Annotated in this window: 120 protein-coding genes and 1 riboswitch (1 of these 121 running past the window's edge); of the genes, 65 read left to right on the top strand and 55 right to left on the bottom strand. The window is 39.4% G+C overall.

The genetic code is table 11. From position 1 onward, the window contains the following. A protein-coding gene (locus EHQ64_RS04625; RefSeq protein ID WP_135648343.1) for a hypothetical protein crosses the window boundary here: on the top strand, window positions 1-444 show its 3' portion. Its footprint begins 162 nt before the window's first position; the window shows 444 of its 606 coding nt (coding positions 163-606); its start codon lies off the left edge, out of view; the stop codon is at window positions 442-444. Between the two features lie 45 nt (window positions 445-489). Here the strand turns inward: EHQ64_RS04625 and EHQ64_RS04630 are convergent, their stop codons facing one another. Beyond that, window positions 490-1,152: a class I SAM-dependent methyltransferase gene (locus EHQ64_RS04630; RefSeq protein ID WP_135648344.1), complete on the bottom strand. Its 663-nt coding sequence runs from the start codon at window positions 1,150-1,152 to the stop codon at window positions 490-492. A gap of 177 nt (window positions 1,153-1,329) precedes the next feature. On the opposite strand from EHQ64_RS04630, the gene EHQ64_RS04635 reads away from it, so the two are divergent. Both EHQ64_RS04635 and EHQ64_RS04640 read left to right on the top strand, forming a co-directional pair. Further along, window positions 1,330-3,021, top strand: a complete 1,692-nt coding sequence (locus EHQ64_RS04635) for a tetratricopeptide repeat protein (RefSeq protein ID WP_135648345.1) — start codon at window positions 1,330-1,332, stop codon at window positions 3,019-3,021. Beyond that, the gene (locus tag EHQ64_RS04640) at window positions 3,018-4,166 is read left to right on the top strand and encodes a tetratricopeptide repeat protein (protein WP_135648346.1); all 1,149 of its coding nucleotides are present in this window, start codon (window positions 3,018-3,020) and stop codon (window positions 4,164-4,166) included. Before EHQ64_RS04635 ends, EHQ64_RS04640 begins: the two co-directional genes overlap by 4 nt. Window positions 4,167-4,172: 6 nt before the next feature. Here EHQ64_RS04640 and EHQ64_RS04645 read toward each other — a convergent pair whose 3' ends face one another. After that, window positions 4,173-5,135, bottom strand: coding sequence for an alkaline phosphatase family protein (locus EHQ64_RS04645; RefSeq protein ID WP_135648347.1), 963 nt, complete (start codon window positions 5,133-5,135; stop codon window positions 4,173-4,175). A 77-nt stretch (window positions 5,136-5,212) separates the two neighbouring features. On the opposite strand from EHQ64_RS04645, the gene EHQ64_RS04650 reads away from it, so the two are divergent. From EHQ64_RS04650 to EHQ64_RS04670, 5 genes are read left to right on the top strand one after another with little or no spacing between them, the layout of a single operon-like run. Next, window positions 5,213-6,217, top strand: a complete 1,005-nt coding sequence (locus EHQ64_RS04650) for a hypothetical protein (protein ID WP_246048593.1) — start codon at window positions 5,213-5,215, stop codon at window positions 6,215-6,217. Beyond that, the gene (locus tag EHQ64_RS04655) at window positions 6,214-8,445 is read left to right on the top strand and encodes a hypothetical protein (RefSeq protein WP_135648348.1); all 2,232 of its coding nucleotides are present in this window, start codon (window positions 6,214-6,216) and stop codon (window positions 8,443-8,445) included. Before EHQ64_RS04650 ends, EHQ64_RS04655 begins: the two co-directional genes overlap by 4 nt. A 14-nt stretch (window positions 8,446-8,459) precedes the next feature. Next, a complete protein-coding gene (locus EHQ64_RS04660) occupies window positions 8,460-9,053 on the top strand; it encodes a tetratricopeptide repeat protein (protein ID WP_135648349.1) in 594 nt (197 codons plus the stop codon). Then, complete coding sequence (locus EHQ64_RS04665) at window positions 9,053-9,256, top strand: CopG family transcriptional regulator (RefSeq protein ID WP_167882354.1); 204 nt, start codon at window positions 9,053-9,055, stop codon at window positions 9,254-9,256. The genes EHQ64_RS04660 and EHQ64_RS04665 overlap by 1 nt, the downstream gene beginning before the upstream one ends. Further along, complete coding sequence (locus EHQ64_RS04670; protein ID WP_135648350.1) at window positions 9,253-9,669, top strand: hypothetical protein; 417 nt, start codon at window positions 9,253-9,255, stop codon at window positions 9,667-9,669. Before EHQ64_RS04665 ends, EHQ64_RS04670 begins: the two co-directional genes overlap by 4 nt. Here EHQ64_RS04670 and EHQ64_RS04675 read toward each other — a convergent pair. From EHQ64_RS04675 to serC, 4 genes are all read right to left on the bottom strand, one after another. Next, window positions 9,631-11,508 carry a hypothetical protein gene (locus tag EHQ64_RS04675; protein WP_135648351.1) on the bottom strand — a complete coding sequence of 626 codons (1,878 nt, stop codon included), beginning with the start codon at window positions 11,506-11,508 and terminating at the stop codon, window positions 9,631-9,633. The genes EHQ64_RS04670 and EHQ64_RS04675 overlap by 39 nt on opposite strands. A gap of 22 nt (window positions 11,509-11,530) precedes the next feature. Next, a complete protein-coding gene (rpiB, locus tag EHQ64_RS04680; RefSeq protein WP_135648352.1) occupies window positions 11,531-11,965 on the bottom strand; it encodes a ribose 5-phosphate isomerase B in 435 nt (144 codons plus the stop codon). Window positions 11,966-12,044: 79 nt separating this feature from the next. Next, complete coding sequence (locus EHQ64_RS04685; RefSeq protein ID WP_135648353.1) at window positions 12,045-12,620, bottom strand: hypothetical protein; 576 nt, start codon at window positions 12,618-12,620, stop codon at window positions 12,045-12,047. Window positions 12,621-12,639: 19 nt separating this feature from the next. After that, window positions 12,640-13,731 carry a 3-phosphoserine/phosphohydroxythreonine transaminase gene (gene serC, locus EHQ64_RS04690; protein ID WP_135648354.1) on the bottom strand — a complete coding sequence of 364 codons (1,092 nt, stop codon included), beginning with the start codon at window positions 13,729-13,731 and terminating at the stop codon, window positions 12,640-12,642. A gap of 157 nt (window positions 13,732-13,888) precedes the next feature. On the opposite strand from serC, the gene EHQ64_RS04695 reads away from it, so the two are divergent. Continuing rightward, window positions 13,889-15,556: a P83/100 family protein gene (locus EHQ64_RS04695; RefSeq protein WP_135648355.1), complete on the top strand. Its 1,668-nt coding sequence runs from the start codon at window positions 13,889-13,891 to the stop codon at window positions 15,554-15,556. Between the two features lie 55 nt (window positions 15,557-15,611). Here EHQ64_RS04695 and EHQ64_RS04700 read toward each other — a convergent pair whose 3' ends face one another. From EHQ64_RS04700 to flgB, 5 genes are all read right to left on the bottom strand, one after another. Continuing rightward, complete coding sequence (locus EHQ64_RS04700) at window positions 15,612-16,049, bottom strand: DUF4345 family protein (RefSeq protein ID WP_135648356.1); 438 nt, start codon at window positions 16,047-16,049, stop codon at window positions 15,612-15,614. 65 nt (window positions 16,050-16,114) lie between these two features. After that, a complete protein-coding gene (locus tag EHQ64_RS04705) occupies window positions 16,115-17,185 on the bottom strand; it encodes a helix-turn-helix domain-containing protein (RefSeq protein ID WP_135648357.1) in 1,071 nt (356 codons plus the stop codon). A 55-nt stretch (window positions 17,186-17,240) separates the two neighbouring features. Further along, entirely contained in the window at window positions 17,241-17,621 is a 381-nt protein-coding gene (fliE, locus tag EHQ64_RS04710) for a flagellar hook-basal body complex protein FliE (protein WP_135648358.1), read from the bottom strand. Window positions 17,622-17,635: 14 nt separating this feature from the next. Next, on the bottom strand, window positions 17,636-18,097 hold the full coding sequence (gene flgC, locus EHQ64_RS04715; protein ID WP_020769017.1) for a flagellar basal body rod protein FlgC: 462 nt from the start codon (window positions 18,095-18,097) through the stop codon (window positions 17,636-17,638). A gap of 37 nt (window positions 18,098-18,134) precedes the next feature. After that, entirely contained in the window at window positions 18,135-18,566 is a 432-nt protein-coding gene (gene flgB / locus EHQ64_RS04720; protein WP_135648359.1) for a flagellar basal body rod protein FlgB, read from the bottom strand. 110 nt (window positions 18,567-18,676) lie between these two features. Here flgB and EHQ64_RS04725 point away from each other — a divergent pair, with 110 nt between their 5' ends. The 5 genes from EHQ64_RS04725 to EHQ64_RS04745 all read left to right on the top strand — a co-directional run bounded on the left by EHQ64_RS04725 (window position 18,677) and on the right by EHQ64_RS04745 (window position 21,673). After that, a complete protein-coding gene (locus EHQ64_RS04725) occupies window positions 18,677-18,967 on the top strand; it encodes an STAS domain-containing protein (protein ID WP_135648360.1) in 291 nt (96 codons plus the stop codon). A gap of 74 nt (window positions 18,968-19,041) precedes the next feature. Next, the gene (locus EHQ64_RS04730) at window positions 19,042-19,446 is read left to right on the top strand and encodes an LIC10301 family lipoprotein (RefSeq protein WP_246048594.1); all 405 of its coding nucleotides are present in this window, start codon (window positions 19,042-19,044) and stop codon (window positions 19,444-19,446) included. Then, window positions 19,443-20,540: a tetratricopeptide repeat protein gene (locus EHQ64_RS04735; protein ID WP_167882355.1), complete on the top strand. Its 1,098-nt coding sequence runs from the start codon at window positions 19,443-19,445 to the stop codon at window positions 20,538-20,540. The genes EHQ64_RS04730 and EHQ64_RS04735 overlap by 4 nt, the downstream gene beginning before the upstream one ends. Before the next feature lie 93 nt (window positions 20,541-20,633). Then, the gene (locus EHQ64_RS04740) at window positions 20,634-21,083 is read left to right on the top strand and encodes a helix-turn-helix domain-containing protein (protein WP_135648361.1); all 450 of its coding nucleotides are present in this window, start codon (window positions 20,634-20,636) and stop codon (window positions 21,081-21,083) included. Continuing rightward, window positions 21,074-21,673 carry a mobile mystery protein B gene (locus EHQ64_RS04745; RefSeq protein ID WP_135648362.1) on the top strand — a complete coding sequence of 200 codons (600 nt, stop codon included), beginning with the start codon at window positions 21,074-21,076 and terminating at the stop codon, window positions 21,671-21,673. The genes EHQ64_RS04740 and EHQ64_RS04745 overlap by 10 nt, the downstream gene beginning before the upstream one ends. Before the next feature lie 139 nt (window positions 21,674-21,812). On the opposite strand, the gene EHQ64_RS04750 is transcribed toward EHQ64_RS04745, so the two are convergent. The 7 genes from EHQ64_RS04750 to EHQ64_RS04775 all read right to left on the bottom strand — a co-directional run bounded on the left by EHQ64_RS04750 (window position 21,813) and on the right by EHQ64_RS04775 (window position 26,816). Beyond that, a complete protein-coding gene (locus tag EHQ64_RS04750; RefSeq protein WP_135648363.1) occupies window positions 21,813-22,238 on the bottom strand; it encodes a YbaN family protein in 426 nt (141 codons plus the stop codon). A 117-nt stretch (window positions 22,239-22,355) separates the two neighbouring features. After that, complete coding sequence (locus EHQ64_RS04755) at window positions 22,356-23,765, bottom strand: NAD(P)(+) transhydrogenase (Re/Si-specific) subunit beta (RefSeq protein WP_135648364.1); 1,410 nt, start codon at window positions 23,763-23,765, stop codon at window positions 22,356-22,358. 7 nt (window positions 23,766-23,772) lie between these two features. After that, window positions 23,773-24,054, bottom strand: coding sequence for an NAD(P) transhydrogenase subunit alpha part 2 (locus tag EHQ64_RS04760; protein WP_135648365.1), 282 nt, complete (start codon window positions 24,052-24,054; stop codon window positions 23,773-23,775). Between the two features lie 65 nt (window positions 24,055-24,119). After that, a complete protein-coding gene (gene queC, locus EHQ64_RS04765) occupies window positions 24,120-24,827 on the bottom strand; it encodes a 7-cyano-7-deazaguanine synthase QueC (protein ID WP_135648366.1) in 708 nt (235 codons plus the stop codon). A gap of 6 nt (window positions 24,828-24,833) precedes the next feature. Beyond that, on the bottom strand, window positions 24,834-25,214 hold the full coding sequence (gene queD, locus EHQ64_RS04770; protein ID WP_135648367.1) for a 6-carboxytetrahydropterin synthase QueD: 381 nt from the start codon (window positions 25,212-25,214) through the stop codon (window positions 24,834-24,836). A 130-nt stretch (window positions 25,215-25,344) separates the two neighbouring features. Further along, complete coding sequence (locus EHQ64_RS20160) at window positions 25,345-25,494, bottom strand: hypothetical protein (RefSeq protein WP_167882356.1); 150 nt, start codon at window positions 25,492-25,494, stop codon at window positions 25,345-25,347. Window positions 25,495-25,877: 383 nt separating this feature from the next. Beyond that, complete coding sequence (locus tag EHQ64_RS04775) at window positions 25,878-26,816, bottom strand: cation diffusion facilitator family transporter (RefSeq protein WP_135648803.1); 939 nt, start codon at window positions 26,814-26,816, stop codon at window positions 25,878-25,880. 94 nt (window positions 26,817-26,910) lie between these two features. On the opposite strand from EHQ64_RS04775, the gene EHQ64_RS04780 reads away from it, so the two are divergent. From EHQ64_RS04780 to EHQ64_RS04790, 3 genes are all read left to right on the top strand, one after another. After that, window positions 26,911-27,522: a uracil-DNA glycosylase gene (locus EHQ64_RS04780; protein ID WP_135648368.1), complete on the top strand. Its 612-nt coding sequence runs from the start codon at window positions 26,911-26,913 to the stop codon at window positions 27,520-27,522. 161 nt (window positions 27,523-27,683) lie between these two features. After that, on the top strand, window positions 27,684-28,640 hold the full coding sequence (locus tag EHQ64_RS04785; protein ID WP_135648369.1) for a YjgN family protein: 957 nt from the start codon (window positions 27,684-27,686) through the stop codon (window positions 28,638-28,640). Between the two features lie 20 nt (window positions 28,641-28,660). Beyond that, complete coding sequence (locus EHQ64_RS04790; protein ID WP_135648370.1) at window positions 28,661-29,827, top strand: M48 family metallopeptidase; 1,167 nt, start codon at window positions 28,661-28,663, stop codon at window positions 29,825-29,827. 25 nt (window positions 29,828-29,852) lie between these two features. Here the strand turns inward: EHQ64_RS04790 and EHQ64_RS04795 are convergent, their stop codons facing one another. The 3 genes from EHQ64_RS04795 to EHQ64_RS04805 form a co-directional block, all read right to left on the bottom strand. Beyond that, window positions 29,853-30,779, bottom strand: a complete 927-nt coding sequence (locus EHQ64_RS04795) for an alpha/beta hydrolase (RefSeq protein ID WP_135648371.1) — start codon at window positions 30,777-30,779, stop codon at window positions 29,853-29,855. A 14-nt stretch (window positions 30,780-30,793) separates the two neighbouring features. Further along, a complete protein-coding gene (locus EHQ64_RS04800) occupies window positions 30,794-31,858 on the bottom strand; it encodes an alpha/beta fold hydrolase (protein WP_135648372.1) in 1,065 nt (354 codons plus the stop codon). An 84-nt stretch (window positions 31,859-31,942) separates the two neighbouring features. Then, on the bottom strand, window positions 31,943-32,647 hold the full coding sequence (locus tag EHQ64_RS04805; RefSeq protein ID WP_210410814.1) for a fatty acid desaturase CarF family protein: 705 nt from the start codon (window positions 32,645-32,647) through the stop codon (window positions 31,943-31,945). A 238-nt stretch (window positions 32,648-32,885) separates the two neighbouring features. On the opposite strand from EHQ64_RS04805, the gene EHQ64_RS04810 reads away from it, so the two are divergent. Next, complete coding sequence (locus EHQ64_RS04810; RefSeq protein WP_135648374.1) at window positions 32,886-35,264, top strand: ATP-binding protein; 2,379 nt, start codon at window positions 32,886-32,888, stop codon at window positions 35,262-35,264. Here the strand turns inward: EHQ64_RS04810 and EHQ64_RS04815 are convergent. From EHQ64_RS04815 to msrA, 3 genes are all read right to left on the bottom strand, one after another. Beyond that, a complete protein-coding gene (locus EHQ64_RS04815) occupies window positions 35,253-35,801 on the bottom strand; it encodes a TetR/AcrR family transcriptional regulator (RefSeq protein WP_167882357.1) in 549 nt (182 codons plus the stop codon). The genes EHQ64_RS04810 and EHQ64_RS04815 overlap by 12 nt on opposite strands. Window positions 35,802-35,803: 2 nt before the next feature. Then, window positions 35,804-36,187 carry a hypothetical protein gene (locus EHQ64_RS04820; RefSeq protein ID WP_135648376.1) on the bottom strand — a complete coding sequence of 128 codons (384 nt, stop codon included), beginning with the start codon at window positions 36,185-36,187 and terminating at the stop codon, window positions 35,804-35,806. Between the two features lie 120 nt (window positions 36,188-36,307). After that, entirely contained in the window at window positions 36,308-36,841 is a 534-nt protein-coding gene (gene msrA / locus EHQ64_RS04825; RefSeq protein ID WP_135648377.1) for a peptide-methionine (S)-S-oxide reductase MsrA, read from the bottom strand. Window positions 36,842-36,959: 118 nt separating this feature from the next. Between msrA and EHQ64_RS04830 the strand changes: the two genes are divergently transcribed. After that, entirely contained in the window at window positions 36,960-37,400 is a 441-nt protein-coding gene (locus EHQ64_RS04830) for a DUF1564 family protein (RefSeq protein WP_135648378.1), read from the top strand. Window positions 37,401-37,407: 7 nt separating this feature from the next. Here EHQ64_RS04830 and EHQ64_RS04835 read toward each other — a convergent pair whose 3' ends face one another. Both EHQ64_RS04835 and EHQ64_RS04840 read right to left on the bottom strand, forming a co-directional pair. Continuing rightward, a complete protein-coding gene (locus tag EHQ64_RS04835) occupies window positions 37,408-37,830 on the bottom strand; it encodes a cyclic nucleotide-binding domain-containing protein (protein WP_135648379.1) in 423 nt (140 codons plus the stop codon). Between the two features lie 3 nt (window positions 37,831-37,833). Next, a complete protein-coding gene (locus EHQ64_RS04840) occupies window positions 37,834-38,367 on the bottom strand; it encodes a Crp/Fnr family transcriptional regulator (RefSeq protein WP_135648380.1) in 534 nt (177 codons plus the stop codon). Window positions 38,368-38,517: 150 nt separating this feature from the next. Between EHQ64_RS04840 and EHQ64_RS04845 the strand changes: the two genes are divergently transcribed. Continuing rightward, on the top strand, window positions 38,518-38,928 hold the full coding sequence (locus EHQ64_RS04845; RefSeq protein ID WP_135648381.1) for an acyl-CoA thioesterase: 411 nt from the start codon (window positions 38,518-38,520) through the stop codon (window positions 38,926-38,928). A gap of 9 nt (window positions 38,929-38,937) precedes the next feature. Here the strand turns inward: EHQ64_RS04845 and EHQ64_RS04850 are convergent, their stop codons facing one another. The 4 genes from EHQ64_RS04850 to EHQ64_RS04865 all read right to left on the bottom strand — a co-directional run bounded on the left by EHQ64_RS04850 (window position 38,938) and on the right by EHQ64_RS04865 (window position 42,883). Beyond that, window positions 38,938-39,462 carry a hypothetical protein gene (locus EHQ64_RS04850; RefSeq protein ID WP_135648382.1) on the bottom strand — a complete coding sequence of 175 codons (525 nt, stop codon included), beginning with the start codon at window positions 39,460-39,462 and terminating at the stop codon, window positions 38,938-38,940. A gap of 132 nt (window positions 39,463-39,594) precedes the next feature. Continuing rightward, a complete protein-coding gene (locus tag EHQ64_RS04855) occupies window positions 39,595-40,299 on the bottom strand; it encodes an adenine nucleotide alpha hydrolase family protein (RefSeq protein WP_135648383.1) in 705 nt (234 codons plus the stop codon). 185 nt (window positions 40,300-40,484) lie between these two features. Further along, window positions 40,485-40,612: riboswitch (cyclic di-AMP (ydaO/yuaA leader) on the bottom strand. Window positions 40,613-40,807: 195 nt separating this feature from the next. Then, on the bottom strand, window positions 40,808-41,125 hold the full coding sequence (ppnP, locus tag EHQ64_RS04860) for a pyrimidine/purine nucleoside phosphorylase (RefSeq protein WP_135648384.1): 318 nt from the start codon (window positions 41,123-41,125) through the stop codon (window positions 40,808-40,810). Window positions 41,126-41,188: 63 nt separating this feature from the next. Beyond that, on the bottom strand, window positions 41,189-42,883 hold the full coding sequence (locus EHQ64_RS04865; protein WP_135648385.1) for a methyl-accepting chemotaxis protein: 1,695 nt from the start codon (window positions 42,881-42,883) through the stop codon (window positions 41,189-41,191). Between the two features lie 124 nt (window positions 42,884-43,007). On the opposite strand from EHQ64_RS04865, the gene EHQ64_RS04870 reads away from it, so the two are divergent. The 8 genes from EHQ64_RS04870 (at window position 43,008) to EHQ64_RS04905 (ending at window position 50,115) form a co-directional block, all read left to right on the top strand. After that, complete coding sequence (locus EHQ64_RS04870; protein WP_135648386.1) at window positions 43,008-43,301, top strand: BrnT family toxin; 294 nt, start codon at window positions 43,008-43,010, stop codon at window positions 43,299-43,301. 1 nt (window position 43,302) lies between these two features. Continuing rightward, entirely contained in the window at window positions 43,303-43,503 is a 201-nt protein-coding gene (locus EHQ64_RS04875) for a toxin-antitoxin system, antitoxin component (RefSeq protein ID WP_135648387.1), read from the top strand. A gap of 302 nt (window positions 43,504-43,805) precedes the next feature. Beyond that, window positions 43,806-44,834: a heat-inducible transcriptional repressor HrcA gene (gene hrcA, locus EHQ64_RS04880; protein ID WP_135648388.1), complete on the top strand. Its 1,029-nt coding sequence runs from the start codon at window positions 43,806-43,808 to the stop codon at window positions 44,832-44,834. Window positions 44,835-44,864: 30 nt separating this feature from the next. After that, complete coding sequence (gene grpE, locus EHQ64_RS04885) at window positions 44,865-45,419, top strand: nucleotide exchange factor GrpE (protein ID WP_135648389.1); 555 nt, start codon at window positions 44,865-44,867, stop codon at window positions 45,417-45,419. Between the two features lie 91 nt (window positions 45,420-45,510). Further along, window positions 45,511-47,442: a molecular chaperone DnaK gene (dnaK, locus tag EHQ64_RS04890; protein WP_135648390.1), complete on the top strand. Its 1,932-nt coding sequence runs from the start codon at window positions 45,511-45,513 to the stop codon at window positions 47,440-47,442. Between the two features lie 7 nt (window positions 47,443-47,449). Continuing rightward, window positions 47,450-48,571: a molecular chaperone DnaJ gene (gene dnaJ, locus EHQ64_RS04895; RefSeq protein ID WP_135648391.1), complete on the top strand. Its 1,122-nt coding sequence runs from the start codon at window positions 47,450-47,452 to the stop codon at window positions 48,569-48,571. Between the two features lie 20 nt (window positions 48,572-48,591). Further along, on the top strand, window positions 48,592-49,551 hold the full coding sequence (locus EHQ64_RS04900; protein WP_135648392.1) for a Gfo/Idh/MocA family protein: 960 nt from the start codon (window positions 48,592-48,594) through the stop codon (window positions 49,549-49,551). 9 nt (window positions 49,552-49,560) lie between these two features. After that, window positions 49,561-50,115 (top strand): YqgE/AlgH family protein, encoded by a 555-nt coding sequence (locus EHQ64_RS04905; RefSeq protein WP_135648393.1) that lies wholly within the window; start codon window positions 49,561-49,563, stop codon window positions 50,113-50,115. A 6-nt stretch (window positions 50,116-50,121) separates the two neighbouring features. Here the strand turns inward: EHQ64_RS04905 and EHQ64_RS04910 are convergent, their stop codons facing one another. From EHQ64_RS04910 to EHQ64_RS04920, 3 genes are all read right to left on the bottom strand, one after another. Then, on the bottom strand, window positions 50,122-50,679 hold the full coding sequence (locus tag EHQ64_RS04910; protein ID WP_135648394.1) for a hypothetical protein: 558 nt from the start codon (window positions 50,677-50,679) through the stop codon (window positions 50,122-50,124). 7 nt (window positions 50,680-50,686) lie between these two features. After that, window positions 50,687-50,896, bottom strand: coding sequence for a hypothetical protein (locus tag EHQ64_RS04915; RefSeq protein ID WP_135648395.1), 210 nt, complete (start codon window positions 50,894-50,896; stop codon window positions 50,687-50,689). Between the two features lie 163 nt (window positions 50,897-51,059). Further along, window positions 51,060-52,169, bottom strand: a complete 1,110-nt coding sequence (locus tag EHQ64_RS04920; protein ID WP_167882358.1) for a slipin family protein — start codon at window positions 52,167-52,169, stop codon at window positions 51,060-51,062. A gap of 505 nt (window positions 52,170-52,674) precedes the next feature. Here EHQ64_RS04920 and EHQ64_RS04925 point away from each other — a divergent pair. Beyond that, window positions 52,675-53,193, top strand: a complete 519-nt coding sequence (locus EHQ64_RS04925; protein WP_135648396.1) for a DUF2721 domain-containing protein — start codon at window positions 52,675-52,677, stop codon at window positions 53,191-53,193. A 10-nt stretch (window positions 53,194-53,203) separates the two neighbouring features. Further along, entirely contained in the window at window positions 53,204-53,488 is a 285-nt protein-coding gene (locus EHQ64_RS04930; protein WP_135648397.1) for a hypothetical protein, read from the top strand. Window positions 53,489-53,546: 58 nt separating this feature from the next. Here the strand turns inward: EHQ64_RS04930 and EHQ64_RS04935 are convergent, their stop codons facing one another. Beyond that, the gene (locus EHQ64_RS04935) at window positions 53,547-56,087 is read right to left on the bottom strand and encodes an ABC transporter permease (protein WP_135648398.1); all 2,541 of its coding nucleotides are present in this window, start codon (window positions 56,085-56,087) and stop codon (window positions 53,547-53,549) included. Beyond that, window positions 56,084-56,803 carry an ABC transporter ATP-binding protein gene (locus EHQ64_RS04940; protein WP_135648399.1) on the bottom strand — a complete coding sequence of 240 codons (720 nt, stop codon included), beginning with the start codon at window positions 56,801-56,803 and terminating at the stop codon, window positions 56,084-56,086. Before EHQ64_RS04940 ends, EHQ64_RS04935 begins: the two co-directional genes overlap by 4 nt. Before the next feature lie 282 nt (window positions 56,804-57,085). Between EHQ64_RS04940 and EHQ64_RS04945 the strand changes: the two genes are divergently transcribed. The 5 genes from EHQ64_RS04945 to EHQ64_RS04965 all read left to right on the top strand — a co-directional run bounded on the left by EHQ64_RS04945 (window position 57,086) and on the right by EHQ64_RS04965 (window position 61,584). Next, window positions 57,086-57,295 (top strand): PIN domain-containing protein, encoded by a 210-nt coding sequence (locus EHQ64_RS04945; RefSeq protein ID WP_135648400.1) that lies wholly within the window; start codon window positions 57,086-57,088, stop codon window positions 57,293-57,295. Window positions 57,296-57,577: 282 nt separating this feature from the next. Further along, complete coding sequence (leuS, locus tag EHQ64_RS04950) at window positions 57,578-60,166, top strand: leucine--tRNA ligase (RefSeq protein ID WP_135648401.1); 2,589 nt, start codon at window positions 57,578-57,580, stop codon at window positions 60,164-60,166. Beyond that, window positions 60,166-60,561 (top strand): helix-turn-helix transcriptional regulator, encoded by a 396-nt coding sequence (locus EHQ64_RS04955; RefSeq protein ID WP_135648402.1) that lies wholly within the window; start codon window positions 60,166-60,168, stop codon window positions 60,559-60,561. The genes leuS and EHQ64_RS04955 overlap by 1 nt, the downstream gene beginning before the upstream one ends. 61 nt (window positions 60,562-60,622) lie before the next feature. Continuing rightward, window positions 60,623-61,171, top strand: a complete 549-nt coding sequence (locus EHQ64_RS04960) for an SRPBCC family protein (RefSeq protein ID WP_135648403.1) — start codon at window positions 60,623-60,625, stop codon at window positions 61,169-61,171. 26 nt (window positions 61,172-61,197) lie between these two features. Beyond that, window positions 61,198-61,584 (top strand): VOC family protein, encoded by a 387-nt coding sequence (locus EHQ64_RS04965; RefSeq protein ID WP_135648404.1) that lies wholly within the window; start codon window positions 61,198-61,200, stop codon window positions 61,582-61,584. A 7-nt stretch (window positions 61,585-61,591) separates the two neighbouring features. Here EHQ64_RS04965 and EHQ64_RS04970 read toward each other — a convergent pair whose 3' ends face one another. The 5 genes from EHQ64_RS04970 to EHQ64_RS04990 form a co-directional block, all read right to left on the bottom strand. Then, entirely contained in the window at window positions 61,592-62,674 is a 1,083-nt protein-coding gene (locus tag EHQ64_RS04970) for an LIC10486 family protein (RefSeq protein ID WP_135648405.1), read from the bottom strand. Window positions 62,675-62,712: 38 nt separating this feature from the next. Continuing rightward, window positions 62,713-63,447 carry a hypothetical protein gene (locus EHQ64_RS04975; protein ID WP_135648406.1) on the bottom strand — a complete coding sequence of 245 codons (735 nt, stop codon included), beginning with the start codon at window positions 63,445-63,447 and terminating at the stop codon, window positions 62,713-62,715. 99 nt (window positions 63,448-63,546) lie between these two features. Continuing rightward, on the bottom strand, window positions 63,547-64,899 hold the full coding sequence (thrC, locus tag EHQ64_RS04980; RefSeq protein WP_135648407.1) for a threonine synthase: 1,353 nt from the start codon (window positions 64,897-64,899) through the stop codon (window positions 63,547-63,549). A 3-nt stretch (window positions 64,900-64,902) separates the two neighbouring features. Next, window positions 64,903-65,895 (bottom strand): SPFH domain-containing protein, encoded by a 993-nt coding sequence (locus EHQ64_RS04985; RefSeq protein WP_135648408.1) that lies wholly within the window; start codon window positions 65,893-65,895, stop codon window positions 64,903-64,905. 58 nt (window positions 65,896-65,953) lie between these two features. Beyond that, window positions 65,954-66,493, bottom strand: coding sequence for an LIMLP_15305 family protein (locus EHQ64_RS04990; RefSeq protein ID WP_135648409.1), 540 nt, complete (start codon window positions 66,491-66,493; stop codon window positions 65,954-65,956). Window positions 66,494-66,687: 194 nt separating this feature from the next. Here EHQ64_RS04990 and EHQ64_RS04995 point away from each other — a divergent pair, with 194 nt between their 5' ends. The 7 genes from EHQ64_RS04995 to EHQ64_RS05025 all read left to right on the top strand — a co-directional run bounded on the left by EHQ64_RS04995 (window position 66,688) and on the right by EHQ64_RS05025 (window position 74,701). Beyond that, complete coding sequence (locus EHQ64_RS04995; RefSeq protein WP_135648410.1) at window positions 66,688-67,878, top strand: acyltransferase family protein; 1,191 nt, start codon at window positions 66,688-66,690, stop codon at window positions 67,876-67,878. A gap of 91 nt (window positions 67,879-67,969) precedes the next feature. Next, window positions 67,970-68,524, top strand: a complete 555-nt coding sequence (lepB, locus tag EHQ64_RS05000) for a signal peptidase I (RefSeq protein ID WP_425460391.1) — start codon at window positions 67,970-67,972, stop codon at window positions 68,522-68,524. Window positions 68,525-68,626: 102 nt separating this feature from the next. Then, window positions 68,627-70,441 (top strand): penicillin-binding protein, encoded by a 1,815-nt coding sequence (locus tag EHQ64_RS05005; RefSeq protein WP_135648412.1) that lies wholly within the window; start codon window positions 68,627-68,629, stop codon window positions 70,439-70,441. Continuing rightward, a complete protein-coding gene (locus EHQ64_RS05010; protein WP_135648413.1) occupies window positions 70,438-72,303 on the top strand; it encodes a motility associated factor glycosyltransferase family protein in 1,866 nt (621 codons plus the stop codon). Before EHQ64_RS05005 ends, EHQ64_RS05010 begins: the two co-directional genes overlap by 4 nt. A 157-nt stretch (window positions 72,304-72,460) precedes the next feature. Next, window positions 72,461-73,666, top strand: a complete 1,206-nt coding sequence (locus tag EHQ64_RS05015) for a serine hydrolase domain-containing protein (RefSeq protein ID WP_135648414.1) — start codon at window positions 72,461-72,463, stop codon at window positions 73,664-73,666. A gap of 248 nt (window positions 73,667-73,914) precedes the next feature. Beyond that, entirely contained in the window at window positions 73,915-74,292 is a 378-nt protein-coding gene (locus EHQ64_RS05020) for a phasin-related domain-containing protein (RefSeq protein WP_135648415.1), read from the top strand. Between the two features lie 112 nt (window positions 74,293-74,404). After that, entirely contained in the window at window positions 74,405-74,701 is a 297-nt protein-coding gene (locus tag EHQ64_RS05025) for a hypothetical protein (RefSeq protein ID WP_135648416.1), read from the top strand. 5 nt (window positions 74,702-74,706) lie between these two features. On the opposite strand, the gene EHQ64_RS05030 is transcribed toward EHQ64_RS05025, so the two are convergent. Further along, a complete protein-coding gene (locus tag EHQ64_RS05030; RefSeq protein WP_135648417.1) occupies window positions 74,707-75,129 on the bottom strand; it encodes an MmcQ/YjbR family DNA-binding protein in 423 nt (140 codons plus the stop codon). A gap of 67 nt (window positions 75,130-75,196) precedes the next feature. Then, on the bottom strand, window positions 75,197-76,408 hold the full coding sequence (locus EHQ64_RS05035; RefSeq protein WP_135648418.1) for an aminotransferase-like domain-containing protein: 1,212 nt from the start codon (window positions 76,406-76,408) through the stop codon (window positions 75,197-75,199). A gap of 59 nt (window positions 76,409-76,467) precedes the next feature. Here EHQ64_RS05035 and EHQ64_RS05040 point away from each other — a divergent pair, with 59 nt between their 5' ends. From EHQ64_RS05040 to EHQ64_RS05065, 6 genes are all read left to right on the top strand, one after another. After that, window positions 76,468-77,892 (top strand): aminotransferase-like domain-containing protein, encoded by a 1,425-nt coding sequence (locus EHQ64_RS05040; protein ID WP_135648419.1) that lies wholly within the window; start codon window positions 76,468-76,470, stop codon window positions 77,890-77,892. A 50-nt stretch (window positions 77,893-77,942) separates the two neighbouring features. Further along, a complete protein-coding gene (locus tag EHQ64_RS05045; RefSeq protein ID WP_135648420.1) occupies window positions 77,943-78,962 on the top strand; it encodes a DUF2804 domain-containing protein in 1,020 nt (339 codons plus the stop codon). 6 nt (window positions 78,963-78,968) lie between these two features. After that, window positions 78,969-79,733 carry a PPK2 family polyphosphate kinase gene (locus tag EHQ64_RS05050; RefSeq protein WP_135648421.1) on the top strand — a complete coding sequence of 255 codons (765 nt, stop codon included), beginning with the start codon at window positions 78,969-78,971 and terminating at the stop codon, window positions 79,731-79,733. Window positions 79,734-79,848: 115 nt separating this feature from the next. After that, entirely contained in the window at window positions 79,849-80,220 is a 372-nt protein-coding gene (locus tag EHQ64_RS05055) for a phasin-related domain-containing protein (protein WP_086447879.1), read from the top strand. Window positions 80,221-80,404: 184 nt separating this feature from the next. After that, a complete protein-coding gene (locus EHQ64_RS05060; RefSeq protein ID WP_246048596.1) occupies window positions 80,405-81,226 on the top strand; it encodes a hypothetical protein in 822 nt (273 codons plus the stop codon). Next, window positions 81,226-81,993, top strand: coding sequence for a glycerophosphodiester phosphodiesterase (locus tag EHQ64_RS05065; RefSeq protein ID WP_135648422.1), 768 nt, complete (start codon window positions 81,226-81,228; stop codon window positions 81,991-81,993). Before EHQ64_RS05060 ends, EHQ64_RS05065 begins: the two co-directional genes overlap by 1 nt. Here EHQ64_RS05065 and EHQ64_RS05070 read toward each other — a convergent pair. After that, window positions 81,986-82,606 carry a hypothetical protein gene (locus EHQ64_RS05070; protein ID WP_246048597.1) on the bottom strand — a complete coding sequence of 207 codons (621 nt, stop codon included), beginning with the start codon at window positions 82,604-82,606 and terminating at the stop codon, window positions 81,986-81,988. The genes EHQ64_RS05065 and EHQ64_RS05070 overlap by 8 nt on opposite strands. A gap of 481 nt (window positions 82,607-83,087) precedes the next feature. Between EHQ64_RS05070 and EHQ64_RS05075 the strand changes: the two genes are divergently transcribed. The 5 genes from EHQ64_RS05075 (at window position 83,088) to EHQ64_RS05095 (ending at window position 87,136) form a co-directional block, all read left to right on the top strand. Continuing rightward, on the top strand, window positions 83,088-83,372 hold the full coding sequence (locus EHQ64_RS05075; RefSeq protein WP_010513869.1) for an LIC10235 family protein: 285 nt from the start codon (window positions 83,088-83,090) through the stop codon (window positions 83,370-83,372). Between the two features lie 176 nt (window positions 83,373-83,548). Continuing rightward, window positions 83,549-84,013, top strand: a complete 465-nt coding sequence (locus EHQ64_RS05080) for a tetratricopeptide repeat protein (RefSeq protein ID WP_246048598.1) — start codon at window positions 83,549-83,551, stop codon at window positions 84,011-84,013. Window positions 84,014-84,111: 98 nt separating this feature from the next. Beyond that, a complete protein-coding gene (locus EHQ64_RS05085; protein WP_008595689.1) occupies window positions 84,112-85,329 on the top strand; it encodes a Crp/Fnr family transcriptional regulator in 1,218 nt (405 codons plus the stop codon). Next, window positions 85,322-85,957, top strand: a complete 636-nt coding sequence (locus tag EHQ64_RS05090; protein WP_135648423.1) for a DNA-3-methyladenine glycosylase family protein — start codon at window positions 85,322-85,324, stop codon at window positions 85,955-85,957. Before EHQ64_RS05085 ends, EHQ64_RS05090 begins: the two co-directional genes overlap by 8 nt. Window positions 85,958-86,236: 279 nt before the next feature. Then, on the top strand, window positions 86,237-87,136 hold the full coding sequence (locus EHQ64_RS05095) for an LIC_13355 family lipoprotein (RefSeq protein WP_135648424.1): 900 nt from the start codon (window positions 86,237-86,239) through the stop codon (window positions 87,134-87,136). Between the two features lie 71 nt (window positions 87,137-87,207). Here the strand turns inward: EHQ64_RS05095 and gmd are convergent, their stop codons facing one another. Together gmd and EHQ64_RS05105 are read right to left on the bottom strand one after the other, a co-directional pair. After that, window positions 87,208-88,230 (bottom strand): GDP-mannose 4,6-dehydratase, encoded by a 1,023-nt coding sequence (gene gmd / locus EHQ64_RS05100; RefSeq protein ID WP_135648425.1) that lies wholly within the window; start codon window positions 88,228-88,230, stop codon window positions 87,208-87,210. Window positions 88,231-88,317: 87 nt separating this feature from the next. Beyond that, window positions 88,318-89,745 (bottom strand): MATE family efflux transporter, encoded by a 1,428-nt coding sequence (locus tag EHQ64_RS05105; protein WP_425460399.1) that lies wholly within the window; start codon window positions 89,743-89,745, stop codon window positions 88,318-88,320. Between the two features lie 45 nt (window positions 89,746-89,790). Between EHQ64_RS05105 and EHQ64_RS05110 the strand changes: the two genes are divergently transcribed. From EHQ64_RS05110 to EHQ64_RS05130, 5 genes are all read left to right on the top strand, one after another. After that, on the top strand, window positions 89,791-91,113 hold the full coding sequence (locus EHQ64_RS05110; protein ID WP_135648807.1) for an amidohydrolase family protein: 1,323 nt from the start codon (window positions 89,791-89,793) through the stop codon (window positions 91,111-91,113). Between the two features lie 3 nt (window positions 91,114-91,116). Continuing rightward, window positions 91,117-91,884, top strand: a complete 768-nt coding sequence (locus EHQ64_RS05115; RefSeq protein WP_135648427.1) for a hypothetical protein — start codon at window positions 91,117-91,119, stop codon at window positions 91,882-91,884. Next, entirely contained in the window at window positions 91,884-93,692 is a 1,809-nt protein-coding gene (locus tag EHQ64_RS05120) for a TrkH family potassium uptake protein (RefSeq protein ID WP_135648428.1), read from the top strand. The genes EHQ64_RS05115 and EHQ64_RS05120 overlap by 1 nt, the downstream gene beginning before the upstream one ends. A gap of 12 nt (window positions 93,693-93,704) precedes the next feature. Continuing rightward, the gene (locus EHQ64_RS05125; RefSeq protein WP_135648429.1) at window positions 93,705-94,394 is read left to right on the top strand and encodes a potassium channel family protein; all 690 of its coding nucleotides are present in this window, start codon (window positions 93,705-93,707) and stop codon (window positions 94,392-94,394) included. 98 nt (window positions 94,395-94,492) lie between these two features. Further along, window positions 94,493-95,182, top strand: coding sequence for a hypothetical protein (locus EHQ64_RS05130; protein WP_135648430.1), 690 nt, complete (start codon window positions 94,493-94,495; stop codon window positions 95,180-95,182). A gap of 6 nt (window positions 95,183-95,188) precedes the next feature. On the opposite strand, the gene EHQ64_RS05135 is transcribed toward EHQ64_RS05130, so the two are convergent. Together EHQ64_RS05135 and EHQ64_RS05140 are read right to left on the bottom strand one after the other, a co-directional pair. Next, window positions 95,189-96,208 carry an aldo/keto reductase gene (locus tag EHQ64_RS05135; RefSeq protein WP_135648431.1) on the bottom strand — a complete coding sequence of 340 codons (1,020 nt, stop codon included), beginning with the start codon at window positions 96,206-96,208 and terminating at the stop codon, window positions 95,189-95,191. Between the two features lie 10 nt (window positions 96,209-96,218). Continuing rightward, window positions 96,219-98,141, bottom strand: coding sequence for a gamma-glutamyltransferase family protein (locus tag EHQ64_RS05140; RefSeq protein ID WP_135648432.1), 1,923 nt, complete (start codon window positions 98,139-98,141; stop codon window positions 96,219-96,221). 179 nt (window positions 98,142-98,320) lie between these two features. Between EHQ64_RS05140 and EHQ64_RS05145 the strand changes: the two genes are divergently transcribed. Continuing rightward, window positions 98,321-99,598: an MFS transporter gene (locus EHQ64_RS05145; RefSeq protein WP_135648433.1), complete on the top strand. Its 1,278-nt coding sequence runs from the start codon at window positions 98,321-98,323 to the stop codon at window positions 99,596-99,598. Window positions 99,599-99,608: 10 nt separating this feature from the next. On the opposite strand, the gene EHQ64_RS05150 is transcribed toward EHQ64_RS05145, so the two are convergent. From EHQ64_RS05150 to EHQ64_RS05165, 4 genes are all read right to left on the bottom strand, one after another. Then, a complete protein-coding gene (locus EHQ64_RS05150) occupies window positions 99,609-100,733 on the bottom strand; it encodes a hypothetical protein (protein ID WP_135648434.1) in 1,125 nt (374 codons plus the stop codon). A 97-nt stretch (window positions 100,734-100,830) separates the two neighbouring features. Then, a complete protein-coding gene (locus tag EHQ64_RS05155; protein ID WP_008595830.1) occupies window positions 100,831-101,118 on the bottom strand; it encodes an acylphosphatase in 288 nt (95 codons plus the stop codon). Between the two features lie 34 nt (window positions 101,119-101,152). Beyond that, window positions 101,153-101,584: a globin domain-containing protein gene (locus EHQ64_RS05160; RefSeq protein ID WP_135648435.1), complete on the bottom strand. Its 432-nt coding sequence runs from the start codon at window positions 101,582-101,584 to the stop codon at window positions 101,153-101,155. Beyond that, complete coding sequence (locus tag EHQ64_RS05165; protein ID WP_135648808.1) at window positions 101,581-102,054, bottom strand: RNA pyrophosphohydrolase; 474 nt, start codon at window positions 102,052-102,054, stop codon at window positions 101,581-101,583. The genes EHQ64_RS05160 and EHQ64_RS05165 overlap by 4 nt, the downstream gene beginning before the upstream one ends. A gap of 334 nt (window positions 102,055-102,388) precedes the next feature. Between EHQ64_RS05165 and EHQ64_RS05170 the strand changes: the two genes are divergently transcribed. Beyond that, complete coding sequence (locus EHQ64_RS05170) at window positions 102,389-102,820, top strand: SET domain-containing protein (protein WP_135648436.1); 432 nt, start codon at window positions 102,389-102,391, stop codon at window positions 102,818-102,820. 387 nt (window positions 102,821-103,207) lie between these two features. Continuing rightward, window positions 103,208-105,490 (top strand): ATP-binding protein, encoded by a 2,283-nt coding sequence (locus EHQ64_RS05175; protein WP_342775345.1) that lies wholly within the window; start codon window positions 103,208-103,210, stop codon window positions 105,488-105,490. A 2-nt stretch (window positions 105,491-105,492) separates the two neighbouring features. Here the strand turns inward: EHQ64_RS05175 and EHQ64_RS05180 are convergent, their stop codons facing one another. Both EHQ64_RS05180 and EHQ64_RS05185 read right to left on the bottom strand, forming a co-directional pair. Then, window positions 105,493-106,533, bottom strand: a complete 1,041-nt coding sequence (locus tag EHQ64_RS05180; protein ID WP_135648438.1) for an alpha/beta hydrolase — start codon at window positions 106,531-106,533, stop codon at window positions 105,493-105,495. Between the two features lie 67 nt (window positions 106,534-106,600). After that, on the bottom strand, window positions 106,601-109,579 hold the full coding sequence (locus EHQ64_RS05185) for a KAP family P-loop NTPase fold protein (protein ID WP_135648439.1): 2,979 nt from the start codon (window positions 109,577-109,579) through the stop codon (window positions 106,601-106,603). Between the two features lie 310 nt (window positions 109,580-109,889). Between EHQ64_RS05185 and EHQ64_RS05190 the strand changes: the two genes are divergently transcribed. The 3 genes from EHQ64_RS05190 (at window position 109,890) to EHQ64_RS05200 (ending at window position 112,509) form a co-directional block, all read left to right on the top strand. Next, window positions 109,890-110,474, top strand: coding sequence for a tyrosine-type recombinase/integrase (locus EHQ64_RS05190; protein ID WP_135648440.1), 585 nt, complete (start codon window positions 109,890-109,892; stop codon window positions 110,472-110,474). Window positions 110,475-110,654: 180 nt separating this feature from the next. Continuing rightward, on the top strand, window positions 110,655-110,990 hold the full coding sequence (locus EHQ64_RS05195) for an STAS domain-containing protein (protein WP_008596352.1): 336 nt from the start codon (window positions 110,655-110,657) through the stop codon (window positions 110,988-110,990). Between the two features lie 22 nt (window positions 110,991-111,012). Continuing rightward, a complete protein-coding gene (locus EHQ64_RS05200) occupies window positions 111,013-112,509 on the top strand; it encodes an ArnT family glycosyltransferase (RefSeq protein ID WP_135648441.1) in 1,497 nt (498 codons plus the stop codon). A 4-nt stretch (window positions 112,510-112,513) separates the two neighbouring features. Here the strand turns inward: EHQ64_RS05200 and EHQ64_RS05205 are convergent, their stop codons facing one another. Next, a complete protein-coding gene (locus tag EHQ64_RS05205; protein ID WP_135648442.1) occupies window positions 112,514-113,014 on the bottom strand; it encodes an acyl-CoA thioesterase in 501 nt (166 codons plus the stop codon). 34 nt (window positions 113,015-113,048) lie between these two features. After that, a complete protein-coding gene (locus EHQ64_RS05210) occupies window positions 113,049-114,089 on the bottom strand; it encodes an arylesterase (RefSeq protein WP_135648443.1) in 1,041 nt (346 codons plus the stop codon). Between the two features lie 121 nt (window positions 114,090-114,210). On the opposite strand from EHQ64_RS05210, the gene EHQ64_RS05215 reads away from it, so the two are divergent. Continuing rightward, the gene (locus tag EHQ64_RS05215) at window positions 114,211-114,468 is read left to right on the top strand and encodes an LIMLP_16025 family protein (protein WP_135648444.1); all 258 of its coding nucleotides are present in this window, start codon (window positions 114,211-114,213) and stop codon (window positions 114,466-114,468) included. Window positions 114,469-114,481 lie beyond the last annotated feature (13 nt).

Raw genomic sequence — 114,481 nt, forward strand, 5'->3', positions numbered from 1 at the left:
TCTGAGAACGGACAAGAGATTCAAGTGAATGCTGCCGCTCTTGAAGCGTTACAAAAAGAATTAGAAAAGAATGTTTCCGAATCCGGTTACTTTAAAGCTATCGCGACTGCTCTAGAGCCTTCAGACTTGAAACTTCAAATCGAAGGTGTGGATCAAGGTGGCGGTGGCGGACAAGCTCTTGCTTTTATTAGCGGTCTGACTTTAACAATTTTACCTGCTTGGGCAAAAGATACTTTTACTATTACTTATACGTTTAAGGATAAAAAAGATAAAGTTGTGAAACAATACGTTCGTAGCGTTACTTTCAATACTTGGATCCAAATACTACTTATATTCGTATTTCCTTTTCAATCTCCAGGCAAAGAAATCCCTGCGGGCTTTAAAGCTACTACATACTCTGTATTAGAGGAAGCTGCAAAAGACGGGATCTATAATTTGAAATAAAATTTAGATGCGATTTTAAGGGAGATTCTTCCTTAAAATCGCTTCCTATGACCTGATCAATTCTTCAGAATACGTTTCTTCTTCTCTTAGATCATAATAACCATATTCGAATTCAGGGCCGGATTGGATCTCTAGTCCGTAAACATTCTCGCTGATCCGAACAGTTTTAATGATCTCTAATTTATATTGTTCCGCTAGGAATTTCATTTTATCTAAGGAGATCTTATCGTTGATCCTTGGACCGACAGGGTATTCGTTTTTGACCCAATCTAGGACGATCAATTTTCCTCCCTTTTTCATAGAGCGGATCAGTCCGTCCATTGCTTGGCCAGGATCGGCAAAAGTTGAAAGAACTAAGGAAGCAAAAACGACTTCCGGGACCGGGATCCATTCCGGTAGAAGAGGCCTGTCCGCCTTCTCCATATAAAAAGGGGTAAATCTTTGGATTTCTTCCCGGTTTTTCCAATGTAATACTTCATCCAGGAAGTCTTGGTTGCATTCCGCTCCCCAAACCCAGCCTTCTTTATGAATGGATTTTAGAAGAGTTTCAGTCCAAAAGCCCAATCCCATCCCGAAATCTACGATATTCTGTACATCTTTGAGGGAAAAATGTTTTAAAACAGTTTCCGGAGGGGTAAGCTCACGTCTCTTACTAGAGAGGAGGAAATTCTGATATTCTGGATCGTAATAATATTCTATATCAATCATCTAAGAGCCGGAAGTCGTATTATGTCGTATGAATCCTTTCTTTAGTCAAGATCAAACTATCCGAAGAAGTTTCCGATTTCTCCGTATTTTATATTATTTTCCCCACATTCTCCTAAAAACCGAAGTAAAAATTTGCATTGTAGCAACCGATAATCTAGTTCGGAACCTTATTTCCAAATGAAAATTCGACTCCGAATTCTAACCATATTGTCCTTACTGCTATGGGGAACCTATATCCAGGCGCAGCAGGATACTTTTCGCTTGGACAATGATAGTGCGAGTGTTGCAAACTCCATTAATGTGGAAGTTTTGAAAGATGGTAAATCCGTTCGGATCAGTTGGGAGCCTCCTAGAGAGACCGGAGAGATCATCGTTGCTCGTTCTTCTTCTATTATAGATAATCCTGAAAAATGTTATATCTCTGATTCATTGGGTAAATTTCCGAGTGGTGTTGGAAATAGTGTAAATCAGATCTACGATTATAATTTAAAGCCGGGAACATATTATTATGCGGTAATATTAGCTCATCATGTTCGTAAGAAAGATGTAAAGTTAGCCGCTAATCGTAATTATACTACGATCCCGATCGTGATAGAAAATAATCCTCCGCCTCAAACGAATAACAATTATCCTCCTGCAAACACGACGAACAATTTTCCTCCGGCGAATACGAATCAACCTCCTCCGGAAGAGCAAAAATATCTTTCCGATAATGCAAGAGTAACGGATATTTCAGTTAAAAGAGAAGGGCAGTATCTTCGTATTTCTTGGGAACCTTATCCTAAAGGGATCCAAGGAGAAACAATTTATACGATTTATAAATCTGCGGAACCGATGTCTAGCATGAGCCTTATGAGAAAGGCGGAAAAACTCGCAGAAGTTTCGCATCCCGAAAATAGTTTCTTGGATCAGGACCTTACTAAGTCCCAAACTTTATATTATGGAGTTTCCGTAAAACAAGGTTTGAAGGAAGTCCTACCTTTAGTACAAAACCAATCTTTTATCCGCCAGTTCTATGTTTTCGAACAAGATAAAAGGAAACCTCCAAAAGAATCGGACGAAGTTACGAACCCTCAATTTGCATATGATGAGATGCATGTTAAGGATCTCAAAGCGACTAGTGTGGACGGAGGAGTTCGTTTAGATTGGAAGGCTCCTGATAGAGCCGACGAGAATACGATCTATTCCATTTACCAAGCGATCAAACCTTTATCCGGTGGAGTTTCTACATTCTTAGGCGGTAATGTTAAAAAATTGGGAGAAGTAGGACATCCGGATACAAACGTGATGGTTCGTATGAAACCATACTCCGGCGCGATATATTTCGGGGTTACTGTGAAAAGAGGAGATCTAGAAGATTTTACTCTTACCCTAGACGAGTCATTCGTTGCTATCGGATCAGGACCTGCAGGGCCATCCGAAGATAATTCGAATAATCAGACTGCTGATAATAATGAAAAACCTAAGAACGATTCCAATAATAACAATAATGGGAATCAAGACCAGAACAATCAGAACAACCAAAATAATCAGCAAAACAATCAAAACGGTCAGAATGATCAAAGGCAACCTCTGATAGTAGAGCAGGAAGAGCCTAGTAATGAGGAAATCGATAGAGTTCTGAAAGACACTTATTGGAAAAACGAATACGGTGAAGCTGTAAAACAATTGGCGGCTTATGCGAGTTCCAATGATATCGACATTAGAGGAAAGGCTAAGTTTTTCTTGGGTATGTCTTTCTATCGAAAAGGTGAATATAATAAAGCTTTAAAGTTCTTCGTTCAAAAAGATACTAAGAACTATAATCCGGAACGAACCGAGTTCTGGACCAAACAATGTCTGGCCCGGATCGGCGGAGGAAGAAGATGAACCGTTCCATCATATTAGTGACAGGATTTTTATTCGTATGTGCCGGGCTTTTAACCGGCATTTATACTGCAGTTATCCAGGATACAGGTTCCGCGAATCGAGGTATTTTGGAGAAGATCAAGGAAGGTGAAGAGTTCCTAAAACATTCCAATCCTAAATCTTCTGAAAAAGCCTTGGATATTTTCGCAGAATTATCCGCAAAGGATGTTGGAACCGATCTTTCATTTAGGATCCAATATGATCTCGCTTCCGCTTTGGATAAGACCGGAGATAAGATGAGAGCTCTCGGGATCTTTAGAGAGTTGAATCAGAAAGAAGGTTTGGCTCGAGAAGAGAAAGCAAGGGTTGCATACGGACTTGGAAATCTTCTTCTTCTTTTAAATAGGGACGAGGAAGGGAAAGGGCATTTAGAAGAAGTGCTCAGAACTTCCGGAGACAATAAACTTAGATCAAATGCATTATCTGCGATTGCCGATTATTATATGAAAAAAGGCAATTATGATCAGTCCAGAAAGAACTACGTTCTGGCATTACAAGAAGATCCAGAAAACGTAAAAGCTAGAGTAAGATGGGGAAAATCTTTACGTAGAATGGGTAAAGATTGGTCCGCTTACGATGTGTACGAAGACTATGTTCAATCGGATGCATACTTCGATCCTGATAAGGTTGCAGTCGATAAAGAATTCCGTTCCGGACTTTTGGAGAAGGGAAGACAATTATACGTTCGTAAGGAATATTATTCTGCGATCGAAACTCTTAAAAAAGCTTTGGATATCGGTGTTAGCGAAAAAGCCAGAGAGCAAGCTTGGTATTATATCGCCGAAAGTTATGATGCATTAGGAAAATCCGAACAAGCTATCCAATATCTGAACAAGATCCTAGAAAATACAGATGGAAGCTTGGATCAGGCGGCACTATTTAGAAAAGGAACGATCTATTTCAGAGGTGGTAAATATGAAAAAGCAGCTTCTGTTTTCCAAGAATCTGCAGATCGTAATCCGGATAGTCCTGTAGGTAAAAAATCTTCCGCTTGGAAAAAAGAGGCTTTGGATCAGATCGACGACGACCTGAGATACAGAGACGGAGATTCGGCAAAGGCCAAACCGAGCGACGACGAACGCCAGGACGACGACTGGAAATATTAAGAAGTTCTAATTGGATGTCTGAACGAATTCTTGTTCGGACATTTCTATTTTAAGCCCGAGGCAATCATAGATTGCATGTGGGATATCCTTAAGAGCGTGGATCTTATCTTTCATTTGATCCGTATATTTTCCGTATAAGATCGTTGGAACTGGATTTGTGGTATGTACATCCACCGTCAGGTCTTCTAGGTTTCCGTGATCGGAAGTTATGATGAGCTGATCTTTTTCAGGATCCATTGCATCCAAAACTCCGAGTAAAAAACCCTCTAGATCGGAGATACATTTTTCAGCACCTTTCCAATTCATCTTATGTCCTACTTTATCCGTGATAAAATATTCGTAGATGCATAATGTATGATCTTTCATCGCAGGAATGATAGCATTACCGGTTTCGTAAGGATCTTGGATCTCTAAAACCGGATCATCTTTGTCTATATACTCCCTTCCGAATTTTCTTAGGAAGTCCCTGCTGATATCCATGTATAGGCCTTTACCTTCTCGCAAATCGTCCATACCCTTCAAAGGTTTATCCGCAGCCATTTGTATTAGGGTGGAAGCGGATACATGTCTAGGGTTCTTTTTTACATGGTCAGCAAATCCTGGAGTATAGCAGTTCAGTAAATCCGCCTTAAAACCGTTCTCTTCTAAAATCCGAATGATTGAATATTTTGCGATGATCCGTTTTAAGGTGAATGTAGGAAATCCACTCATATGTCTGTTCAATACTTGGCAAGCATTGATCCCGGTCCATAAAGAGGTTTGTCCGGTCGCACTTTGTGGGAGCCCTTTGATCCCCATACTTGCATCCGTTTTTAGATAGATCAGGTCTTTTAAACGAGTAGGGGAATCTTTCGGGATCTCTTTTTGGCCCAAAGGGAGAAATATCCCTTTGGCATACTTGGAGAATGGATTTTTTGTAGGATCATCCTCTCCAAAGCCGATTCCGTCTATAAATACGTAAAATATCATTTTGTTAGTTCGAGAACGGTCGATTATCCTATTGATTTAGACTGATTCTTTACCGGATATTCGCCGATACTAGAAAGGTGAACCCACGTAAACATAGCAAAAGATCTCTATTTCTCTCTCTGATACTGCTATGTCCTGTATTGGTTTCCATCCCTTTTTTCCCTAAGGCTTGGGTAGATGCGGTTTTCTTTTCTCCAGTTCAGATCCTTAGTTTGTCCCCTAAACTGAAAAAGGAATCTTTTACGAACTCCGTTTTAGAAAGATTCAGTAACCCATATTACGACCTTGGCTTTAGATTCGAATATATAATGAGAGAATTTTCCAAACTTGAGTCGGACAAACAGGCAGAGGCTTTAGGAAAACTTTTTATATCTTCTATCAAATTAAAACAGATACGCATTTACGATTATAATTTCAGAACTATGTTTTCCTCCGATCCAAAAGGCCCCGGTTTTCACAAAGGTTTAAGACTATTAGGAATGCAAGTGCCAAAGGCAGCTTGGGCAGAAGATACGGACGGGTTCTTGTTGTATAGAAATTCGGAAGGAGATCTATACATTCAAATTTTGAAAGAGGACGGAGAACGGATCGTTCAAGAAGCAAGTGGTCCTAAAAAATCATTTTTGCCTAGGGATTTTTCCGAGGGGATCCTCTATTGGGTTTTTAAAAAAACGGAAGAAGGTTCCGAGTTATTAGAAACGAATTTGGATCCGGATAGCCCAGTTCTTCCTAATTCGGATCTTGAAGTCTCAAATGCGGAAGAATCTAAAGTGATGGTCCATGCACTTTTAGATAAGAACTCGAAATCTAAAAATTTATTCGTTCGTCCGGTTTGGGAAAAAAATACGCAAGGTACTCTTGAAATTTTTCTTTCTCAACCGCGAAAGTCCAGGCCAGAAGAGTTGTTATTGATCCTAACGGCCTTTGGAATTTCTCTTTTAACTCTTATTTGCGGAGTGCTTGCGTCTAGGTTATTGTTTACGATCCGAATGGAAGACCGTTTTTCGGAAAGAGAAGAAGCGCTTAAAATGAAAACCGAACTGATCCGTTTACTCGGGTTATTGAAGGAAAAAACAAAATGATCGGCTTTAAATTCAGATTAATTCTAGGTTTATCTTTCGTATTTTCTTTTTCGATCTTATTATTGGAACCTTACTTTCCTTCGGGAATATTTTATAAATCCAGGCTCGAAGCCGTATTCTCTTCATTTAATAAGGAAATTTTAGAATTAGAAAAAAGGGTCAGGGAATCGAATCCGGAGGAATTGGATACGAGTAATTTGTTCTTACCTGTCCGAAATTTCCTGCTTTGGGATGCGAAATTAAAAAACACTCCTAACTTGGAATTTTCCGGAGAAAAAGAAAGATACTTACTCGCTCAAGCATGGGAAGGAAAAACAAGCCGTTTTCTTTCTTTGGAGAATGAGCCGGTATTGTTCGTTCCACTATACGAAAAATCAGTAGGTGTGCTTGCGGTATTAGATAAAGAAAAATTCAAGATCTCCTTGGGCGATCAAATAGAGTATTTTGTTCCGGAACCGAAACTTGGAACTTTCCAAGATTGGGAAGAGAAGGGAGATAGAACCGATCCTAGAAAAATTTCAGAAGAGCTTCTAAGGACCATGAAAGAAGGCGGGACTGATTTTAAGGAAATCCGCCTTGGAGAAAAATTATATAGAGGATATTACGCTTTTTATCCGGAAGATAAGGTCGGTTTCGTTCAGGGAATCTTATTATTAGTACCTTTCGAACGTAATATTTTTCTAATATTATTTCCCGTATTTTTTGGGTTGTTGCTACTTTTGGATGCCTGTATTCTTCTTGTTCGTAGAAATAAAGCGGCTTCCTCTTATGCCAAAGCAGATGTATCTAAACTAATCCAAGTTCTTTCTAAAAGAATAGAAGAAAGTAGTTTTAAAGAAATTGAATCAGTAAAACTTCCGGGTCCGGAATTGTCCTCAGTTCCCGAAATAGTGAGTGTCCCTCCTGTTCTGGAAACCAAACCTTCTGCGAGTGGGACATTTTACGTTTTACCTTTTGATCTACCTGGAGATTCTTTTTTAACTCCCAAATTTTTAAGAGAGAAGAAGACCCCGATCCCTCAGCAAAAAGAAGCTGCAGCAGTATCTGTGATGGAAATGCCTGAGGCTCTTCAGAAGAAGAGGGATTCTATCTTTACGGATGAACTTGCAAGGCTTGTAGAAAAAGTAAAAACGAGTGGGCCTGAGATTCCTAGGATAGAAATTTCGGATCGTCCGAAGGATAGCGGATTGCTCGCAAAAGCGCTTAGAGTGACCGGTCTTGCCGAAATAGGTCTTAAGGCCGCCAGAGGTCTTGCTCCTCAACATAAATCTAGATTTTTCCTTTGGGCAAGAGCTTGGTGGGGAATTCGTAAAACGGATCCGAATGAAGAATTACCTCTATCCGAAAAATTTAGAGCTTGGTTGGATGTTCAACCTATTCGAGAAAAAAGAAAAATATTGGAAGTCTTGGATGAGATCCACCAAGGTTTGGACACACCAATATCTTCCTTATTAAAATATTATCTGACGATTTTCTCTTCTCTTCATCTGAAATCTTTTAGTATTCATTTTTATGATAGAAGAAGGGGAGCTTATCTTCCAGTGGTCTCCTACGGGCTGCAACCTTATAGTCGTCAGAATATGATCTTCCTTTATGGGGATCAGTTTTTAGGAAAAGAAACAGGTGATATTTCTATTATAGACGTTACGGAGGAGAGACGCACAGATCATTTCTTCCGTAAAAAATTCGATCTTTCCGATTTGGATGGAGTGATGAGGATCGTTTCCTTTCCTCTATTTAAATCCGGATTGGATTTTAGATTTTTCCTAATGTTTCCAGATCCGCCTAATAATGATTTGGCGGAACAGATTAAAGACAATGTGTTAAATTCTATAGAACCAGTTGAAGACGCATTCTTACAATTGGAGATAGAACAGGCATCTCATGCGATCCAGGATAAAAGAGACTTAGTCCAAATCCAATTTTTACTTCTTCGTTGGGCAACCCATGGAGAAAGAAGCAAATGTAATCTGTATAAGATCCAAGTTACCGGAGATCTGGACTATTCTTCCATTGATAAATGGAGAAAAGAAGTTTTGGAGGAGATCCAACCAAGACTTGGATCCGAGGACTACGGGTTTGGAGTGTCTCCTTCCGAAATTTTCGTTCTCTCTAGAGAAGAAAGGGAATCTGAATTAAAAATGATCTTGGATACGATCGGCAAAGAATATAAGATTACCCCTCTTCCTTATCCTGAAAACGGTAAGAACTTATACACTTATATTTGAGATCGTTTTCTACTATGCGTGTCTTGCTCTTAGTTCTTTTTTTTCTAGTAACGTTTACTTCTTCTTATTCCCAAGAAGAAAATAGAAGAGAATGGAATAAGGCTGCAAAACAAAAAGTTTTGCTTTTGCATCAAAGCGGGAAGGAAGCGGAAAGCCTTCCTTTTTTGGAAGAATACGTTAAGAAGAATCCGAATGAGCTTATCTATAAATTGTATTTGGCAAGAGCTCTTTTTTGGCGGGCCGATCTTGAATTGCCAGGACATTCCGAAGATGTTTTTTCTAGAATGGAGAAGGTGAGAAGGATCCGGGAAAATTACCTAAGAGCTGCGAGTATTTTCGAAGAAAGTTTAACCTACCTCGGAAAAGTAAGTCCCCGAGATCCGGATTTGGGAAAATGGACCTTTTTATGGGCCATGTCAGAATGGTATGCAGGAAGGGAAGATAGAGCGATCCAACTCTTTAAGAAGTCTTTTAAGCAGGATTTTAGATTGAATCAGGCAAATTATAATATCGCCGCGATTTACGAGAACCTAGGACAGATCCTAGATTCTCAAATTTATTACGGAACCTACTTGAAAAACGAAAAGGAAATGAAAGAAGAGGAGTAATGGCACGTGTCGAAAGAAGATTTCAGATGCTCCTCACGGAAGAGGAATTCGAACTATTAAGAACGGAGGCAGAAAAAAGGGAGCTTTCCGCTTCTGAATTATTGCGTTCTTGTTTTAGGAACGAGATCTTTAGATCCGACTCTTATAGAAGATTGGATGCTTTGCGTGAACTTTCCAAAATTTATCCGGAAACGAAAAATTGAAATTATTGGTTTCTTCAGATTGTTTTCGGGACTTAGTCCTCGGAAATCCTAACTCTAAACGTTTGGTTTCTAATGCGATCGAATCACTTACAAAAAAAAATCATATATTTGTTCTAGCTCTTCCTAGTTTAGAAACGGTGTTGGCAACCGAATCGGATCCTACCACTCGCGAGATCTTATGGACTCAGTCTAAAAATCTATTTTTGGATTTTTTACCGATCAGAAAGGAAGAAATTTCTTTGGCGCTTCGACTTTCCTCTTCCAAAAGTTTGGAATGGAGAGAATGGTTGGAGATCGCTACCGCTTCTTTAGCCGATCTAGATGGAATTTTATGTACGGATCCTAAATGGAAAGAGCAAAGTTTAGTGAGGATCTTACTCGCTCAGGAAATAAACCTCGACGGGGTCGCTTAAAGGACTTAATTGATCTAGCCCTGACTCAGGATCATAAAAAGAATTATAGGCTGCAATTTTGAAATAATACGTAAGCCCCTTTTGGAAGAATAAAAGTTTCTTATCGTAAGGATCTTTACGAGGTTTATGTTTTTTCTTCTTAGATCTAGGATTTTCATCCTCTTCTTGTTCTTCCGGTTTTTCCGCATTCAAAGAAATCAGTCGATTATCCAGACATTGGCAAAGTTTCGGTCCGCTCATATCGTTTCGTTTAGGGCAACTGGAATCGTCTCCCAAAATAGGATCCAAATATTCGCTCATTGGATGTTTCGTTTTTCCTTTGGCGGAAAGAACTGGTATTTTACCTTTTTCTAATTCTTTGCTAGTTCCTTTTAATATTCCCACCATTCGATTCGGACCTACGCCATAATGGATCACGTATCCGCCTTTCTGCTGTACGTTTTTCTCAGGGTTTTGGGTCCAGCTTAAACAAACTCTCGGGCCACCTGCGTCAGGATCATGATCATCGAAAGTTACGATCTTTAAACCTGCAGGTCGGACTGGGGGAATTGTTTCTTTATAGATAAATGTAATTGCTTCCAGTTCCGGACTTGTTTTTGCAGCAGAGTCCGTTTTGAACTTCACCTTGACCTGGTAATATTTAAAATAGCCGGATTTATTTCCCCAGATCCGATCCAATGGGATCCTATAACTGGAAGATTTTCCTTTAGGAGAAGTTTCTTCTTCCGTTTCTCTATATGGATCGTCTTCTTTAAATTCTTCCTCTATCTTCCGAAGATCCACTGATTTCCATGCAGGACCTTCTTCCGTGCGAGAAAAAATCCTAGGAGAGAATCTAAAATAAAGCTCCATTACGGAAGACTTAGGTATATTCGCTTTTAATAATACTGCTTCCGGACTGGAACTCGAGAATTTTGTTTTATAAACCGGTGAGACTGCAGTTCCAAATTTTGCATCCGCCGTATAGGAAGAAGGATCGTATTTTTGCCCGTCGTATTGAGTGGAAAGTGTCTCAGGGTCGGGACTTCCTTTAGAGACTAAAAAATCGTCCAACCATCCGTAAAAACTTTCTCCGATCTTGAACGGTGTACTATCTTCCGGATGAAATCCGATCCGAACGATTGGTTCTTTAGAAGAGATAGATGCTCTATCCACTTCTTTACCGTTAATGTAAAGAACGATCTCTCTTTGGGCGGGTCGAAAATGAATGATAAAATGGTTCCAATCCGATCTGGATAATCTGGAACTACCTGCGAGTTTTAAGGACAAATGTGTTTTGTCTGACTTTTGGAAAAAATTACGAAATTCTAATACTGGTATCTCGTCCTTGATTCTCAGATCCCAACCGAATTTTTTCCCTCGAGTGTATAGGTCTTTTGAGAGAAGGATCGCTTCTTTATCTAAGTTGCCCGGCAAAAGAAAGAAGGAAATATAAAACTCTTCTTTGATATCTGAGTTTGTGAGTATACCTTTTGTTTTTCCGGAAATTTTTATCCCAGATCTTTTTCCTACGAAGCCCGCAGATTTTTTTCCGGAATGGGCTTTGGATGCATCCGGTAAATAAGAAGAAGAAAGAACTCTGTATCCTCCAGCTTTATCATTTAGATCGGCGGCCTCTTTCTCTTCGAAGTCTAGAAAAAGATCCGAACCTTCTTTGCGATCCCGAGGATTTAGTTCTAATTTAGGGCCTCCATTTTCTGTCGTACCTAAACGTAGATATTTTAGAATAAATGCGCTAAGTGAGAATGAATTGGATTCTGCAGATAGAACGGTGGGAAAAAAGGAAACAAGACTGACCGAACATAAAAGAATGGCCGTGTATAAGGTCTTGTTTCGCATTCGTTAAAATGATTTCCGTAAATTATACGATGGTGTCTAACTGACCCACTCTTCTTTCATGACGCCCCGCTTCGAACGAGGTATTTAGCCATTTTTGAGCGACTCGAATTGCGAGCTCTTTTCCAAGAACTCTACCGCCTAAGACTAGGACGTTTGCGTTATTATGACGACGGGACATTTCCGCAGTGAACTCGTCATGGCAAAGAGCAGCTCTGATCCCTTTATGGCGATTTGCCGCGATAGAAGCTCCGATCCCGGTCCCACATAGAGCGATTAGGCCTTCCACTTCTTTAGAGAGCACCTTTTGGCAGGCTTCTGCGATTACTAGAGGATAATCCACCGAAGATTCGTCTTTTGTGCCGAAGTCTATGATCTCTACTGAGTCTGCTAATTCTTTACGAAGGTATTCTTTTAATTCGAATCCTCCATGATCGGAAGCGATGCCAATTTTTTTCATGTTCTAAAGGTACCGTACCGATGAGAATTCCCCGATTCAAGCAATTTACAGAAAGAATCAGAAAATAAGAAAAAGATTCTTAATCGAACAGACCTTCTTTTAAGAAATCCGGAGCGGTTTGGTAGAATTCCCAATGTTGTAGGAAGAGTGCCATGTAAATGTTTTGGAATGTTGAGATCGGAAGCAGTTTTTCGGAAATAGATTGTTGTTCGGCTTGGTGCAATCTTTCCATCAGTTCTCTTTTAGCATCTATAAAAGTCTTTAGATTCTTCTCTTCATAGGCGGAGAGACGGATAGTCTTTTCGTCCGAGAGTAGGAAATTCTCATAATACGAAAATAAAAGGTCTTCAATTTCCTTAAAATGGGAATGATCCTGAAGTAGATTCTCCGTTTCTTCTTTGGTAAGACCGGACATACGGATACATTCTAAACTTTGGTGCATCGATTTTGCTTCCAGAAGAGCAAGATCTTCTGCAACCTTTGTTCTTTCTTCCGGAGAATATTTAGAAGTATAAAAATCCTTTAATTCCTTTTGGCCGCTTCCTTGAGAAAGGCATTTGGAAATTTTAACCTTTGTAGGAAAAAATAAAGGAGAAGCGAAACCGGAAGAAAAAGCAAATAGTAAGAACAGGAGAATTAGGAAATTAGATCTCATCTTCATTCTCCCGAAACCTTTATGCCTTCTTTTCGAATTCCTTCATGTATTCTACGAGAGACAGAATTCCTTCTTTAGGCATAGAATTATAGATAGAAGCTCTTAATCCTCCGACTAATCTATGACCTTCCAAACCATGTAGCCCTCTTTCTTCGGCACCAGCTAAGAATTGAGACTCTAGGTTTTTATCGTGCAGAGTAAATACGACATTCATTACGGATCTTGAATTCGGTTTTACTGGCGCATTATAGAAGGAAGTAGTATCCAAATAATCGTAGAGAACTTTTGCTTTCTCTTCGTTCAGTTTTTCTATCTTCTCCACTCCGCCTAGGTCCTTTAACCACTCAAATACAAGTTTGGCCATATAAATGGAATATGTAGGAGGAGTATTATACATGGATTTATTTTTTGCAGTAAGAACATAATCCATGAGAACAGGGATCGTTCTTCCGGAACGTCCGAGTAGATCCTTACGAATGATAAGAACGCTTAAACCTGAAGGTCCGATATTTTTTTGAGCTCCGGCAAATATTGCTCCAAACTGACTTATGTCGATCTTTCTAGATAGGATCTCAGAAGTCATGTCCGCAATTAATGGAGCCTTGGTGATATTCGGGAGTTTTGTATAACGAGTTCCTAATAAAGTATTATTAGAAGTTATATAAACGTATGCAGCTCCAGGATTCACCATCGAATCATTCAGCTCTGGCACCTCGGTATATTTATGATCTTCACCGTCGTAGATCTTTTTGACCGGATTGAATCTAATAGCTTCTTCCATCGCTTTTTTAGCCCAGATCCCAGTTATCGCAAAATCCGCGGATTCCCCCTCTTTGAGTAGGTTTAAGGGAAGAGCGGAGAAATGCAGGCTTGCGCCCGCGGAAAGAAACATAATTTCGTAATTTTCCGGAACAGATAATAATTCTCTGAGCAAAGATAGGGATTGGTCCAAAACCGGTTCAAAAAGTTTTCCCCTATGGCTTACTTCCATTATGGACATACCTGATTGATGGTAGTTTAGAAATTCAGAAGCGGCCTTCTCCATAACTGGAGTGGGAAGCATCGCAGGACCTGCGCAAAAATTGTAAATTCGGCGCTCAAATTTGCTCATGAGGTTAGGGTAAAAATCAGGGTCCCGGAGGCAACTTCTTACTGTTCCTACATTCTCTAAGAATGGAAAAATCCTTGGCAGAGTCCTATCTAGAATCGTAAGATAGCCATTCGTTGCCCAATTTCGGGTTATACGCTTTTCTAAGGAGTTCCACATCATGTCACGGATTCGACTGACCGTTTTTCTTCTCTTCTTCGGAAGTTTTACTTTTCCTCTTCTCGCACAAAATAATCCAAAACTGGGGGAAAAAGAAGTTCGTTCCTCCGGAAAGGTAAATTTCGTTAATAGATCCGCTGCAAGAGCTGATGAAGAGACTAGAGGAAGTAATGCAAAGACAGGAGCAGGATTATCCGAAGCTTTAAAGAAGGACCCTAAATCTGCGGCTTCTGCTGATGGAGTCACTGCAGTTCGTATTCTTCCGGAAGAAAAAAAATTCGGAGCGGATCTGATCAGTTTAGGAAAGGATGCGGACTACGGACATATCAACTCTATCCAAAGGATACTTTCCGGATACGTGAAATCTAACTTTGGATACTCCGATGCGAACTCGGATACCTTAGCTACTTATATTCTTTATTATAATGCGATCCACCGTAAAGACTCCGCATACATCAAACGTAAATATAATGACGAAGTTGTAAAAACTTCGGAAGCGGATAAGATCGGGATTGGTAGACGTTACTCTGAATGGCCAGGCAAAACTCAGATCGTGATCCCGATCGTTTTTAATATTCTTTCCGATGATGGAAAAGATCTGGATACAGACGAGCTTGAAAAAGAAGTCAATAGAGATCTGGACAAAAAGAAAGAAGGCCAAGAAGATAAAAAGAAAATGAACGATCTTCAGGAAGATAAGGCTGAAGAAGAAAAACGTAAACTTAAAGAAAAGCAAGAAGAGAATAAAAGAAAACAGGACGAAGCTTCCAGCAAAGAAAGAAATGCTGAAAAAGAACTCCAAGAGTTAAACAAAGATCCTGTTAAGAACAAACAAAAGATCACTCAAAAAACTGAAGAGCGTAAACAGGCCCAACAAGAACAACAAAAGGCCAAAAAAGAAGAGCAACAGTTAAAGGAAAAAGAGAAAGAGATCGCTAAAAAAGAAGAAACTCGTAAATCGGATTCCAAATCCTCCTCTTCTTCCGATTCTAAAAGTTCTTCTTCATCCGGAGATTCCAAAGGTTCCGAAGCAAAATCCGATGATAAAAAATCTAAGGAAGAGCTTAAACAAGAATTAAAGGAAACTAAAAAGGAATTAGAAACTGTTAAGGAAGAACAGAAGAAAAAAGAAGAATTCGATAAAAACGTTGTCGGAGGAAAGATCTTATTCTTAAAAACCTTAAAGTACACTTCAGACGGACATTATAGCAACGAACTTCATGCGTTAGATCCTACAAAAGACGATACGATCTTTAAAGGTGAATTCAATAAAATCTGCGGTCGCACATTCGAAGTGGTAGATGGAAAGGCTCTCGTTGTCGGTTATGAATCCGATCACTCCGCAGCACATAAACTGATCTTGATCGATCAAGAAACATTAAAGCCTGCGATCTGGTCCGAAGACTCAGTATTCTGGAGATCTCCGATGATCATCAAAGGAGACGAGGTCTATGCATTCGAAGAAAGGAACGGAAAATATTTCTTCAGTCGTTACGACAAAACTTTGAAAAAGACTGCAGGAAGTGAAGAAGAGATCAGCCCGAACTCAAACGTAACTTTCTTCGGAGAAAAGATCTATGTAACAGGTAAGGAAGAAGGTTCCGGAAAAACTGAGATTGCGGTCTTTAATAAGGCGGATCTGAAACTGATCAAGAAGATCAAACCGTAAGGTTTAATATTCCGAATTCAGTGAAAGGCGAGGTTATCCCTCGCCTTTTTTATTTCTAAGATTTACCTATTTTTTTTAAAAGCCAAACACCCAAGAAAACGGATACGATCTCAGTTGCCATGCTTAAGTAGATATATTCGTTTCCGGGACCGTCTATGAATAGAGTATAGAGTCTCGCGAAAAATAATCCAGCTGCACTTGCAACTGAAAGTAAGATTGCTGAACTTCTAAAATCCGGTTTTACTAAACCGTTATAAACTAGTAACCCAACACCGAAACATAGTCCTGAATACATTGCTCTAAAATCAGCTAAGGCTGCACTAGAATGGATCGTGTATCCGATTGCAGAAGCTAAAGGGATCGGGAATAGAATAAAGGCTACAGTAAATCCTGCGTAAACCGCTAGATTAAGAACTAAGAAAATTTTACTGATCAGTTCTAAGAACGAATTAGTTTCATTTCCGGAATGACTTGAAATTGATTGAGCTTGCATTTGTTTTCCTCTCTGCTCTGGAATGAGGAAAAGATATCCCGTTTTTCGAAGCCAGTCGTCCGGCGTTATAAAGGCTTATACATTTTTCGATAGGAAATCGGAGTTTTTTGGGTCATTTTCAAAAAAGCCTCATTAAAGGAAGAGCGATTATTAAACCCGACCGTCATTGCGATCTCCAAAACGGTTTTGTCGGTTTCTTCCAAAAGTTTTTTTGCATCTTCAATTCTATAAAAATTGATCAATGCGAAATATCCTTTTCCTAGTTTATTATTGATCAGCTCTGAAAATTGATGAGCGGTAAGGGAAAGTTCTTTTGCAAGTTCCGTAAGAGATAAATCCTCTCTGCGATGGATCTTTTCTGACTCAAATAATTTATTCAATCGGCTGATTACTGACTCTGTATCCAAACCTTCTAGCCTGGTTCTAGAATATTTAACTTTAGCCAAATCTGCTTGGATGGATTCCGGAAAATCAAAATGTTTTCTTCGGATATAATAGATCATGGAAACCGCTAAAGTCACGGTTAACAAAGCTAGTTTAAGAAAGATCGGATGATAAATGAGTCCAAGGATCCCGAAAGAAGAAACGATCAAACAATCCAATGCGAAAATCCCGAATAAGATCTTGGATTTTAATTCCGAAATTTTTGATAGAATACGAAAGATCGGAAGAACAAAACATAAGGAATAGATCCCTGCGCCCAAATATAAAATCCCAATTCCTGAAATTGGATCCGACAATTGCCATCGAATATCTAAGAGATTAAATACTCCAGAGATCCTAAACCATAAACATGTTCCGAGAGAGATCAAGAAAGGAAGAAAGAACAGAATATGTTTCGGTTTATAATGAAAGTCCTCTTCTAAAAAGGAAAGAAGAGTTAAGAATCCGAATGTAGGAGGAAGGTATAATAGGGGAAGGTTCCACAGTTGTAAGTTCAGGTCCTTTCCTGAATTCGGATTTAATACCAAAGAACCGGATAGCTGCATGAACCCGATCGATATAAGAGTTAAGGAAAGGTAAACTTGGAATTTATTCTTTCGATCGGAAGGAAATTCTCCTACTGCAAGAAGAAAAGAAAGAAATCCTCCGAAGAGGATCATTCCATCCGCAAACCATCCTAATAGATCAGGCATAGTCCTAGAATAATGTGTGAAAGAATTAGTCGAATCGAAATTATGATAAGAAAAATTATCTCATAGAAGTGAGATCTCTATAAGCTCTTATCACTCCGTCAGCCATTGTTTTTGTGAATGTTAACGCGACCCTTGCTTTTTCGGAAGCGACCATGACTTCATGAGCGTCTACACTGTTCGGATCATAGACCATTTTTTGGGTCAACTCGTCCGCTTCTACTTGAAGATCGTTTACTGATTTGAATGCGTTTCTCATCGCTTCTGAAAAACTTTCCGCAACGTAGTCTGGAGCAACAGGCTCTTTTACGTCTCCATAATGACGATTGTCTTCGATCTTTACGGAAACCTTGTCTCCTTTTGGAGAAAGAGGAAAACTAGAACCGGAGTATCCGGAGTTGTAGGTGTACCAAAGTTTTGAATTGAAATCTACGTTCATATTTTACCTACCTTTTACGCTCTTCCGATCTCTAAAGCCTTGTTGAACATTGCCTTGGATCCGTTGATCATCTGCACGTTCGCCTCGTATGATCTGGATGCTGAGATCATATCCGTCATTTCGGTGACTATATTTACATTGGGCATTTCGACATACCCTTTTTTAGGCCCGATCTGGATCGCGTCCGGGTGAGTAGGATCATAAGTTAATCGTAAAGGACTCATATCCTTTTCGATTTTCATCACCTTCACACCTTTACCTTCGCCCGGAGAAAGTCCGAACGGATATACTGGGCTTTTCCAACGAGTTCTTAAATTTACTGGAGTGAGAATGACTCTGTCCCTGCGGAAGGGCCCGTCTCCATTCGTATTTCTTGTAGTAGTTGCGTTAGCGATATTGTTCCCGATCACGTCCATGCGGAGTCTTTGAGCGGAAAGTCCGGTCGCGGAAATATTAACTGCTGAAAATAAACCCATCTTCTTCCTCTAAACTTTAGCTATGTCTCCAGAGAGATTAAGCCAACCTCATCACGTTCTTCAAATCACGGAAGTTCGCATTTAGTCTTTCGACCATCATCATATATTGCATTTGGGAGTTGGAAGCTTCCATAACCTCTTTCTCCGGATCCACGTTATTTCCGTCGGCGCGTACTGTAGTAAGATAATCTATATTAGCTTTTGGTTGAACTGTTTTGTAGTCCATAGGAGTGAAAAAGGAGATATGACGTTCGTCTTCGATCCTGGTCGGGATCGCTTTAGAAGCTTCTATTTTTTCGGATTCTAATGCTCTCTTTATCATAGATTCGAAAAGTACTTCGCTTCTTTTGAAATGGGGAACATCCGCATTCGCGATATTGTCCGCGAGAACCTTTCTTTTTAAGGAAGCAGCATTCATTCCTCTTTCGAGCAAGTCCTGAGTCTTCATAAAATGGGTTTTTTGAAACATAAAGCTCTCCCGAATAAAATTTCGGTTGAATTTCAAAATTCCCAAAGATAAAAAAAGAAATCCGGCCGAAAAATATACAAAACGGCTTAAAAAAAGGATCCGGACTGAAAATGGGCGAAAATTCCGAGATAATCGAGATCAAACCGGAGCTAACTGCCCTTTTTAATGATTATTATGCATTTCGAAACCAGTTGATGGATGCGATTGCTAAGAAACCCCTAAAAATTGTCCTCGATCTGGGGAAAATTCCGGTAATGAATTCGATCTCCATCAGTTCCTTGGTTTGGTTCTGTAAAAACGCTAAGTCGGAAGGGATCGAGATAGATATTCGCGAAATCCATCCGGATCTACTAAAAACCTTCGAAGTTTTGAAGATAGACGAGTACTTCCAGAGGATCTAAGTTCAGTCTAATCTGTTCTTTTTCCTCTCCAGAATTCCCTGGACATCATTTACATGCGGTATAGCTTGGCTCCCATGAAAAAAATTCTTTTTTCCCTGGCAGTTTTGATCTTAGTAATTGGCTGTCAGCCTCCTCTCCAGGAGAGAATCCTCGGGATCTGGGAAAGAACTGCAGTTTGTACCTCTGATGGGCAATGTCAGACTTCCGAACTTGGCATGGCTCCTAAACTTTCCATATTCAGACCGGGTCTTGCAATTTACGAAAACCCTGCCGATCCAGAAAATCAAAGAAGGATAGAATACGAGTTTTACGAAAAAGAAACTAAGTCCAAATCCCCAGAGATTATTTTTAGATTTTTAAATCTAGGGTTCGATATTCGTTATATAGTTAAGAGAGCTGATAAAGAATATTTGGAACTTTATAATCCGGATAGGAATAATACTGAAGTTTATAAAAAGTTAGGTCCAGCTCCAGAATGAGCTTTGTTCGGAAGAACTTTCCTATATTGATCCTAAGTTCGATCCTGTTTTTCGGGCTTACATTAGAATCAAAAGAATCTGAATCTTCCGAAGAGAACCAATCCATACTTGCTCCTTCTCCGGAAGGAGAATTACCTCCTCCTCCTCAGCCTACAGATCAAAGCGAACAATCAAGAAGGAAATATTTGATCCTCGCCTTGAATACTGAAACGATCAATCTACTTAGATCGAATAATTTGGCGCGTGCTCAGGCCAATATAGAACGGTTAAAAAAGATAGATCCGGATAGTTTAGAATATCATTATTTAACCGGAGCATATCTATACGTTTCCGGAAGATATCCTCAATCCAAAAAAGCTCTTTTAAAAGCGGTAGAGATCAATCCTGGACATGATCCGTCTTATTATCTTCTCGGGATGATCTTCGTAAGAAGAAGTAAATGGGAATCTTCCGTTCCTTATTTCCAAAAAGCTGTGGAACTCGCGAATTATAATCCTTTTTACAGATTGAATATGGCGATCGCATATTTCGAAACCGGACAATATCTAAAAGCTAAAGCGGAAGCGGAAAAGGGGATAGAGCTTAAACCGAATTATAGGAACGCAAAAATTATATTATTAAAAGTGAATTTTCTTTTGGGAAATAAAGCGGATGCTTTGGCTCAATGTAAGGAATTCGCGAAAGAAGGATTTATACATCGTGAATTCGCGCATATATATGCAAGACTTGCGATGGACATAGATAAAAACTTTAGAAAGGCGATTAAACTCTATAATCAGTTTCCGGATCTTTCATTTAATGAGAGAAGATATTTGGCACATGCGTATTTTCATACATCCAATTACAGGGCTTCTGCAAATACATATTCCGTTATCGCGGGCTCTAAGATCCTTACGGAGGAAGATAAGATCAATTATCTGAGATCTTTGGTTTTTATTAGAGATTATAGAAGATTAGAACTATTCGTAGCTTCTTGGATGTTGGAAGAACCCGAGAAAAAACTAAAAATTCAAGAAGCTTTGGATACTGCTGAACTACTCAAAGAAAACGACCCGAAAGTGTATCATATGCTTCCTTCCAGATCCCCTTATTAAAATTTGAATAAAAAAGAAAAAAGAGGGGAAAAAATGGTTTTAAAATAAGGTTAAAGCCTTAAAATATAGAATAAAAATTAAGGTTATAACCTTATGAAAAAAGAAAGATTACAGCTAGAACAATTGGATCAAAAAATCGGAAAGGTAGGGGAAATTATAAGACCTACTAGGGGATGGGTGTATGCAATTCGTTCCGCGTTGGGCATGTCATTACGCCAATTGGGCACTAGAATGAAAATGACAGCTCAGAGTGTTCGAGAAATGGAACTTAGGGAAAAGAACAGGACTATTTCTTTGAAAGTACTAGACCAATTTGCATCTTCTATGGATATGAAGTTGGTGTACGGATTTATTCCGAAACAAAAGTCCTTACAGCAAATGCTGGATGAAAGAGCATTAGAGATCGCAAAGGAAATTGTATTCCGGACCTCTCAGAATATGGCTTTGGAGGGACAAAAAAATTCCGCCAAAAGATTGGAAAAAGCAATAAAAACGCGCGCAAAAGATATTCGGGAGAACCCGCCCAAATATCTATGGGATTAAAAAATTTCACAAGGATCCAAGGACATACACCTATCGATCCGAACGAATCCGCGGGTTTAAAGATCGGTTCAATTTCAACAATCGACGAGCTGAATGAGTGGGAGCAATTCAATATAGAAAAGGCCCTAGACTGGTCGTCTCGAAGGAAGTTTTCGAAAGAAAAAATTCTGATCCCAGAGTTTATACATTTAGTTCATAAAAAGATGTTCGAAGATGTATGGACCTGGGCAGGAGAAATCAGAAAATCCAATAAAAATCTAGGCGTGGATAAGTTTAAGATCAGAACGGAACTCTATCAATTGATCGAAAATTGTAAATTCTGGATAGAAAACAGAACCTATGATCCGGATGAAATTGCGATCCGATTTAAATATAAGATCGTTTCTATTCATTGTTATCCGAATGGTAATGGTAGGCATTCCAGGTTGATCGCAGATATAATTATATCAAATATATTTAATATGCCGGTTTTTAGTTGGGGAAGACGAACTTTGGGTTCCGACGATAAGGCTCGTAAGACCTATTTAAAAACCTTAAAAGAAGCGGATGATGGAAACTTACTTCCCCTTTTGAAATTTTCTAGAAGTTAAGCCTTCGTTTTGGGTTTGGTCCTGGTTTAGGATCCGCCAGGGATGCGAAGGGCTTGTCCTGAAAGGACGAGGGCGACTGCCCGAGCCCGTAGCAGCCCGGTCTTCGCGAAAGCGAAGAGGCGGCATTATCCTTAAAAACTTATTCTTTCGGTTCTTCCTGTTTTGTAGGAAATCTAAGAATATAAAAAATCACGCATATACCAATGATAGCCATTCCGATACGCACGTAAATAATAGGAGCAAAGATCGCGCTAATCGTCATTGTGATCACGATCGTAGAAACGGAAATGATCTTAGCTTTAAGAGGGATCGCTTTGTGGATCCTCCAATCTCGGATAAAACTTCCGAAATATTTATTGTTCATAAGCCAGTTATAGAACTTTTGAGAAGCCCTCGCATAACAAGCCGCGGTTAAAAGTAAGAAAGGTGTTGTAGGTAGGACCGGTGTGAAGATCCCGATAATTCCTAAAATTAAGGATATGGTCCCGATTATAATTAGTAAGTAACGAACGAATCCGTATCTATGAAGTTTTACTTCGTGGCTATAATCCTTTTGTTCTGACAATGGACACCTCTTCGTATTTACCGATCTTGATCCTATTTCAAGAAAAGTAGATATAAAAAAAGGGAGGCTATCGCCTCCCTTTTGCAAGGATCATTTCCTTTTTAATTCGGAAATTTCTTAGGTATCCTTAAGTGCAGTCACGATTTCCTGAGTGGCTTTTTTCCCATCTTGGAAATACATGAGGCAGTTTTCTTGGATGAATAGTGGGTTAGGAACTCCAGCAAATCCAGGACTCAAGGAACGTTTGATCACGATGATCGTTTTTGCCTTGTCTACGTCTAAGATCGGCATTCCCGCAATTGGAGAACCTGGATCGGTTTTCGCAAGTGGGTTTACTACGTCGTTCGCTCCGTTGATGATAACTACGTCTACAGTGTTGAAAGTAGGATTGATCTCGTCCATTTCCTTCATTTTGTCGTAAGGAATATCAGCTTCAGCTAATAGAACGTTCATGTGACCAGGCATCCTTCCTGCAACAGGGTGGATCGCGAATTCAACTTCGATATTTTTATCAGTAAGCTGGTTGTATAACTCACGAACTGCGTGTTGAGCTTGAGCAACCGCCATTCCGTATCCAGGAACGATCACCACTCTTTGAGCCATATCCAGTAACATTGCCACTTCTTCTGCAGAAGTTGATTTTGTTTTACCAGTATAAATGTCTCCGGTATCTGCGGAAGAAGTAGCGGCTCCGAGTCCTCCAAATAGAACGTTTGGAAGAGAACGGTTCATTGCTTTACACATAATTTGTGTAAGTAGAATTCCGGAAGCTCCTACTAAGGATCCCGAGATAATCAATACATTGTTTCCTAACACGAATCCGGTAGCGGAAGCTGCGAGTCCGGAATAAGAGTTAAGAAGAGCGATTACAACCGGCATATCCGCTCCACCGATTGGAATTACTAAAAGTACTCCGAGGATGGAAGCTACGAGTACGATGTACCAGTACCACTCAATCTTAGTTGGCTCGATAACGTTTAGATATCCTAAGTAAAGAGAACCGATGAAGAATAAAACTTTTACGATTTGATCGCCGAAATAACGAACCGCTTTTTCAGAGATCAATCCTTGGAGTTTTCCGAATGCTACCAAACTTCCTGTAAGAGTTACTGCACCGATAATACCTGTTGCTGCAGTAGAAATGGTGAACTGATAATCTGCAAGTTGTGCGGTATCATGTCCCGGTTGCAGGATCTCCATCAAGGAGTTTCCGCCAACTAAGAAGGAAGCAAGTCCTCCGAGTCCGTTCAGAAGCGCCACAAGTTGAGGCATTCCTGTCATTTCCACTTTCAGAGCGATAAAAGTTCCGATAGCGGTTCCGACTAGGATTGCTGATCCGATGATGATAATATCGTTTTGGTTGATCGTTCCGTATTCGAAGAAAACTCCGACTACAGCAAGGAACATACCTAATGCTCCGGTAAAGTTACCTCTTACGGCAGTTTTAGGATGGGAAAGTAACTTTAATCCTATGATGAAAAGGATACTTGAAACAAGATAAATGAGATTTATATATGCTTTTTCCATTTAAGTCTTAATCCTTTTTCTTGAACATTCCCAACATTCGGTGAGTAACTACAAACCCTCCGATCACGTTGATTGTCGCTGCTACGATAGCGATGAATCCTAAAACTTGAATAATCCAATGATTCGTCGTGTGAAGAGTCAGGATCGCTCCGATGATTGTGATCCCCGAAATGGCGTTTGAGCCTGACATGAGCGGGGTATGTAAAAGAGGAGGAATACGGTTGATGACCTCGATTCCTACGAACACTGCGATTAAAAATATCGTCAGGTAGCTTACGAACTGTTCCATATTAGCTTCCTATGGACGGCGGCAGGGGAAAATTCCTCAAAACCGATGCCTTAAATTCTGTTCGTTCACTTTTCCGGGACGCCTGCTTCCTGAAAACCCTTTTTTCGAAGTAAGCAGGAGTCGCATTTTCCACAAGGTTTGCCTTGGATAGGATCATAGCAAGAGTGTGTCATAGAGAACGGCACTCCTAGTTTAGAGCCTAATAGTACGATCTCTTTCTTGTCTAAAAATTGTAAGGGCGTGCATATTTCCAAAGGATGTCCTTGAGAACCAGTTTTGGTCCCGAGCCTGATCGCATCCGCATATGCTTTGATGAATTCGGGCCTGCAATCCGGATACCCAGAATAATCTAAGGCATTTACACCTATATATAATCTTTGGGCTCCTATACCTTCTGCTAAAGAAACTCCGAAGGATAAGAATAAAATATTTCTACCGGGGACATATGTGTTCGGGATTTCGGAGGTTCCTAAAGAATTTTTAGGCACCTTGATCTTCTTTTCAGTAAGAGAAGATCCTTGAAAGAAATCAGGATTTAGTTTTTGGACAAGATGAGGAATATTTAAAAGTTTCGTGATCTTCTTTGCGGACTTTAACTCTTGTTTATGTTTTTGATTATAATCGAAGGATAAGGCGATAGGAGAATATCCGTCTTCGATCGCTTTATAAAGGCAAGTCGTGGAATCTAAACCGCCTGAAAATAAAACTATGGCTTTAGGATCTTTTGAAGAAGATTTTTTTCGAACGGTGTTCGACTTGATAGATCGGCTCATTCTATTTTAGTTTTTTACGGAAGGGCCGTTATATACACAAGCGCTTGTACAAGTCTCGTTTAATGTGATCTTATAAAGGAGAGGAAGCCCAGGTTTTAATTTTTGCCAAAGCCAGATGCTGATGTTCTCGCTTGTAGGATTTTCCAAACCTTCTATTTCGTTTAAAAGATAATGATCTAGATAATTTTCTAAAAGTGGTTTTACTACTTTGCTTACTTCCGCAAAGTCCATAAGCCAACCGGTCTTTTCGTCCAGGGCACCTTTTAGATGTAATTTGAATCGGAAGCTATGACCATGCATTCTTCTGCATTTATGACCTTCCGGAACATTGGGAAGGAAATGCGCTGCATCGAAACGAAATTCTTTGGTAAGTTCTATTTCTTCCATTTAGATCTTGGACGAATGACAGGGCCCGAAAAAACGAAACGAAAACTTGGTTTTCGAATGATAGAAGACTGTGAGTTAAGGAAGACTTGGACCGACTTCAAATAAGCCGGTCGTCCGAAAAGGAAGTGGATTACTTTTTAACCAGTTCTTTCAGGATATCCTGTTTCTTTTGGTCTTTTTCGAATTCGTTTAGTACCAGCCACTCACGTTTGATTTGTTTCTCGTTAATACCTTTTGCTTCCGCGTATTTTTTGAGAAGTTTAGCTGTTTTTTGGTTCATACCAGACCAAAATCCGGGCCAGTTTCCCCCTGTCAAGTAGAGACTATGGACAAGTTGGACACACCGGCGGCGTCAAATTATGTCTCTTTATTAATTGGGCGGCTCTTCGCGTTGCTCAGACCAGGCTACTACGGGTTCGCTTACGCTCATCCGGGCAATGCCCGGACAAGCCCTTCGTATCCTTTCCGCGGGAAGTCAAATTTGAAATAGCCACATTACATTAAACTCAACAAAAACCCGCAGCAACAACACTTTGCATTTTTCTGTGATTTATTTCCACGCGAAGGCGCTAAGAAAAGAAGATATTAGTTTTATAATCTTCTAAAAAACTCTTCTTCCCTTCGCGGCTTTGCGTGGAGAATGCTAAATTTAAAATTGCAGTATCAACATTCCTGATAAGGGCATTCCGCTCCGTCAGGCTCCACTTCTACGGTTGCGTGAGGGATATGGAATTCTTTGGTGATGTCTCGGATCTTCTCTTTTAATTTTTGGGCCTGGGCGATAGAAGTTTCCTTCACTCCTACATGCAATGTAAGTACATGATAATCTCCGTCCATGGACCAAAGATGGAGATCATGAACGGAGCGAACTCCTTTCAATTTAAGGATTCGATTTTCTAATTCTTTAGTATCGATCCCTTCGGGAGAGGATTGTAGATGGAGTAAGAGTATCTTTCTTAAATTACGGAAGGATTGGATCCCAACCCAAAGAGAGATTAGGATAGATAAGATCGGATCCACCCAGGACCAACCGAATAGGATCAATGCGATACTTCCGAAAAATACCGCGACCCAACCGAGTACATCTTCCAATAAATGAAGGAAGGCAGTTTTAGCATTTAAGCCGGAACTATTCTTTAATTTGAAAAGTGCAGCTCCGTTTACGATCACTCCTAATATGGAGAGTCCTAACATTCCCCAACCGTTCGGAGAGCCTGGCTCTTTTAATTTTGTAACCGCGAAGAATAAGATCCCGAAAGATCCTAGAAATAATACGAAAGAATTTACTAATGCAGCAGAAAGACTTAATCTTCTATAGCCGAATGTAAAAGTTTGGGTCCTAGGTTTTGCCGCGATCTTTTGAAAGATCCAGGCTAAGGCTAAAAATCCACTATCACCTAAATCGTGAAGAGAATCAGAGAGTATCGCGAGGCTATTGAAAAAATATCCTCCTACAAATTCGATCCCTGCAAATCCGAAGTTTAATAAGAATGCGAATAAAAATGCTTTGGAGTTCTCAGGCATAGAAGCCGAGTGAGGATCTCCCGAATGAGAATGACCATGATGATCATCGTGAGAATGATGATGGTGATGCCCGTGCATGGATCTAGGATAAGGAACCTGCACAAATTCTGCCAGTCACTTTTTTAGAAATTGGTTGCAGGATAATAGGTTCTCTTTATCGATAAGAACAGATATGAGCGAAGCTTCCAAAGAAGAAGAATTGGCCATCATCGAAAAAGAGGTAAGCCCTTGTGTTCGATGCAAATTGAGTACGACTCGAACTCAAACCGTTTTCGGTGAAGGGAACCCTTATGCAGAAGTAATGTTTATAGGCGAGGGTCCGGGCAAACAAGAGGATCTGACCGGAAGACCTTTTGTTGGAAAGGCCGGAGAATTACTGACTCGGATCATAGAAAAAGGGATGGGAGTTCCAAGGGATAAGGTTTATATCGCGAACATCACTAAGTGTAGACCTACAGTAGATATGAAATTCGAAAAGGATAGACCGCCCGAAGACGACGAGGTAATCGCTTGTTCTCCTTTTTTACTCAGACAAATTTCGGTGATCCAGCCGAAGGTAATCATTACATTAGGGAATCCTTCTACCCGATTTATTTTAAGAACGAAGGATGGAATTACCAAACTTAGAGGGCAGTGGGGAGATTTTCATGGGATCCCAGTCATGCCTACCTATCACCCAAGTTATGTAATTCGGAATGGTGGGGAGAATAGCCCCCTAAAAAGAGACGTCTGGGAAGATATAAAAAAAGTTTTGGACCGACTGGGTTGGAAACGTCCGGGATAATATAAACATACGATCGCGTTCCATAGTAAAATAGAAGGGTAAGTAAATTTGTTTCTTGCCCCAAGGAAATTGCGATCCTAATCTGACCCTCTATTTATGATCTTCATTTTGGCCTGCCCGGATCGGATCTTAAAATAGAGAGTCCCTTTCAGGAGAATCAAATGGAAAAATCGACGATTCGCGCCAGGTTCGATGGTGCGGGCTGGGATCTACTTAAATTATATGTTTTTAATATACTAGCTACTATTAGTACTCTAGGTATTTATACTTTCTGGGCGAGGGTTCGTGTAGAAAGATATCTAAGGCAGCATACAATTTTTCTAGGCCAGAGACTTGATTTTCATGGGACCGGTTTGGAAAGATTAATCGGTTTTTTAAAAGCAGCACCGATCGTTCTGGTCCTTATTGGCTCGATCTATTTTCCTTTAAAATGGTGGGTATTGCCGGAAGAGTTCCAAGGTTTTGCTAATCTTGTTCCTATCTTTTTTCTTTTTTACGTTTTAGGACCTTTCATCTTTGTAGGAAGGCTCAGATATCATTTAAGTAGGACTTCCTACAATAATATACGATTTCATTTTACCGGAAGGGTATTGGAACTAGTTAAGATATTCTTGATCGGGATACCTTTAACGATACTCACTCTCGGATTTTATGCTCCTTGGTTTACTATTAAGGTAAAAAAATTCCAGTTAGAAAATACATATTATGGAAATGCAGCATTCAGATTTGACGGAACAGGCGGGGCTTTGTTCTGGATCCATATGAAGGGGATCTTATTGATGATACCCACTTTAGGATTTTATGGATCCTGGTGGCAGGCAAATATTTATAATTATTACTGGAACCATACTACTGTAAACGGGATCCGCTTTAAGGCAAATCTCAAGGGCGAAGATATATTAGTATATTCGATCTTAAGTTATATGGGGATTATCTTTTCACTTGGTTTGGCATTCCCATGGATTGCAGTAATCTGGTATAAATTGTTCTATGAAGCGATTTCACTTGAGGTGGAGCCTGATTTAACCCAAGTCCAGCCTGAATACGATCCTGGCGCCTCGGCTCTTGCAGAAGGTTTTGAAAGTGCGTTGGAAACATTGGCCGACATATTTGGTTGATGAGCACTAAGGAAAAACCGATGGAAGATAAATTATACGATGGTAAGACAGCCGTTCCATTTGTAGGAAAACTGGTCTCGGAAACGGAAAGGATTGTATTCTTATCCGAAAAAAAATCGTTTAGTTTCGAATATTCAGATATTCTAAACTTAGACGCAGTTGGAAAGGAATTTAGACTTGAGATCCGAAGTTCGGAAAACCCTCTCCTAAGTCTTGTCATCGTATTTTATTCCCAGGAAATTTATCAGGCTGTCCTTGCAGAAAGAAGATCTAGGCTAAAAATCCCTTTTCTAAGCCTATGGCAGAATACCAATTTTTATTTAAAGCTCGGTCTTTTACTTCTTACCGCCGTGTTAGCCTTTTCAGTTTATAATACGGGTCTTTCCTACGCGTATTTTTTTGTTCCTACAAGTTACGATAAAAAACAATCCGAGATCATGTCCGGTTGGGTGAGGGATTATTTTTCGGAATGTACTTCTCCCGGTTTAAAGTCCGCAATGAAGAAGATCGGGGCCAAACTGAAAGACAAGGACGATCCTTTTGAATATGATATAATCGTTATAAAGGACGACGTGTTTAATGCGTTTGCAATGCCGGGTGGAACAATCGTTGTTTTTACGGAACTTCTTAAAAAAACGGAAACCCCGGAAGAGTTAGCAGGTGTGTTAGCACATGAGATGGCTCATATTCACAAAAGGCATGGAGTTAGAAGACAGATCAGGTCTGTAGGAAACGTAGTATTATTATCCGTTGGGATCGGTTCCGGTTTCGAAGGAGTAGAAGCTCTAGAAAATATGGATTCTCTCTATGAAGTTTTGAGTGTAACTATCTACGACCAAAAATTTTCCAGAGAATATGAATCGGAAGCGGATGAAGTTGCTTTAGAAAAATTAAAAAAGGCGAATCTTGCAGGCGACGGTTTTTTAACCTTTTTTGAAAGAGTTAAGAGTGAATATGAAACTCCGGAAGAAGGGGAAGAAAATCAGGAATCTATTAAGGTCCCTGATTTTCTAAGTTCTCATCCGGCCACAGACGATAGGATTTCCTACGTAAAAGGTATAATTTCTCAACCGGATTATCCTAAAGGAAAATTAGGAATTTCGAATAAGGAATGGAAAAGGATCAAAGATCTTTGTTCTCCGGCAAAACCTAAAAAAGAATTTAAAAATCCTTTAGACGACCTATAAGTTTTGCCGGAAATTTTAGTAGGATTTATTCTCCTTTTTTCTTAGAAAGCCAATCCGCAATCTTTTGATAAATATCGGAAGGTGCGGATTCATTCGCAAACAGAGAAAGATGATCGTAATCTATTTTTCCTCCATTATCTCTTCCAACTTCAAAGTATTCGGTAAATCCTCTTTTTCTACGATAGACAGGATGGATGGATTCTGAAGTTGCAATATTATCTAATTTACCCGCTACGAATAATGTCGGAAAATCCATGAGCTCAAAATCGGACCATACTTTTGGGTTTTCTTCTAATGAAGGAAGATAGTTCCAAAGAGTTTGATACAGATATAATGTGGTAGGATTGTCTTCGTCCAAAGAGATAAAACGAGAACAGAAACTATCTTTATTCTTACAAGAATTGGAAAGATCTGTCCCGAATCTTTTTTCCTTTTTCATATCATCTATAAAACTATCGTTATATTTATAATCCATTCCGGTTCCTAAAAAGAAAACCTTTGCGATGGATGGATCTTTTTTGGCTCGGATATAATGAAGGATCGCTTGCCCTCCTACGGATACTCCGCCCAAAATATAATCTTTACGATTACTTTGTTTCTGCACTTGGGCGACAGCTTGTGGGATCAGTTTTTCTCCGATCTCTTTCAGATCTAAACCGGGATAGGCTTCGAAGTGAAGCAGAAAAACAGAAAATCCATTTCCGCTAAGAACTCCGATCAAACCGTTATAATCTCCCAAATAGAGAGATTTTTTGTTCACTAATATGGGATCTAAAAGAAGGATCGGAGGATGATCCGAGCTATGTTTTAGAAAATTGGTGAGATACACGTTAGACGCAATATTTGCAGTCTGATTTTTGAAAGATTCTTCCGTAATTACCGCATATCTAGTACAGGAAAAAAACAAAAGGATAGAGAATAAGGAGAAAACGATTTTATACTTTAATTTCATTTTGATGATCCGGATTAATTTCTTTTATTCAGCCAGTGGATGATCGTAGGAAATACCTCATCGTCCGCTTTTTTACCAACAACTAGATCCGTATGCCCGTAGTCTTCTGAATGACCTTTTCCTTTAGAAAGTATGAACAAGGTTTTATCGGTAGAGCCTAATTGGTCGTAAACATATCTTAAAGAATATGTGAAACCAAGTTTATCTCTTCTACCTGCCACTAATAGTACAGGTATCTTAATATTTCCGAAACCTTGGGTATAGATCAACTTTCCGTCTTCGGAACGGAACGCTCCTGTTTCCACGATCTTATCCATCTGTCTTGCTTCTCTTTTAGAAACTGTTGCGATAGAGTCCGTAAAGATCCCGGATACAATTTTAGGATCTATATTTGGCTGATGCCAGAAAACTTCTTCAAAACTTTTTTTAGGAAAGAAAGGAATACCAGTCCCTCCTCTAAGTTCTGACCAAGTTTGTGTAGGAACTGCAGGCCATAAGTTCATGGCCCAGGTCAGACTAGACCATAATTTTAAAGCGTCGGAAGGTGGGTCCATGATCGCAGGCGATCCGATTGCTACAAAATTAGCGACTCTTGTTTCTCCGAAACTTCCTAGTCTAGCGTATTGGAGCATTCCTCCCATACTATGGCCGATCCAGTTTACTTTTTCTTTTCCGGTCGCTTTTAGTACGTATTGGATCGCTGCATCAGCATCTTGTTTGATATAATCATCGATCGAATAATCGAAGGTTTTATCTCCCCAGAAAAGAGAAGGAGAGCCTGCTTCCTGTTTTCCTCTTAGATCTAAAAGCCAAACATCGTACCCTTCTCTTTGAAGATTTGCAACGATGGAAGATTTTTCATTTATCTTAAGATAGATCCGATTGGCGATAAACCCATGGCATATGATAACCGGATATTTTTTGGAAGAAACTCCTTGTTGAGGAGGAAAATGTTCCAGAGTCAAATCCCAACCGTCTGCGGTTTTAGGATGTAGGATCTCCCCTTTTAGGGCGATATTTGCAGAACAAGAAACAATGAGTGGCGCACATACTAGGAAGGCGAAGAGAAAACGAAGCATACCCGCGATCCTCCTTTTTGCCTAAATGGAATCAAGGAAAATTCATAAACCGATTTTATTGGTATTTATGGAACGATGTTCGTCTTAACCTAATCTAACAAAAGTTAGTAACGAATGGACAAACTTTTTGATCGTTGGAAAAAATCCTATCTTGTGAAGGATCGGGTTCAACCAACCTGTAGTAATACAAAAATAAGTATCATAAGGACGAGTATGATGGACTTGATGATGCTCCGGTGAAAGTATCCAACGTTTTCTTTGCATAAACCGGATGAACCTTGTCGGATTATCTTGATGAGCCCATTTATGGATTTGGTTCGTAAAAAAGATCCCGATTAGAACAAAGATCCAAAAGGTTCTGCCCCAAGGAAAAACTCCCGCTTCGATCGGAGCAAAAAAACAATAGAGAAGGATAGGAAGAGAAACTAAACAATTATTCCCATTTGTTTCTACAAAGTCATGTCGAGTAATTCCCTTTGGATCCACATGATGATCCCTAAATGGAAATATGAAAGCAGGACCTATATAAGGGGTATTCTCATTTCCAAAACTATCTCCCAAAAAATGTACGAATCCTGAAAAAAAATCTGCGGTAATATAAGAGATCAATAAGAGGACAACAATCTGTGCTAATAGGATCCAAGGAGAATCATTTATAAACTCAGGTAGGAATTTTCCGAATTTATATATGGAAAGTCCGCAAAATAGCAAAAATAGAAAAATACTCAGAACTTCCACAAGCCTATGGATCTTAAAAGGAGAAGGGAACAGAATTCTCAGAAAGTTCATACTTCTCATAGATACATTCTCCCGTGGCTTTGCAAAAATTTTTTTACAATCCTTCTAACTAAGAAAAGAAAAAGGATCGGTCCAAAAACCGATACATAAGAGACAGATTGATTATGTACTTAGATATTTGGGCTTAAACGAATGTTCGATTCTGATGCCGATTTTTGATCGAATTATTAAATCGGGCTTTTCATTCCTGCAATAAAAAACTAAATAGAGAGTCCGACGGCATTTAGGAATGATTCTACGACGTATCAAAAGATTTTTCGCCCCTCCGTTATCGGCCGACCCGGAAAAGGACGTTTCGATCAAACTTCTATACGGTTTGATGTACATAACTTTTGGAGTAGCCGTAATCTATAGGATCATTCATCCGATCATTTCTGAAAAACCTAAAAACGCTTACTATTCTTTCTATATTATTCCTTCGGCAGTGATCCTTTGCCATTTACTCGCCAAGTCTGGGAGGATAAAATTAGGAGCTAATATCCTTATCTTCCTACAATGGTTGGCGATCTGTGTAGTGAGTATGAGAGAAGGTGGAGTCCATGCCACTGCGTTCTCTCAGTTTATGGTGATCATAGTCCTTGCTTCTTTAGTTCTGGGTGAAAGGGGAGCTTTGGTTTACACAATTCTTTCCTTTATTTCCGGACTTGTCAGTATATTCCTAAAATCGAAAGGATATATTCCTTCTCCAGTTCATCCTTCGGGAGAATGGTCTGCATTCATTGCAAATTCAGTCGGATTCTTTATGGCTTGGATCCTGATGAAATTTGGATTATCAGGTTTATTTAAAATAAGAGAAGAATTATCTAGAGCACAGATCGACGCGAAACTTGGGGGACTGATCATGAACATGGAATCCCAAGAGGTTACCTTATCTAAAGAATATAGGATCATGTTGGGCGATACAAAAGCGAAAGAATCGCTTACACTTCCTATGAGCCGCTTTATAGAAAAATATGTGGAAGGCGAGGACAAGATGAAGGTCCCTGCAGTCCTTTCAGAAGGATTAAAAAATTTTGATGATCCTTCTTATTACGTCGAATTCATTTTTAAAGCAAAAGGAGACGACGGAAAAACTAGATATATACTCGCCAAAGGAAAATATAAGGATCCCATAATAGGATACGGAACTGGACAAGATATAACCGAAAAACATATTGCCGGAGAAGAAATAAAGGCCAGCCAGGAGTTATTCTCTAAAGTTTTTAAATTAAGCCCTTATGCTACTTCTATCTCCAACTTTGAAGACGGAAGATATGTCGATGTCAATGATGGTTTTATCGAGCTCTTGGGTTATTCGAGAGAAGAATTGATCGGAAAAACCAGTGTTGAATTGGGGATCTGGTTAAATGCGGATGAGAGAGAAAGGTTTAAAGATAAGATCATCAAAGACGGATTCTTACATAACGAAGAAGTAATATTTAAAACTAAAGACGGAAGGCTACTTCAGGTGGAATTTTCCACAAGATTTGCGATCATCGACGGAGAAGCCCGCATGATCAATATGGTAAAAGATGTTTCTTCCAAAAAAGAAGCACAAGAATTGAGGGTTTTAAATAACGAGATTTCCGCTCAAAACGAATTGATCGCAAAACAAAAAGCTGAACTGGAATCGACTCTCGAATATCTGCAAAAAACCCAGAATCAATTGATCCTTTCCGAAAAAATGGCCTCGCTCGGACAGCTCGTCGCTGGTATAGCTCATGAGATCAATAATCCGATCGGGGTGATCCGGGCAGCAAATGAATCCGTTAAAAGCCATTTTGATCGTGTATTAGATAGAATGCAGGAAGCAGCTTCCGTGTTGGAAAGCCTAACCTCGGAAGCTAAGAAAGAATTTTATTCTTTGCTCACTAAAGGTAGAAGTTATCAGGAAATTATTCCTCCTAAAGAAGTTCGCGCGAAAACAAAGATCTTAGAAACAAAACTAAAAACTTTAGGAATGTTCGAATCTAGGAACTTAGCGGAAGGTTTGGTAGAAGCGGGATTAGAGGATGCAGTTGAAGATTTTCCTTTATTATTCAGAGGAGAAAAGGTCTCACAAGTTTTACAATATGCTCTGGATGAGATCCTTGCAAGTAGGAGTTCCAAATTGGTGGACATGTCCGTAGACAGGACTTCTAAGATCGTTTATGCCCTTAAAAACTTCTCTCATTTTAGTAATGGTGGTCCGAAAGCCTCAGTAAATTTGAAAGAAAGTATCGATACAGTACTCACGATCTATCAGAACCAATTAAAGTCCGGCATAGAGATCATAAAAGAATACGAAGAGATCCCTTCGGTTCCTGGTTATTCGGACGATCTATTGCATGTATGGACAAACCTGATCTATAATGCAGCGCAAGCTATGAGTTTTAAAGGAGTATTGAAGATCAAAGTTTGTAATAAGGATAAAAACTCGATCCAGGTTAGAATTTCGGATAATGGACCGGGGATACCGGAATCCATTCAAGAAAGGATCTTCGAACCTTTCTTTACTACAAAGGCTCCTGGAGAAGGTTCCGGACTAGGACTAGATATAGTAAAACGTATTGTAGAAAATCACGGGGGACTTGTAGGATTTGAAACTTCTCCAGAAGGGACTTCCTTTTTAATAACATTACCGAAATGATCGGGACTTCTTATTATAAGTTTCCGGAACGATATCCTCATAAATTTTGATCAGTTCTTTTTTTGTGATCGAAGAGAACGCTAAAGTATAACTTAAAAAAATAGAATGGATGATTTTCGCTTTTAGTTCCGCTTTTTTTTCAGGATAGGTTTCGGATAATAATTTTTTTAAGTAGTTTATTCTCCATTCGTCCACTTCTTTTTGCGCTTTGGCGGCGACAGGATCTCTAAACGACCATGCACGTATTGCTCTTTCAGGATTGGATCCTATATTTCGAGTTAAGACAGTGAGTCTTGCTAATGCATCCTTTGGATTTTCTTTTTTGGAAGAGATCCTTATTACTTCTAAGGTGCTCTTATTTTTCCAATACTCTAGAAGTTTAGAACAATAGTCTTCTCTTCCTGAAAAATGATGATAGAATGAACCTTTGGTGAGAGATAATCCTTTACAAAGTTCTTTTATAACCAGCGCTTCCGGTCCAGATCCATACAGGATCCTCAGGCCTTCATTGATCCAATCCTCTTTGCTTGCTCTCAAATTTAGATCCCTTGTAAGAATGGAACCGAATAGAGTAAGGTCCCGATTAAAAATAGAAAGGAAAGAATATGCACTTGCAATCGATTCACTCTCAGGAAGATGAACTGCTCCAATAACCTTGCAGCCCAAAATAAACCGAAAAAGAACATAATCGTTTTACCAAGCCCAGAGGTAAGTAGATCTTCCGTAAAAAACCAAGAGATCCAACTCATCATGATAAAGACTAGGATCAAACATAAGTTTAGGATCTGAAGGATCGCAGAATTTGCGAGGCTCATTCTTTTGGATTCTTTTTTCCAATCGAATAATTTCCAAAAGAAAATATGAAATAGCGCAAACCCTAAATTAAAGACCGCGCCTGATCTGATTAAAATCTCGGAGTCCATAAAATTTCTCCTTTCTTCTGAGAAAATACTATATTAAAGGACAAGTGTCAAATCAATACCATACCGTATGGTATGTTTTTGGATATAAAAAAGGCCCTTGAGGGCCTTAATCTTAATGAATTATGCAGAAGTTTTCTTTTTCAGGAATTTTTCGATCTTAGGTCGGATCACGTAATGGCAGTACGGTTGGTCCGAGTTCAATCTATAATAGTTTTGATGATAATTCTCTCCTGGGAAAAATTTTTCCAAAGGGACAATTTCAGTTACGATCGGCGAAGCGAATTTCGGTCCTGCTTCCGTTCTGGAACTTTCAGCGACCTCTTTTTGCTCGGGGCTTTCATATAAAATAATACTTCTATATTGAGGTCCTTCGTCATTCCCTTGCCTGTTACGAGTCGTAGGATCATGAGCTTCCCAAAAAATTTCTAAGATATTTTTGTAGGAGATCTTACTCGGATCGAATCCGATCCGGATCACTTCTGCATGTCCCGTCAAACCGGTACAAACGGATCTATAATTTGGGGAAGGATCCTGGCCACCGGCATAACCGGAAACAATTGATTCTACCCCGTCCACTAATTGGTAGATTGCTTCCACACACCAGAAACATCCCCCGCCTAATGTTGCATATTCCAGTTTATTTTGCTCTGCCATCGAATCCCTCTCTACTATTAGATTTGATTTCGATCTGAATGGTAGGTTCCGGAAACATTTTTCCAAATTTATTCACAAAAAACGTAAGCAATATACTCGCATGGAGACCGGAAAGGGGATGAAACTAAAACTAATTTTCAACCCAAAACCCCTAAAAAGTAAATCTTTCAAAGCGAGATCATCTTCCAGAGACTCTATGCCAGTTTGTACTTTGATCTTGCCCAAAAGTTTATTCAAAGATTATTTGAGAACCTGGAATGGAACTCGATCCGGTGCTAGATGCCTAAAGGACCTATTGGAAATTTACGGTCCAGATCTGCAATTCCACGGAAAACTTAATCCGGATTCTATTTTGATGATGTATCAAAAGAAAGAGATTGGAAAGAATAAGGATTGGAATCGTTTAAATTTCCGTCCGGATCTTGCAGATTGGAACCGGTTAGGAGCATATGCAAGAAAACATGGAGTATCCAAATGTTACTTATTTACTTTCTTATTGGAAAAATATTTTTCCGATAAACCTAATCCAGGTCTATTAAAAAAGAAGAAAGTAGCTTAATGGAGAATTAATCTCTGCGGATCGGATAAACTTCTTGCCCGGTACTTAATTTTGCGATCTCGTCTTCTACTGAAACTAATCTTTGTATGGTCGTATTTAGAAGGAGAGAGAAAAATCTTGGATTAGTTTGTCCGATCCTATAGAACATTTCCTGATCTAAGATCCCTATTTTTGCCTTCTCAGTGATCACTCTTGCAGTTGCCGCTCTTGGAACATTATTGATCAGAGCGATTTCACCGAAAAAAGAACCGGGCTCTAAATTTCGGATCACCCTTTCTTCCCCGTCGTAAGATTTTCTGATCTCGACAGCGCCAGTAAAAACGAAATACATCATTCCGTTTGAAGAGTCTTTTTCTTTAAAAATAGTCTCTCCACCCAAAAATGTTCTTACGGAAACATTATTAATAAATTCTAAAATATTAATGCTCATCTTTTAATCCTTCTTTCCGGCGGTTTCTGTAGAAGTTTCTTCCGATCGATTAGCTTGTTCTTCGTTGTTTGTTTCAGGTTCGGTTGAAGTTTGAGCTTCTTCTGCGGGAGCAGACGCCTGATTCTCTTCTTCTTTTCTATGAATTTCGGTATAAATGGCTTCTAATTTCGTTTCTGCTCTGTTCAATTTTTCGAAAGTGTTTTTTAGAAGCATGAGTAAGAACTGAGGACTTGTTTTTTCTAATTTTTCGAAAACACCTTTATTTAGAACACCAACCTTTGCAGAAGGAGAAAGTACTTGGACAGACATGGCTCGAGGTCTTCCGGAAATCAAAGCGATCTCACCGAAAAATTCTCCCGGAAAAAGTTCTTTAATCGATCTATCCGTTTCTTCTTGGCGATTTTTACAGACCTTGAGATGACCTTGGAATAGGAAATACATGTTTCCATCCGATTCTTCCCCCTCTTTAAATATAAAAGAGTCCTTAGGATAAACTCTTGTAAAAACGCTGTGAACGAAATCCAGTATGGTGGCCATTTTATGTAAGACGCGAAAATTCGCTCAGAATCGAGAATTGTGTCTTTTTTTTCCCAAAAATCCCGCTTTTATAGACGCCAAAAAATAGTCAGAAATGTGTATTGACAATAAAGTGTATATGCACTATATTTTTAAAAAAGTTGGTCCAAAATGTTTTCGATAGAAATTCCGATTAGATTCAGCGATACAGATTCGAACGGTCACGTGAATAATGCGGTTTATAATTCTTTTTCAGAAGAGGCAATTTTTGCTCTTTTTAAGGAATCCGGATGGGACAAAAGAAAGTTTGAAGAATTACAGATTGGCCCTATTGTCCTCAAGGCAGAATACGAATATCTGAAAGAACTAAAGTATCCGGACACAGTGAAAGTGCTCACAAAGGTAGAAGTTTTAAGTAAAACAAGAGCGGTATTTCGTCAGGAAATTTTCAGCTTAAATAATGATAAGTTAGCTTGTAAGGTTACAAATCATGGAATGTGGTTGGACCTAAAAAGAAAAAGACCGATCTCTCTTCCGGAAGAAGTTCTCAGGAATTTAGAAGAGGAAAGAGTTCCAGTATAACTCACAAGGTCAGTCTATTCCGTCCAGACTCGCCAATCGAATAAAAGATAACATAAAACTTATATATACGAGTATTTGGAAAATGGAGGATATAAGCAGATAAAAGGATCTATTCTTTAATTGGACCTTTCTGGTCAGATAATTTTCCCAAATAGCTACAAGTAAGATTGGGACACTCATGAGCAATTCTGGGATCTCGATCTGGTCTCTAAATAGACTTCCGAGTTTGGATCCGGATAAAAATAAGAATAGGCTGAATACACTAAATAGGAGAGCTTTTCCTGTTTCTAAAGTTCTTTGGTCTTCGGAAAATTTTTCCAAGAATATATTACGGAAAGAAGCGAGTCCCGCATTATATAAAAGTAATACTGTAATCACTAGCCATATTAATCCGGTAATCTCTGTACTGGTGGCGGTTATCTGTTCTCTCTGGATCGGAGAATTGTAAGTGGCTACAAAAATGAATATAGAAACAGCGGATAGAATAGAACTTAAAAATATGATTAGAACGGGATTTAGAGATCTTGACTTCAAATTTGCCTTCCGATTTCGCAAAGAATTCGAGAGTTCCTGATTTCATGCAAGAAAAAGATAATATATAAAATTACGATCGCCTATTTTGCATAAGGCGATCGTACATGTTTTTGAACGTTTACTATACGAAATTTAGGTCCCTTTTCTCAGGATTAAAAAGGATAACCCTTTTCTATCTAATAATACAGAATGGAATGATTTATAGGTCCCGTAGTCTAAGATCGCTAGATTTTTAGATTGGTCGGAAGCCGCTAAAGAAAATGGAAGCCAAGGTTTGAATTGCCCTGCTTGTTTGATCCCAAGTTCTGTTTGATTGACGCCTGAAAGTACCGGGATCGGCTTTTCTATATAGCTGGAAAGTCCTACTGAAAATGGAAATAATGGAGCGGACTCCAAACTCGGAGAGTAGATCACGGGTTCTATCGGGGAATTTAGTCCGTTATCCGCAAGTACTGCGATATCCAGATCGGATAATTGTCTTAACACTTCTCCTACTTTTCCTCCTAATAGATCTTCAGAGAATAAGGATCTAGCTGCACCTAATAGTAAAAGATCTACTTCTTTACTTTTTGCGATCTCTACGATACCTGGGACGATCCAATCGGAAGGAAATCCGACGGTTTCGAAACTAAATTCAGAACCGGAAGCTTCTTCCCTTACAGCTTTAAATATTTCATCTTCTTCTAATATAGGAAATCCTTCCGATTGAGATTCAACCGAAACGATATGTAATGCTACAATAGATAAGTTTTGGACTGATTTTGAATATAAGGCCCTGGTCAGCCCGAACAGTTTGGCACCCATCTTAGGATTTGCAAAAGAAATCAGTACTTTCATTTTTGCCTCCCGCAGTAATGCATTAGTTGATCACTTTCCAAATCGGAAAGGTAGACAAACCGATCAATATGTAGGAATTCCGACATTCCCATCCTCCAAAGATAGAATTCCCCCGAACCATTTCGTTTAATAAAAACGAAAAAATTCTGAGAGTAGAACGAGTCGGGAAGAATGGGAGGGTACTCCTGTCTTCTCTCCATGCTTACGAAGTTAGCTGACGGGCTGGGAATGAGAGATATCCCCCGTTTAAACGGTTTGCCCCAAAATTTGGTTCCTCCGCTCCGAAATCTTTCGGATTAAGCAGACTCAGTGAAAAAGTGTAACGAGGAAAATCCTTTTGTCAAGTAGTAGAAACGACTCCCTCTGATTGATAAATTCTAGAATAGCCTTGGATGTATAATAATTGTACATTGGTTGTAAGGCTTTTTACAGAAGTTTATGTGGCAAAAACGTATATTTTGATAAACGTTTTTTACAAGGCCGGGATGGCTCCCGGCCAGATATTTTATTATTCTTTAATGTAAGAACAGCAGTAATCGCTTAATTTTTTTACGTTTAATTTGAATCTAGATTTTTCAGGAACTTCAAAGGATTGTCCACCTTTGATCTCTATCCATTCAGGATTGCCAGGCAATTGAACTAAAAGTTCTCCATCCAAGATCTCCATGATCTCTTTTTCTTCCGTTCCGAAATCGTAGTCCCCAGGCATTAAGATCCCGAGTGTTTTCTTTTCTCCGTTGGAGAATAATATGGTCCTACTAGTGACCTTTCCTTCAAAGTATACATTCGCTTTTTTGATAACGGTTACATTCTCGAATTGTTGCATTTGTTAAACTAAGGCTCCAAAACAAAAATTTAGAACCGAGCCTAAAGAGATACTATTAATTCTCTATTTGGCGATCAGCCATTTCATTCCTTCCTCTCTGGAAGGAAGATTTCTTAATTCTATATTCCCTGCTTTCAAGGAACTATTGTCCATCGCAAGTTCTGCGAGAACCGATTGAGGGATCACGATCGCGATCTTTCTCAATGAAGAATTGATCGCTCTTGGAAACCAGTTTTCATTAACCCAGGTTTGCGCTTCCGGCGAGGTAACTCCCATATCCGAAGTATCTGCCATCCATTTAGAGGCATTCATTTCCTTTACAAGCTCCAAACCTTTATTTAACATTTCTTTATATTTTTCGTCGCTAAAGTTTTCGGTCCAGACCACTTCCACCAATTCGTTCTTCTTCATATAATAGAGGGAGCCGATATCCGATTGGAATTTCAGCTCATGTGTTTTAGGATCGAGTCCCTTTTTGGAAGATCTTTCTTTTGCGCCGATAGTGAACATACCGACAGTATTCTTAAGTTTTCCTGCAGTATTAGAAATTCCTAAAATTCTTTCGGCCAGCACGTCGCTATTTTCCGAATTGTTTACCGCCAAGGAGCTAATGGAAGAAACCGATTCGACAACTTCTCTCGTAGCAGAATTATGCTCAGTAACTGCATTTCTGATCTCGTCGGAACGTTTTAATACGAAGTCTGCTTCCTTTAAAACCGAGTTTCTGAGTTCTTGTTGAGAAGTTACCGCAGATCGGACCTCTTTGATCTGAATAGACATTCTATCTATTGTACCTATGATCTCTTTTATTTCTCCAGTAGTCGTCTGGATTTTTTCTAAACCTTGAGCCATATCGTCTTGGTTTCTTTTTACTAGTTCGTTGATACTTCTAACGCTTAATGCTGTACGTTCCGCAAGTTTAGAAACTTCGTCCGCAACTACCGCGAATCCTCTTCCTGCTTCTCCTGCTCTTGCCGCCTCGATAGAAGCGTTCAATGCGAGCATGTTGATCTTCTCGCTTATATCCGCGATATTTCCGATCGTTTTAGAGATCTCTTTGGAACTTTTAGAAAGATTGTCGATTGCCTGGCTCATGTAACTCAGAGATTTAGATCCCATCTCTGCACGTTTAGAAATTTCTTCGAAGGAAACTAAAGTTTCGTCTACTTGGCCCTTTGTGCTTTCAATTGCAGAAGAAAGTTTTTCCACTTCGGAAACTAAACTTCCCATACTATTAGCATTCTCGCCCGCAATAGATGAAATGGATGTAGCAACTCCGGAGATTTCTTCGATAGAAGCGGAGACTTCTTCCGTTGCAGCGGATTGAGATTGGATATTCGATCCAAACTCTAAAACTACAGTTCTCATTTCTGTAGAATCGTGAGTAAGAGTTTCGGAAGTGCTGCGGATCAAGCCGATCAACTCCGACTGCCCTTGCAGCATTCTGTGAAAACTTTCATAAAAGTCGTATAATAGATCTTTGGATCCTACTTCTATTCTTGTAGCTAAATCTCCTTGGCTAACTTTTTTAAATGCATCTTGGATGATCTGAAAAGTACGAGCGAGCCAAGTTCCGGAAAAAATTCCCATCACAAGAGAGAAGAAGATCCCGATCCCGGAAGAGATCAAAATAGATAAACCGATTTTTTCTGCAGGAACATTCCCTAAGAGATACAAAGTTCCAAGTACGGAACCTAAAACTAAAAAGGTGAAAATCGAATAAGAGAAAAAATAATACAGCCTAAGTTTGAATAACATAAGGAATCCCTTTTTATATATAGAAGTGGATCATATTTTGGAACCGATTCTAAGTCAGTCTTAAAATCAGGTCTAGTAACGAATATATGTTTACAAATGTTTAGTATTCTTTGAAAATGTAACTATGCGTTTTGAATGGGATATAGAAAAGGAAAAGGCAAACATTCGAAAACATAATTTATCATTTCGAGAAGCTTGTTTGGTCTTTGCCGATCCTAAAACAATCTATATGCCTGATCCTGAGCATTCTGAAGGTGAGTTTAGAGAAATCGCACTCGGCAAATTAGGAAATATAACAATCGCAGTAGTTATTTTTGTTGATAGATCTTCGAAAGAGGAGGAAATTATAAGAATAGTGTCTGCAAGAAAAGCGACTAAATCGGAAGAGGTCCAATATTACTCTAACGATATTATATGACATGAGAGAAGAATACGATTTTTCAAAAGGCAAGAGAGGGATCCATTCTCGAGATGTAAAAGAATTTCAGATCCCGGTATATTTAGACCCACAATTAGAAGAATATTTCAAAAACATCGCTAAAAAGAAGAACCAAGATTTAAGTTCGCTTATCAATACAATCCTTAAAAAAGAAATGGAACTTCATAATTCTCTAATATAGATCGATTCCATTCATAAGTTTCAGATTTTCATTTTAAACTATATTGGGAAAACGATTCTGTCTGAAATTAGTTTTGAATTCCTAATTTTTTATGTTTAGTGACATAATTTTATTACCGCCTTCGGAACGACCTTCCCATTCTATATCTTTTATATCCCTTATGGGATAATAATTTTAAATTACATTGTCAATCTCTGCCATGGATTGCTTAAAATCCAAAATTCTTGACTTTTTTCGACTGGAAATGGAAACTTGAAGGGCCCATTAGCACTCTAACATGCAGAGTGCCAGGATAAGCAGGAATGGAACTATCCCAAAGACATAGGATGATCCTAAAAGCCACTGTAGACGAGTTTATTCAAGAGAACCGTCCTGTAGGCTCTAAAACCTTATTCGATAAACATGATATAGGTTTGTCTCCGGCTTCCATACGTACTGTGTTAAAAGAGCTGGAAGAGATGGGTTATCTTGCTTCTAGACATACTTCCGGGGGAAGGATCCCTACGGAGATCGGGTACCGATTTTATGTGGATTCATTGGTGGTTTTATACGAACTCACCATTAAGGAAAAGCAAAGGATCCAAGAAGAATACCTGAAGATGCAATTCAAACTGGATCAGATCTTGAAAGCTACGGCGAGCGTTCTAGCTAGTCTTTCTAACTCTGCAGGTATTGTTTTGGGGCCTGCGAGAAGTTTAGACACATTAAAACATGTGGAATTGATCCATGTTCACGGGGACGAGGTCCTGATGATCATGGTAATGCGTTCAGGCGCTGTGTTAAACCGGAATGTTTTCTTAGATCGAAATTATAGTCAGGAAGAACTCTATCAGATCTCTAAATATCTGAACGATAACGCGAAAGGTTATGATATGTTCGAGATCCAGGACAATGTGATTCCTTCTCTTCTTCTTAGGAAGGATGGACCATTAGATTTTTATAAAGTATCCGGAGTTCTCTCTGCAGCGATGACCCCTGATAATTCAGAGGTGTCGCTTTATATTGACGGATTGAAAAATTTGTATGGAAGGTTCAGGGACGAAGATGAGAAGCTGAACCAAGTCTTGGCCTTATTAGATGATAAAAGATTCCTAACCGGAATGTTCGGAGAATATTCCGAGCATGATGGAGTATATACGGTGATCGGAAAGGACGGAGACGGTCTCATGGGTGGGGTGAGTATTATCACTTCAGGTTATCGTATGGGTGAAAAAAGGATCGGTGCTATGGGGATCATAGGTCCACAGAGGATGGATTATCATAGAGCACTTCCTTTGGTAGATTTTACTTCGAAACTTGTTTCGGAGATGATCACGCGTATTAGTAAGTAGTAATGAACTATGCAAGGAAATGATAGAGAGATGAGTCAAGAAGAAGCGGTCGCAACGCCTACCGGAGAAAATTCGGATGATTCCCAAAAATCGGAAAGCGTAGAGGAAACTTTACGTAAGGAATTAGAGGCTGCGAAAAAAGAGATCGAGTCCTTAAAAGATTCTTGGACTAGGGAAAGAGCCGAGTTCCAGAATTACAAAAGGAGAACTGCAGTAGAATTCTCTAATATTAAGAGAGAAGCTGTCAAATCTCTGGTAACTGAGTTTTTGAATCCGATCGATAATTTGGATCGTGTTGGATCCGGCGCGACTGTTACGGAAGAATTAAAACCTTTCGTAGACGGAGTCACTATGATCCTGAAAGAGTTTTATTCCGTATTGGAAAAGTCCAATGTGTTCAGGCAATATCCTCAAGGAGAGTCGTTTGACCCTACTTTGATGGAAGCCTTGTCTTCAGAAGAAGGAGACCAATACAAGGAAGAAACAGTAATCGAAGTTTACCAAGCTGGATTCTATATTAAAGAAAACGAAGACAAGTTTTCTTTGAGACCTGCGAGAGTAAGGATCGGGAAGCCCAAGGCTTAATCTTGGTCGTTAGGCGCGATGACGCCTTGAATAAAATGAATTAAATCATAACCGCTATGGGTAATCCAGAAAAGCGGAAGGAGAAACCAAAATGTCAAAAGAGAAGATTATCGGAATCGACTTAGGGACTACTAACTCTTGCGTTTCCGTTATGGAAGGTGGGGATCCGGTAGTAATTCAAAACTCCGAAGGTGCTAGAACTACTCCATCGATCGTGGCCTTTACTGCAAAGGGAGAAACCTTGGTGGGTCAGTTCGCTAAGAACCAGGCGATCACTAATGCAGTAAACACAGTCCGTTCTGCAAAAAGATTTATCGGACGCAGATTTAACGAAGCTGAGCAGGAAATGAAACACGTTTCCTATAAGGTGATCCGTAGCGGGAACGACGGTCTTAAGTTCGAGACTGCTACCGGTGAGTTCACTCCTCAGGAAATTTCTGCACGTATCCTTCAGAAAATGAAACAAACCGCAGAAGATTATCTTGGTCATAAAGTGACTAAGGCAGTCGTAACTGTTCCTGCTTATTTTAACGATGAACAACGTCAGGCAACTAAAGACGCGGGAAGAATTGCGGGTCTTGAGGTAGAAAGGATCATCAACGAACCTACTGCTGCGGCTCTTGCTTACGGATTTGATAAGAAGAAGAGTAATGCTAAGATCGCAGTTTACGACTTAGGTGGAGGAACGTTCGATATTTCCGTCCTTGAATTGGGAGATGGAGTTTTCGAAGTGAAGTCCACGAACGGTGACACTCATTTAGGTGGGGACGACTTTGATATGGTCATCATGGAATGGATGATCGAAGAATTCAAAAAACAGTACGGGATCGATATCTCTCAAGATAAGAATACCGTTCAACGTTTGAAAGAAGCGGCTGAAAAAGCGAAGATCGAACTTTCGGGTACTATGGCTACTCAAGTAAATCTTCCGTTTATTACTGCGGATGCAACCGGACCAAAACATTTGGATATGAATCTTACTAGAGCTAAGTTCGATCAGTTGACTCGTGCTTTAGTGGAAAGAACTCGTATCCCATGTGAGAACGCGATCCGTGATGCAGGCTTAAAAGCTTCCGATATCGATGAGGTAATCCTTGTAGGAGGATCTACTCGTATCCCTGCGGTTCAAGAACTCGTAAAAGGAATTTTCGGAAAAGAGCCAAATCGCTCTGTCAATCCGGACGAAGTAGTGGCAATCGGTGCTGCGATCCAAGGTGGAGTTTTGGCTGGAGAAGTTTCAGACGTTCTTCTTCTGGACGTTACTCCTCTTTCACTTGGTATCGAAACTTTGGGTGGTGTGATGACAAAACTCATCGAGAGAAACACTACGATCCCTACTAAAAAATCTCAGGTGTTCTCGACTGCTGCGGATAATCAAAATGCAGTTTCTATCCATGTTCTCCAAGGAGAAAGAGATATGGCTGCAGGTAACCGTACACTTGGAAGATTCGATCTGATCGGAATTCCTCCTGCACCTAGAGGAGTTCCTCAAGTCGAGGTGACCTTCGATATCGATGCGAACGGTATTGTCCATGTTTCCGCGAAAGATCTGGGAACAGGTAAAGAGCAGAAGATCCGTATTGAATCTTCTTCCGGACTCAGCGAAGACGAGATCTCTAAAATGGTGAAAGACGCAGAAGCTCATGCTGCTGCAGACAAAGCCGCTAGAGAACTTGTGGAAGCTAAGAACGAGTTGGATACAATCACTTACTCTTTAGAAAAAGCTGTAACCGATGCAGGAGATAAACTTTCCGACAGCGAGAAACAATTGGCTAACGACGAGATCAAACGTGCAAGAGAAGCGATCGAATCAGGCGATATCGGTCGTATCAACGCAGCGAAAGAGTCGATCACCAAAAGAGCATCTGAGATAGGATCCAAGATCTATTCTCAAGGAGCGCCTGGTGCTGAAGCTGGACCGGGACCAAACGGTGCAGGAGGCGAATCTGCGGATAATTCCCAAGCTAAGGAAGAAAAGGTCGTAGACGCTGACTATACCGTAGTGGACGATGAGAAAAAGTAACTAAGACATGAGTGACAAAAGTTACTACGATATCCTCGGAGTTTCCAAAACAGCGACTGATGACGAGATCAAGTCTGCGTATCGGAAGTTAGCTATCAAATATCACCCTGATAAGAATCAGGGTGATAAAGCTGCTGAAGAAAAGTTTAAGGAAGCTACCGAGGCTTATGAAGTTTTAAGGGACGCGAATAAACGTCGTGCTTACGACCAATTCGGTAAAGCCGGAGTTGGTGCAGGTGGACAAGGCGGTTATGGAGCGGGGGCATACACTGACTTCTCCGATATCTTTGGAGATTTCGGAGATATCTTCGGGGACTTTTTCGGTGGCGGAAGAGGAGCCGGAGGTGGCGCACGCAGATCCGGTCCTCAACGCGGTTCTGATCTTCGCTATAATCTAGAAGTTTCATTAGAAGATGCAGCTCTCGGAAGAGAATACAAGATCGAAATTCCTAGACTAGAAACTTGTTCCGATTGCGCCGGCTCAGGTGCTGCAAAAGGAAGTACTCCTTCTACTTGTCCTGATTGCGGTGGCTCCGGACAGATCCGTAGATCTCAAGGATTCTTCTCCGTTGCAACTACTTGCGGAACTTGTCGCGGGAAAGGAACGATCATCTCCAATCCTTGCAAGACATGCCACGGCCAAGGTCTAGTAGAAAAAAGACGCACTATCAATATCAAAATTCCTCCTGGTATAGAATCCGGAAGCAGATTAAAAGTTTCGGGAGAAGGGGAAGCAGGACCTAATGGTGGTCCTCATGGCGATCTATATGTAGTGACACATATTAAAAAACATGAATTGTTCGAACGCCAAGCAAACGATCTGATCTTAAACAAGAAGATCAGTCTTACCCAAGCTATTTTAGGCGGGGACATAGAAGTTCCAACTATAGACGGCAAAAAGGTGAAGATGAAAATTCCGGAAGGAACCGAGTCAGGCCAAGTATTCCGTTTGAAAGGTCATGGAATTCCGTATCTAGGCGGATATGGAAAAGGGGATCAGCATGTGATCGTTCGGATCGAGATCCCTAAAAAGTTGACTAGGCGACAAAGAGAATTGATCGAAGAGTTTGCCCGAGAGTCCGGAGAATCTGTTTCCGGTTCCAAGGGTAAGATTTTTACGAATAAGTAAAAACAAGATAAGGAAGTTTCATGACGGATAAAGTCAAGATCGGAGTAATCGGGACCGGCCATATGGGCCAATACCACGTAAACGTGGCGAAAAGTTTAAGCGACGCGGAGTTGATCGGTATCTATGACTCCGATTCCGAAAGAGCCTCGCAAATGGCGGAAAAGCATAAGACTTCCGCTTTTTCTACAGTAGACGATTTGATCAAACATACGGACTCGGTGATCATAGCTGTTCCTACTTTTTTACATCATGAGATCGGGAAAAAAGCGCTTTCTGCAGGCAAACACGTATTAGTCGAAAAGCCGATCGCGGAAACTTTAGAGCAAGCCAAGGAACTCGTTGATCTTGCTGCTAAAAATAATTTGGTCCTACAAGTCGGCCACGTAGAACGTTTTAACGGGGCAGTTCTGGAACTTGGTAAAATTGTGACAGAGCCTCTATTGATCGAATCCAGAAGGCTTGCCCCTTATAATCCTAGAATTAAGGACGTAGGCGTGGTTCTGGATATGATGATCCACGATATAGACATCGTATTAAATTTAGTAAAATCTCCCGTCAAATATCTAAGTGCGGTAGGGACTAAAGTTGTATCCGGCCATGAAGATATTGCATCGGTTGTTCTTCATTTTGAGAACGGAGCGATCGCGAATATTTCTGCGAGTAGAAACACTCAAGCTAAGATCAGAACATTAAACATTACTCAAAAGGATGTTTATATCACTCTGGATTTTAGCGATCAGGAAATAGAGCTTCATAGACAGGCGACTTCCGATATTCTTTTAAGAACCGGAGAGATCAAATACCGCCAGGAATCCATCGTAGAAAAGATCTTTGTCCATAAAGACAACCCTCTAAAACAGGAACATGAACATTTTGTAAAATGCATCCTGAAAGAAACGGAACCTTTAGTGGATGGAAGATCCGATATCCATACATTGGAAATCGCATACAGGATCCTAAAAGAGATTCATAAGAACTGATCGGGTAGTATGGAAAACAGTTTCGGCGGAAAAGTACTCATTTCGAATTCTTCTATTGTAACGGATTATTTTAATCGAACCGTGATCCTAATGGTCGAGCACGATCAATCAGGCGCATTCGGTTTAGTCCTAAATAAAAAAATGGAAGTCTCTTTAAGCGATGTGATCCAAGGGATCCCGGAAGGTATAGATGGTTCTTATCCGATCTATTCCGGAGGACCAGTTGATCCCACTTTCGTTTCTATTCTTCATGATAATCCTAAATTGAAACAACCGGGTATCGAAGTGATCCCTGGGGTGTTTCTTGCTAGAAGTTTCGAAGCCTTAGTAGAACTATTAGAACATCCTGATAAAACTAAATTCAATGTTTATCAAGGATATTCCGGTTGGGGAGCAGCTCAGTTAGAAGGCGAAATGGAACGCAAATCCTGGGTGGTTCACGATCCGAATGCAGAATGGATCTTTACGGAAGACCCGGAAACAACTTGGCAAGAAGCTTTAAAGAGCAAAGGCGGATTGTACAAATATTTTGTAGAACATACGAAAGATCCTATGTTGAACTAGGAGCTTTTAATCTCCAGATTCTTTGCTTAATTCGTAAAAAGGACAAAACACATCGAAGGCTGTAAAAGCTAATTCTAATGATTGAGGATTTGGCTGACGATATACAAAATGATAATTTAGGTGAACGTAAAAGTTGACTAGCTTGCTCGTCGCTTCCATTCCAGGATCTACTTGCTTTCTAAAATCGTAAATAATTCCTAGAGCAAGGCTTTTGGCAAAAATTTCATTAATATCTCGTATTTTTGCTTTAGTAACAGAATCAGCAGAGTTAATATCTCCTTTGATTTGAATAGGTTTCCTCCGGAGTATCCAATAAGCTGTATATGCGGCGATTTTGAAAGTATTGGCTTTTTTTAATCCGTGGAATTTTTTTAATCTATCTATATCGGAGAAGTAGTCTATTACTACTTCACTTATCAAATCCGATTCAACGGAACAAAAGGATTCTAATTTCTGTTGTCGAATTATTTTTTTCGCTAACTCGCATAGATATATAAATCTATCTTTAATTTTTTCTTCAGTGAATTCTTTTATTAGATAATCGTAATCTTTCCTGGGCTCCATTCAGGATTTACTCGCGATCGTAAGACTTCTTGATCGCATTTTTAAAAGGCTCGGATTCGATTAAACCTAATACACTTTCAAAACTATCCGATTCTGAAAAATCAGGTGCAGAATTAGGAAGAGTTCTTTTTAATATTTTGCCGGATTTTAAATCTTCGATGAAACGATCTGCTTCATTTAAGGTTTCTTGACTGACTTTTTGTCTGAGAGCGCCCATTTGATTTTCCTTTAAAATATAAAAACCTTTATATTCGGTACCTTTCTTCCTACTAACGTTATCTTCAAGTCTTTTACAGAAGAAGGGATGACAGTACTGATGTTAAGTACTTTAAGGAGACATAAATATCTAATCTGACCTATCTGCTTAGGAACCTTCTAATTCAAGAAGGTTCCTTCGGGGTCTTAGGGATCAACAACCCTTTGAGTTGGTCTAAAACATGACCTCCTCCTATGAGTTGGATCTGATTGATCTTCTCGCTTAATCTTTCGATATATTCTAATTCCTTTAACTCGAAGAGAACCTGATTTTCCTCCATTAATTTTGCAGTGTTTAACAAACTTCTGGTGGACGCAGTTTCTTCTCTCCTAGTAATGATGTTAGCCTGAGCCTTTTTCTCTGCGATCAATACTTGGTTGAGTATATCTTTGATCTCTCCAGGAAGAATAATATCTTTTACTCCGGCAAATAAGATCTCTAATCCCAAATGCTCTGCATTCGTTTTTGTTTTCTCTAAAACGAAGGTACCGATTTCTTCCTTCTTAGATAAAATTTCATCTAAGGTCAGGCTACCTACATATTCCCTTAAGGCAAGTTGAAGGAATATATAGATCTGCTCGGAATAATCTTTGATTTCCTTCAAAATCTTTTCCGGATTTATGATCTTATAGTGAAAAACAAAATTGATACGAAGGTTTATTTTGTCCTTCGTCATTAATTCTTGTCCACCTATCTCTTGTTGTATCCTTCTCAAGTCTAATCTGGATATCGAGATAGAATTTGTGCCTCTCCAGAAATAATGTGTTCCTGGGCTTAGTAGTTTGGAGAAATTCCTTTCTACGAATAAGCCACCGATTTCATGGGGTTCAATAGCAAAAACATAGATGAATTTGGATAATTCCGGTTTTGCCAGATGATTCTTATCTACGCTGTTAGGAACCTCGATCTCATTTAAGTTGAATTTTTGAGAAGTATAGGTATGTAATCCCTTCCAATAGAAATGGTTTCCTGCTTCTAAAACTTTCTTAAATAGCCCATCCTCATAGAGTATAACGATCTCGTTATCCTTTACTTCAAAGATCTCCAATTCATTCTTCAATATTGGATCTTGTAAGAATATGTTTTGATTTTGTCCCGGGTAAAAGGCAATATTAGCGTCCAAAATTTGAACGGATTGGAACGGGAAAATGAAATGATTCCCAGGCAATAATACTTTTTTGTAATCTCCTTTTTGAAAGAGGAGACCTCTTTGGTGTTTTAGAATTGTGATCATGTTTTTAGCCGGAGAAGGTATTCGTTCGTTCCCGAAAATTGACGGGGATTTTCTTAAGCAAGAAGCCTTCTTTTTCTTTTTTTATCCTTAGTTATATCCATTCGAATGTAACTGTAGACAAAAAAATTCTAGAAATTTTCCTACGGTATCTAAAAATCCACAAGGTCTTAAGCCGGTTGCCTTTTAAAACTTGGTTTCAAATCGGCCGAACTCTCGAATACCTTCTCTTTTGATTTTGGTGGCTTTCGCCGGGTAGATTAATATTCTACTGCTCTTCCATTTGAGCGTTTTTGCACCTGAAGCAAATGGGATTCGAACCCGCGGGAAAAATTTACATTAAGACTCGGTATACATAACGGAAGATCCGAATGCACCTCAGGGCGTTTAAGGCCCAAGAATAGAAGAATTAACTTCGAGATTCCCCGGTCAAATCCTGAAAATTCTGAACAAGTATGCAAGCAGATAATTCAATTTACATTTACCTGATTCTATCCAAATTGGGATTATGCTCTCTTCTTTGATCGGTACTGAAATTTTAGCGGGAATGATCACGCCTGCGGTTTTAATTTCTGCAAGTGCTAGTTTAATTTTTTCCACTGCGAATCGTCTAGGTAGGATTTTCGATCGAGTAAACCTTCTTAAATCTGAAATTGAAGGAGTGGTCGACGGAAGACTTTCTTATCCTGAAGAAAGGTTGGCTTATCTCAGAAGGCAGTTAAAGATCCAGAAAAAGAGAGCCGGGCTCATCCAAAGATCTATGGCCGCTCTATATACTGCGACTTTGTTCTTTGTTTCTTCTAGTTTAAGTTTGGGAATTATAGTAGCAGTTTCTAGTACAGCTTCTTGGGTTGCGACGGGACTTGCTTTGGTAGGCGGGATTTTTTTATTTATTGCTAGCAGCCTATTACTTTATGAGAGTCGTTATAATCTGAATTTCATCCAAGGACAGATCGAATTTGCAGAGTTCTTGGAAGATAAAGTGGAGAAGAAGGAGGAAAAACCTCCTGCCAAAAAACGTCTCTAAGGAGCCCTTTTTGAAAAAGGTTTTATATTCAGTTTTTATTATTTTATTCGTTTGTACTACATTTGTGCAAAATATTTCTGCAGACGGATGTTACCTTTGTTCTGTCAGCAGTTCAGATTCATGCAGGGATTACTGCAGATTTTCCGGAACAGATTCATTCGATACCAGAAAACGTTGCGAGACCAAAGGTTGTAGGATCACAGGCACTGCAGCTTGTCCGACTGCTTCAAACTACAAGGTTTGTTCCGTAAAAACCGAACTTAAACCGGAAGAACTTTTAGCAGGAAGAAAATAAATCGATCTGAAAGATCGCCGAGAGATTTAGTATCTTTCGGCGATTAATGCCCAGTTTTTTATACTTCCTTCAAGTATAAGGTAGGGCTTCTTTTCCATTCATTCCTAAGAGCCCCGAAATACATTCCTACAACTGCAAGATTTAAGGTAATATAGAAGATCCCAATCTCCAACCAAGGAACGCTGGATTGGATTTCGAAAATGATCTCAGACATGTAGGAAGAAACTCCCCATACCAAAGCGAAAGCTAATACGAAAGATAAATTCGCTAGAAGTAATGATTCTGCTAAGAAGTATTTTCGTAAGAAAGTTTTGGTCCCACCTATGATCCTTAGAAGAGAAGTCTCCTCTAATCTTTCCTTACGGCTTAGTTCAAGAGAAGATAGGATCAATAATAAAGAAGATACAACGATCAATCCCGTCATCCAACGGATAGCGAAGGACATTTTCTCTAAAATTCCCAAGAAGGATTGTACTGCTTTTTCAGTATCAACGATTGTAAGGTTCGGGAATTCGTTGGATAATTCCTTTTGTAGAGAGTATCTATCGTCTGAGGATCCTAAAAGAAAAGAACTCAAATAGAATTTGGGTGCCTTTTCCAAGATCCCTTTTGAGAATAGAACAACGAAATTCGGCCTCATATCCGCCCAATTTACCGTTCTGAAATTTCGGATTGTCCCGGTTACTTCTACCCCGCCAATGGAGAAGGAAAGTTTATCTCCCAAGTCGACTTTTAAGTTCTTAGAAAATTCTTTCTCAACGGATATTTGGTCCTCTTCTCCCTTTCTCCAAAAATCACCATCGGTTACTTTTTCGGTAGGGTATGTGTTCTCTCTATAAGAAAGGAAATACTCTCTGGTCCTTGCAGTGGATCTCCAATCCCTTCTTAAGGCGGAAAGTTCCATATCTTCTTTCTTTATAATTTCCCCGTTTACCTTGGTGAGCCTTGCTCCTATAACAGGCGCAGTAAGAAGTTTTTCTACCTTATACTTTTCCGCAGTTAACTGAAAACTTTCCAACTGCTCCGGTCGTATATCCAACACGAACATATTGGGTCTTCTTTCCTTATCCTTTGCTCCGCTATATTCGAGTAAACTATCGCTTAGAAAAATACTTAATAGAAGGACGAATACGGAAGAAGAAAGACCTACTGAAACCCAGGAAAGTCCTGTTCTAGGTCTATCCAGTTTTCGTAATGCCATTCTCACACCTGCGGAGAATTCAGATCTTTGTAATAAGAATCTGATTGCGAATCGAATTCCTAGTATCCCCAAATATACTACAATGGGTAAAAAAAGTAATGTAGCACAAAGTAGTAATCCTTTGATCCAATCTCCGGTTTCCCACCAAGCTAATAAGAAGAATAAACCGAAAACCAAAATAAAAGAGACCGATTGTTTGAGTTCCAACCTAGGAACAGAAACAAGATCTTTTGCAAAATCCGATTTGAGAGCATACATCGGACTTAAATTACGAGTAGCAGAAAGACTTTCCCAAGCAGAAACAAGCGGAACGATCCAAGCTAAAACAAATGCCCAAAAAATCGCTTTAAGATCAGGGATCAATTTAGGTTCAAAAAGTAATTCTTTATCCGCTAAATTCGGGATCTGTGTTTGTAAAAAACTTCCGAAGACGAATCCAAAAATAGCTCCGATCGTGGATAAGATCAGCAATTCTGAAAGTACTAGCCCTAAAACAAGATTCGGTCCTGCACCTAAACATTTATAAACTGCGAATGTATTCGATTTTGCTCGAACTAAGGCTCTACTAGTTAATAAGATGGAGATCCCACCTAAGAAAAACGCGCATAATGCGAGTAGTGAAAAGAAATCTAATGTATTCGTTAAGAATTTTTGTGATCCTGAATTTGCTTCCGTACTTTCGTATAAGATCAAATCGTTCTTTGCAAATTCGGTAAAATGTTCCTTCTTATATACGTTTGCATCGATTGTTTTTGGAAGAAGGATAGGGATTTGGTAACTGATCCTAGAACCTCTTTGTTCTAATCCTGTTTGAGCTAATGATCCTTTCCGAATGATGGAACTTGGTGCCATGGACAGAAAATTTCCCGCCATCCCAGGTTCTTTCAGAATACTTCCTCTTAATATGAAAGTGCTTTCTCCCAATTGTACTTTAGAGCCCGGTTTTAATTTAAGATTTCGTATGAGTCCACTTTCTAAAAGGATCTCTCCCTCTTTTAATTTGCGAAATAACCCTTTCGGTTCTGTTTCGATCTCACCAAAATAAGGATAATCCCCTTGGATCGCTTTGATTAAGGATAAACTGGAATCTTCCGATCCTGGGTTGCGGATCATAGAAGGAAATTGCACTAATTCTGCAATTTTGCTTCCTTTTGGCAATTCTCTCGAAAGAAACGCTGTTTGTTCAGGGCTAAGTGGAGAAGGGCTCGTGACCACAAGATCCGAACCCATGATGTTTTTAGCCTCTCTAATAATGGAACCGGTAAATTGGTCTCTATAAGAATGAACTGCAAGCACAGCACCGGTTCCGATCGTGATCGCTAGTATGATTTGTAGGGAAGAAGTCTTCTTGGAAAAAATTTCCCGAAACATTACTCGGAGAAAAAATCTAATATTCATTTTTTCTTCCTAGTAGGGGTCTTTTTGGCTGAAGTTTTGGACTTATTTCCGTTTAAGATGACCCCGTCTCTCATTTCTAAGATACGATCCGCCATTGCAGCTACCTTAGGATCATGAGTTACTACTAATAAAGTGGACTTACGATCACGGTTTAACTGTTTAAGAAGGGACATTATGTTCTCTCCGTTCTTCTTATCCAAGTTAGCAGTAGGTTCATCCGCGAAGAGTAGCTTAGGTTCATGTATAAAGGATCTTGCAATCGCTACTCTTTGCTCTTCCCCACCTGAAAGCTGGCTAGGAAAGTTATGCGCTCTATGAGAGATACCCACTTTTTCCAACCAATACATCGCTTTTTCATGAATTACCTTTTCTGGAAGGTTTGTCGTCAAAGCAAGAGGCAAGGAAACGTTTTCTAATGCGTTTAACGTCTTGATCAGTTGAAAATTTTGAAAAACAAAGCCGATTTGTTTTCCTCTAATCTTCGCTAATTCATCTTCCGACTTATCAAATAGAGAGATTCCATCCAATTCAACCGAACCTGAATCAGCTTTATCTAATCCTGCAGATACAGATAATAGAGTTGACTTACCGGAACCGGAAGGACCGATCACTGCAACGAATTCACCCGATTTTACTTGGAATGAAACATCTTTTAATACGTTAAACGTTTGGTCCGCAACTGTATAAGACTTGTTTAAACCTGAGATTGATAACAATTTATCACCTTCCTTTCGTTTTGACTGACCTAAACTCGGCACTTGATAGGAAATTTATTTTTCCCTAAAAAAAACCACACATGAAAAACTATTCCAAATAAAAGCGCGCTTGGAATTTTTTTTCGAAAAAATTGCAGTCATTTTCACAAACTTCCAACCTAATTTTTTTTGACTCTAGAATGAGCCGATTTTATAAAGTAACTCTCGACGTACGGAGAGAAGTCTTGAATACAATCTTCAAACTTCGGACTTATTTACACTCCGTAAATAAAAAGACATTCGATGGAATTTTCTGGGAGCAAAATGCAATTATTAGCAGTGACGGATTTGAACGAACAAGAAGCGGAACTTACCAATGCGCAAAGTAAGCAATATACATGCAAAGGATGCGGCAAAGAAACGCCGAATCTTTTTCAATACGACCTATGTCGAGATTGTTTGAACCAAACATTTCGTCGACTTATCAAGGTTATTGACTCAGTACGTAAATAAGTCAGTTTCTCATCCAAATTTTTTGTCCGTTTTCTAAGCTCGTCGCTTAGAAATCACTCCCAGAGAAAGCCGGTTTCCCTCCGGCTTTCTTCATTTCGGACCCAAATTGATACAGAAGGTTCCCGAGAAACTGAAAAGGCCTTATCTAGTAACAAACTTACTTCTGATTTTTCTTCATAAAACGAAATAAAACATTCTAATTCTTCAATTTCCTTCTCTGAATCGGCTTTCTTATCCTTAAAAAAGAATTGGATTCTAGGCCGGACTAAAAAACTTCACGGTATGGACTATCCGTTTCGGAAAATTGAATCAAAATGGCAAGATTACTGGGAGAAGAACGCATCGTTTCGCACGGATTTACGATCTTCTAAACCTAAGTTCTATTGCCTTGATATGTTCCCTTATCCCTCAGGAGCGGGATTACATGTGGGACATCCCGAAGGATATACTGCGACGGATATTATTTCTCGTTATAAGAGAATGAAGGGTTTCGAAGTGTTGCATCCTATGGGTTGGGATGCGTTCGGTCTCCCTGCAGAAAGATATGCAATGCAGACAGGGATCCATCCTGCAATTACTACGAAGCAGAATGTGGATAATTTCAGAAGGCAGATCAAAATGATCGGTTTGTCCTATGATTGGGATAGAGAAATCTCCACTACAGACCCGAAATATTACAAATTCACCCAATGGATCTTCTTAAAATTATACGAATCTTGGTATGATGCCCAAGCTTCCAAAGCTAAGCCGATTTCCGAATTGATAAAAAGATTAGAATCTAAGGGTTCCGAAGGTTTTGATGATTTAGAGCCATTCTCCCCAAAAGAATGGAAAGAATTCTCAAATGCTAAGAAAGAATCTGTTCTTTCAGAATTCCGTCTCGTATACCAGGCAGAAATTCCTGTGAATTGGTGCCCAGGTCTTGGGACAGTTCTTGCGAATGAAGAAGTGGAAGAATGGGTCGGTAAAGGTTACGAAGTTGTTCGTAAGCCTATGCGTCAGTATATGATGCGTATTACTGCTTATGCAGAAAGATTATTAGAAGATCTTTCTCTTGTTACATGGCCAAGTTCTACCTTGGAAATGCAGAAGAATTGGATCGGAAAGAGTGAAGGTTTAGAGCTTATTTTTCCTTTCGATGTTTCTTCTCCTGGGAAAGGAATTAAAGTTTATACAACTCGTCCTGATACCGTATTTGGGGTAAGTTATATGGTCCTTGCTCCGGAACATCCTTTGGTGGATTCAATAACTTCCAAAGAACAATGGGAGAAGGTACAAGAGTATAAAAAGATTTCTGCACTTAAAAGTGATCTAGATAGAACTGAACTTTCCAAAGAAAAATCTGGAGTGTTTACGGGAGCTTATGTTGTCAATCCCGCGGATCCTTCTAAAAAGATCCCAGTTTGGATCGGAGACTATGTTCTCTACGGTTATGGAACTGGTGCGATTATGGCAGTACCTGCTCATGATCAAAGAGACTATGAGTTTGCAAAAGCGTTCGGGTTGGATATCCTACAAGTAATCGAAGGAGATCTTTCCGAAGGAGCTTTCGATTCCAAGGAATCCGTTTGTATTAATTCTTCTTCCGATCAAATCTCCATCAATGGTTTAAAGTATAAAGAAGCATTTTCTAAAACCGCCGATTGGGCGGAAAAGAAAGGAATCGGGCGTAAGAAAACCCAATTCAAACTGAGAGATTGGTTATTCGCTCGCCAAAGATATTGGGGAGAACCGATTCCGCTAGTTCATTATCCTTCAGGTATAACTAAGGCAATCCCCGAATCCGAACTTCCATTAGAACTTCCTAATTTATCCGAATTTAAACCTTCCGGAACAGGAGAATCTCCGCTTGCGCTTGCAGGTGATTGGTTGAAATACAAAGATCCTGAAACCGGAGAGATCGGAACTAGAGAAACGAATACTATGCCTCAATGGGCAGGTTCTTGTTGGTACTACCTACGTTACATCGACCCAGAAAACCCGACCCAATTCGTAGATCCTGGTTTGGAAAAAACTTGGATGCCGGTGGATCTATATGTGGGTGGAGCGGAACATGCAGTGCTTCACTTACTTTATTCCCGCTTTTGGCATAAGGTCCTTTTCGATCTAGGTTATGTTACTACTCCGGAGCCTTTCAAAAAATTAGTTCACCAAGGTCTGATCTTGGGAGAAGATAAAAGAAAAATGTCCAAGTCTCTCGGGAATGTTATCAATCCGGACGAGGTGGTCACAAATTTCGGGGCGGATAGTTTAAGACTTTTTGAAATGTTCATGGGACCTTTCGAAATGGTAAAACCTTGGAGCACTAGAGGTGTTGAAGGTGTATTTAGATTTTTGAACAGAGTTTGGAGATTATATCATTCTGGAGCAGAAGAGTCCTTCCGCTTGGAAGATATAGAGCCGAACGAAGATGAATTAAAGATCCTGAATAGAACGATCAAAAAAGTAGACGACGATATCAATAATTTCTCTTTTAACACTGCGATCTCTCAGTTGATGATTTTTGTGAACGAGCTTACTCCGAACACTCGTAGACCTCGTAAAATCCTAGAGCCATTTTTAGCCTTGATCGCTCCTTTTGCACCTCATCTTGCGGAAGAGCTTTGGTCTTTATCAGGTAAGTCTAATTCTTTAACTTATGAACAATTTCCAAATTACGAAGAAAAATATCTTACTGACGACGAGATATTGATCGTAGTTCAAGTGAATGGAAAGTTAAGAGCAGAGTTCAAGGCTCCTAAAGAGATTGCAAGTGAAGAGGCGATCAAGATCGCAAAGTCCTTGGATAAGGTCCAAGTTTTCTTGGATGGAAAACAGATCCGAAAAGAGATCTATGTTCCTGGTAAATTGGTGAATTTAGTCGTAGGATAATGGGCTCGGAACTGTTTTATAACGGTGAAGTACTTAGGTTACATAAAAAATTATATCCTAAGGAAGAAATCCTCGCTAGAGTGATCCATTCTAAACAGTTTATAGATAAACAATTCCATACAAAGTTGGATCTGGATATAATCGTAGGAAAAAGTTTTCTTTCTAAGTTTTATTTTATCCGGCTTTTTAAGTCATTTTACGGAAGGACTCCTCATCAGTATTTGATCGGAGTCCGATTAGAAAACGCGAAAAGACTTTTACGAGAAGGAGTTTCCGTTTCGGAAGTTTGTGAGCAAGTGGGCTTTGAAAGTCCAAGCTCGTTTACCGGGTTATTCAGAAAGTATACCGGTTTAAGCCCTTCTCAATTTCAGACAAAGTCAAAAAAGCAATTTTAAAGAACTGAATTTCTCTCATAAAAATTGACGATATTCCGGTTTTATGCCCGAATATCTTCGCATGAAAGTCTTAAAAATTATCCTCTATTCTCTTCTTGGGATCATGGTCCTAATTCTTGTTATTGCTGTCTTCTTATCCAAAACATTTAAGATACAAGAAGAGATCGTAATCGATAAGCCTAAACAAGAGGTCTTTAATTATATAAAGATCCTAAATAACCAAGTCCAGTATGCTAAGTGGTTTATGTTAGATCCTGAGACTGAATTTTCTTCCAAAGGTACCGATGGAGAATTAGGTTTCATTCATTCTTGGAAAAGTAAGAATGAAAATGTAGGGATTGGAGAACAAGAGATCATCAAAAAAACGGAAGGTGAACTTTTGGGAGTAGAGATCCGTTTCCAATGGCCTTTCGAATCCAAAGATTCCGCTTATACAAAGTTAGAACCTATCTCTGATCATCAAACTAAATTAATTTCTGTATTTGAAGGTAAGATGGATTATCCGATGAATCTGATGATCCCGATCATATGTGGGGATTTAGGAGAAGATCTACGTGGAAATCTAGCTAGGCTAAAATCCATTATAGAAAATGAGAAAAGATCTAAATAATTCTATAAAAATTAGGAATTTATAATATGAAAATCACTGTAACAAGCGTACTTGTTCAAGACCAAGAGAAAGCATTTCAATTTTACACCAAAGTTTTAGGGTTCGAGAAAAAGACAGATATTCCGATGGAAGGAGGAAGATGGCTGACTCTAGTTTCTCCGGAACAAAGAGACGGAGTCGAATTACTTTTAGAACCGATGGGATTTGCTCCCGCAAAAGATTTTCAAAAATCTCTTTTGGAAGCAGGAATACCCTGGACTTCATTTTCGGTGGATAATGTAGATAAGGAATTCGAAAGATTAAACGAACTCGGTGTGGAATTTACGATGAAACCTACCCAAATGGGTCCGGTAAAACTTGCAGTATTAAATGATACCTGCGGAAATCTAATCCAGATTGCGCAACTTCTATGAAAGAGGTTTATTTAAGCAAAATAAATGCTAGAAGACCAACAAGCAGTACTACACCGACCAAGATCGCATAATTCAACGTATTATTGCTTTCAGATTGTTTACTCATACTCGCAGGGCGTGGCGCATTTGCAGCAGTCTTAGGCCTAGCAAGACGAACAGGCCTTTCTTCGAAAGCCTGTAGCAAAACCCCTGCAGGTCCTTTTGCAAAAATATGATATTCATTCTTTCCGGATGCGATTGCTACAAAAGAACCGATCACCGGTTTTACATTGCCGTCCTTGTCCATTGCACCCAGAGTTTTTGCTAATGCTTTTTCTTCAGGAGAAACGGAAGGAAGTTGTAATAAGATCTTATCACCTTCGTTCAGATCGTCGAAATCGATCCCGTTCACCGGAGAAAGGATCGTTTTAGCAAGAACAACTCTTCCGAAACCTTTGCGTATGGTTTCGATTTGGCGCATGACAGCGGCCTTTTCCGGATCCAAATTTTCAACAGGCCCGGCGCTTTCTGCAGCATCTTCAGGAGGTCTTGGAATGGAGGAAAGTATGCCTGCAAAAAAACTTTTTCCTCTACATTTCAAACTAGAAACAAATTCAACATCCGCTTGTACACGGACCATGTTGATCTTCATTCCACTTTTGATCTGGTTTTCCAGCAAGTTGACCAACGCTGCGGTATCGTTTCGATCCCACATCGGATAATATTGTTCTAATATTTGTTTATTTAATTTAAGGTGAAGTATTCTTGCGACCTGATCGGATAATCCCGGGTCCGGAGCTTCTTGTCTGGCAGCTTCTGCCATATCATGAGATATTTGTCCGAAGTCTTCGAAAGTCCTGATCTTGCGTATCATCGAAGAGTTTGAAAAGACGGAATATAATTCTAAAAATTCGTTTTTATATCTGGATAATAATCCTAAAACAACACCCGCTTTGTTCTCTACATCGATCCTTAATTTTAAAAGATACGCGTCTTTGATCTTTCCTTGAATAAGTTCTATAGCTTGTTCTTCCGTATGTACGGATTCCAAGGCAAGGTTCATTTGATTTGCCTGCTCTTGGAGTTTACTTGTCTGCGGATTCTGTTCCATATATGCTGAAGCCTAACCGAAGTGAGGAGGACTTTCGGTCATACTAAGCCGCTAGCCTTTTCTTGTAACCATTTTTGATATCTTTGTCTTCGCGGCACATAATTCTGATCTAATGGGATCTCGACTCTAGCAACCGTTCTATTTTCGGAATGTCGACTATAGATGGTAAACAAATGCCGGTCATAACCGCTTTGGGCTACTAAGATCTCAACCATAGTGATACCCATTCCTGCGCCTTCCGTAGTATCACCATATTTCATATAGTATTCGAAGAGATTGTCAAATTCTTTAGAATGTACAAACTTTTCCCGAATCCTCTTTTCTTCTCGTATCGCTAATGTAAAATTATTCTGAACGAATAGAATGATCCTATCGGAAGTGAAACTAAGTGTTACCTTTACGAATAGACCATGCTCTTTCATCTTCCTACGATAGTAAGGAAACTTGCGACTGACTAGATTTTCCTTAAAAGATTCCATACCCAGATCATACTGAGAAGGGTCCGAAATGTTTAGACCGAGTTCTTTAAATAGAACTCGTTTAATTGCTGCTTTTGTCGCGTTTACTATGAGTTCTTTTGCGGAAGTAAAGAGAAGTTCGATTAAATCTTCTCTTTTGTATTTAGAAAGAACGGTTTGGATGATATGTTTGAGCTTATTTTCGCCCCGAGTACTCAGGACGTAGGTAATGATCGATATTGGCTCTTCTTTTTTTACGGCCGTTTCGACCTCGAAGAGGAATTCTTGTGAGAGTTCCTCGATTCCCTCGTACATCCGGATTCTCGATTATATGGACCCCAGCCCGCTTACGAGAAAAAAACGAAAAACGCCCTGGAAAAAAGAACAGGAATTTCAGGCGAAAATTGAAAAAAACTAAGCGTTCACTTGTAGGAAACGGCTGATTTCATCCATCACCGCGCCTACTTCAGGCTTACAGGAACGAATAACGTTAACTAATTTAGAATCCGTTCCGGGAATTTTTCCTTCGTGAAATTTCAGCTTAAACTCTGTGAACTTTAAACCATGAGCCGTTGAAATTACGACTACTTGATCACCTTTGGAAATGGTTCCTTTTGCCATCAACTTATAAAGAGCGGCTAAAGCTACCCCGGTATGAGGATCGTTATACAATCCGAGCAGATCGGTTTTTGCAGACGCGTCAGAGAGTTCGGCTTCGCTCGCTTGTTCCACAACTCCATTGAATTTTTTTAATGTGCGGATCGCTTTTTGAACGGATACCGGGTTTCCGATCTGTATTGCAGAAGCCAAAGTAGGTTTTGCATCCACAGCATTAAATTCTTCGAAGTTCTTTAGATAAGATAAATATAGAGGATTTGCATTTTCTGCCTGGGCCAAAACGATCCTAGGAAGTTTATCTATCAATCCTAGATCTTTTGCCATTTCGAAACCTGCTCCGAGTGCGGAAACGTTTCCTAAATTTCCGCCTGGAATGATGATCCAATCAGGGACCTTCCATTCCAATTGTTGAACGATTTCAGGAGCGATCGTTTTTTGACCTTCGATACGAAGGCTGTTCATCGAGTTTGCTAAATAGATCCCTGCTTCCTTGGTGACTTCTTTTACGATCTTCATACAACCGTCGAAGTCCGTTTCTAAAGCGATCACCTTCGCTCCGTTGGAAACAGGTTGGATCAACTGAGCTTGAGAAACTTTTCCCGCAGGAAGAAATATAATCGCAGGTATTCCTGCTTTAGCCGCGTAAGAAGCGAGCGCTGCGGAAGTATCTCCGGAACTTGCACATGCGACCGCTTTTATTTTAACTCCTTTTCCCAACATATGTTTTACTTGGGAAAGAAGCACTGTCATTCCTAGATCTTTAAAAGATCCGGTGTGGGAGATCCCACATTGTTTGATCCAAAGACCACCAAGTCCGAAATGTTTGGTTAATCTTTCGGAATTGAATAAATGAGAAAGGCCTTCACCTGAACTTACTATATCAGAGTCTTCTACATGAGGAAGAACCCATTCTCTTTTATTCCAGATCCCTGAGCTGTTCGGAAATTTGACAGAACCCAATCTGGAGTCGAATAGATCCTTCCATTCCTTCCCCGATTTTTCTTTGAGAGCTCCCATATCATGGGAAACCTGAAGAAGGCTTCCACATTTACGACATTCATAAACGATCTCATTTAGATCGTAAGTAGCTCCGCAAGAATCGTTGATACAGCGAAATTCCGCTTTCAACTTGGTGAAGGTAAGGCTCATACTTTAGATAGAATTTAGAATGTCCTTTTTTTTGGCATCAAATTCTTCCTGAGAAATCAGGCCTTGTTCCAACATACTCTTAAGTTTTGTAAGTCTTGTAGCGGCGTCGTTTTGAGCTGCACCGGCGCCTGCATTGTTCTGTCCTACCATGCCCGCCATCATGTTCCCCATATTGACGCCCATACCTAGACCTAAACCGGCAGATAAACCTTGGCCTGCATTTCCGCCTTCATTTTTAGCTGCGGCTTCTCCAATATCCAACATTCTTTTTTGTTGGTACATTCCACCAAGAGCATCGATCTCGAATTTGTCTGTGAGTATCTTTTGGATTTTCTGGAAGTTCGGATCGTTCTGATCGAAATTAATGGATTGAACAAAGAAATCTAAAACATCGATCCCATATTTAGAGAAGTCTGGCTGGATCTTTGTTTTTCCTGCAGAAGAAGCTTCTTCCAAATGTTGGTTCAATCTAGTGATCGGCTCTCCGGACTTTAAGACAACTTCTGCAAGGAAATCGCTAAGTCTAGTCACGATCATAGGCCTTAAGAAATTATCCACCTCGTCTTGGGAGTATGCTCCTCTTGCTCCAACAACTCCAATGGCAAATGCTTTAGAATCCACAATTTTGATATTATAAGATCCGTTTGCTCTTACGCCTAGAGTGATCGTATACTTTGGATCTTCGACTTGGATTGGAGCAGGAGTTCCCCATTTTAATTGGATCAAAGCTTTATTGATAAATACAACTTCCGCAGTAAAAGGAGTTTGGCCTCCGAAAGGAAGATTTACCAAATTTTCCAATATAGGAACGTTACCTGTTTTTAAAGTATGAGTTCCCGGACCGAAAACATCCAGCGCCTTTCCTTCCTTAAAGAAGATCGCTTCCTGGCTTTCGTTTACCACTAACTGCCCGAAAGTGCTGATATCGTTTCTAGGAAATTTCCAAACGATCTCACCTGGTTTTCCTTCGTATTTGATTACGTCTATTAATGCCATAAGAACTCCTTGGAAATATATTATTCACGACTATACTTCCGGCAAATCAAAAATAAGATTATTGTTTTAAGAAGACATCCTTCCTTTTTTTTAGAGCGGAATCAAATTCATCCAATTCCCCCCTATACTTACTTACCCAATCTCGGACTAAATCTACGGATACCTCTGGAGGGAAACTAGGGAATTGTCCTTTGGAGGATAATTCTTCTGCATGCTGGTTCAAAGAATAATCCCATTCGGCCAAGGCTTCCAGTTCTGACTCGGTCGCCTTAAAGCCTGTTCCAAGTCCGTTTAGGCCATAACTTGCTCCCGAGATCTCGTTTTTTAATCTTTCCAAAACTGAAAGTAAGACCTCGGTGGATCCGATTAGGTCCATCCTCCGCTCTCTTACGAAGTTTTCTTCGATCCTGCGAAGAGGTTCTTTTAAAGAATCTAGTTTTTTAGAAAGTTCATTTCTTACGATCCTATCCGCTTCGTAATATTGATGGTTCTTCAATACTTCTCCATAAAAAGGAAACTTAGAAAGAAAGTTTAGGATCTTTCCTTTTTCAGCCTGAAACCTGGAAACATATTTAGACACTGGACTGTTCGAAGTCATGATGATTAGAATGGTCCGAAAATTTATAAGGAGCAAGACAAATACTTAGTTTTTTTACGATCTCTTAACAAAATCCAACAAATGATCTGTCTGAATTATTCTTTGCTTGCAGAAGTCTTTTGAAGATAACATTCTATATTTTGGATTAAGAACATAGTCTATAATTCCTAAACTGGAAAAAGAATTTCTAACGTATGAAGTCCTACATTTTATCCATCTTTGCCTCCAAAAAAGGGGAAATCGAATCTTTAAACGGCATTAGAGCGATTGCGATCTTGATGGTGATGACAAATCATCTTTGGGTCTCTAAACAACCGATCATGGGTGATATGCCTATTTGGCTCAGATGGTTCGTGGAAAATCAAACAACGATCGTAGATGTTTTTTTCGTATTAGGTGGATTTCTGAATTACGGAGGAATTCTTCAATCTTATAAGAAAGAGAACGCATTTCCTTATAGAAAATTCATCGTAAACCGTTCTTTGAGAATACTTCCTGCGTATTATATCGCATTATTATTTTCTTATATGTATTTCTCAAAACAGATCGAAGTGCTGAAACATATACCGAATCCTAATCCGGAATTGGTCGGGCTTGTTGCTAAGGGACAAAAAGCATTGGATTATGTTTGGGCGGATGGTCTTTTTCTTTCCAATTTTTTTCCGAGAGTTTTGGACGTAGGTTGGTATATTTCCCTAGAACAACAGATCTATTTTTTGATGGTCGTTTTGGGGCCATTCTTCCTGTTTTCTAAAAGCAGAAAGGTAAGAGTATCTATATTATCTTTTTTATATATAATCCCACTTTTATCCAGATGTTATTTGTATTTTAAAGGTGAAATGAATGCGGAAGCGCTTTTCTGGACGGAAAATCGTTTTGATTCTATGATCGCCGGAATGCTTTTAGCCGAGTACGTGGATTACAAGCCGGTGGCGGAAAGTATCGGAAAATGGAAATATTCTCTTTTAGGTGCGACCGCGATCTTATTTATACTTCTTTCTTATTCATTCGGTTGGGATCATATTATCAAATTAACCGTCGCGAACAATTTCTATAATATCGCTTTGTCCATCATCATATATCTGGCGATCCAAAAAGAAGGGGTCTTTAAAACCGTATTGGGATCTCCTATTTTTCGACCTCTATCACGGATTACTTATACTGTATATCTATGGAATATACCTTTAATGGGAATCGCGACCAAATGGGCCTTAAAGGGAGAGACATTGATCACTCTAAGCGTGTTGCCTAAACTATATTTGATCTGTTTCGGGTTCACTATCCTAGCTGCCTGGCCATTATTCTTATTGATAGAACAACCTTTTATATGGTGGAAAGAAAAGCCGAAAGTTTTGGATAATGCGAAAGGACTTAAATCCACCTAGCTTATATTATTCTGTAATAGCGCTAGGGATAGATTAAAAGCCGATCAGCATGGGACTTGATTTTCAAATGATATATTCTTTTCGGCAACAAATGTTCCATTGGCTGAGGCTTTCCTTTCCGGTCCTATGCGCGGCATTCTTCATTCTTTATTTTAGGATTTTTATAATTCAATTCTATCTGATCAGCGGGACGAGTATGATGCCCAGTTATAAAGAGCATGATTGGGTACTTGTAAAAAAATGGGGTTATCCCGCCCAGATCGGCCCTTGGGTATTATCCATTTTGGAACCTGACGTGGATCGTTTTGATGTTTTGGTTTTGGATGGGATCGGCGCTGAATTGAGTTTGAAAAGAGTCGTAGGTTTGCCTGGAGATTTTTTTCGCTTTTCGGAAGGAAGGATCCTGATCAACGATTCTTCGTTGGAAGAACCTTTTTTAAATTCAGGATATAAGACCGAGGCTCCTTCCGCTTCTATTCTTCCTGTGATCGGAGTTTCCGGAAATATCGGTATTGGTGACTCGGGACGGATCCCTCCCGGTTATGTTTTGGTTTTAGGAGATAATCGCGAATTCTCCACGGATTCTAGAAATTACGGACTTATTCCCTTTAAAAAATTACGCGGAAAAGTGATCTCCAGCTTTTAATATTCTTACAGATTTAACTTGTACTAGAAAAGCTCTTTAATCATTCTGAAAAAGACCGAAATTAATATTAGTCGCTTAAGGGTCCAGAGTTAGAGCTTCGTGATGGATTATAATCTACTCAATCGAAAAAGATTCACTATACTATTTACGATACTATGCGTGTTCTTTTCCGGGCTCTTGGTAAGAGTCGGATACCTCGTATTCTTTAATGATAGAGAGATCGCTTTTAAGAATGGGGAAAGGATCCTAAGAGGAGCAATATACGATAGAAGAGGGATTGAACTCGCCTTATCCATCGATTCTTCTACGATAGGGATCTATCCTGGAAATGTTTACGATCCGAATTTTACTGCAGTCCAGATCTCTCCTTATCTAGATATTCCTCCGGAAAAGATCGAGTCCTTGATCCGTGAAAAAAGCAGATACTTCTTATTAAAAAGAGAGATAGATGATACCACCGCGAGTCGAGTGATGGAGATGGCTCTTCCTGGTGTAAGAAGAGAAAGAGAATTTAAAAGAGTTTATCCTCATGGCAGTCTTGCTGCAAGCTTAGTCGGATTTACCGGGATGGACGACGATAAGGCGCTTTCCGGTTTAGAATATTATTATAATCAAGAATTGATGACCCCCACAGAAGCTGATTCTGCTCGAGGTGCAAATGTTCATTTGACTTTGGACGGTTTGATCCAATTTAAATTGGAAAAATCCTTGGGAAAAAGATTTGAAGAAGCCGGAGCCAAAAGAGCGGTAGGGGTCCTGATGGAGATCCATACCGGAAGGATATTGGCGATGGCTAGTTTTCCTTCTTTTGATCCGAATCGATACGCGTCCTTCGAAGAATACACACATACGAATTGGGCAATCCGTCACGTATACGAGCCCGGTTCCACGATGAAAATTTTCTTAGCTAGTATTTTACTTAATGAAAATTTAATACATCCGAATGAGAAATTCGATTGTCCCGGGTACGTGGATTACGGAAAAACAAGGATCAAATGTACCCATGTTCATGGAAAAGTGAATTTGGAGGAGATCCTACAGTATTCCTGTAATGCCGGGATCATCAAGGCCGCTTCTAAGATCCCGAACGATGTACTTTACGAATATATGAAACGATTTCGCTTTGGGGACAGGGCAGGGTTATTGCCCAATGAATCCGTCGGTTATATGCCTGTCTTAAACAAATGGACTCCTACGACCCCCATGTTTATGGCGATCGGTCAAGGGATCTCGGTAACTCCTATTCAATTAGTGGCTTCTGCCGCATCTATTGTAAATGGCGGAAGATTTATCACACCTAGAGTTGTTTCTCATATAACCGATTCCTATGGAGAAGTTTTACAGGAATTTCAATCTGAGGAAATGCCTGTAGGTATCAAAGAATATTCCACTGAAAGACTACTTAAGGCAATGACAAGAGTTGTTCAAGCTGGAACTGGAAAGAACGCATATATCCAAGAATACTCCATTGCAGGAAAGACAGGAACAGGGCAAAAGGCCGTTTCAGGTAGAGGATACCAAGACGGTCTATGGTCCGCTTCTTTTTTAGGATTTTTTCCGGCAGACAAACCTAAAGTAGTCGGTTTGATCCTATTCGACGAGCCCAAAGGGGACAGTCATACTGGAGGAGGCCTTGCTGCTCCTGTCTTTAGGGAAGTGGTGGAGAATATTATTCCGATCATAGAACAGGGAGAAAGAACGGTTAACGTAAAACTCCCTAAACTGGAAAGAAAACCAGTCACAGGAAAATCGGAACGATTACCCGACCTGATCGGAAAGAGCAAAAGAGAAGTCGTGGAACTTTTAGCACCTATCGGAGTCCCTTATAAACTACACGGAAGTGGATTTTGTTATGAACAGGATCCTTCTCCCGGATCTTCTTATGAAGGCAAAAGGATAAATGTGTTTTTCCAATGAGGGAATTCAGGTCGGATTTACTCGAAAAAAATTTGGCCGCATTACGTAGTCTCGCGCCGGGATCTTCCGAGAGAATTTCCTCTTCCGTAATTAATTTTGAAATTACTCCAACAAAAACCGAGGATCCTAGTTTAAAGGTTGGAACAGTTTTCTTACATAGCTCGATGGATCCCAGAAAAGAAGCCGAGAGGCAGCTTGTTGATCTAAAAAAAGGGGACGAAGATAGGGCCTTTCTTTTTTTCGGAGCAGGGTTAGGCTATTCTATACTCCATTCATTAGAATTTGATAAAATAATTTGTGTTTGGATGGAGCCATTTCCCGAGATCTTAAAGGCGGCTTTTTCCATATTCGATTTTTCATCCGAGATTTTATCAGGCAAACTTAGGATCTTTTTACCACCGTATGAAGAATCTGCATTTTATGAAGGATTCAAGGGGATCTCAGGTTTACCCGTAAGTTTTATCCCGCATAGAGGAAGCTTACAATGGAAAAAAGAAGAATACCAAGAACTTAGATTTTTAGCGGAAACATTCTTTCATAAAAAAGACGTAAACACGGCTACACTCACTAGATTCGAAAAAGTTTGGACAGGAAATTTTGTGAGAAATCTTCCTGAGCTTGTGGGCTTTAAACCTGTAAATGAGCTATTCGGCTTGTGTGGATTTAAATCGGATGTGGTGGTTTGCGGTGCAGGGCCTTCTCTTTATCTTTCTTTGGAAGAATTGAAGGAATATCGAAAAAATTTCATATTGATAGCGGTGGATACTGCTCTACTCATATTACAAAAATCAGGAATAGATCCGGATCTAGTGTTTAGCGTGGATCCTCAGCCTCTAAATTCTAAATATTTAGAAGGTTATACCGGGAACGCAAAATTTATATTCGATCCTACGACTTCTTATCATTCATTAAGATTTCCTTATATAAAAAATGATCATTTTTTGACTTCTTCTCCTTTTCCTTGGATCAAACTTTTAGAGAATGCTTCCGAAAAAGGATTGGGTTCCGTCGATTTCGGTGGTTCTGTGTCTACGAATGCAGCTAGTCTTGCTGAAAAAATGGACGCGAGATCCGTTTTGCTCTTAGGGCAGGATCTTTCTTTTCCGGGATCCCAGGCGCATTGTAAGGGAGCAATCTTAGAAGAACGGTTGAATTTTCTGGAATCCAGGACTCATAGAAGAGAGCATCATAATTATAAACAGATGACAGCATTGCCTCCTAAATGGATCGAATCCGCAACGGGCGAGAAGATCAGAACGAATGAAAAACTTTTGATCTTCAAAAAATGGTTCGAAGAACGTTTAAAGGATCGTGCTTGGGGAAATCTTGGAAAAGACGGGGCGAAATTAGAAGGAATACAAAATATTTCCTTTCAAGAATGGTTCCAGAAAAATCCAGCAGACCCTTCTGAAGTAGAGAAAACAAAAAGATCTATACAAGATCTAGATCCTGCAAGGATCAATTCTGAGAAGGTATTGCAGGAACTAAAACAAATCCTATCCGAATTGAAAGAATTCGCAAAACAAGTGAAAGCAGGAGAGAAGCTTTCTAACAAAATATACAAATTAATCCAAGCCGGAGAGAAAGACAAAGAATCTATCCGGGAATCATTGCGGGAAATTTCCGAGATTGATGATAGAGTGAGTTCTAAAAAGGGATTAACCGAATTCTTAGGGATCAGTTTACAAAGAGTGATACTCGCAATCACAGAAGGATACGATACCGAATTAACCTTGGAAGAGAAAAAGAACGAAAGGTTAGCGATCGCCAAAAAGAGCCTTCTATTGTATTCCGGATTACGTAAAAGTACGGAGATGAACATACGTTTATTAAATAAATCCGTAATTCGTTTTTCTGAATAAAAAGTTTAGGTTAACAAACGTTCATTTTTTAAAACTTTATTTTTCCATCCTCAGTCTTGACAATTCTCCATTTTTGTAGATAATTTGGCCCCAAAGTATACGGCCTCCTTGTTAGGGGTTCGTATATATTATAAATATATGATAGAAGAGAATTTGTATGAGTTGGGAATTATTACGTTTCGTGATCCGATACGTTGTGTTAATATGTTTAATGTCTTGTTTCTTCGAATGTAAAAAGGAAGAAGATGATACGGCTGGACAGATCGCCACTATCCAAGCAGCGATCGCTTGTAAAACTCTAAACGAGTGTTTTGACAGTACTGCATCTTTGTCCAAAAGTGGAGCATCCTTCCAAGTATTTAAAAAAGACGGCACAAGGGTTTATTTTAGAGAAAAAGGAGAATTGGGCGCAGACAAGGTAGGCCCGGTCTTCTCCGCATCTAAATTAGTTACCTCTTCCACAATCATGGCGTTTATAAGCGGGACTTGCGGCTCTTCCGCAAATTCAATTAGTTTAAGCACAACTACAGGGGATATTTTAGGTTGGACTGGGGTAAAAGGAAGTATAACGTTAAGACAGCTACTTTCTTTTACTTCAGGATTAAATCCGGAAAATCGCAACTCAGAAATGAGTAGCTGTCTTTTTACCCTTCCTGTTGGTGCAAGCGCGGGAGATAAAAATTCATGCGTGAATTTTATCAGAGATAATACCCAAACAAGCGATCTACCCGGAGAGGTATTCTATTATAATTCTTATCATATGGCAGTCGCTCAAAGAATGATAGAAATTGATTCCGGAAAAAATTGGCAGGATCTGTTTGAAGATTGTATCGCTTCTCCTTTAAGTATTAACATAGATGCCGGGACCGGAAATGGGATTTGGTATGGCGATATCTCCAATAAGAGTGGGGATGGGAGTTTAGCTGGGGCTTACGGATTGTATCTAACTGCGAACGATTACGCTAAGATCATGCATATGTTAGCAAATGAAGGAAATTCCGGAGCGATTATCTCCTCACAGAATGTGGACGAGATCTTTAAAGATCAATACGAAGCAGGTACTCGTATTAAATATTCTCAGTTCGCATTATTCGGTTATTATTGGCATTATGGATTAGGCAACTGGAGATTTTGTTCTCATCCAGAAGACGCAAGTAAATGCGATCTGGATGTAAACAATCATAGTTTTGGAGCAAACGGGTTCTATCCTTGGATCGATCGAAACAAAGAGTATTATGCTGTATTCGGTGTGAATGAATTCAATTCAAACCCGTTTAATATTATCAGTATTTTACAACCGAACTCTGCTTCTTTGTTTTTCGGTCAGGATGCAAAGAGATACATCCCAGCTCTTTTAGAATAAAAATCTCTAGATCAGTATCAATTTTCCAACAGGATGTAGGAGCTCCTACATCCTCTATGTACAAAGACTGTAGATAACCTATAGCCTTTGTAGGAATTCCAACAAAATACTGCCATAATTGCGTCGCATATCCGGTTGGAGCCAAAAATCGAGCTTTGAAACTTTTTTTCATTTTTTTCTTGACTCTATTTGTGCTGCGCACTACAAATGGATTGTGCGTCGCACAACGGCGTGCCAAGGAGCTAAAAATGGAAAAACAAATTCTAGATGTACTTAACGCAGGTCTTGGTTTGGTAAAAAGCGGACAAGAAGGTCTCGATAAAGCGAAAGCGGAGTTTACTAAGAGTTTTCAAGAACTCTCTGCAAAAGGAGCTTCTGATAATTCTGAAGCATCCGTTCGTGTTCGTGAATTCGTAGACAAATTCTTAAATGAAGCAAAAGAATTATCTACTGCTGCTACTAAAACTTACGAAGATTCTCGCGCTAAGGCTCTTGAAGTTTACAGCCAGATTGTTGAAGAAGCTAAGAAATTAGTTCCTGCTGAACAAATCGAAGCTATCAAGGCAAAATTTAGCGAAGTTACGGAGACAGTTAAGAAATCTGCTCCAACTAAAAAGACTGCTTAATAGCCTTTTGAACCTCCCAATATCGGCGGGGGATTCCTCCCGCCGAAAATTTTTTCCTCTTCTTCCTAAAAATCACTTCTATTTTTTATAATATACTTATTTTAATACAAGAGTGTTAAGTATTATAAAAGAAAAACTTGGATCGGGATCTCATTCGTTCAAATTTACGAATTTATTCATAAACTTCTTCTTTCTATTTTCCTGTTACGGTCCGGCTGTTAGTAAAAGATATGTATGTGATTCTGAAAAAATACATAGCGATACTAGTTTCATGTGCTTCTTATACAAAGTATCCGACAACCCACCCGAAGTAGAAGATCAACAATTTTCAGAATGTTTACTTTTGGCGACGATATACGATAATCAAAAATGTGATAAAGAATCCAATTTGGAACCTTGGTGGTTATAATTGGATTACGATCGAAAATTTTTCCATTCATCTACTTGATTAGCCAACTTTGTAGGAGCTAATAAACAATAACTTTGTTTTAATAAATTTTCGATTTCTTCCCAATCCGTAGTTTCATCCAATACGATCCCAGCTATATCCGACCACCATACAGGTTTAAAGAATGGAAGTTTGGAAAAATGTGAGGTCTCTAGTCTTTTTTCGGAAAATCTAAATGTAAGCACACAAGCTGGGCCTTCCAATCCGGAAGCTTTTGAGTAAGCAGGAGGATAACCTTCCTCTATCATCAATACATGCGCAAAATTTTTCTTTTTAATGCGCCAACGGATGCCTACCCATGCATTCTCCTCGTAAACTTCCGGTAGATCTAAACAAATAAGTCTTAGATTGGAAAGGGCCGTATCAGGGATTTTTTGAGGGTAATACATTGTTCAGATCTAGGGAACTAAGATTGGGTGGATTATAGCATAGATCGAAAAATGAAAATATGATATTTTATTTTTCGGATCTTATTTCTTTATAAACGTTAAAAAGCCTTTCTGCACCTAGTTTTGTTTCTTCTTTCGTTGCGTTAGAAAAATTCCAACGTAGGCGATTTCTTTCCGCTTCATTTATGAAGAAAGAAGAGCCTGGAACGGCGGCGAGACCTTTCTCCAAACATTTTTTGAACAAAATATCTGTATCTATTTCTTTTGGAAATTCTATCCAATAGAATAATCCGCCCTGAGGCGAATGTAACGGGATAGAATCTTCAAATCTTTCTTTCAAACAATTGAAAGTGAAATCTGATTTTCTTTTGTAGGTCTCTCGGATCAAAGAAAGATGTTTTTCATATTTAGAAGAAGAGACAAATTGAAATACAAGTTCTTGATTTATAGAAGGGGAATGTAGATCAATGGATTGTTTCTGCACAATCAAATCTTTCACGATCGATTTTGGTGCACGTATCCATCCAACCCTTAATCCTGGGGCCAAAGTTTTTGAAAAAGTGCCGATGGAGATAGTGTGCTCAGGGCCTAATTCGCATAAGGAAATTGGAATGTGATTTTCAAAGCTCAATTCTCTATAAGCAGTATCTTCTAAGATCGGTATCTTATGATCGTAAAAGTATTTTGAAATAATCTCTCTATTTTGGATAGAATAAGAGCGGCCGGAAGGGTTTTGGAAATCCGGGATCGTATAGAAAAATTTTAGATCTTCAGATGAATGTTCTAATATATATTTTATTTTTTCAGGATCCGGGCCTTCTTCCTCATAGTCGATGCCTAAGAAGAATGGATTGTAAGAAGAAAAGACTTGGATAGCTCCGAGATAACTTGGTCTTTCTAAGAGTATATTGGATCCGTCTTCTATAAAATATCTAGCAAGTATATCCAATGCTTGCTGAGAACCTGCAGTTAATAAGATCTCATCCGGAGAAGAATTTGGATAATAACGTCCTGCGATCCAAGCTCTTAGTTCAGAATGGCCTTGTGTATCCGAATATTGGAATAGTTTCGGGCCTTTTTTTGAGATAGAGTCTGCGAAAATTTCTGAAAACTCTTGGATCGGAAACAAAGAATCATCGGGAAGTCCTCCTGCGAAGGAGATCATCCCAGGAGTATCGATCACTTTTAATATTTCTCGAGTAACCGAGGACGGAGTTCTTTCTATCCTGTTAGCCGGTTTGAATAAATTCCTTTTTGTTTCTAGAATTAACTTGCCCATCTGTTTTTATTATTTATACAATAATATTGGATAACCATACAGATACAGAATTTGTTTTTATGACCAGTACAGATCGTATTTTAACAAAATATTCTAAGATAGCCGATTCTTTGATTGGTAGGATAGAATCGGGAGAATTCCCTCCAGGTTCAAAATTGCCTTCTTTGCGTAAGATCTGTTTATTCGAGGAATGTAATCTTTCTACAGCAGTGGAGGCCTTTGGGATATTACAAGAAAGAGGTTTTATTAGCGGAAGAGAAAGGTCTGGATATTTTGTTTTGCCTAGGCCCGAACTTTTTCATAAATACAAATTGGAGAAGCCTGTTCGTGTCCCAAACCCATCCGTTCCGGAAGAAGTCAGTTCTCTTATGTCGGAACTTGCAGATCCGGGCTTTATTCCTTTTGGAGCTGCGGTCCCTGATCCTCAATTTTTGCCGTTCTCTTCTTTGCAGAAATCATATAAGAAATCTTTAAAGGACACTCAGGTTTATAAGTATTCAGACGCTGCAGGGATTTTGGAACTCAGGAAAAAAATAGCGATCCGCGCTTCGGGTAAAGAGAGAAGAATTCGTCCTGAAGAAGTTTTTATCACCTTAGGTTGTTCCGAAGCCGCGTATTTGGCCTTGAGTTTGAATACAAAGCCTGGAGACAAGGTCGCCGTTGAAAGTCCTCTTCATTTTGTTTTGTACCAGATCTTATCCGAATTAAAATTGAAGGCTGTCGAAATTCCTACAGATCCTTATACAGGTTTGGACCTAAGATCTTATGTTTCAGTGATCAAGAAAGAATCTCCAAAGTTTTTGATCACGATCCCGACTTTTTCGAACCCTACCGGGAGTTTAATGCCTCCGGATTCTAAGAAGGAGCTTCTGAAAATATCCTCTAAGTTTGGAGTAAAGATCTTAGAAGATGATATTTATGGGGATTTACAACATCATGGTGGTCTTAGGCCGCCTTCTTTACTTTCTTTAGATGGAGAAGGGATCGTAACTCAGGTTTCTTCTTTATCAAAATCAGTAAGCCCAGGTTTGAGGATTGGTTGGATGATCTCCGAAAGATCAAAAATTGAGAATGCAAGAAAGACCCGTTTGGCAGAGGCGATTTCTTTACCTACTGTTCCTCAATTGGCCGCTTCTTACTTTATGAGTTCTCTTGCACATGAAAGGCATTTGAGAGAATTTAGACGTAGGTTAAGCGGTCTTGTATTATCTTATGCGGATTCTTTTTTGGAATATTTTCCGAAAGGTACTTTGGTAGTAATTCCAAAAGGAGGTTTTCTTTTATGGGTCGAACTTCCGAAGGGAAAAGACTCTAGGGTCTTAAGATTTCAAGCTGCTAAGAAGAAGATCAGCTTAGTTCCGGGTAATCTTTTCTCCTTATCGGGAAAGTATGTGAATAATTTCAGGATCAATGCGGGAGTTTTAATGAGTCCCAAGGTAATTTCTGCCATCCAGACCCTTGGAAAAATTGCGAAAGAAATTTAGATTAAAGAATTGTGACTCGGTAAAGGCAGAGATTATTGTCTATTGAAAGCATGAATTTAGAAACAGAAATCCAACAACAGTCTATTCTTTGTGATCCGTCCGGTAAAATTAATCGGAATGCGATCGGCTGGTCCAAAACTCCGTTACATAGATGTAATGTAAAAGGCCATTGGCTTCGTAAGAAAAAATGGAACTACTGGTGTTTCTACGATGAAAACTTTTTAGCTTCATTTACTGTATCTGATATCGATTACGCCGGAGTGATCTTCTGTTATTGGCTGGATCGTAAGACGGGAGAATTCCAAGAATCCACCGTGATCACTCCTTTTGGAAAAGGAACTCTACTCGGGCAAACGGTTCAAAGCAACGCTCGTTATGAAGGTAAGGACGGGTTCCTGGACTTTAGAATGAACGAAGATGGAAATTACGAGATCAAAGTCCAATTTCTGCACGGAACTCGTAAATCTATTCAAGCGGATATAGTCTTAGAGGTCCCGAATAATTGGGAGAGCTTGAACGTAGTCGTCCCTTGGAGCCCGAATCGTTTTCAATTTACTCATAAATTATTCGGACTAGGTGCTAAGGGAAAGGTAATCACCGATTCTAAAACGTATGAGTTCCAACCAAAGACTTCTTTTGGAGTTTTGGATTATGGAAGAGGTGTATGGCCTTATTTTAGCAAATGGAATTGGGCATCTATGTCGTATCGTCCTGGCGGCAATGAGATTTATGGAATGAATTTAGGCGGTGGTTGGACAGACAATACAGGTTCGACTGAAAATGCTCTTTTGATCAACGGTAGAATTTATAAAATACCTTCAGTGATCGCTTTCGAGTTCGATAAGAAAGATCCTAAAAAACCTTGGATGATCTATTCAAAAGAAAGTAAAGCAGTGGAGTTAGTATTTACTCCTGATTTTCATAGAAAGGCTTATTCTAATATGGGGATCATTTCTTCCAAGGTAAATCAAATGATCGGAAGTTTTGACGGTGTGTTCCGGATCGGAAAAAGCGAATTTAGGATTGAAAGTGGTTCGGGCTGGGCGGAAGATCATATTGCTCGTTGGTAAAATAGAATGATCAAACTTTCCGAATATTCTACTGATCCTGAAAAAGAACTATCTAAAGAGAAGGCGGAGGAACTTCGCCTCAAAGAATTAGAAAAGATAGAAGAACTTCAAATTCGGCTCTTTGCCGGAAAGAAGAAGTCCTTACTCATCATTCTTCAGGGAGTGGATGCTTCCGGAAAAGACGGTACCGTTAAAAAAATATTCTCTGCTTTAAATCCTCTGGGCTGTACATGTAAGGCTTGGAAGGCCCCAACGTCGGAAGAATTGAGTAGGGATTTTCTCTGGAGGATCCATAAGGAAGTTCCTCAAAAAGGTTGGATCCAGATCTTCAATCGTTCTCATTACGAGGATATATTAGTTCCGTATGTTCACGATACCTTATCCAAGGACAGACTTCGTAAAAGATTAGAGATGATCGATTCTTTCGAAGAGTTCTTATTCGAAGAAAATCAAACCCAAATCCTAAAATTCTTCCTACATATTTCCAGCGATGAACAAAAAGAGAGGATAGAAGAGAGACTTTCAAATCCTGAAAAGAATTGGAAATTCGATCCGAGCGATCTGGAAGCTCATAAAAAATTCAAAGAATATTTAGGAGCTTACGAATGGATATTCTCCCATTCTGATTCCAAGTTTCCTTGGGTGATTATCCCCTCCGATAAGAAATGGTATCGTGACTATTTGGTCGCAAAAGCGGTTCGTAAGGCCTTGGAAGATATGGATCTAAAATATCCGAAGTTGGACCTCCCACAAAACGCTGATTTGGCTTAGTTTTTCTTTTTCATTTTTTTCACTTTTTTACAAATTCTAGATTGACCCATTTTGTGCGGTGCAATATGAATGGTTTGTGCGCTGCACCATAGAGGCGGCGGAAAAGGAGAGAAAAATGGAAAAGCAACTGTTGGACATTCTGAACGCAGGGATCGGACTTCTGAAATCTGGACAAGAGGGATTAGACAAAGCGAAAGTAGACTTGGAAAAAACCTACGGTGAATTAGTGGCTAAAGGCGCTGCAGACAATTCTGAAGGTTCTGTAAAGATCCGTGAATCCGTAGACAAACTTTTGAACGAAATCAAAGAAGTTTCTACCGTAGCTGGAAAAAACTACGAAGAAACTCGCGGTAAAATCGTAGAGAAGTACAATCAAATCTCTGAAGAAATCAAAAAACGCGTTCCGGAAGGACAGTTAGAAGCTGTTAAAGCAAAATTAACTGAAGTAGCGGAAACTATCAAAGCTACTGCTAAAGGAAAGGCTTAATCCTTTTCTAAATCTTGGTGGACGGTTTCTAATTCGATTCGGTCCACAAACCGAGGCCGTGGTCGTTGGATAAGTCTTTTTGCTTAGCCTAACGATCTCGGCCATTTTTATTTCCTATCATTTTCTTATCAGATCCCGATTTCCACTGCTTGACATTTTTTATTTCCGGGTGTTTTTGCTAGGGATGCTTTCCTATAAAAAACTGATCCTTCGGTTTTTTCCGATCTTATTCTCGATTGCCCTGGTTTTTCCGACTTTAACAGTCTCCGGACAAGTTCCTACAAATCCTCCGCCTGATAAAACCATAGTGGATGATGTCAAACCCCCAAGCCCCATGAATGGTCTTCCACCTGAAAAAAATCAGACAGGACCAAACCAAGCAGAACTCAGAGAGAAATTCAAAAATCAGATCGCAGGTTTTGCTTTCGAAAGATATTCTTCTTTTCAGGTTGCTCGGATGTTGGATTCACAATGGGCGATCGGAATTAACGGATATACGAATTCTTACGTAAATCGTTTCGATAATGATATAGCTTACTCTTACGTGTTGCCTCCTCATGATTTTTACGGAAGATTAAGAAATTACCAGGAGAAGTATTGGGGAGGAGCCCTATTCGTTCAGAGGTTTATAGCGGATTCTCCTTTTTTTGTTTCTCTTTGGTTGGGTAGGGAACATTACCAAAAATCTCAAACTGCTTTTTATTGGGAGGCAGCTGGAGGAACCTACCGTTTTGAAAAAGATTCGTATAGTTCTGGTCCTAGAAATTATGCAGGATTTGGAGTTGGTTTTAGATTCCAAACTGCTTATGGATTATTCTTCGGGTGGGAAGGAGTTTGGAGTTGGTATTTTCCTTATAGTAATTCCTTTTCGGTTTCCGATCTTTACTATTCGGATCGTGCCGCATCTGTGGGAGATCTTTTATACAGAAAATACGCTTATCAAAATAGCGAAAAATTACCAGGCACAAGTTTTGGTCTGAACCTCTTTGTAGGTTGGGCATTTTAGTGAACTCGGAGCCCTTTCATCTTCCCAAACCTTGGGTGATCGCACATAGGGGAGATAGCGGAGAGTATCCCGAAAATACGATGGCTTCTTTCCGAAATGCTCTCGAGATTGGAGCGGATTGGATCGAGTTGGATATCATACATTCTTCCGACAGCAAGATAGTAGTGATCCATGACGATACCTTGGATCGAACTACGGATAAAAAGGGAGAAGTGAAACTTCTTCCTTATGGTTCGATCGCCCAAGCGGATGCCGGTTCTTGGAAGGATCCCAAGTTCAAAGGAGAAAAAATCCCTACTCTTTGGGAAGTTTGGGATTTAGTTAAATCCAAAAACATAGGTCTGAATGTGGAAATTAAATCCGGTGCCTACGAAGAGATCCCGATCGAAACTCCTATCGAACAAGAGCTTATAGACTATACCAAAAAAAATTCCTTATTCCATAAGACCTTATTCTCATCTTTTTGTTGGGATTCATTGGTAAGGCTCAGGGAATTATCTATAGAAGCGCGGTTGGGGATCTTGATCGGAGATGAAACTTCTTCTTGGATGGATGCTTTGGAATTAGGATTTAGATTGAATGCTTTCAGTCTGAATCTTTCTGCAAAAGGTTTGGATAAGGAAACCGTTTCGAAGATCCAAAACGAAGGTTTTAAGGTTTTGGTTTATACTTTAAATTCGGAAGAAGAGTTAAAGTTCGGGATAGATCTAGGAGTGGACGGCATATTTACCAACTATCCTTCTAGAATGAGATCTTTACTTACTTGATCTCTATTCTTGCGAATTGATCCAACTCTACTTTCCAATTTTCTACGATCCGATTTAATACTTCGATTACCTTTTCGGTAGGAACATCGTAATTATCGGATGCGAATGAATCAGTTTCCTGAAATCCTTCTATCGTTTTTAATTCCTCTGCGTCCGCTCTGAATCTATAAATTTCGAATTCTTCCGCTCCCCTTGCTTCTCCATTTTTAATAAAGAATGGTTTGATCAGGCTCATTCTATATTTTCCGATCCGAAAACCCTTTAAACATTGAAGAAATCTATAGGTCCCGAGGGCTAATTCTAATTTCATCTGATTTGCATATTGATCGGATCCTAAAAATGTAAGCGCAGAAGTTCCTCCAAATCCTAAATAAATTTCATATTTTGTGCCTTTTGTATCATCTACTTTTGTGATATCTATCTCTTTAAGCCTTTCTCCGAATAAGGAGAATGCGGCCATTTTGATCTTATCTTCTTCCGATAGCTGTGCATTTGCTAAGACGGTTTTTACTTTTTCTTGAGGGGACTTTGAACAATCATTCAATAAGAAGAATGCAGAAAAGATTAAGACTATAGAGACGATTTGTGAGATCTTATTCGCAGTCGTTTTCATAGGAACACTCCCGGCCCGGAAACGATTCTAGCATCTAATATGACTTATTTTCAGAAAAAAATCCATCGTTAAAAATGTAATTTTGACTCCCACTCCTTCAAGTGATGGCTTTTTACCCTAATGAGGATAAATTTCTATCCTATCCCTTAAGGCTCGGCTTTTCTCCGTTAGTCTGGATAGTTCTAGTTTTGCATAATACAGCATAGTATTCTCCGTTATATGTCAGGGGAATGGAAATAAATTTCCATATTTATTGAGAATCCATGTAAAACAACTTAACGTTGACTTTGAGTGAATACTCCTTTCTTTTAAACGTTAATCGTTAGTCGAAACAGTGAGCAGCGCAGACGAAGAAATTTATTAAAAAAACAATAACCTAATACTGGTTTTGTCAAAAAATTTTATGCTATGTTATGCGGAAAATTAAAAACACTTTACTACTTTTGTTAGAATATAACTGTTGTTACGTCAGTTAACATTTATGAAACCAAAGAAAGTCACTAACGATGATTTGGAAAAGATCATCGCCGGGGTAAAAACTCAAGCTGTAGAAGCTATTGGGAATTACCTCTACAAAGGATTTCGGATTCAGGTTAGTAAATATAACCTGTCTGGGGCGGAGAGGGTTCAGCTCCTTTATCAAAGGAGAAGGAAAGAAGGTCTTTGTATCGTCTGCGGCACAAAAGTAGGTAAAAAAAATCCATCTACTGGCAGGTTGTATCGCCTCTGCGAATTCCACCGGAAGAAAATAGATAAAAAAAAGTAATTCATAAAATCCGGAAAACGACTGATAATCAATATAGAGCTTAGCTCTGGTAGGTTACCTTGTTTTCCGGATTTTATTTCAAGAGTCTCGTTTCTCGATCTTCCCACCTTATATCAGTTCTAAACTTTTCCAGATCCACCTTACTCGTTTTAGTTTTATCCTTTTCTCTGCCTCTGATGGCCCAGGGAGAAAATCCTTCTAAACAAGGACCATCCGATCCTGACATTTTATTCAGGATTGCTGAAGAAGCGTATAAGGATCGCAGGTTTTATAAAGCCGCGGAAACTCTTCGTAATTTTCTCGTATTGTATCCGGGGAACTCCAAAAAAAATCGGGTCTTAAGCCTCTTGAAAGATTGTTTTCTAAAACTGGATAGGCCTGAGAAAGCCTTGGAAGTAAGTCTGGATCTTTACAAAATGGAACCGACCGGAGAATTCGGGTTAGAATCCTACTTGGAAGCGGGAAGGCTGCTCGCCAAGATGGGAGAAACCGACCAGGCCAAGCAGATTTTCTCTTCAATTTGCAGACAATCTTACTCCAGAGCCATGGCGGATAAGGCTGCTTTGGAATTTTCAGGTATCGATTTGCTTTCTGATAGGGATGAACCCTCTCCGGAAGGTGAATCTTGCCGCGAAAAATAAAGGAAATACTCGGATTTCGGTCCGAATTCCATGATTCCGAGCCGATACTAGTTTATAGTTGAATTCTCACGGAAGAATTTTTTAATCTCTGGTAAAGTATGTCCAACGGCTTCTTTCAAATCGTGAATTACCCGAAAGGGTCCTATGTCATCGTCGAAGGCAAGAAAGAAGCCCATAATTTCTTTATCATCCGACAAGGCAAGGTCAGGGTCGCCCGCGAAAACCAAGTAGTGGGGGAAGATCCGAATCAACTTCTCGGGCCCGGAGACTTTTTCGGGGTTGTTGCTGCTATGAGTCAGCACGCTCAGATCGAATCTGCGATCGCATTGACAGATGTTTCTCTCATCCAAGTAAGTTACGATCAATTCGGAACTCTGATCCAAAAGAATACTCCGGTAGCAATGAAGATCATTCGCTACTTCTCCATGAAACTCAGACAGTTCGATTCAACGATCACTCGTCTTTCGTTTCGTACCGCTGTAGAGGAGGATCCGAACCAATTATTCGCGATCGGAGAATATTATTTTAACCAAAAGAATACTCTTCACGCTGCGTATGCCTTCCAAAAATATTTGCAGTATCTTCCTAACGGTCAATTTGCTACTCAAGCAAAGCTGAAATTACAAACCGTCAATCAACCGGTTGCTCCTCCTCCTATCGATTATACTAAATTTAACCGTGCATACGGTGATAATGAAATGATCTTCTGCGAGCACGAACCTGGAAGAGAATTATATATCATCCAACACGGAAGAGTTAAGATCACAAAGATCGTGGATTCTAACGAGGTACTTCTCGCGGTTTTACAAAGCGGGGACATCTTCGGAGAAATGGCTCTTTTGGACAATAAACCGAGATCGGCTTCCGCAATCGCATGGGGGGAAGTTCAACTTCTTGCGATCAATAAGGCCAACTTCGAGGGAATGGTCAAGGCCCAACCTCAGCTTGCAACTAGATTGATCACTCTTCTTTCTGAAAGGATTTGGACTGCGTATAAACAGCTTGCGAACTTATTAATTTCCGATCCTCAAGGAAGGATTGCTGATACATTACTCACTCTTGTAGAGAAAAACAGGGTGAAAGTGATCCCTAAATCCACGTACAACTTCGAGATCGGGACTAAAGACTTGATTAAGATGGTGGGTCTGACCTATCCTAAAGACGAGAACCTAGTTCTGGATCTGATCTCTAAAAACAAATTTATCAAATTGGACCAGGGAAAAATTTCCTGCACCGATCTGGTTGAATTGGAAAAACTTGTACAAGCTTTCCGCAAAAAATCGCAGATAGACGCTAAAATCAAAAAACGTGCCTAGTACAGATCGAGAAGCCAGATTGCGTAAAGCGGTCCTTTGGCTGAAGAAAAAAGATCCTACTACCAAAAAGATCATTCAAACTATAGGGCCTTGTACTCATAAGATGATGGGAAAACCCTATTATGTATTGATCAGGTCCGTAATCAGCCAACAACTTTCAGTAAAGGCCGCCCGAACGATGGAAGATCGGGTCAAAGAATATTATGGAAACGGAAAGCAGTTCCCTAAACCAGAAGTATTTCTGAAACTTTCCAAAGCTCAATTGAGAAAAGCCGGTCTTTCTTTTGCAAAGATACAAACGGTTAAATTGATATCTAAAGCGTATTTAGATGGAACAATCTCGGATCGTAAACTCTCTAAGCTCGACGATATACAAGTCTTAGAACTTCTTTGCAGTATAAAAGGTGTAGGCCCGTGGACCGCAGAAATGGTTTTGATGTCGTCCTTAGATCGTTGGGATCATTTTTCTTATAATGATTTGATCTTAAGAAAATCGATCCAAAATAATTACGGTATATCTATGAATTCTAAAAAAGAAATTTTAGAATTCACTTCAGGGTTTTCTCCATATAGAACGATCTTTAGTTGGTATCTTTGGAGAGCTTGGGAAGGGATTCAGAATCTCTAATTGTTTCGAATACTTTAACTCGATCTTCTTGCAAAAATAATCCGCTTTTCAAAACTGGACTTACTTCCGGGAGGAATGGGGTGTGATTCCCCAACTGACGGCGCAACCGTAATAAGAAGTTTACCTTCTTTGAGTCGGATCTTCCCATGAAAGTATCGCCCGTACTCGATCTTTCGTACCGAAAATTTTTTTCAGGGCCCCGGATAATTTAACCGGGATCGCTCTAGAGAACTTACTAATTATTCTATTACGATTCCCGGAAACACAGGGAGTTTAATCATGAAAAATCGAATCTTTTGGATTTGTATTTTCTTTCTAATCTTTTTGCAGGTCAACTGCGAACAAGGATCTTCCCAAACGGCAACAGAAGGCCTTTTGGCGTTATTGAACCAACCAAGTAAAGCTGGTCCTGAAAATCCGGGATCTGGGCCAGAGGAACCGGAACAACCGACAGATCCTGTTCAAGAAGGTACTTGGCTTGCGGATACAGTGACAGAAGCTCCGGGGCACACTGGTTCCGGATTTCAAGATAAGGCAAAGCTTATCAACGGAGTGAGAGGAGGAGGGACTGGAGCAGGAGGTACGGATGTATTCTCTCTTCAATATTCCAGCACGAATACTCCTCCGAATGATTATGTGATCTTGGAATGGTCCGGTTCTAAAATCACAAATGGAGTCGGGATAGATTTTATCGTTTTTGAAAACGGTTTCAAAGTAGGAACTACTACAAATTACTTCATGGATATTATTATCGTAGAAGTGAGTAATGATCTTGCGAATTGGTGCGGTTTTAATCCGGATTATGTTTTTTCTCCGGAAACTACTTATTCAAAGGATCCCGCTAGCTGGTTAAGATTTGCCGGTAGAATGCCTGTATTATTCCACGAAACGAATAATAATTTCGGTTATGATCCTGCTTTGGTTTTTGATACGAATAATTCAGGAGGAGACGGCTTCGATCTGGATAATCTAAGCGATGTAAGTAATACCGCAGGAGGTTCCGGTTGTACAAGTGTATTAAAAACGGAACTACAATCCGGTTTTACTTATTTAAGATTGTCTTCAGCTTCTTCCAATCGTTGGAAAAATCCGGATACAAATGCGATTTTTGTGAAAGAAGCGATCTCAAACGGTCCGGACATTGACGGAGTGTATGCTAGGTATAAGATAGCGAGATAGAATATTATAAAAAAAGAAAGCCTTAGGTTTTTAGACCTAAGGCTTTTTCATTTTAGAACTGGATATAAGAATTAAATATTGATCCCGACTGCTTTGCAATCGGCTTTGATCATGATCTCTACTAACTCTTTAAATTTGACTTTCGGTTCCCAACCAAGTTTTTCTTTTGCTTTTTGAGGATTTCCGATAAGAAGATCCACTTCGGTAGGTCTGTAAAAAGAAGGATCTACTTCTATGAGTAATTTTCCGTCTTTTTTATTATAACCTTTTTCTTGGTCTCCCTTTCCTTTCCACTCCACTTGGATATCCAAATGTCTGAATGATTCCTCGATGAATTCTCTTACTGTATGAGTCTCATTTGTAGCGACTACATAATCATCCGGTTCGGCCTGTTGGAGCATCATCCACATCATGTTTACATAATCCGGAGCATATCCCCAGTCTCTTTTTGCATCTATGTTCCCTAAATGGATCGCTCCACTTTTTCCTGAAACGATGCCTGCGACACCCAGAGTGATCTTTCTAGTTACGAAACCTTCTCCCCTTCTAGGAGATTCATGGTTGAATAAAACTCCGTTGGATGCGTGAAGCCCGAATGCTTCTCTATAGTTTACAACCGCCCAGTATGCGTATAATTTTGCGACAGCATAAGGAGATCTAGGATAAAATGGGGTAGTCTCGTCCTGAGGGACAGCTTGTACTTTTCCGTACAATTCGGAAGTGGACGCTTGGTAGAATCTGGATTTTACTCCGGTTTGTTTAATTGCGTCTAGGATCCTTAAAGTTCCAACTGCATCTACTTCTGCAGTATATTCAGGTACTTCAAAGGAAACGCCTACATGGGATTGCGCGGCGAGATTGTATATTTCATCCGGTTGTACTTTTTCCAGAACTCGATTTAGGTTACTGGAATCGGTAAGATCACCGTAATGTAGAAAAAGATTAGGGTTTCCTCTTAGATGTTCGATTCTATCTCTGTTTAAGGAACTAGTTCTGCGAACTATCCCGTGTACTTCGTATTTTTTTTCCAAAAGAAGTTCAGTAAGATAGGATCCGTCTTGTCCGGTAATCCCTGTAATAAGCGCCTTTTTCATTCTGGAACCAAAAACCTCGGCTTTGCTATTGGGGCAAGAAGGATTACGGAGCCAAACAAGCCTCAACTCGAACTTTTGTAGGAATTCCTACACTGTGCCTTTGACCCAGTTTTTCTTTTTGAATTCGTAAACGAATATTAGGGAAAGTGATCCGATCCATACGAAGATCGAGGTCCAAAGGCCTAATGTTTCTCCTTTCCATACGATACCGAAAAGATAAGCCGAAGGAAGCATCACAGCGTATGTAAGAAGGATATAGATCCTGAATACATAATTTTGCATTCCCGCACCTCTGAGAGCCGCGCCGATCACCATATGATATGCATCTCCGATCTGAATGATCCCTAATAGTACCAAAACAGGATAACATTCTTCCACCAACGATTCGTCCCTTGTCATCGCATACACGATCCATTTTCCAAAGAAGATGAAACATAAACCGATAAGGCCCATTACGTGTGCCGCGATGAATGCGGAACGAAACGCAGAATGATATGCTAATTTGTATTTTTTAGCCCCCATTGCTTGGCCTAGTATAGTGGTTGCTGCAACTCCGAATGCGTAACCTGGAAGAAAGGCAAAACTTAAGGTAGAGAATAATACATTAGAAGCTGCTACAGCTAGAACGGAAATTAAACCTTGGATCTTAGAAAAAATTACGAAGGCCACATTGACTAGTCCTTCTTCGAAGCCTGGAGGGCTTCCTACTTTGAAAATTTCCTTTAAATGTTCGATACTAGGAAGAAGGCTTACCCCTTCGAAATACTCTCCAATTTTATAATAAAAAAAGAATATAGGAAATACTAATAATCCTGCCAAGCCCGCGATCGAGGAGGCAAGCCCTGCGCCTCCGATCCCCATCGGGGAAACTCCTAAGTTTCCGTATATGAATATCCAATTAAAGAATATATTTGCGAGAGTGGTGACAGCCATAGAAACAAAGCCTGCCTTAGTGAATCCAAGACCGTCTAAAAATCCTCTGAAACAGAATCCTAAAAAATAAAATCCGCTGCCGATGAATCTATAATATAAATATTCCGTTCCGAGTGCGTTTACTGTTTGTTCCGGTCCTACCCAAAACATGATCAGTTCAGAGATCCAAAGTCCTGATACCGAAAGTAGAATTCCGAAAAATACGGATAAATAAAATGTTGAAACTCCTACTTTTCCGATCTCTGATCTTTTACCTTCTCCGAATCTTCTTGCTACTATGATTTGGACTCCCATTGAGAATCCGATCAAGAAAGCAACTAAGGTATAATAACTTGTTCCTCCGATCCCGATTGCAGCGATCGCATTTTGGCCCAAGTATCCGACCATTACGGTGTCTGTAATCCAAACTAAGGATTGGCTTAACATTCCGAAAACAACCGGTAAGGCCAAGGATAGGATTTTAACGTTTAATCTACTGGGACGATACGCTCTAAATATTTTTTTGTATAAAGGATCCAAGCTGTTTCCAGGTTTGAGGCGGCTACTACGCGAACAACATTTTTTCGACGAAAAACGGTTTATCCCTTCGGCTATAGAACTAAGATGACGGAAGCGGACGAAGAATTTATGGATTCCAATCTAGGATTTGCAGACCTTCATAATCATCTATACGGTAGTCTGAAGCCGGAACTTTTATGGAAGATGGGATTGGAAAATCCTTCTCCGAGATGGGAAATTTTTACAAAACCGTTCCAAGAACTTTACGGCAAGTCGATCGATACGAAAACTTTTTTCGAAGATTATAAATCTTTGGAAAAATTCAAAAGTATTTATTTATTCAACCACCAAGGTCCATTTCCTGAATTTCAGGCAAAGTTCAATCTGATCATCGCCCTTTCTAAATTTAATCCGGATGAGATCAAATTCGTTTCTAAGCGGATTACTCAAGATCAATATGAGGAAGGTGTTACTTTCGGAGAATATCGGATCATGTATTCTCCATTAGATACTTATGATGGGATCTATTCTAAAACGTTGGCGTCTTGCGAAGGTTTCGAAGAAGCCGAATCCGAACTTTCCGGAAGAGCAAGATCTAGACTTGTCGTATCCTTACATAGAGACGGGGATGTTTTTAAAGAATACGAGATGTTGAAAGAGATGATGGAGAAAAATTCTCTCATCAGAAAGTACCTTGTAGGTTTAGATTTTTGTTATATTGAAGAAGGTTTCCCTCCAAAGGATAAAAAAGAATTCTTGAAAGAAATCCAAAAGGATAATAAGGCGGAAACCTCCACTGCACTCACTGTTCTGTATCATGTGGGAGAATCTTTTCAGGATAAAACCTTACTGTCGGCGACTAGATGGATCTTAGAATCCGCAGAATGGGGTGCTCATAGATTAGGGCATGCGATCGCAATGGGTTTGGATCCAAATGCTTATCTTGGAAAAACAGTGATCGAGCCGGTCTCTGAAAGGTATGACACTTTAAAATTTGAATTGGATCATTGGGAAGATATTTCGAATTACGGAGAATTTCCTTCTAAGAAAAGATTAGAATCAGAATTAGATTCAATCCGACATAAAGAAAAAGTAGAAATTTCCGTTACGGAATCTATGGTCTCGGAAACAAAGGTATTTCAAGAGTACTGCATGGATCGAATTCGTAATACGGATGCAATCATAGAATCCTGTCCTAGTTCCAACGAATATATTGGAATGGTCCGCGACAAGGCTCATCATCCATTGATCCGATTTGCACGTCATAATTTGAAGTTCACGATCTCTACTGATGACCCGGGGATCTTTGGAACCAATATTAGAGAAGAATATAAAAAAGCGGAAGCGTTAGGATTGGATCCCGATCTTTTAGAAAAAGTCCGTAAAGAATCTTTTTTCTATACTTCGGAAATCCTTTCCGGAAGAATTCGGCCGGAAGAGAAGGTCGTATAAACGATGAAATTTTTATTTCGTACCTATTTGTCCGCGTTATTATTCTTTTTATCTTTTGTTTCGGTCCATTCTCAGAACCAAAGTGATTTCTCGGATCCTTACGATTATAATTTAAGAAATTATAAGGACGAAAAAACTTCGGATGGGTTTAGGGAATATTCTCTTCCTCCTAAAATGGATAAACCTCCTCTTGTAAATCCTAGAAACGTTCAAGTTCCTTTTCAAACTGGTTTACCTAATTCTAACGGGAGTCAAGGGACCCGAAGAACTACGAATCCACTTCAAAATAGAAATGATGACGGTCTTTTTAATCCTATTACGGGAGAAGTGAATACGGAAGCTTTGCAAAGGCAACAAGAACAAGCAAGAGATCGTAGGAAGAAGTTGGAGGAATTCGGAAACGATCCACAACCATATACCGAATCTAGACTTCGTCGTTTTTCAATTATCTTCTTTATGACCTTGCCGATTGCTGCGGGCGTTGCGTATGGAACATTGTCTGCAGTGGATCCCGGATACCAAAAAACATTCGAGGGTGGATGGATCGTATTCGGTGTCGCTACAACATTAGCTTTAACGAATGCATGGTTGGACCTGAGAGATTATGATAGAATGAAGTTGGAAAACCAACCTCAAAGCCCTACTCCGAATCCGAGTGTGCCCGATAAACTTTCAGAGACGATCCATCCTAAAACGATCCCGGGATACGGTTTGTATTCCAGGAATTTTGAATATAGAATGGAATTCGAACTCTTCAGTTCCAGTTTCTAATGGCCTTATTCGGATCACCTGATTTCAAGGAAAAATTCCAGGCGAATTGGGAGAACATTTCTCTTTTTTACGAAGAGAATATCAAACCGACGATGAGATTGGTGTTCGGAGTATTGGGGATAATTTCTCTAATGATCTTGATCTTCTTATACGGATTTTATTATCCTCCTGAATGGATCCATCCTCTTCGTCTTGTTACCATGAGCATAGTATGGTATTTGGTGATCTATGAATTCTTAAGTTTTATATTCACATTAACATCATATCGTTCCTATCTTAGTTTGCATAAGGTAGAAGTTTTCGTTTTTCTAATCGTCATCTTGCAGTTCTTTTTTGAAGAAAAGATAGAATCGATCATCTCTTCTTCCCAGCAAAGGACAGAAGAAGTAGTTCTTCTCTTCTTATCCGTTAGCCAATTAACCTTGGCATTCGGAGGTTTTGCTCATTTTTTAAGAAGAGCAAGGTTATCACTCGGAAAAGTTTCACCTTCTTTAGTGATGACAGGAAGTTTTGCTTTATTGATTCTGATAGGTACAGCTGCATTATGCCTTCCTAGAGCTGAAACTCGAAATATTCCAATAGTAGATCTATTCTTTACTGCAGTAAGCGCAGTCTGTGTTACTGGATTAAGCACGATTGATGTGTCTAGGGATCTGACAGGGACCGGTCAAGTGATCCTAATGATACTCGTTCAATTGGGTGGACTTGGGTTAATGACCCTTACCGTCTTTTTTGCTTTGGTTTTGGAAGGCCAGGTCTCCGTTACTGAAAAATTGATCATAAAGGATCTATTTAGTCAGGAAACGATCGGAAGAGCTGGTTCCATATTAAAACAAGTCGCTTACCAAACATTTGCGATAGAAGGGATCGGATCAGTTCTTCTTTATTTTACTTACCCTAGGAATATTGGTCTGTCTGAGAAAGACCTATTATTTCATAGTGTGTTTCACTCTATTACAGCTTTTTGTAATGCAGGTTTTGCCCTTTTTCCGAAAGGGTTAGCTGAGACTTATTTTAAAGGATCTTATTCTTTTCTTTCTGTAGTAATGATATTGATCGTATTCGGTGGATTAGGTTTTCCCACCATGAATCAGATCTTTAAAAAGATGAGGTTTAATGAAGAAAGTTTTAGAAGTCGTTTTTCTTTAGGATCAAAACTGATCTTATGGACTACAGTATTTCTATTGTTATTCGGTTGGATATCCTACTGGATCTTGGAGTTAAATTTCACTTTAAAAGGACTGAGTTGGTATGACCAGGCATTTCATTCTCTTTTCTATTCAGTAACCACAAGGACTGCAGGATTTAATACATTAGAAATTTCCTCTATGGGGATCCCGATGGTATTCGTGAGTTTATTTTTGATGTGGGTAGGAGCTTCTCCAAATTCGACCGGGGGAGGGATCAAAACTTCTACTTTCGCATTGTCTGTTTTACAATTCTACCAATTCTTTACTGGAAAAGAAAGAGTCGATATTTTCGGAAGAACTGTAGCTGAAAGTTCCTTGTCTAGGGCTTCAGTCGCGATCGTACTTTCTATGTTTGTAATATTCCTTGGGATATTATTTTTGATCTGTTTCGAAAAACCTCTGCCTTTTTTAGACATATGCTACGAAGTAGTTTCTGCCTATGGAACTACCGGACTTACCCGCGGGATCACATCTATGTTCGATGCTCCAGGTAAATTATTGATATGTGTAGTTATGTTTGTAGGAAGAGTCGGAGTGCTGACGGTATTATTGGCTTTTGTTCCGAAACGTAAACCTAGAAGATATTGGTATCCGGAAGAATACGTTGTGGTCGGTTAAAGGAAGGTTCGGATGAGAAAGAAAAGGATTGCTGTGATCGGTCTTGGTGATTTCGGGATCGAACTTGTAAAAAGATTATATGAAGACGGCCAAGAAGTAACAGCTGTAGATCAAGATAAGGGCAAGATAGATCGTATCCAAGAATTTTCCACATATTGTGTGGCGATAGATTCCACAGACGAATCCGAATTAAAAGAACATGGTTTAGATGAAATGGACGCGGTCGTACTTGCGATCGGAGATAATTTCGAGAATCTGATCGTGACCGCAGATGCTTTAAAAAAAATAGGCGCGGTAAATATATACGCTAGATATCAATCCGATCTAAATAAAAGAGTCCTACAAATGTTGGGAATAGAGAATCTTTTTAACCCGGAAGAACAGGCTGCTCATTCCATGGCGGAACAACTTGCAAATAGTAGTGTGAAAGGGGTTACTTTATTAGGAGAAGATTATAGGATCTTGGAAACTGTCTTGCCGAAACAGTTGCAAGGTAAAACAGTTCAGGGTGCCAAACTCAGAGAAGATTGGAATTTAAATCTGATCACGGTTAGAAGACCTAAAAAATCCAGAAGGAAATCGGATCGAAAGGAAGAGGAAATACTCGGGATCCCTTCGCCCAATTTACAACTTTCCGAAGGTGATATTCTGGTGTTATTCGGAAAGAACGAGGATTTAGAAAGGTTGATGGGAAAAAGATAAGTTTCCCTTCTGAAAGCTCTAAAAATTTTTTGAATGAAAATCGGAGGATTTAGGAGTAAAATCGGATTTGGTTTGGTCGAAATAGAAAGGGATTATTCATGAGAATTCTAATTCTTATATTTCTCTCAGGACTTATTTCTTGCTCCCCTCTACAGGTAAAATCCCAGGTAGAAGTGGAAAGGTCTGAGTTTATGCGTTATCAGGGAAAGACGTACGCATTTCTTCCATTTTTTGGCCAAGCTCCCAAGGTAATCATCATCGAAAACGCCGAACTTATCCGAGAAAAATTCGCCGAAAAAGGATATGAAGAAGTTCATTTTGAAAAAGCAGATATTTTAGTACATTATGATATATTAATTATGCCTAGGGGATCTATGATCGATTTTCGGACCGATCTGGGCGCATTCGGGGGCTGGACAACAGCAAGGGGAATGCGTTATCATTCCTGGGGAGGTTCTTCCAGTAGGTCGAATTCGGTTTCCTTATTAGGATTTATGGGATACGCAGGGAGTTTTGGATACGGTGGCGGATATAGATCCGGCGGATACGCTCCTTATGCCGAAAACTTTTACGATGTTATCTTTAAGATAGAAATGTACGATGGAAAAAAGTATAGAGGACTTCCTTCCAGTTTATTATTAAAAGCAAACGTGGAAGGAGAAGGTAGATCAGGTCCTCTGTTCGATGTAGTCCCCTATTTGATTACCAGTTTTTTTAAAACTTTTCCCGAACTTAAAGGAGAGAAGAAAGTAATCGTATCAGAAGACGAAGTCTGGAAAGGAGATTAATAACTCTTAGCCCATAGGATAAGGGATTTTTTTCGAAACTTCGTCGATCTTCTTTAAAACACCTTCTGTTAAGATAAGATCTGCCGCCTTTAAACTATCTTCTAATTGTTCGACAGTGTTTGCCCCTATGATTGTGGAAGCAACATAGTCGTGCTGTTTGGACCAAGCGACCGCAAGAGTAGTGACACTCATGCCCGCTTCTTTTGCAATTTCTATCAGTTCTTTGGTAGAAGCAATAGTTCCCTCATTCAAGAATCTATTAGCCATTCTTCTTTGTCTTTCTGTGGGAAGTTTTGCATAACGTGTAAATCTTGCATTTTCAGGAGGATTTGGGCCGTTGTATTTTCCGGTTAATACTCCTCCAGCCAAAGGAGAATAGGGAAGAAGACTGATCTGTTCTCTTCTGCAAATATCGGAAAGAGCGTCCTCAAACCTTCTGTTTAAGATGCTGAAATTATTTTGGATGGATTCGTATCTCGCCAATTTATTCGTATGGGAAACTTCCAGGCTTTTCATCGTTCCCCAAGCTGTCTCATTACTACTTCCGATATATCTTACTTTTCCTTCGTCTATCAATTCGGTAAGAGCATCTAAAGTTTCTTCGTAACCGAAATCATGATCCGGCCAATGTGTTTGGTATAAGTCAACGTAGTCGGTGCCTAAACGTCTTAAACTTCCTTCGATTGCGACTTTGATATTTCTTCTATCTAAAGCGGTTTTTCCTTCTCTTACAGGAGGAGAGAACCATCCATGTCCCGGTCCGCAAACTTTTGTGGCGATCAGGATCGATTCTCTTTTTTTAGTCTTGAGCCAGTTGCCGAATATTTTCTCGGTAGCATGAACATACTCAGCTTCCGGAGGAACTGGATAGATTTCTGCGGTATCGTAAAAATCTATCCCGGAGTCGAAGGCTTTATCTAAGATGCGATGAGCTTCTTTTTCGTCGCAAGAAGAACCGAATGTCATGGTTCCCATACAAATTTCGGAAACGACCATCCCGGTTTTTCCAAGCCTTCTCTTTTTCATCCGAACCTCTTTATTTTCCTTCTGCCCAAGATTCCTTTCTAGGATCCGCTCCGCCATACAAAATTCCGGTCTTAGGATCCTTTAAGGAAATACAAGGAGCTCCGAAATCATACTCCCATGTATCTTTTCCTTTGACTTCGTATCCTAAACTTTCGAGAGCTTTTTCTTCTTTTTGATAAATATCTTTTTCCAGTTCGATCCTTCCCGGATAATATTTATGAGGAGAGAATGAGTCCGGCCAATTTAGGGAACGGAAACGAGGGGCATTCACTGCTTCCTGAGGATTCATACCGAAGACCACCAAGTTCAAGAAAACCTGGACTACAGCTTGAGTTTGCATGTCCCCGCCTGGAGTTCCAAAGCTCATCCAGAATTTTCCGTCTTTAAATACCATAGACGCGTTAGGCGTAATTGTGGGTCTTTTTCCAGGAACTAATGCAGAAGGATGATTTGGATCCAATCTAAACTGGGTCATTCTGATTCCGAGAGTAATATCCCCTTCAATGATCGGAGATTGTGGAAAGTCACTTGGTGTAAGAGATAAAGCATTTCCCTTCGAGTCTATAATGCTTAAGTAAGTAGTATCTCTTCCTATTTTTCCCGCTTCCGTTTTTTCCCAGAAGTTAGGAGTAAGGTCCAAGAAAGAATCTAAGTTTGCCACAATTGTATTAGCATCTTCGGATTTGCTTGCGATCTTCTTTGCACTTGCAGGTGATTCGAATAAGAAAGGATTCCCTGCAGGGGGAGTTTTTCCAAATGCTCTAGATTGGAGTAATTTCCTTCTTTCCGCAGCGTATTCTTTGCTTAATAAACCTTTTTCAGGAACGGTAATATAAGCGGGATCTCCGAAATACTTTTCTCGATCTGCCATTGCGAGTTCGATCGCTTGGATTACCGTATGCACATATTCTTTGGAATTATGGCCCATCGATTTTAGATCGATTCCTTCTAAAATTTGTAGGACGATTGGAACGACCGCACCTTGATTCCAAGTACGATTTGCAAAAATTGTATAGGGGCCGTAATTTCCTTTAAGAGGTTCTTCCCAATCCGCACTATATCGATTTAGATCCGACTTCGACATTGTGCCATCATGTTCCGCGTGTGCCTTTGCAATCTTATCCGCGATAGGCCCTTTATAAAAATAATCTCGGACTGCTTCTAAAGATTCGATCCTATTTTTTCCGGAAGAAGAGGCTGCCTTCTCTGCATTCGCTAATTCTTTTAATGTGGCAGATAACGCTGGCCTTTTGAATACTTCTCCATGATGTAATGGTTTCCACCATTTATTTCCCACGTAAATTTCGGCGTTATAAGGAAGAAGAAAACGGAGCCCTAACCGTTTGAAAACACCTATGTTTAGGTTTCTCATTAATATTCTATGAACAGGAAAACCTTCTTCGGCTATCTTAATTGCCGGGGCGCTTACTTCTTCGAAAGACTTTGTTCCGTATTTTTTTAATAAAGCAACGATCACGTCCGGGGAAGCGGGAACCAATTGAGAGGAATATTTCAACATAGGAATGGATTCATGTCCTCTGGATTTGAAATATTCTATCGTTGCATTTGCAGGAGCAACTCCAGCTCCGATATAACTATGGACTTTTTTATCCCCTTGATCGTAATACAATAAGGGCGCTACGCCAGGAAAAGAAGCTTCTTCGCCTTGGGTCACGTTTAAAACAAGAAGAGCCGCGACTCCTGCGTCGGCAGCATTTCCTCCTTTCTCTAAAATTTCTAAAGCTACTTTCGTTGCTAAAGGATGACCGCTAGCCACCATCATTTTAGAACCTTCTGCAGTCGGTCTGTCTTTATGGTAAGGATCGTCGAAAGATAAAGTTTCTCCGGGGCCGGAAGTTAAAAAATATAGAATTGTAAGCACCAAAACTATGAATAGAATTCCGTATCCGGAATATTTTAGGATTTTTTTCATGATCTCCTCTTCATTACGAGAGGATCTTTCTAATTTTTTGAAAAGAACGAGCAAGGTTTTTTTATCTTATATGCCTTCAAAAGGAATGAACGTAATTCGTAACTTTTATCCAATGGGAAAGTCAAAGATAGAAAGGGACTTTGGAAAAAGTTCCCCGTCCGAGTTGTAGGGGCCCGATTTTGAGCAGACGTTTTCCTTTTCATTATGCTTGGATCATTTTAGTAATCACATTTTTCACATTAATCGTTGCAGCTGGCGTAAGATCTATGCCTGGGATACTGATCGTCCCTCTAGAAAAAGAATTCGGTTGGGATCGATCTGCGATCTCTTTTGCAGTATCAGTAAATCTTTTACTCTATGGCCTTGTAGGTCCTTTTGCGGCCGGCCTCATGAATCGTTTTGGAGTAAAACGAATTATGATATTCGCTCTTGGGCTATTGATCTCAGGAATTTTGCTAACAACGATTATGCGGACGAATTGGCAACTAGTCGTTCTCTGGGGAATCATGGTCGGATTTGGCTCAGGTATGGCGGCCTTAGTTCTTGGAGCGACCGTAGTGAATCGATGGTTCGTTTCTCATCGAGGATTGTTGATGGGGATTTTGACTGCGAGTACTGCGACTGGCCAAATTATCTTTCTACCTTTCTTGGCCTCTCTTACGGAAGCGGAAGGCTGGAGAAACGCAGTATATATGGTTGCGGTGATTCTAGGAGTTTTACTTCCTGTGGTCATTCTATTGATGAAAGATTCTCCGAAACAATCAGGACTCTTACCTTATGGAGCGAAATCGGAAGAAGACGGAATTTTGCCTGTTTCAGGAAATCCTTTTGTAGAAGCGATCTCAGCATTAAAGACGGGCCTAAGATCTAAAAATTTCTGGTTACTCGCAGGAAGTTTTTTCGTTTGTGGAGCGAGCACGAACGGACTTGTAGGAACTCATTTGGTTCCTGCATGTTCCGATCATGGAATTCCGGAAGTAAGAGCAGCAGGACTTCTTGCTTTGATGGGAATTTTCGATCTGATCGGAACGGTCGGTTCAGGTTGGTTATCCGACAGAGTGAATAATAAAATTCTGTTATTCACCTATTATGGGCTTAGAGGAATTTCATTATTACTATTACCTCAAGCATTCGATCCCGAATCGGATCGACTTTCTTTATTTGCGGTATTTTACGGATTAGATTGGATCGCTACAGTTCCTCCTACAGTTGCGTTGACTGCAAAAATATTCGGAAGAGAAAAAGTAGGCTTGATGTTCGGTTGGGTAGTCGCATTTCACCAGATTGGAGCAGCAGTAGCGGCATTCGGAGCGGGATATATCCGAACTGTGCAAGGACATTACGATTATGCGTTTATGATAGCAGGTGCCCTATGCGTATTTACTTCTTTAGCGATATTTGCAGTTTCTACGGAAAGAAAGAACGAAATTCCGGGAAGTCCGGAGCTTGTATCATAAAAATAGAATATTATTCTAATAGTTCCACTTTTCCTGAAATAGGAGTGATAGAACGGATTTTATCCTTTTTATAATCCAGTTCGTATAAAGTATAATTATTATAAGGGCGGTATTCCTGATTTTTGGATTGTTTTACGAATTCAGGATCGCCCAAAAAGTAAACGGACCCGTTTTTTACTACAGGGAAACAACCCACGAAAGAAGAATCATATCTTTGTTTTGTTCTTAGATCGATAACTACAATATTTCCCAGTTTCCCATCCGCTCTTTCCGTAAAAGAAAGCACCTTTCCGTCGGGGCTAAAACTTATATTGACTTGCTCTCTATTTTCTTTCGGAAGTTTGGATTGAGGGTCCACAGGGAACGGATAGAAAGGTGCAGTAAACTTAACCAGTTCACCAGTGGTAGAAGGAAGTTTATAAAGACGGTTTTCATTTTCAGTAGCGACACGAACTAAAACCTGATCATCCGAGATCATGTAAACGTCGGTGAGTTGTAATTTACCTGTCTCCACCCATGCAAGCGTTTTGAGTTCTGAAGTTTCCAAAGAATATTTATGGATCGGAACTCTTAAGGATTCTTCTCCATGTTCCGAATATTTCACTTCATTCCCGATCAGTACCAGATTTTTTTGATCCGGAGAAACATAAGGCTGGTAACCCGGAAGAGATTTTATCTCTTTTTCTCTATCATAATCGTATAATACTGTTTCCCATCGATCCGAATTCTTTCTGGAGAAGATCACAACTGATTTGTCCTTTAGAAAACCGGTATTTCCTGGAAAAGCATCGCTAGTTCCTTTGATCGTTTTTACTTTTGAATTCGTTAGGTTTAATAAATTCAGGTCTTTGGAAGTTTTGAATAGAATATAGTTCTGTTTTCTAAAAACCGGGATCCCTTTTTCTTGAGTTCCTGTATAAACGAGTCCCGTTTTTCCATTGATGGAAGAGACCGAGATCAATCTTAAGATACCTTTATCTTCTTGAACCGCATAAACAGGATTCATAAAAGCGACTGGAGTAGGAGTGACTGAGAAGATAGGATCTTGAAGAAGGAGTATAAGAAGAACGGAACAGAATATTCGGAAAGCTGCAAGGCTTGGAAATTTATTTTTATTTATTATCTTAGCCTGCATACAGTCCATTCTTGGAAAAAATCCTAGTTTCGTCAGTAAAATTTATCCGATCTAGATCGGATCTGTTTCCCCAATTTGGGTATCGAGCTTTTTAAGATTAACGTTTGATCTCAAAAGTCCTAAACGTACCTTTAGCGTCTTCCCATTGTATGGTGGCTTCCGTTACCTTTGCTTTGGAAGGTCCTCTTTGTACTGCTTTGTATAGATCTTCGATAAAAACTTTGTCTCCTTCCACAACAACTTCCACTTCTCCGGTCGGTAAATTCATCGTATAACCTTTGAGGCGGCATTCTTGGGCTCTTTGTAGTACAAAATATCGAAAGCCGACTCCTTGTACTGTTCCTCGGATCCTAATTTTTGCTCTAGATTCGTTCTTTGCAGCCATTCAGTATCGACTCCTGCAGCTAAATTATACTCCCTTAGTCGACAGATGAAGCCTTATTTACCATCCAAGAAGAGAAATCCTGTAAAAACTGCCAGAGGATCTCTTTAGATTCTTCATCCGCTTGCCAGTCTTTGATCGCTTTTCGATAACAGGAAAGCCAAACTCTTCTCGCCTTCTCATCTATTGGAAAAGGTAAGTGTCTGGCTCTCATTCTAGGTGGTCCGTATTTTTGAACATAGTACGGAGGCCCACCTAAGACCTGGACCATAAAATCGGCAGACCTAACTTTGCTCTCTTCCAGGTTTTCTGGAAACATCCAAAGAATATCGCTCGATGCTATTTGATCATAGAAATTAGAAACAAGTTCCCGAATCGGATCTTCTCCTACTTTTTCGTAAAGTTCTCTCAAGCGAGGGCTGGGAGGAGGAGGACCTCCAGGGGGCATATAGAAGTTTGAGTCACTCATTTGGATAAAAATTTCTGGATCTCGGGTTCGAACTCTAATACCAACTTTTCATACACGTCTTTTTTAAACGAGACCACGGTCGAAAGGCATTCTTTGAATGGAATAAAGCGTACTCTTTCGAATTCTTGCTCGTGGGCCATAAGATCGCAATCTTCTGCTTTGCCGTCCCAATAAAGCAGAAACCATTTCTGGCTTTGGCCTCTGTATTTTTTTAGATTGGAATTTAGATGTAAGCTTTCCGGAAAATCATAGTTGATCCAATCAGGATATTCATAGACGGACTTTGCGTCATGAATTCCTACTTCCTCTAATAGTTCTCTTTTACAGGCAGAATCAGGATCTTCTCCTTTGTCTATCCCACCTTGTGGAAATTGCCAAGAACCTTTAAAATTTAGTCTTTCGCCTACTAAGACTTCTCCCTTGGAGTTGAAGACGACCATCCCTACGTTTTTTCTATATGGTTTGTCCATCATAGTAGAGAATTAAATCATATATTCGATAGACAAGCGGATTCTAAGCGTTCTATGAAAATCCCAGGGGCATAAATTCGAATAAATCAAATAAGATAACATGTAGGAAGTCCAACTGAAGACTGAATCTCATCTACGATAAGTAAAACTATGAAAAAATTTTAGACCTAGAGTGATACTAAACTTGGGAAAATTTTTTAAACTCCGGACGAACAAGAAGTTCACGTTTCTTTCAGTAGAAAAACGTGATAAATCATTTGAGGATAGACAAAGAGAGGGCCTAGGATTCTTTGGATGAATATTCCGAACTTAATTGGAGGATATGTTTCTTACGATGTCGGTCAGATTTAAAATTCGTAGACCTCGAGTATTTTCAGAGAAGGATTTCGAAATTAGGGAATCCGAGATACCCGGAATCGGAATGGGACTATTCTCAACAGAAGCTTTAGTAAAAGGCGATACCGTAGGATTTTATACTGGTAGGGTCCTGGACGATAAATCCGCCAATTCCGCTAAATACTGTGAGTCCAAATATCTACTATGGATCTGTAAAGATCATTGGATCTATGGAGAAGGAAAAGAATCCAATTATACCCGTTATATCAATCATAGTTCTAAGCCAAACGTAAAGTTAGTAGTATCAACTCGTTGGAAGACTGCAAGATTCGAAGCGATGCGCAAGATCAAAGCAGGCGAAGAGCTATTCTTTGATTATGGCGATGAGTATTGGATCCACTTAGACGTGTCTCCTGTAGAACAGAACTAAGTCCGATTCGACTTAGATCCATTTCCATTAACAACTTCACTTTCAGATTTTTTCCTATAAAATTATAAACTTTCAAGCTCGGAAGATATGAATTTTAGTTCTTATTTTCTGCAAAGAGTGGATTCTCATTAAACGATAAAGAATATTGGAACCGGGGGATCGGTTCTGAACTTTTTATCCGACATAAATGTTAATCGAAGATCCCAATATGAGGAAAGCAGATCCTTACCGTATTGGACATGGATCCTTCCTTTAATCTTATTCTATTTTTCATCTAAGGCATCTCTCGCATTTAAAGTAGATACCGGCATCTCCATTTCTTATCTTCCTATACCGATCGGCATCGTTTTATGTTTTTGGTGGGGGCCTGCAAGGGTTTTGCCCGCAATGTATGCAAATGCATTGTTTACTGCAAATCTTTGGGGGTTGCATGATGTGGATAAGTATCCCATCTATTGCCTTTGGGAAGTTCTCGCAGTCGGGATTTCTTGGCTATTTTTTATAAAATGGAGAAATGGAAAACCTTGGCTTCCTGATCTTAGGGAAACTGTCCGATTTATTCTTTGGGTCGCGTTTCCTGCAGCTATATGTAATGGAGTTTTAGTTGCGACCGGATTGGTTACATTCGGTGATCTTGCAGAAGATAAATTCCTGATCTCTAGTTTACAAGGAACGGTCGCTACGTTATTCGACACACTGAGCGTTTCAGTTCCGATATTACTTTGGATTACTCCATGGATGGAATTTCAGGGATGGACGAGGACTGAAGGAGCTTGGGAGAATCGAGAAACAAGCTGGGATAGAAACCGTTTCCGGAATTTAAAAAGAAGAAAGATTGCAGAGATCATCCTGATCTTTTCAATTTGCGCGATCTTTACTTCCCTCATTCCAACTTTGGAATACTGGTTTATCTTTGCTTTATTCGTTCTCTGGGCTTCTCTTAGATTCGGAATAACTCTCGCGTTGATCGCAAATATTTGGATACAGATCGTAACTTTAGTTTTTCCTATATTATTCGGGCTTTCGGAACATTATCAATGGTTTAAGGACGATAAAGAATTACTATTTTTAATGAACTTAGGGATACTTTGTGTAGTTGCATTGATTACAGGGAGGGCCACAAGCGATACCAAGAGAGAGTTACAAAGAAGAAGAAGGATAGAAGCGAAGTTGCTTTCTAGTAGGGAGCAATACAGAAAATTTTTCGAAGAAAATCTTTCCGCTAATTTTATCACAGATCAATCCGGAAGTATACTCGCCGCGAATTCTTCTTTTCTAAAGATGTTCGGGTTCGATTCCTTGGCAGAGATCTCCGTCAAAAATTTTTCGGACCTTTTTCCTTCTTATGATGATTATTCCTTTTTTCTCCAAAAAATACAGATCAGCTCTAGCTTAGAAACACATGAGGAATTTTTCCTGGATCGAAACGGGATACCTCTTCATACTACTGGGAATTATTTCGCGGTTTTTAATAAGTTAGGGCATTTGGAATCGATTCGAGGATATCTGTTGGATGATACTCTTCGTAGAAAATTGGAGAACCAATTGATCGAGTCCAAAAAATTAGAGACGATCGGAACATTGGCAGGCGGGATCGCGCACGATTTTAATAATATATTGCAGATCATTTCAGGTTACGCCACTCGCATACAATTGGAGTCTTCTCAGTCCGGGACTCTGACGGAAATGTCCAGATCGATCAATGCGGCGGCAGGTAGAGGTGCAATTATTGTTCGTAGACTCCTTTCACTCGCTAGAAAAGGAGGAGGTGGATTTAAAACGATACTAGCGGATCAATTGATCAACGAGACCGTCGATCTACTAGTTCCTACCTTCTCTGAAAATATAAAATTCATAAAAGATTGTAGGGAAGGACTTCCTGTTATTGTGGGAGATTACTCGGAGTTGGAACAGGTCTTGATCAATCTTTGTTTGAATGCGAGAGACGCTCTTCCACACGGGGGAGAGATCCGTATCAGAGGATTTTCGGTAAACGCATCCGCAATAAGGGAACCATTTCCACTTTCCGAACCGGCGGAATATTTATGCATTGAGGTTTCGGATAACGGAGAGGGTATGAGCGAAGATACTAAAAAAAGGATCTTCGAACCTTTTTTTACCACAAAGTCTAAGACTCAAGGTAGCGGGTTAGGTATGTCCATGGTATATGGGATCATGCAAAGTCATGAGGGAATGATCCAGGTAAGTTCAAAATCCGGAGAAGGCACGAGCATTCGCCTTTTTATTCCTGCGGCTAAATCCAAAACAAGTCAACTACTGGAGAGTAATTCTAAATCAAATCCAAGTTCTTCCGGGATTATTTTGGTGGTAGAAGAATCTCCCTATCTTTCCGAAATTTTGCAGGACCAAATGGGAAATTTAGGTCTTAGAGTGATTTCTGCAGAAAATCCTAAGAAGGCTATCGAAATATTACATAAATTTAAATCTTCCGTAGTTTTGATAACTGTGGATATGGATCCTGGAACACCCGCTCTAGAGTTCTTGGAAATCGTAAAGAAGGAAGCTCCGGATCTAAAAATTTTCGTTTCCGGAACCGATTTTAGTAAAGAGGCCATGGAAAAATTTTCCGGGCTAGGGATCTCGGACTTACTGGAAAAACCGTATAAGATCCGAGATCTGATCGAATTCTTTTATTCTAAAAGTTTTTGAAATTAAGCGGCTTTCTCTTTTGACTTTGCATTTTTGAAGAAGAATGCAAATCCCTGAACCAGATCATAGATCGCCGGGAGTTGAGTCAAAGAGATCCCGACATCTCCGTGAGAGATCAAAGGTGTTAAAACTAATTTTGATTTTTTTATAGGAAGGTGATCTTTTAGAGTAACCGCTTCTTTAGCAGGAACCACATTATCTCCAAGCCCATGCACGATAGAAACATGACAGTCTAAAAGATGGAGTTTGTCTTTTACTTGAAGTTCCGTAAGAAAGGAACTTTCTTTTCCTGCATTTTTTAGAATATCTCTCCAAATACCCGCTCTAAAGTCCTTATCTTCTCTTAATTTCAGGAATACTTCTTTGTTTTCCGGACGGATCTTTTCTAGTACGGTTGGTAATTCCAAATTATCTCTGGAAAAACTTCCATCCATTACACAGGCTTTCAAAGCAAATTCCAATTCTTGGTCATCCGATCGAAGAGCATACTTTACAAAATTATAAAGTAAGATCATTCTTCCGTATTCGTCCCCTTCTTCGGAAGTCATTACATAATCCAAAGTGGATTCTACGTCGCAGTATGCGCCGATTGTGAGGATAGAAGAGATCTTTTTTCCAATTTCTGGATCGGACGCAGCGATGAGTCCCATACTTCCGGAGAAAGAAGGAGCGAGATAAGAAAGTTTTCCGTCCGGGCAATATTCTTTATTAGAAGAGATCCAGAGGATCATTTCTTTGATCTTTTCTATTGTTTCTTTTAAGATCCTAAACTGGGTTACTTCCACAAGTAAAGGAGAGATCACTGTGTATCCGACTGCGGCTGCGGATTGACAAACCACAGCAAATCTAGGGTCTTTATTTCCTAAATAAGCCAAACCATTTGCAGCGAGTATTGTGCCGCAAGATTTTCCTTTAGGAGTATATAAGATAGCTGGGATCTCAAAATTAGATGTCTTTATTACGATTTCCGTTTCTGAGACTTTAGGAGCGTTGGGCAACTGGCAATGAAGAGCGAATTTTGCCGCTTTCCAGAAATATTTCATATTTGTATCCAACCCGGAACTGGTTAAGATCAGATAACAATTTAATGACGATTTTGAATTGAAGAACTTACCTTAAACTCTGAATTTTATCGGTCAGGCTGGCTATTTCTTGTTTAAATTGATCTTCTAAATTTGTATTTTTGGGCATCAACGTCTTTAGTTCATTAATGATGCGTTGAGCAGAATCTTTATTTGTAACTTTAATTACGGAAATAATTTCTAATCCTTCTAAAATAGTTTCTTTGTATTGTAATTTTGCAATTATGATATTACAAAGTGCGTCAATATTACTTTCTGACCCTTTTGCAGCAATTTGTTTTAGTAAATTGGGTTGGCCCTCGTATTTAGGGAGATCTTCGCAGATCTTATCAAATGCGAGTGTTAAGAGTTCTTGGCGAACGTTTTCAATTTTCTCTTGCGGCAAATTTAGTATCGCTGGAACTACTAATTTTTTTAGCCGTTCCTTTGAAATGTGAGAAAGAAAAATAGAACTCAATTCCTTATCCGATTCATTTTCAAGTAAAAATCGATCTAAAATTTCGTTTAATCCTGGACTAACTTGTGCTTCATTTATGTAAAAAGTTTCTTTATTGTCTTTTTCATTTGAAACTACTATAAATAGATCTAAATATTTAGAACTTGTAAATTTATTCTTATTTAACAAAGGAATTAGTGATTGTATCACAAAATCATTATTTAGTAATTCGATATATGTATAGGAAGATTCTCGATTGCTTTCGTTATGATTGACAAAGTTCGTCCATAGTGATGAAGTATCAATGGTGTTATTGGATATTCGAAAGATATTATATAGAAATTGCAAAAAACTCTTTGATCCAGATTGGGAGGCGAACGCTGTATAATAAAGTTGCATTCCATTATGATCTCTTAAATTGACAATTAGGTTGAAAATGTTATTGAGTTCACCTTTGGGAAGAGCTTTATTTTCGACTTTGTTTAAAATCAAATTGATATTCGATACAAAATCATCGATTTTTCGGTCGTCGCTAACATTTAGTTGGCTTCCTACAAACCCAGAAATTTTACTAATTATTTTAATTATTAAATTGTGCCCAAATTTGATTTGGCTATTTAAATAAACTAAATCATGCCACGGCTCATCGCCTATTGCAGTAAATTTTTTAATAACTTCTTCTATCAGTGAATTTGGCGTAATTGCTCCTAGACTTTCTTTAGGTATTTTTATTTCTCTCACATTTACATTTTCAATCAAGTAAAGCCAATGAAAATGCTGTTCGAGGTCATTGAGGTGGTTATTGATATTTACTATTTTTATATATTCCTTAAATAATTGAAACCAAACGTTATCTAGGTTGAAATTTGATTGGAGAGTCTGCTTTATTGAGCCTTTAATGAATTCAATTAGATATGGATGCCCATTTTTTATCCTATCAAATGCATATTGGACTAACACTTGATAGAATGCTGTAGCGGGTATTACCGGCGCTAAAAATTGTCCAATTTCTGCCTCAATCTTTAGGTTTTCGTCCTCGGTGAATTTTTGGTTTTCGTTTAAAGATAATAAAATCTCGAACAGGTTTATTGAATCGCTTGTGTACAAACCGCGACGTAGTGATTTATTGAGCTCATAGGTAATGGATTCAAAAATTTTCTTTTTATCGTTCGTCTCTTGCTTTTCATAAAATTTTTGAATTTTTTCAATATCTTTTGTTTTGATCATTTCATTAAATTCTTCTCCGAATTCGGATGTTTTATCAGTATTTGATATTAATCTTTCGATAGCTTTTTTGCTAGCTGATTTTGATATCGCATTTGTTGTTCTCAAAAATGAATTGAGCTTTTCGATTTTTTCTTCAGACCCTCTAATGTTTGAATCAATTGCGTTAATTGCATCTGGGTTTTTGAGAAGAATTTGATAGTATTCAGGCCATTCTTCTCTAATAATTAGTATTTTTGCGATAATACTTTCGTATTCTTTTAACTCAGAAGTTCCTATTATTTTATTATTCTTTAATCTCTCAATTTCTAATAATAGGTTGTTGAAGGCTTGGATTATTCTTCTTGGATTTGTTGCATATTCCTTTGATATAATATCAATGGTCACAGGAGAAAAGTTTAAGTTATGCTTATCGTTGATTGATTTTGCAAAATCATATATATCGCTCAAGTTAAGTTTGTTTAAACGCAACGTCACATTGAATATTTTTCTTAAGAATTCCTCTGCGTCTTCGGTCCCTGATTCTTCCGTCTTGGAGGAAATGTGTTTTGCGAGTGCTACGTTGTCGACAGGAATAATGAAAACTGTATTCGTTTTCTTTCCGAGAAAATTTTTCGTCGTAGCTAGAAGCTCGTATGCTAATGAGTAATTGCATCTGTCTATATTATCTATTACAAATATTATTTTTTCATATCTCGAGGAAGAGGTGACTATGCTTGATATCCGACTTGCCAAATTCTTTTGTGAAATGCTTTCATTAAGCATCTCATCGAAACATTCTTCAAATTGTTCTGGAGCAAATAGGTGAGGTTTGTTGATGGTAAGTTTAAGATTGTAAAATGATTTCCTGAAGAAAGATATTAAAGAAGATGCGACATTTATCACCAGAACTATTGAGAGTTTAAATTCAAGATTTTGTGGCCAAAAAAATATTATACCTAATCCTAAGATGGAAATTATGGAGATGGCTGCTATTGATGGAATATGGAATTTATTCTTCATTTCCATTTCTTCTAAAGTGTCGGAATAGAAGGATTGCGATAATTCTTTTTTATTGTATTTTAACTCTTTCTGAGTTTCTTGAAGGAATGTTCGTCTGAATGAATCGTGTGAGTATTTCCATGCATCATAAATTATAAATTTTATTTTTTCGTTCTTTTCCAAATGCTTTTTGAGCGAAAAAATTATAGATGATTTTCCTGAACCCCATTCACCATACATTCCTATTGTTAGCCCATTTTTCAATTCTGCATTTTCAATTACATTAGATAGAGTTTTAACATATTGAATTGTATTTAAATAGTCACTTTCTTCCAGATTTATTTCTGTATCTTCTATGAATCTCATGGTTTGGCTATCTTCTGCTTGCTTAAGGTATGTTTACGACAATTATGTACGTTATGCGCTGCCTATTCAAGTATATTATTTATAGCTTATCATAGACAGCGTTTGGGCCTTGCTACTTAAATGTAATCTTTGGCTTCAATCTAAAAATCTGCGATTTGAAGCGGAACGTAGATTCCGCGTAATATCTCATTCTTCTCCGGTAATCAATATTCCGCAGATCCAGCTTTCGAACTCGAAAATTCTACTTTCCAGACCTTCTGAATTTTCTCATTTTCCCACAAAAATATAAAAATCACATTAGGGTAATTGAATGAAAAAAGACAAAATCAACGGACCAAAGGTCTTAAATCGGGAACATCTCGCTTTAAGTAAGGAGGAGATCCGACTCCTATTAAACGCTTCCAAGACCCATGAGAATCATTATCTCTGGCTTCGGATGTTATATTCTTTCGGGCTTCAGGTTTCCGAATTAGTTTCTTTAAGGGTAGAGGATCTGGATTGGGTCAACCATCGGGTATTCATCCACCATTCCCAAAGATTGAATGCAAGAACACCTTCTATTCCATTTTCGTTACGTAGGGATCTATGGTTTGTTTCTCAAGGAAAACAGGGCGAGGATTTTTTATTTTCCGGAAGGATCGGCCAGGTCCATCCTAGAACAGTCCAAAAAATGTTCTCGAAACTCGGGGATATGACCGGGCTTTCGATCTCGGTGTTTCGGCTGCGTAGATCCTTGGCCTCTCACTTGATCGAGGCGGGCTGGGATTTGGAAAGTGTCCAAGAACAATTGGGGCTTTCCTCCCAGAAATCATTGCGGGTTCTTGTAGGGCAAAAACCGAAAAGGCCGCCGGTCAAAATATTTCCATTGGAGGAGATCCAAGGATCTGCTGCCTAATATTCAAAATTTAGGATTTTCTGTGCAGGTTAGTATCGAGGAGATGGGAAAAAATTCTTGTAAAACCCCATTTCCTCACTATTTTAGTCTACGGCGAACTTTCCGTTCCCCTTTTGTATCTAAAAAAGGAAATTTTCTTTGTCGGAATTTGATCTTATGGATCGTCGCTCGGAGCCTAGCTTGGAAATTAAAACTAAAAAAGTGGGAAAACATACCCTAGTTCAATTGGACGGCAGGCTAGATATCACACATTCGGACGAAGTGGAAGCAAAACTTTTGGACGATGTGCAAGCCGGTACAGGTGATATAATCATTAACTTGCAAAATATTTCCTATATATCTTCTTCCGGGATCAGGATTTTCGTTGGAATGGTCCGGGAATTGGAAAAACAAAATCGAAAACTGAAACTCTGCAATATCACACCGAATGTAAAAAAGGTTTTCGACGTTGTTGAGTTATTGGATCTTTTCGAAGTTTACGAAACCGAACAAGAAGCATTAGCTACCTTAAAATAAGCAGTCGGGGGCGCTTTATTCTATGGAGTCCCCAGCTAGCCAACCCCGCCAATTTTCTGAAATCTACGGGCTCATCGGGCTCTTCTTTCTTTCTATATTTTCTCTTTTAATCTTCAGAATATCCGGATTGGAATTTCCTCCAGTATGGCCTGACGAAGTCCTATTCTATTCTCCTTCTTTGGATTTTGCAAAGGCAGGACTTTTCCGCACAGATGTATTAGAAGGTTTAGTAAAGGGAATGGAAACCAAAACTCTTTGGATGCCTCCGGTTTTCTTTTTACTTAACGGTTGGATTATTCGATTCTTTGGAGAAGGTCTGGAAACTCTCCGTTTATTTGCTGCGATATTATCCATCGCTAGTGTTTGGATCTTCTGGTTCATTCTGAAAACTTTCGATTATTCTCCGATCGCTCGGATTGGAGCCTCTTTACTTTTGTTCACCGATTTGCTTTTTTTAAGAGTGGGTTGGACTGCAAGAATGGAAGCTCTTTGTCTTTTTTGGGCTCTTCTCTCTTTACTACTTTTAGCAAGAAAAGCAAAATTAAATGGAGAAGTCCCTCTAACTCAGATTGAAGCCTTCTTCTCCGGATTTTTTTTAGGGATCTCTTTTTTATCCCATCCGTTCGGAGCGATCTTCGGAGTTCCTGCATTACTCTTGATCCACCAAGCAAAAGCTTGGAAGGTTTGGGCTTTTTGGTTGGGAGGAGTTTTTCCGATCTTAGTCTGGGGAATTTGGATCCATCCGAATTGGGAAATATTTTTCTATCAGTTTGGTGCTCAGTTCGGGCGTAAAAAAGATCTTTTCCAATCTTTCTCTCCGATCACAAAGATCAAAATTTTATTGGGCGGATATGAAACTCCGGGACTCAGATTATTTTTCTATTTAGCATTAGCTTATGGTCTTTGGGTGGTTCGAGGAGAAATAAAGGACAAACCTAGATCCGCATTTTTCTTTTCTGCATGGACCGCATCCATTCTATTTTTTCTGATCTTATCCACAGAATACTATTATGTTATGTATCTGTGCATCCCTCTTTCCGCACTGGGTGGTTTCTTTTTCGAAAGGATCAGAAGTAGAAGGGTCCAGTTTATCGCGTCTATTTTGGTTTTTTCTAATATAGTAATTTTAATAAATGCGTATAAAAGGATCGGCTTTGGAAATCCAGAATTCGATCTAAAGGACAAATTTTATGCGGTTTTAGGACCTGAACTGAAGGGTTCTAAAAAATTGTATCTACAGGCGATCCCGGATCCTTATTTTCATATTAGGAAAGAATATCCGAATCTGAAAATTCTGGAATTTATTCCGGGAGAATTGCCTATCCCGAAAGAGGATTTTATCCAGACCTTGGATTCTATAGATACTTTCGTATTTTCGGATCGTCAAAAAAGAAATGATTTCGTTCAAAATTATTTAGAAGAGAATTCCTCTAAGTTCAGAAAGATCCGCATTTCTGCAGAACCTTCTACACTTCGTAAAGTAGCGAATGTAGAAGCGGATATTTATAAGAGAAGATAAACTTTTAAACCTTTCCGTTTCCTTTGATCTTTTGCAAAAGATTCCGATTTGCTTCCTGTCTTAGGATCGCATTTTCGTATCTTCTAATTTCCGTTTCCGTTTCCGGTTTTAATTTAGGAATAGGGCATGGTTTCTTATTCTCATCCAAGGCTACAAAAGTTAAATACGCGGTCGTAGCCCTTGTAACCACTCCTGTATAAGGATTTTCTTTAGAGACCTGGACACCGATCTCCATGGAACTCTTTCCTGCGTAATTTACGGAGGCCTTAAGTATTACCTGCTCTCCGATGGAAATCGGTTCCATAAAATTCAGTTTATCCACGCTTGCGGTTACTGCCTCTCTACCACAATGCCTCTGAGCTACCATGACCGCGATCAAGTCGATCCAAGACATTAAAGTACCTCCGAAAAGAGTACCATAATGATTGGTATGATCGGGCATCACTATATGCCTCGTCTCGACCGCGGATTGTTGTGGCGTTTTTACGATTTGATCTTCAGACATCTATATTTTAGACGAACGGCCTATCATAAAATTCTTATAATTGGCATTGTAGGATAAAATCGTTGAACACCTGAGCGATATAGATCCTTTCCTTGTAGGAAAGTGCGGTACTTCCCGCAGAGATCAATTCTCCCGAATTTGAGAAAATTTCTCGGATAGAATCGTCCGGAGAGATCGTAAATATTTTTGTAGGAGCATGAGATTCCGCGTTGCTCGCATGTTTCAGGAATTTCATCACAGAAGGATGAGTTACGGTAAAGATCGTTCCTTTTTCGTCGATTTCCAAATTGTCCGGGCCACCTTCCAATAGGATCGATTTAGGTTCTCCTAATGTAAGTTTTCCGTTATTTCTAATTATATCGAATTTTAGGACGGATGATTCGTTGAATGCGGATCTATATAAAAACTCTTTTCCATCAGCCCTTTTAACGTATAGGACCCCATTTCCTAAAGAGATCGGATTTCCGAGAGAAGACCATGTTTTTCCGTCGTAGTACGCGATCTCGGAACGTTTCATTCTAAAAAGATCATGGAATAGGTAGGTCATAAATCCGCCTTCTCCATGGTCGTTAGATACGAAAATTTCATTTCCGGAAGCGACTGAAAGATCGTTAGGACTCGTGACCAAAGGATCTTGAAGAGTTTGGATATGTTTCCATTTTCCTGCTTTGGAATTTGCGGAAGGTTTTTCAGTTCTTTCAAAAACTTCTATGGAATGTTCCTTATATAATGTGATATGAGAGATCACATACAATCTATACTTTCCGTCTTTATTCAAAAGACTGATCCCATGCGGTCTGAAATTTTTAGGATATTCAGTTTCTAATAATTTAGGTTGTAGTCCGGTGGAATTTAGCTCTATAAAATAGATCTTACCTTCCTGGTCCTTGATCCTTCTTTCATGAGAAGAAACATAGAGTAGTCCTGCCTCTCGATCCACGGCCAAATCTTCAGGACCAGGCATTCCGGATACCTTAGAGCAATTTTTAAGAGGAATATCTTTTACATCCCCGGAACAATCCAGGACAAACAGGCTTAAAATGACGAATACTGTGGTTAAAATGGAAACTCGCATGGAGCCCAAGAATCTGCCCTAAATCCGGCACTGGCAACCAGATTCAAGGCTTAGAGGGGAATTTTATTCTTGCATTTTTTGTGCAGTGCATAAAAATAGAGTAAAAAAGGAATAGCAAGGCATGGACAACCAAAAACTAAACGATCTAATCAATGCCGGAATTGGGGCCGTCCAGACTTCGAAAGAGATTTTCGATAAACTTCTCCTGGATTTAAACGAAAGTAAGGAGAAGGTGGAGCAGAGATTCGACGAATTGAAAGCTCAAGGTGAAAAAGACCTGAGTGAGAATGCGTTGAAATTCAAAGTTCCTCTGGCTTGGGGAATCGTAAAAATTGAAGAGATTCGAGAGAATATCTTAAAACAATTTTTAAAGAAATAATGGGCGAATTTTC

This window comes from Leptospira sarikeiensis (genome assembly GCF_004769615.1).
Taxonomy (GTDB): Bacteria; Spirochaetota; Leptospiria; order Leptospirales; family Leptospiraceae; genus Leptospira_B; species Leptospira_B sarikeiensis.

Coding starts and splice junctions, on each gene's coding strand:
- EHQ64_RS04630 (WP_135648344.1), bottom strand. CDS start 1,152: ATGATTGATATAGAATATTATTACGATCCAGAATATCAGAATTTCCTC.
- EHQ64_RS04635 (WP_135648345.1), top strand. CDS start 1,330: ATGAAAATTCGACTCCGAATTCTAACCATATTGTCCTTACTGCTATGG.
- EHQ64_RS04640 (WP_135648346.1), top strand. CDS start 3,018: ATGAACCGTTCCATCATATTAGTGACAGGATTTTTATTCGTATGTGCC.
- EHQ64_RS04645 (WP_135648347.1), bottom strand. CDS start 5,135: ATGATATTTTACGTATTTATAGACGGAATCGGCTTTGGAGAGGATGAT.
- EHQ64_RS04655 (WP_135648348.1), top strand. CDS start 6,214: ATGATCGGCTTTAAATTCAGATTAATTCTAGGTTTATCTTTCGTATTT.
- EHQ64_RS04660 (WP_135648349.1), top strand. CDS start 8,460: ATGCGTGTCTTGCTCTTAGTTCTTTTTTTTCTAGTAACGTTTACTTCT.
- EHQ64_RS04665 (WP_167882354.1), top strand. CDS start 9,053: ATGGCACGTGTCGAAAGAAGATTTCAGATGCTCCTCACGGAAGAGGAA.
- EHQ64_RS04675 (WP_135648351.1), bottom strand. CDS start 11,508: ATGCGAAACAAGACCTTATACACGGCCATTCTTTTATGTTCGGTCAGT.
- rpiB (WP_135648352.1), bottom strand. CDS start 11,965: ATGAAAAAAATTGGCATCGCTTCCGATCATGGAGGATTCGAATTAAAA.
- EHQ64_RS04685 (WP_135648353.1), bottom strand. CDS start 12,620: ATGAGATCTAATTTCCTAATTCTCCTGTTCTTACTATTTGCTTTTTCT.
- serC (WP_135648354.1), bottom strand. CDS start 13,731: ATGAGCAAATTTGAGCGCCGAATTTACAATTTTTGCGCAGGTCCTGCG.
- EHQ64_RS04695 (WP_135648355.1), top strand. CDS start 13,889: ATGTCACGGATTCGACTGACCGTTTTTCTTCTCTTCTTCGGAAGTTTT.
- EHQ64_RS04700 (WP_135648356.1), bottom strand. CDS start 16,049: ATGCAAGCTCAATCAATTTCAAGTCATTCCGGAAATGAAACTAATTCG.
- EHQ64_RS04705 (WP_135648357.1), bottom strand. CDS start 17,185: ATGCCTGATCTATTAGGATGGTTTGCGGATGGAATGATCCTCTTCGGA.
- fliE (WP_135648358.1), bottom strand. CDS start 17,621: ATGAACGTAGATTTCAATTCAAAACTTTGGTACACCTACAACTCCGGA.
- flgC (WP_020769017.1), bottom strand. CDS start 18,097: ATGGGTTTATTTTCAGCAGTTAATATTTCCGCGACCGGACTTTCCGCT.
- flgB (WP_135648359.1), bottom strand. CDS start 18,566: ATGTTTCAAAAAACCCATTTTATGAAGACTCAGGACTTGCTCGAAAGA.
- EHQ64_RS04725 (WP_135648360.1), top strand. CDS start 18,677: ATGGGCGAAAATTCCGAGATAATCGAGATCAAACCGGAGCTAACTGCC.
- EHQ64_RS04730 (WP_246048594.1), top strand. CDS start 19,042: ATGAAAAAAATTCTTTTTTCCCTGGCAGTTTTGATCTTAGTAATTGGC.
- EHQ64_RS04735 (WP_167882355.1), top strand. CDS start 19,443: ATGAGCTTTGTTCGGAAGAACTTTCCTATATTGATCCTAAGTTCGATC.
- EHQ64_RS04740 (WP_135648361.1), top strand. CDS start 20,634: ATGAAAAAAGAAAGATTACAGCTAGAACAATTGGATCAAAAAATCGGA.
- EHQ64_RS04745 (WP_135648362.1), top strand. CDS start 21,074: ATGGGATTAAAAAATTTCACAAGGATCCAAGGACATACACCTATCGAT.
- EHQ64_RS04755 (WP_135648364.1), bottom strand. CDS start 23,765: ATGGAAAAAGCATATATAAATCTCATTTATCTTGTTTCAAGTATCCTT.
- EHQ64_RS04760 (WP_135648365.1), bottom strand. CDS start 24,054: ATGGAACAGTTCGTAAGCTACCTGACGATATTTTTAATCGCAGTGTTC.
- queC (WP_135648366.1), bottom strand. CDS start 24,827: ATGAGCCGATCTATCAAGTCGAACACCGTTCGAAAAAAATCTTCTTCA.
- queD (WP_135648367.1), bottom strand. CDS start 25,214: ATGGAAGAAATAGAACTTACCAAAGAATTTCGTTTCGATGCAGCGCAT.
- EHQ64_RS20160 (WP_167882356.1), bottom strand. CDS start 25,494: ATGAACCAAAAAACAGCTAAACTTCTCAAAAAATACGCGGAAGCAAAA.
- EHQ64_RS04775 (WP_135648803.1), bottom strand. CDS start 26,816: ATGCACGGGCATCACCATCATCATTCTCACGATGATCATCATGGTCAT.
- EHQ64_RS04780 (WP_135648368.1), top strand. CDS start 26,911: ATGAGCGAAGCTTCCAAAGAAGAAGAATTGGCCATCATCGAAAAAGAG.
- EHQ64_RS04785 (WP_135648369.1), top strand. CDS start 27,684: ATGGAAAAATCGACGATTCGCGCCAGGTTCGATGGTGCGGGCTGGGAT.
- EHQ64_RS04790 (WP_135648370.1), top strand. CDS start 28,661: ATGGAAGATAAATTATACGATGGTAAGACAGCCGTTCCATTTGTAGGA.
- EHQ64_RS04795 (WP_135648371.1), bottom strand. CDS start 30,779: ATGAAATTAAAGTATAAAATCGTTTTCTCCTTATTCTCTATCCTTTTG.
- EHQ64_RS04800 (WP_135648372.1), bottom strand. CDS start 31,858: ATGCTTCGTTTTCTCTTCGCCTTCCTAGTATGTGCGCCACTCATTGTT.
- EHQ64_RS04805 (WP_210410814.1), bottom strand. CDS start 32,647: ATGAACTTTCTGAGAATTCTGTTCCCTTCTCCTTTTAAGATCCATAGG.
- EHQ64_RS04810 (WP_135648374.1), top strand. CDS start 32,886: ATGATTCTACGACGTATCAAAAGATTTTTCGCCCCTCCGTTATCGGCC.
- EHQ64_RS04820 (WP_135648376.1), bottom strand. CDS start 36,187: ATGGACTCCGAGATTTTAATCAGATCAGGCGCGGTCTTTAATTTAGGG.
- msrA (WP_135648377.1), bottom strand. CDS start 36,841: ATGGCAGAGCAAAATAAACTGGAATATGCAACATTAGGCGGGGGATGT.
- EHQ64_RS04830 (WP_135648378.1), top strand. CDS start 36,960: ATGAAACTAAAACTAATTTTCAACCCAAAACCCCTAAAAAGTAAATCT.
- EHQ64_RS04835 (WP_135648379.1), bottom strand. CDS start 37,830: ATGAGCATTAATATTTTAGAATTTATTAATAATGTTTCCGTAAGAACA.
- EHQ64_RS04840 (WP_135648380.1), bottom strand. CDS start 38,367: ATGGCCACCATACTGGATTTCGTTCACAGCGTTTTTACAAGAGTTTAT.
- EHQ64_RS04845 (WP_135648381.1), top strand. CDS start 38,518: ATGTTTTCGATAGAAATTCCGATTAGATTCAGCGATACAGATTCGAAC.
- EHQ64_RS04855 (WP_135648383.1), bottom strand. CDS start 40,299: ATGAAAGTACTGATTTCTTTTGCAAATCCTAAGATGGGTGCCAAACTG.
- ppnP (WP_135648384.1), bottom strand. CDS start 41,125: ATGCAACAATTCGAGAATGTAACCGTTATCAAAAAAGCGAATGTATAC.
- EHQ64_RS04865 (WP_135648385.1), bottom strand. CDS start 42,883: ATGTTATTCAAACTTAGGCTGTATTATTTTTTCTCTTATTCGATTTTC.
- EHQ64_RS04870 (WP_135648386.1), top strand. CDS start 43,008: ATGCGTTTTGAATGGGATATAGAAAAGGAAAAGGCAAACATTCGAAAA.
- EHQ64_RS04875 (WP_135648387.1), top strand. CDS start 43,303: ATGAGAGAAGAATACGATTTTTCAAAAGGCAAGAGAGGGATCCATTCT.
- hrcA (WP_135648388.1), top strand. CDS start 43,806: ATGGAACTATCCCAAAGACATAGGATGATCCTAAAAGCCACTGTAGAC.
- grpE (WP_135648389.1), top strand. CDS start 44,865: ATGAGTCAAGAAGAAGCGGTCGCAACGCCTACCGGAGAAAATTCGGAT.
- dnaK (WP_135648390.1), top strand. CDS start 45,511: ATGTCAAAAGAGAAGATTATCGGAATCGACTTAGGGACTACTAACTCT.
- dnaJ (WP_135648391.1), top strand. CDS start 47,450: ATGAGTGACAAAAGTTACTACGATATCCTCGGAGTTTCCAAAACAGCG.
- EHQ64_RS04900 (WP_135648392.1), top strand. CDS start 48,592: ATGACGGATAAAGTCAAGATCGGAGTAATCGGGACCGGCCATATGGGC.
- EHQ64_RS04905 (WP_135648393.1), top strand. CDS start 49,561: ATGGAAAACAGTTTCGGCGGAAAAGTACTCATTTCGAATTCTTCTATT.
- EHQ64_RS04910 (WP_135648394.1), bottom strand. CDS start 50,679: ATGGAGCCCAGGAAAGATTACGATTATCTAATAAAAGAATTCACTGAA.
- EHQ64_RS04915 (WP_135648395.1), bottom strand. CDS start 50,896: ATGGGCGCTCTCAGACAAAAAGTCAGTCAAGAAACCTTAAATGAAGCA.
- EHQ64_RS04920 (WP_167882358.1), bottom strand. CDS start 52,169: ATGATCACAATTCTAAAACACCAAAGAGGTCTCCTCTTTCAAAAAGGA.
- EHQ64_RS04925 (WP_135648396.1), top strand. CDS start 52,675: ATGCTCTCTTCTTTGATCGGTACTGAAATTTTAGCGGGAATGATCACG.
- EHQ64_RS04935 (WP_135648398.1), bottom strand. CDS start 56,087: ATGAATATTAGATTTTTTCTCCGAGTAATGTTTCGGGAAATTTTTTCC.
- EHQ64_RS04945 (WP_135648400.1), top strand. CDS start 57,086: ATGGAATTTTCTGGGAGCAAAATGCAATTATTAGCAGTGACGGATTTG.
- leuS (WP_135648401.1), top strand. CDS start 57,578: ATGGACTATCCGTTTCGGAAAATTGAATCAAAATGGCAAGATTACTGG.
- EHQ64_RS04955 (WP_135648402.1), top strand. CDS start 60,166: ATGGGCTCGGAACTGTTTTATAACGGTGAAGTACTTAGGTTACATAAA.
- EHQ64_RS04960 (WP_135648403.1), top strand. CDS start 60,623: ATGAAAGTCTTAAAAATTATCCTCTATTCTCTTCTTGGGATCATGGTC.
- EHQ64_RS04965 (WP_135648404.1), top strand. CDS start 61,198: ATGAAAATCACTGTAACAAGCGTACTTGTTCAAGACCAAGAGAAAGCA.
- EHQ64_RS04970 (WP_135648405.1), bottom strand. CDS start 62,674: ATGGAACAGAATCCGCAGACAAGTAAACTCCAAGAGCAGGCAAATCAA.
- EHQ64_RS04975 (WP_135648406.1), bottom strand. CDS start 63,447: ATGTACGAGGGAATCGAGGAACTCTCACAAGAATTCCTCTTCGAGGTC.
- thrC (WP_135648407.1), bottom strand. CDS start 64,899: ATGAGCCTTACCTTCACCAAGTTGAAAGCGGAATTTCGCTGTATCAAC.
- EHQ64_RS04985 (WP_135648408.1), bottom strand. CDS start 65,895: ATGGCATTAATAGACGTAATCAAATACGAAGGAAAACCAGGTGAGATC.
- EHQ64_RS04990 (WP_135648409.1), bottom strand. CDS start 66,493: ATGACTTCGAACAGTCCAGTGTCTAAATATGTTTCCAGGTTTCAGGCT.
- EHQ64_RS04995 (WP_135648410.1), top strand. CDS start 66,688: ATGAAGTCCTACATTTTATCCATCTTTGCCTCCAAAAAAGGGGAAATC.
- lepB (WP_425460391.1), top strand. CDS start 67,970: ATGTTCCATTGGCTGAGGCTTTCCTTTCCGGTCCTATGCGCGGCATTC.
- EHQ64_RS05005 (WP_135648412.1), top strand. CDS start 68,627: ATGGATTATAATCTACTCAATCGAAAAAGATTCACTATACTATTTACG.
- EHQ64_RS05010 (WP_135648413.1), top strand. CDS start 70,438: ATGAGGGAATTCAGGTCGGATTTACTCGAAAAAAATTTGGCCGCATTA.
- EHQ64_RS05015 (WP_135648414.1), top strand. CDS start 72,461: ATGAGTTGGGAATTATTACGTTTCGTGATCCGATACGTTGTGTTAATA.
- EHQ64_RS05020 (WP_135648415.1), top strand. CDS start 73,915: ATGGAAAAACAAATTCTAGATGTACTTAACGCAGGTCTTGGTTTGGTA.
- EHQ64_RS05030 (WP_135648417.1), bottom strand. CDS start 75,129: ATGTATTACCCTCAAAAAATCCCTGATACGGCCCTTTCCAATCTAAGA.
- EHQ64_RS05035 (WP_135648418.1), bottom strand. CDS start 76,408: ATGGGCAAGTTAATTCTAGAAACAAAAAGGAATTTATTCAAACCGGCT.
- EHQ64_RS05040 (WP_135648419.1), top strand. CDS start 76,468: ATGACCAGTACAGATCGTATTTTAACAAAATATTCTAAGATAGCCGAT.
- EHQ64_RS05045 (WP_135648420.1), top strand. CDS start 77,943: ATGAATTTAGAAACAGAAATCCAACAACAGTCTATTCTTTGTGATCCG.
- EHQ64_RS05050 (WP_135648421.1), top strand. CDS start 78,969: ATGATCAAACTTTCCGAATATTCTACTGATCCTGAAAAAGAACTATCT.
- EHQ64_RS05055 (WP_086447879.1), top strand. CDS start 79,849: ATGGAAAAGCAACTGTTGGACATTCTGAACGCAGGGATCGGACTTCTG.
- EHQ64_RS05060 (WP_246048596.1), top strand. CDS start 80,405: ATGCTTTCCTATAAAAAACTGATCCTTCGGTTTTTTCCGATCTTATTC.
- EHQ64_RS05070 (WP_246048597.1), bottom strand. CDS start 82,606: ATGAAAACGACTGCGAATAAGATCTCACAAATCGTCTCTATAGTCTTA.
- EHQ64_RS05075 (WP_010513869.1), top strand. CDS start 83,088: ATGAAACCAAAGAAAGTCACTAACGATGATTTGGAAAAGATCATCGCC.
- EHQ64_RS05080 (WP_246048598.1), top strand. CDS start 83,549: ATGGCCCAGGGAGAAAATCCTTCTAAACAAGGACCATCCGATCCTGAC.
- EHQ64_RS05085 (WP_008595689.1), top strand. CDS start 84,112: ATGTCCAACGGCTTCTTTCAAATCGTGAATTACCCGAAAGGGTCCTAT.
- EHQ64_RS05095 (WP_135648424.1), top strand. CDS start 86,237: ATGAAAAATCGAATCTTTTGGATTTGTATTTTCTTTCTAATCTTTTTG.
- gmd (WP_135648425.1), bottom strand. CDS start 88,230: ATGAAAAAGGCGCTTATTACAGGGATTACCGGACAAGACGGATCCTAT.
- EHQ64_RS05110 (WP_135648807.1), top strand. CDS start 89,791: ATGGATTCCAATCTAGGATTTGCAGACCTTCATAATCATCTATACGGT.
- EHQ64_RS05115 (WP_135648427.1), top strand. CDS start 91,117: ATGAAATTTTTATTTCGTACCTATTTGTCCGCGTTATTATTCTTTTTA.
- EHQ64_RS05120 (WP_135648428.1), top strand. CDS start 91,884: ATGGCCTTATTCGGATCACCTGATTTCAAGGAAAAATTCCAGGCGAAT.
- EHQ64_RS05125 (WP_135648429.1), top strand. CDS start 93,705: ATGAGAAAGAAAAGGATTGCTGTGATCGGTCTTGGTGATTTCGGGATC.
- EHQ64_RS05130 (WP_135648430.1), top strand. CDS start 94,493: ATGAGAATTCTAATTCTTATATTTCTCTCAGGACTTATTTCTTGCTCC.
- EHQ64_RS05135 (WP_135648431.1), bottom strand. CDS start 96,208: ATGAAAAAGAGAAGGCTTGGAAAAACCGGGATGGTCGTTTCCGAAATT.
- EHQ64_RS05140 (WP_135648432.1), bottom strand. CDS start 98,141: ATGAAAAAAATCCTAAAATATTCCGGATACGGAATTCTATTCATAGTT.
- EHQ64_RS05150 (WP_135648434.1), bottom strand. CDS start 100,733: ATGCAGGCTAAGATAATAAATAAAAATAAATTTCCAAGCCTTGCAGCT.
- EHQ64_RS05155 (WP_008595830.1), bottom strand. CDS start 101,118: ATGGCTGCAAAGAACGAATCTAGAGCAAAAATTAGGATCCGAGGAACA.
- EHQ64_RS05160 (WP_135648435.1), bottom strand. CDS start 101,584: ATGAGTGACTCAAACTTCTATATGCCCCCTGGAGGTCCTCCTCCTCCC.
- EHQ64_RS05165 (WP_135648808.1), bottom strand. CDS start 102,054: ATGGACAAACCATATAGAAAAAACGTAGGGATGGTCGTCTTCAACTCC.
- EHQ64_RS05170 (WP_135648436.1), top strand. CDS start 102,389: ATGTCGGTCAGATTTAAAATTCGTAGACCTCGAGTATTTTCAGAGAAG.
- EHQ64_RS05175 (WP_342775345.1), top strand. CDS start 103,208: ATGTATGCAAATGCATTGTTTACTGCAAATCTTTGGGGGTTGCATGAT.
- EHQ64_RS05180 (WP_135648438.1), bottom strand. CDS start 106,533: ATGAAATATTTCTGGAAAGCGGCAAAATTCGCTCTTCATTGCCAGTTG.
- EHQ64_RS05185 (WP_135648439.1), bottom strand. CDS start 109,579: ATGAGATTCATAGAAGATACAGAAATAAATCTGGAAGAAAGTGACTAT.
- EHQ64_RS05190 (WP_135648440.1), top strand. CDS start 109,890: ATGAAAAAAGACAAAATCAACGGACCAAAGGTCTTAAATCGGGAACAT.
- EHQ64_RS05200 (WP_135648441.1), top strand. CDS start 111,013: ATGGAGTCCCCAGCTAGCCAACCCCGCCAATTTTCTGAAATCTACGGG.
- EHQ64_RS05205 (WP_135648442.1), bottom strand. CDS start 113,014: ATGTCTGAAGATCAAATCGTAAAAACGCCACAACAATCCGCGGTCGAG.
- EHQ64_RS05210 (WP_135648443.1), bottom strand. CDS start 114,089: ATGCGAGTTTCCATTTTAACCACAGTATTCGTCATTTTAAGCCTGTTT.
- EHQ64_RS05215 (WP_135648444.1), top strand. CDS start 114,211: ATGGACAACCAAAAACTAAACGATCTAATCAATGCCGGAATTGGGGCC.